This is a genomic window from Pseudomonas sp. Irchel s3h9 (genome assembly GCF_900187475.1).
GTDB classification, from domain to species: domain Bacteria; phylum Pseudomonadota; class Gammaproteobacteria; order Pseudomonadales; family Pseudomonadaceae; genus Aquipseudomonas; species Aquipseudomonas neuropathica.
Window position 1 is genome coordinate 56,587 of sequence record NZ_FYDH01000003.1, and the last position, 115,343, is coordinate 171,929.

At 60.2% G+C, this 115,343-nt stretch carries 89 protein-coding genes and 2 riboswitches (2 of these 91 only partly in view); of the genes, 37 read left to right on the forward strand and 52 right to left on the reverse strand.

The window, feature by feature from the left end:
- Positions 1–612: the 5' portion of a hypothetical protein gene (locus tag CKW26_RS05525; RefSeq protein WP_141231850.1), read on the reverse strand. 3,156 nt of this gene lie to the left of the window's left edge; only the first 612 of its 3,768 coding nucleotides appear in the window; its start codon is at positions 610–612; its stop codon lies off the left edge, out of view.
- Between the two features lie 126 nt (positions 613–738).
- Complete coding sequence (locus CKW26_RS05530) at positions 739–1,848, reverse strand: PilT/PilU family type 4a pilus ATPase (protein ID WP_095047807.1); 1,110 nt, start codon at positions 1,846–1,848, stop codon at positions 739–741.
- Between the two features lie 113 nt (positions 1,849–1,961).
- Between CKW26_RS05530 and CKW26_RS05535 the strand changes: the two genes are divergently transcribed.
- Positions 1,962–4,499: a PAS domain S-box protein gene (locus CKW26_RS05535; protein WP_095047808.1), complete on the forward strand. Its 2,538-nt coding sequence runs from the start codon at positions 1,962–1,964 to the stop codon at positions 4,497–4,499.
- 51 nt (positions 4,500–4,550) lie between these two features.
- Positions 4,551–4,826 carry a peptidylprolyl isomerase gene (locus tag CKW26_RS05540; RefSeq protein WP_007912322.1) on the forward strand — a complete coding sequence of 92 codons (276 nt, stop codon included), beginning with the start codon at positions 4,551–4,553 and terminating at the stop codon, positions 4,824–4,826.
- Positions 4,827–4,956: 130 nt separating this feature from the next.
- Here CKW26_RS05540 and CKW26_RS05545 read toward each other — a convergent pair whose 3' ends face one another.
- The 8 genes from CKW26_RS05545 to CKW26_RS05580 all read right to left on the reverse strand — a co-directional run bounded on the left by CKW26_RS05545 (position 4,957) and on the right by CKW26_RS05580 (position 11,640).
- Positions 4,957–5,892 carry a sugar kinase gene (locus CKW26_RS05545; protein WP_095047809.1) on the reverse strand — a complete coding sequence of 312 codons (936 nt, stop codon included), beginning with the start codon at positions 5,890–5,892 and terminating at the stop codon, positions 4,957–4,959.
- A 157-nt stretch (positions 5,893–6,049) separates the two neighbouring features.
- Complete coding sequence (locus CKW26_RS05550) at positions 6,050–7,264, reverse strand: amino acid deaminase (protein WP_095047810.1); 1,215 nt, start codon at positions 7,262–7,264, stop codon at positions 6,050–6,052.
- A 39-nt stretch (positions 7,265–7,303) separates the two neighbouring features.
- Complete coding sequence (locus CKW26_RS05555; protein WP_095047811.1) at positions 7,304–8,068, reverse strand: IclR family transcriptional regulator; 765 nt, start codon at positions 8,066–8,068, stop codon at positions 7,304–7,306.
- A 129-nt stretch (positions 8,069–8,197) separates the two neighbouring features.
- On the reverse strand, positions 8,198–8,587 hold the full coding sequence (locus CKW26_RS05560) for a RidA family protein (RefSeq protein ID WP_007912330.1): 390 nt from the start codon (positions 8,585–8,587) through the stop codon (positions 8,198–8,200).
- Positions 8,588–8,617: 30 nt separating this feature from the next.
- Positions 8,618–9,409 (reverse strand): amino acid ABC transporter ATP-binding protein, encoded by a 792-nt coding sequence (locus CKW26_RS05565; protein ID WP_095047812.1) that lies wholly within the window; start codon positions 9,407–9,409, stop codon positions 8,618–8,620.
- A complete protein-coding gene (locus CKW26_RS05570) occupies positions 9,406–10,068 on the reverse strand; it encodes an amino acid ABC transporter permease (RefSeq protein WP_095047813.1) in 663 nt (220 codons plus the stop codon). The genes CKW26_RS05565 and CKW26_RS05570 overlap by 4 nt, the downstream gene beginning before the upstream one ends.
- 9 nt (positions 10,069–10,077) lie before the next feature.
- Positions 10,078–10,740: an amino acid ABC transporter permease gene (locus CKW26_RS05575; protein ID WP_003225455.1), complete on the reverse strand. Its 663-nt coding sequence runs from the start codon at positions 10,738–10,740 to the stop codon at positions 10,078–10,080.
- A gap of 51 nt (positions 10,741–10,791) precedes the next feature.
- A complete protein-coding gene (locus tag CKW26_RS05580; RefSeq protein ID WP_095047814.1) occupies positions 10,792–11,640 on the reverse strand; it encodes a transporter substrate-binding domain-containing protein in 849 nt (282 codons plus the stop codon).
- Between the two features lie 417 nt (positions 11,641–12,057).
- On the opposite strand from CKW26_RS05580, the gene CKW26_RS05585 reads away from it, so the two are divergent.
- Both CKW26_RS05585 and CKW26_RS05590 read left to right on the forward strand, forming a co-directional pair.
- On the forward strand, positions 12,058–12,462 hold the full coding sequence (locus CKW26_RS05585) for a hypothetical protein (RefSeq protein WP_095047815.1): 405 nt from the start codon (positions 12,058–12,060) through the stop codon (positions 12,460–12,462).
- A 97-nt stretch (positions 12,463–12,559) separates the two neighbouring features.
- Positions 12,560–12,988, forward strand: coding sequence for a co-chaperone YbbN (locus CKW26_RS05590; protein WP_095047816.1), 429 nt, complete (start codon positions 12,560–12,562; stop codon positions 12,986–12,988).
- Positions 12,989–13,083: 95 nt separating this feature from the next.
- On the opposite strand, the gene CKW26_RS05595 is transcribed toward CKW26_RS05590, so the two are convergent.
- The 6 genes from CKW26_RS05595 to cobW form a co-directional block, all read right to left on the reverse strand.
- The gene (locus tag CKW26_RS05595) at positions 13,084–14,643 is read right to left on the reverse strand and encodes a TerC family protein (protein ID WP_095047817.1); all 1,560 of its coding nucleotides are present in this window, start codon (positions 14,641–14,643) and stop codon (positions 13,084–13,086) included.
- 377 nt (positions 14,644–15,020) lie between these two features.
- Complete coding sequence (locus CKW26_RS05600) at positions 15,021–16,667, reverse strand: phospholipase D-like domain-containing protein (protein WP_095047818.1); 1,647 nt, start codon at positions 16,665–16,667, stop codon at positions 15,021–15,023.
- A gap of 175 nt (positions 16,668–16,842) precedes the next feature.
- Complete coding sequence (locus CKW26_RS05605) at positions 16,843–17,526, reverse strand: VWA domain-containing protein (RefSeq protein WP_177409231.1); 684 nt, start codon at positions 17,524–17,526, stop codon at positions 16,843–16,845.
- Positions 17,508–18,509, reverse strand: a complete 1,002-nt coding sequence (locus tag CKW26_RS05610; protein ID WP_095047819.1) for an ATP-binding protein — start codon at positions 18,507–18,509, stop codon at positions 17,508–17,510. The genes CKW26_RS05605 and CKW26_RS05610 overlap by 19 nt, the downstream gene beginning before the upstream one ends.
- Before the next feature lie 337 nt (positions 18,510–18,846).
- Complete coding sequence (gene cobN, locus CKW26_RS05615) at positions 18,847–22,695, reverse strand: cobaltochelatase subunit CobN (protein WP_095047820.1); 3,849 nt, start codon at positions 22,693–22,695, stop codon at positions 18,847–18,849.
- Between the two features lie 3 nt (positions 22,696–22,698).
- Entirely contained in the window at positions 22,699–23,772 is a 1,074-nt protein-coding gene (cobW, locus tag CKW26_RS05620) for a cobalamin biosynthesis protein CobW (RefSeq protein WP_095047821.1), read from the reverse strand.
- A gap of 98 nt (positions 23,773–23,870) precedes the next feature.
- Positions 23,871–24,083: riboswitch (cobalamin riboswitch) on the reverse strand.
- Positions 24,084–24,433: 350 nt separating this feature from the next.
- Between cobW and CKW26_RS05625 the strand changes: the two genes are divergently transcribed.
- The 10 genes from CKW26_RS05625 to cobM all read left to right on the forward strand — a co-directional run bounded on the left by CKW26_RS05625 (position 24,434) and on the right by cobM (position 33,323).
- A complete protein-coding gene (locus CKW26_RS05625; protein ID WP_177409228.1) occupies positions 24,434–25,186 on the forward strand; it encodes a 2OG-Fe dioxygenase family protein in 753 nt (250 codons plus the stop codon).
- Entirely contained in the window at positions 25,186–26,463 is a 1,278-nt protein-coding gene (locus CKW26_RS05630; RefSeq protein ID WP_095047823.1) for a hypothetical protein, read from the forward strand. The genes CKW26_RS05625 and CKW26_RS05630 overlap by 1 nt, the downstream gene beginning before the upstream one ends.
- A complete protein-coding gene (locus CKW26_RS05635; RefSeq protein ID WP_095047824.1) occupies positions 26,463–28,883 on the forward strand; it encodes an ATP-grasp domain-containing protein in 2,421 nt (806 codons plus the stop codon). Before CKW26_RS05630 ends, CKW26_RS05635 begins: the two co-directional genes overlap by 1 nt.
- Entirely contained in the window at positions 28,880–29,797 is a 918-nt protein-coding gene (locus CKW26_RS05640; protein ID WP_095047825.1) for a sugar phosphate isomerase/epimerase family protein, read from the forward strand. Before CKW26_RS05635 ends, CKW26_RS05640 begins: the two co-directional genes overlap by 4 nt.
- Entirely contained in the window at positions 29,787–30,479 is a 693-nt protein-coding gene (locus CKW26_RS05645) for an AzlC family ABC transporter permease (RefSeq protein WP_093430896.1), read from the forward strand. Before CKW26_RS05640 ends, CKW26_RS05645 begins: the two co-directional genes overlap by 11 nt.
- On the forward strand, positions 30,472–30,798 hold the full coding sequence (locus CKW26_RS05650) for a hypothetical protein (protein ID WP_093430893.1): 327 nt from the start codon (positions 30,472–30,474) through the stop codon (positions 30,796–30,798). The genes CKW26_RS05645 and CKW26_RS05650 overlap by 8 nt, the downstream gene beginning before the upstream one ends.
- A gap of 34 nt (positions 30,799–30,832) precedes the next feature.
- Positions 30,833–31,055, forward strand: a riboswitch (cobalamin riboswitch).
- Positions 31,056–31,177: 122 nt separating this feature from the next.
- On the forward strand, positions 31,178–31,375 hold the full coding sequence (locus CKW26_RS05655; RefSeq protein ID WP_093430890.1) for a CbtB domain-containing protein: 198 nt from the start codon (positions 31,178–31,180) through the stop codon (positions 31,373–31,375).
- Positions 31,376–31,386: 11 nt separating this feature from the next.
- On the forward strand, positions 31,387–32,085 hold the full coding sequence (locus tag CKW26_RS05660) for a CbtA family protein (protein WP_095047826.1): 699 nt from the start codon (positions 31,387–31,389) through the stop codon (positions 32,083–32,085).
- Positions 32,082–32,495 (forward strand): cobalamin biosynthesis protein, encoded by a 414-nt coding sequence (locus tag CKW26_RS05665; protein ID WP_003225490.1) that lies wholly within the window; start codon positions 32,082–32,084, stop codon positions 32,493–32,495. The genes CKW26_RS05660 and CKW26_RS05665 overlap by 4 nt, the downstream gene beginning before the upstream one ends.
- Before the next feature lie 81 nt (positions 32,496–32,576).
- On the forward strand, positions 32,577–33,323 hold the full coding sequence (gene cobM / locus CKW26_RS05670) for a precorrin-4 C(11)-methyltransferase (protein WP_095047827.1): 747 nt from the start codon (positions 32,577–32,579) through the stop codon (positions 33,321–33,323).
- 200 nt (positions 33,324–33,523) lie between these two features.
- On the opposite strand, the gene nfuA is transcribed toward cobM, so the two are convergent.
- The 3 genes from nfuA to CKW26_RS05685 form a co-directional block, all read right to left on the reverse strand.
- Positions 33,524–34,108, reverse strand: coding sequence for a Fe-S biogenesis protein NfuA (gene nfuA / locus CKW26_RS05675; RefSeq protein ID WP_007912592.1), 585 nt, complete (start codon positions 34,106–34,108; stop codon positions 33,524–33,526).
- A gap of 57 nt (positions 34,109–34,165) precedes the next feature.
- Positions 34,166–35,188 carry an acyltransferase gene (locus CKW26_RS05680; RefSeq protein ID WP_095047828.1) on the reverse strand — a complete coding sequence of 341 codons (1,023 nt, stop codon included), beginning with the start codon at positions 35,186–35,188 and terminating at the stop codon, positions 34,166–34,168.
- A 169-nt stretch (positions 35,189–35,357) separates the two neighbouring features.
- Complete coding sequence (locus tag CKW26_RS05685; protein WP_095047829.1) at positions 35,358–37,640, reverse strand: fatty acid cis/trans isomerase; 2,283 nt, start codon at positions 37,638–37,640, stop codon at positions 35,358–35,360.
- Between the two features lie 155 nt (positions 37,641–37,795).
- Between CKW26_RS05685 and metH the strand changes: the two genes are divergently transcribed.
- On the forward strand, positions 37,796–41,506 hold the full coding sequence (gene metH, locus CKW26_RS05690) for a methionine synthase (protein ID WP_095047830.1): 3,711 nt from the start codon (positions 37,796–37,798) through the stop codon (positions 41,504–41,506).
- A 45-nt stretch (positions 41,507–41,551) separates the two neighbouring features.
- Here metH and CKW26_RS05695 read toward each other — a convergent pair whose 3' ends face one another.
- Together CKW26_RS05695 and CKW26_RS05700 are read right to left on the reverse strand one after the other, a co-directional pair.
- On the reverse strand, positions 41,552–48,898 hold the full coding sequence (locus CKW26_RS05695) for an NEL-type E3 ubiquitin ligase domain-containing protein (protein WP_095047831.1): 7,347 nt from the start codon (positions 48,896–48,898) through the stop codon (positions 41,552–41,554).
- 138 nt (positions 48,899–49,036) lie between these two features.
- Complete coding sequence (locus CKW26_RS05700; protein ID WP_095047832.1) at positions 49,037–56,248, reverse strand: NEL-type E3 ubiquitin ligase domain-containing protein; 7,212 nt, start codon at positions 56,246–56,248, stop codon at positions 49,037–49,039.
- A 148-nt stretch (positions 56,249–56,396) separates the two neighbouring features.
- On the opposite strand from CKW26_RS05700, the gene CKW26_RS05705 reads away from it, so the two are divergent.
- Positions 56,397–56,615, forward strand: coding sequence for a DUF2970 domain-containing protein (locus CKW26_RS05705; protein ID WP_016983294.1), 219 nt, complete (start codon positions 56,397–56,399; stop codon positions 56,613–56,615).
- 5 nt (positions 56,616–56,620) lie between these two features.
- Here CKW26_RS05705 and CKW26_RS05710 read toward each other — a convergent pair whose 3' ends face one another.
- The gene (locus CKW26_RS05710) at positions 56,621–57,694 is read right to left on the reverse strand and encodes an ABC transporter substrate-binding protein (RefSeq protein ID WP_095047833.1); all 1,074 of its coding nucleotides are present in this window, start codon (positions 57,692–57,694) and stop codon (positions 56,621–56,623) included.
- A 525-nt stretch (positions 57,695–58,219) separates the two neighbouring features.
- Between CKW26_RS05710 and CKW26_RS05715 the strand changes: the two genes are divergently transcribed.
- Positions 58,220–59,878, forward strand: a complete 1,659-nt coding sequence (locus tag CKW26_RS05715) for a nitrite/sulfite reductase (protein WP_095047834.1) — start codon at positions 58,220–58,222, stop codon at positions 59,876–59,878.
- On the forward strand, positions 59,862–60,356 hold the full coding sequence (locus CKW26_RS05720) for a DUF934 domain-containing protein (protein ID WP_093430863.1): 495 nt from the start codon (positions 59,862–59,864) through the stop codon (positions 60,354–60,356). Before CKW26_RS05715 ends, CKW26_RS05720 begins: the two co-directional genes overlap by 17 nt.
- A 62-nt stretch (positions 60,357–60,418) precedes the next feature.
- Here the strand turns inward: CKW26_RS05720 and sohB are convergent, their stop codons facing one another.
- Positions 60,419–61,450, reverse strand: a complete 1,032-nt coding sequence (gene sohB, locus CKW26_RS05725; protein WP_095047835.1) for a protease SohB — start codon at positions 61,448–61,450, stop codon at positions 60,419–60,421.
- A 204-nt stretch (positions 61,451–61,654) separates the two neighbouring features.
- Between sohB and CKW26_RS05730 the strand changes: the two genes are divergently transcribed.
- Positions 61,655–62,365, forward strand: coding sequence for a histidine phosphatase family protein (locus tag CKW26_RS05730; RefSeq protein ID WP_095047836.1), 711 nt, complete (start codon positions 61,655–61,657; stop codon positions 62,363–62,365).
- A 49-nt stretch (positions 62,366–62,414) separates the two neighbouring features.
- Positions 62,415–62,732, forward strand: coding sequence for an SCP2 sterol-binding domain-containing protein (locus CKW26_RS05735; RefSeq protein WP_007912567.1), 318 nt, complete (start codon positions 62,415–62,417; stop codon positions 62,730–62,732).
- A gap of 157 nt (positions 62,733–62,889) precedes the next feature.
- Here the strand turns inward: CKW26_RS05735 and CKW26_RS05740 are convergent, their stop codons facing one another.
- From CKW26_RS05740 to CKW26_RS05785, 10 genes are all read right to left on the reverse strand, one after another.
- Positions 62,890–64,464 (reverse strand): ABC transporter ATP-binding protein, encoded by a 1,575-nt coding sequence (locus CKW26_RS05740; protein ID WP_095047837.1) that lies wholly within the window; start codon positions 64,462–64,464, stop codon positions 62,890–62,892.
- A gap of 1 nt (position 64,465) precedes the next feature.
- Complete coding sequence (locus CKW26_RS05745) at positions 64,466–65,488, reverse strand: ABC transporter permease (protein WP_095047838.1); 1,023 nt, start codon at positions 65,486–65,488, stop codon at positions 64,466–64,468.
- Positions 65,488–66,552: a microcin C ABC transporter permease YejB gene (locus CKW26_RS05750; RefSeq protein WP_095047839.1), complete on the reverse strand. Its 1,065-nt coding sequence runs from the start codon at positions 66,550–66,552 to the stop codon at positions 65,488–65,490. Before CKW26_RS05750 ends, CKW26_RS05745 begins: the two co-directional genes overlap by 1 nt.
- The gene (locus tag CKW26_RS05755; RefSeq protein WP_095047840.1) at positions 66,539–68,380 is read right to left on the reverse strand and encodes an extracellular solute-binding protein; all 1,842 of its coding nucleotides are present in this window, start codon (positions 68,378–68,380) and stop codon (positions 66,539–66,541) included. Before CKW26_RS05755 ends, CKW26_RS05750 begins: the two co-directional genes overlap by 14 nt.
- Before the next feature lie 314 nt (positions 68,381–68,694).
- A complete protein-coding gene (locus CKW26_RS05760; protein ID WP_095047841.1) occupies positions 68,695–71,349 on the reverse strand; it encodes a TonB-dependent receptor in 2,655 nt (884 codons plus the stop codon).
- 119 nt (positions 71,350–71,468) lie between these two features.
- Positions 71,469–71,972 carry an RES family NAD+ phosphorylase gene (locus tag CKW26_RS05765; protein ID WP_095047842.1) on the reverse strand — a complete coding sequence of 168 codons (504 nt, stop codon included), beginning with the start codon at positions 71,970–71,972 and terminating at the stop codon, positions 71,469–71,471.
- Positions 71,969–72,445 (reverse strand): antitoxin Xre/MbcA/ParS toxin-binding domain-containing protein, encoded by a 477-nt coding sequence (locus CKW26_RS05770; RefSeq protein ID WP_175555704.1) that lies wholly within the window; start codon positions 72,443–72,445, stop codon positions 71,969–71,971. Before CKW26_RS05770 ends, CKW26_RS05765 begins: the two co-directional genes overlap by 4 nt.
- Positions 72,446–72,716: 271 nt before the next feature.
- Positions 72,717–75,626 (reverse strand): TonB-dependent siderophore receptor, encoded by a 2,910-nt coding sequence (locus tag CKW26_RS05775; protein WP_095047843.1) that lies wholly within the window; start codon positions 75,624–75,626, stop codon positions 72,717–72,719.
- Positions 75,627–75,717: 91 nt separating this feature from the next.
- A complete protein-coding gene (locus CKW26_RS05780) occupies positions 75,718–76,665 on the reverse strand; it encodes a FecR domain-containing protein (protein WP_095047844.1) in 948 nt (315 codons plus the stop codon).
- Complete coding sequence (locus CKW26_RS05785; RefSeq protein ID WP_095047845.1) at positions 76,662–77,168, reverse strand: sigma-70 family RNA polymerase sigma factor; 507 nt, start codon at positions 77,166–77,168, stop codon at positions 76,662–76,664. The genes CKW26_RS05780 and CKW26_RS05785 overlap by 4 nt, the downstream gene beginning before the upstream one ends.
- A gap of 297 nt (positions 77,169–77,465) precedes the next feature.
- Between CKW26_RS05785 and CKW26_RS05790 the strand changes: the two genes are divergently transcribed.
- From CKW26_RS05790 to CKW26_RS05805, 4 genes are all read left to right on the forward strand, one after another.
- Positions 77,466–79,184: a hydrogenase maturation protein gene (locus CKW26_RS05790; RefSeq protein ID WP_095047846.1), complete on the forward strand. Its 1,719-nt coding sequence runs from the start codon at positions 77,466–77,468 to the stop codon at positions 79,182–79,184.
- Between the two features lie 254 nt (positions 79,185–79,438).
- Positions 79,439–80,302 (forward strand): LysR family transcriptional regulator, encoded by an 864-nt coding sequence (locus tag CKW26_RS05795; protein WP_007912548.1) that lies wholly within the window; start codon positions 79,439–79,441, stop codon positions 80,300–80,302.
- A gap of 110 nt (positions 80,303–80,412) precedes the next feature.
- Complete coding sequence (locus CKW26_RS05800) at positions 80,413–81,558, forward strand: SRPBCC family protein (RefSeq protein WP_095047847.1); 1,146 nt, start codon at positions 80,413–80,415, stop codon at positions 81,556–81,558.
- Positions 81,555–82,631 carry an SMP-30/gluconolactonase/LRE family protein gene (locus tag CKW26_RS05805; RefSeq protein ID WP_095047848.1) on the forward strand — a complete coding sequence of 359 codons (1,077 nt, stop codon included), beginning with the start codon at positions 81,555–81,557 and terminating at the stop codon, positions 82,629–82,631. The genes CKW26_RS05800 and CKW26_RS05805 overlap by 4 nt, the downstream gene beginning before the upstream one ends.
- A gap of 146 nt (positions 82,632–82,777) precedes the next feature.
- Here CKW26_RS05805 and CKW26_RS30035 read toward each other — a convergent pair whose 3' ends face one another.
- Entirely contained in the window at positions 82,778–82,942 is a 165-nt protein-coding gene (locus CKW26_RS30035) for a hypothetical protein (protein WP_007912545.1), read from the reverse strand.
- A gap of 107 nt (positions 82,943–83,049) precedes the next feature.
- A complete protein-coding gene (locus CKW26_RS05810; protein WP_095047849.1) occupies positions 83,050–83,292 on the reverse strand; it encodes a YdcH family protein in 243 nt (80 codons plus the stop codon).
- 205 nt (positions 83,293–83,497) lie between these two features.
- Here CKW26_RS05810 and CKW26_RS05815 point away from each other — a divergent pair, with 205 nt between their 5' ends.
- Positions 83,498–84,019 carry a DUF4142 domain-containing protein gene (locus CKW26_RS05815; RefSeq protein WP_095047850.1) on the forward strand — a complete coding sequence of 174 codons (522 nt, stop codon included), beginning with the start codon at positions 83,498–83,500 and terminating at the stop codon, positions 84,017–84,019.
- 383 nt (positions 84,020–84,402) lie between these two features.
- On the opposite strand, the gene CKW26_RS05820 is transcribed toward CKW26_RS05815, so the two are convergent.
- The 12 genes from CKW26_RS05820 to CKW26_RS05875 all read right to left on the reverse strand — a co-directional run bounded on the left by CKW26_RS05820 (position 84,403) and on the right by CKW26_RS05875 (position 99,235).
- Positions 84,403–84,669: a hypothetical protein gene (locus CKW26_RS05820; protein WP_095047851.1), complete on the reverse strand. Its 267-nt coding sequence runs from the start codon at positions 84,667–84,669 to the stop codon at positions 84,403–84,405.
- A 123-nt stretch (positions 84,670–84,792) separates the two neighbouring features.
- A complete protein-coding gene (locus tag CKW26_RS05825; protein ID WP_095047852.1) occupies positions 84,793–87,426 on the reverse strand; it encodes an excinuclease ABC subunit UvrA in 2,634 nt (877 codons plus the stop codon).
- A 31-nt stretch (positions 87,427–87,457) separates the two neighbouring features.
- Positions 87,458–89,569, reverse strand: a complete 2,112-nt coding sequence (locus tag CKW26_RS05830) for a hybrid sensor histidine kinase/response regulator (RefSeq protein ID WP_095047853.1) — start codon at positions 89,567–89,569, stop codon at positions 87,458–87,460.
- Positions 89,570–89,703: 134 nt separating this feature from the next.
- Entirely contained in the window at positions 89,704–90,393 is a 690-nt protein-coding gene (locus CKW26_RS05835; RefSeq protein WP_095047854.1) for a GntR family transcriptional regulator, read from the reverse strand.
- A 229-nt stretch (positions 90,394–90,622) separates the two neighbouring features.
- On the reverse strand, positions 90,623–91,282 hold the full coding sequence (locus CKW26_RS05840) for a DUF799 domain-containing protein (RefSeq protein ID WP_095047855.1): 660 nt from the start codon (positions 91,280–91,282) through the stop codon (positions 90,623–90,625).
- Positions 91,279–91,650 (reverse strand): DUF4810 domain-containing protein, encoded by a 372-nt coding sequence (locus tag CKW26_RS05845; RefSeq protein WP_093430820.1) that lies wholly within the window; start codon positions 91,648–91,650, stop codon positions 91,279–91,281. The genes CKW26_RS05840 and CKW26_RS05845 overlap by 4 nt, the downstream gene beginning before the upstream one ends.
- A 28-nt stretch (positions 91,651–91,678) precedes the next feature.
- Positions 91,679–92,365, reverse strand: a complete 687-nt coding sequence (locus CKW26_RS05850; RefSeq protein ID WP_162483052.1) for a CsgG/HfaB family protein — start codon at positions 92,363–92,365, stop codon at positions 91,679–91,681.
- Positions 92,366–92,624: 259 nt separating this feature from the next.
- Positions 92,625–95,723 carry an error-prone DNA polymerase gene (locus CKW26_RS05855; RefSeq protein WP_218251728.1) on the reverse strand — a complete coding sequence of 1,033 codons (3,099 nt, stop codon included), beginning with the start codon at positions 95,721–95,723 and terminating at the stop codon, positions 92,625–92,627.
- On the reverse strand, positions 95,699–97,114 hold the full coding sequence (locus CKW26_RS05860; protein ID WP_095047857.1) for a DNA polymerase Y family protein: 1,416 nt from the start codon (positions 97,112–97,114) through the stop codon (positions 95,699–95,701). Before CKW26_RS05860 ends, CKW26_RS05855 begins: the two co-directional genes overlap by 25 nt.
- A 7-nt stretch (positions 97,115–97,121) precedes the next feature.
- Entirely contained in the window at positions 97,122–97,739 is a 618-nt protein-coding gene (imuA, locus tag CKW26_RS05865; RefSeq protein WP_095047858.1) for a translesion DNA synthesis-associated protein ImuA, read from the reverse strand.
- Positions 97,739–98,356, reverse strand: a complete 618-nt coding sequence (gene lexA / locus CKW26_RS05870) for a transcriptional repressor LexA (protein WP_093430810.1) — start codon at positions 98,354–98,356, stop codon at positions 97,739–97,741. Before lexA ends, imuA begins: the two co-directional genes overlap by 1 nt.
- Positions 98,357–98,464: 108 nt before the next feature.
- Positions 98,465–99,235 carry an AraC family transcriptional regulator gene (locus tag CKW26_RS05875; protein ID WP_093430807.1) on the reverse strand — a complete coding sequence of 257 codons (771 nt, stop codon included), beginning with the start codon at positions 99,233–99,235 and terminating at the stop codon, positions 98,465–98,467.
- Between the two features lie 231 nt (positions 99,236–99,466).
- Here CKW26_RS05875 and CKW26_RS05880 point away from each other — a divergent pair, with 231 nt between their 5' ends.
- The 7 genes from CKW26_RS05880 (at position 99,467) to CKW26_RS05910 (ending at position 107,918) form a co-directional block, all read left to right on the forward strand.
- Positions 99,467–101,092 carry an APC family permease gene (locus CKW26_RS05880; RefSeq protein ID WP_095047859.1) on the forward strand — a complete coding sequence of 542 codons (1,626 nt, stop codon included), beginning with the start codon at positions 99,467–99,469 and terminating at the stop codon, positions 101,090–101,092.
- 22 nt (positions 101,093–101,114) lie between these two features.
- Entirely contained in the window at positions 101,115–102,041 is a 927-nt protein-coding gene (locus tag CKW26_RS05885; RefSeq protein WP_095048099.1) for a 4-hydroxyproline epimerase, read from the forward strand.
- Between the two features lie 55 nt (positions 102,042–102,096).
- Complete coding sequence (locus tag CKW26_RS05890; protein WP_007916052.1) at positions 102,097–103,044, forward strand: dihydrodipicolinate synthase family protein; 948 nt, start codon at positions 102,097–102,099, stop codon at positions 103,042–103,044.
- Positions 103,045–103,116: 72 nt separating this feature from the next.
- Positions 103,117–104,709 (forward strand): aldehyde dehydrogenase (NADP(+)), encoded by a 1,593-nt coding sequence (locus CKW26_RS05895; protein WP_095047860.1) that lies wholly within the window; start codon positions 103,117–103,119, stop codon positions 104,707–104,709.
- The gene (locus CKW26_RS05900) at positions 104,699–105,961 is read left to right on the forward strand and encodes an FAD-binding oxidoreductase (RefSeq protein ID WP_095047861.1); all 1,263 of its coding nucleotides are present in this window, start codon (positions 104,699–104,701) and stop codon (positions 105,959–105,961) included. Before CKW26_RS05895 ends, CKW26_RS05900 begins: the two co-directional genes overlap by 11 nt.
- A 173-nt stretch (positions 105,962–106,134) precedes the next feature.
- Positions 106,135–106,968 carry an oxidoreductase gene (locus tag CKW26_RS05905; protein ID WP_095047862.1) on the forward strand — a complete coding sequence of 278 codons (834 nt, stop codon included), beginning with the start codon at positions 106,135–106,137 and terminating at the stop codon, positions 106,966–106,968.
- Positions 106,969–106,979: 11 nt separating this feature from the next.
- Positions 106,980–107,918 (forward strand): AraC family transcriptional regulator, encoded by a 939-nt coding sequence (locus CKW26_RS05910; protein ID WP_095047863.1) that lies wholly within the window; start codon positions 106,980–106,982, stop codon positions 107,916–107,918.
- Positions 107,919–107,997: 79 nt separating this feature from the next.
- Here CKW26_RS05910 and CKW26_RS05915 read toward each other — a convergent pair whose 3' ends face one another.
- Positions 107,998–108,924: a Gfo/Idh/MocA family protein gene (locus CKW26_RS05915; RefSeq protein ID WP_095047864.1), complete on the reverse strand. Its 927-nt coding sequence runs from the start codon at positions 108,922–108,924 to the stop codon at positions 107,998–108,000.
- 188 nt (positions 108,925–109,112) lie between these two features.
- Here CKW26_RS05915 and CKW26_RS05920 point away from each other — a divergent pair, with 188 nt between their 5' ends.
- Together CKW26_RS05920 and CKW26_RS05925 are read left to right on the forward strand one after the other, a co-directional pair.
- Positions 109,113–110,162: an NAD(P)-dependent alcohol dehydrogenase gene (locus tag CKW26_RS05920; protein ID WP_093431666.1), complete on the forward strand. Its 1,050-nt coding sequence runs from the start codon at positions 109,113–109,115 to the stop codon at positions 110,160–110,162.
- Positions 110,163–110,285: 123 nt separating this feature from the next.
- The gene (locus CKW26_RS05925) at positions 110,286–110,981 is read left to right on the forward strand and encodes a class I SAM-dependent methyltransferase (protein WP_281062960.1); all 696 of its coding nucleotides are present in this window, start codon (positions 110,286–110,288) and stop codon (positions 110,979–110,981) included.
- A 351-nt stretch (positions 110,982–111,332) separates the two neighbouring features.
- On the opposite strand, the gene CKW26_RS05935 is transcribed toward CKW26_RS05925, so the two are convergent.
- The 4 genes from CKW26_RS05935 to CKW26_RS05950 form a co-directional block, all read right to left on the reverse strand.
- Entirely contained in the window at positions 111,333–111,596 is a 264-nt protein-coding gene (locus CKW26_RS05935) for a PAAR domain-containing protein (protein ID WP_011333757.1), read from the reverse strand.
- Positions 111,597–111,688: 92 nt separating this feature from the next.
- Positions 111,689–112,030 carry a hypothetical protein gene (locus CKW26_RS05940; protein ID WP_095047867.1) on the reverse strand — a complete coding sequence of 114 codons (342 nt, stop codon included), beginning with the start codon at positions 112,028–112,030 and terminating at the stop codon, positions 111,689–111,691.
- Positions 112,031–112,211: 181 nt separating this feature from the next.
- The gene (gene tssI / locus CKW26_RS05945; RefSeq protein ID WP_256579875.1) at positions 112,212–113,048 is read right to left on the reverse strand and encodes a type VI secretion system tip protein TssI/VgrG; all 837 of its coding nucleotides are present in this window, start codon (positions 113,046–113,048) and stop codon (positions 112,212–112,214) included.
- A 126-nt stretch (positions 113,049–113,174) separates the two neighbouring features.
- Positions 113,175–113,690 (reverse strand): Hcp family type VI secretion system effector, encoded by a 516-nt coding sequence (locus tag CKW26_RS05950; protein WP_008084998.1) that lies wholly within the window; start codon positions 113,688–113,690, stop codon positions 113,175–113,177.
- Positions 113,691–114,124: 434 nt separating this feature from the next.
- On the opposite strand from CKW26_RS05950, the gene CKW26_RS05955 reads away from it, so the two are divergent.
- The 3 genes in view from CKW26_RS05955 to CKW26_RS05965 are tightly spaced (at most 49 nt apart) and all read left to right on the forward strand, a layout consistent with a single transcriptional unit that may run on beyond the window.
- Positions 114,125–114,340 carry a 4-oxalocrotonate tautomerase family protein gene (locus tag CKW26_RS05955; protein WP_095047868.1) on the forward strand — a complete coding sequence of 72 codons (216 nt, stop codon included), beginning with the start codon at positions 114,125–114,127 and terminating at the stop codon, positions 114,338–114,340.
- Positions 114,337–114,993, forward strand: coding sequence for a DsbA family oxidoreductase (locus CKW26_RS05960; RefSeq protein WP_095047869.1), 657 nt, complete (start codon positions 114,337–114,339; stop codon positions 114,991–114,993). Before CKW26_RS05955 ends, CKW26_RS05960 begins: the two co-directional genes overlap by 4 nt.
- A 49-nt stretch (positions 114,994–115,042) precedes the next feature.
- Positions 115,043–115,343, forward strand: the 5' portion of a protein-coding gene (locus tag CKW26_RS05965; protein WP_095047870.1) for an SDR family NAD(P)-dependent oxidoreductase. It continues 410 nt past the right edge of the window; only the first 301 of its 711 coding nucleotides appear in the window; its start codon is at positions 115,043–115,045; its stop codon lies beyond the right edge, outside the window.

Here is a 115,343-nt window from a genome sequence, read left to right on the forward strand (position 1 = left end):
ATCTTCGGTTTGAAAACACTCCCAGTAGTTGCCCGGCTCTGGCACTGGCGGATCAAACTTGAACAAATCGATCAAATTCCTGACCTTCGCCTTGTTGTCCGGCAAGTTTATGTCATGAAAGCGAAACCATTGATCGAGAGTTATATCGTTATCAGGCCATATATAACCACCGGCCACTGTAGCTATATCCGAAATCAACGTCAGTGCAGATTGTGTCGGAACACTGTATTCAAAGTGCCGCGCCGCGACCAGATCCACCCACCCCCTGACCGCACGGACTTCCATCTTGCCGTCGGGCGTAACGCGCAGAAGTCCGTCATGATCGCTTGCGCCTTCCCTGGCAATCGCACCGAATACCGGGCCGGTAGCAAGTAACTCATTAAGCAAAAGGCTGCCGGGATTGTAGATCTCGAACAACGACGATCCGGCTTGCAACTCTACTTCATGCCCATACCAATTGATCTTTTGATCATCCGTGTATTGGCTTAACGCCGCCTCTAGTTGAGTCAAAACCAATTGACGCTCAACGGCATCGGCTTCATCCCTGCTCTTCCATTCGGAAAGAGCAACAGCCGAAGACCAGAACGTTTTATTCCGGGCCTTATCATTCACACTAGAACCTCACCAAGTAATTAGCTGACAACTTCAGCGCGATGACGTTCTACTTTCTTTGATACGACCAATCCATCTAAAAAACATGAATAACTGTTTCCGCCCCCACAAACAATCAAGAAAACATTAATCGATCAACCCCCATTCTTCGGACGTTGTATCGTTACCAGCATTTGCCTCTTCAGAAAGTTTCATCCGCAACTTCAAATTATTCACCGAATCAGCATTCTTTAAAGCTTCCTGCGCACTGATTGCACCTTCAGCGACTAATGCGTACAGCGCCGCATCAAATGTCTGCATACCCAGTTCGGTGGATTTTTCCATTATCGGTTTCAGCTCCTCGAACTGTCCGCGCCGAACCAGATCTGCGATGGTTGGCGTGCCCAACAGCACCTCGACAGCTGCCCTGCGTTGCCCATCGACGGTGCGGACTAAGCGTTGCGAGATAAATGCTTTCAGGTTGTTTCCCAGCGTATGCAACAACTGCGGTCGCCGTTCTTCCGGGAACATATTGATAATTCGGTCCAGTGCCTGATTGGCGTTGTGCGCGTGCAACGTCGAGAGCACCAGATGCCCGGTATCGGCGAACGCCAGGGCATGTTCCATGGTTTCGCGGTCACGGATTTCGCCGATCAGCACCACGTCCGGTGCCTGGCGCAGGGTGTTTTTCAGGGCCGCGTGGAAGCTGCGTGTATCGACCCCGACTTCCCGTTGATTGATGATCGAGCGCTGGTGGCGATGGATGTACTCGATCGGGTCCTCGATGGTGATGATGTGCCCGCTGCTATGGCGGTTGCGGTGGTCGATCAGCGCGGCCAGCGAGGTCGACTTGCCCGAATCGGTGGCCCCGACAAAGAGGATCAAGCCCTGCTTGAGCATGACGGTGTCAAGCAGTACTGCCGGCAATTTCAGATCGGCAAAACGCGGGATGTCGAGTTTGACATTGCGAATGACGATCGATACATCATTGCGCTGCTTAAAGATATTGACGCGAAAACGCCCGATACCCGCTCGCGAAATCGCCAGGTTCATTTCCAGATCCCGGTCGAACTCCCGTCGTTGCTCGGCGTCCATCAGGGAGGCCCCGATGGCCGCGGTTTCACCGTTTTTGAACGGGCGTTCGCTCAACACTGTGAGCACGCCGTCAATGCGCGCACTGGGCGGTGCTCCCGTGGAGAGGAACAGGTCCGAACCGTTTTTATTGGACAAAATTGACAACAGCGCATCGATTTCCATGGCAAAAAGCACCCGCGAAGCATTCAATGAACAGACAACGGCCTGCGCCTGGCGCAGATCAACTGCAACAATGATAGACGTCGCCTCAACGAACCACGCTCAGGATTGATGTAATGAATGCTGTACCGAACACCGACGACGCACAGGCACTGATCGCCCGTACCGACTGGAGCCGCAGCCCCCTGGGCGCTGCCGGCAACTGGCCGCAGAGCCTGCGCACCGCGGTGGACATCGTGATTCACTCGCCGATGCCGATGCTGTTGTTGTGGGGGCCGCAGCTCACGCAGATCTACAACAACGGTTTCGCCCTGCTTGCCGGCCACAAGCATCCGCACGCTTTCGGACAGCCTGCGCACCAGATCTGGCCGGAACTTCGCGACTTTACCGACCCTATTTACAGCGCCGTCCTACAGGGCCAGGTTCGCACCTACAGCGAAAGACGCTTCACCCTGCAACGAGACGGCAGAGAATCCGACTTCTGGCTGGATCTGACCTATAGCCCGATTCGTGATGAGACCGCGCAAGTCGCCGGAATCCTCGTCACCGCGATCGAAACCAACGAACGCCGCCGCATCGCTCTGGAACTGCAGCGACGCTCGGAAGAAAGCCTCAAAGCCCAACGGGAAACCGAGGAGCGCCTGCAACTGGCCCTGGCTGCGACCGATGCTGTCGGCACCTGGGATTGGGACATCGGCGAAGACCGCTTTATCGCCGATGCGCATTTCGCCCAATTGCATGGCGTCGACCCCAGCCTCGCCGGTCGGTTGCCGATCAGCGATTACTTGCAAGGCGTGCACCCGGAAGACCGCGCCATGATTGCGCGCAGCATCAAGCACTGCATCACCCACGGCACCGAATACGCTGAGGAATATCGCTTGCAGCAAGGCGATGGCGAGGTGCGCTGGGTATTCGCCCGCGGGCGCTGCTACAAGGATCATCATGGCCGGCCCATGCGTTTTCTCGGCGCGGCGCTGGACCTGACCGAGCGCAAACACACCGAACAGGCGTTGCGCCAGAGCCAGACCGAACTGCAACTGATCATCAACGCCATGCCGATCCTGATCAGTTATGTCGACTGTGAAGAGCGCTTTCGCCTCAACAACGCGGCCTATCTGGATTGGTACGGCCTCACGCCACAGGAACTCTACGGGCGCACGATTCGCGAAGTCATCGGTGAAGAAGCGTATTTCCTGCGCCTGCCCTACATTGCCGAGGCGCTGGCCGGCAGACCGTGCTCATTCAGCCTGTATACCCCGCACCGCGATGGCAGCAATCGCCACGCGCTGATGAATTACCTGCCGCGTTACGCCGCCGACGGCGCGATCAGTGGTTTCTATATCTTTGTGATCGATGAGACCGAGCGCAAGAAAACCGAAGAAGCCTTGCGCAATCTCAACGAAACCCTGGAAGAACGGGTCAGCGCCCGCACCGAACAGTTGGCCCAGGCCAACCAGCGTTTGCAGAACGAGATGTTCGAACGCGAGCGCGCCGAAGATGCCTTGCGCCACGCGCAGAAGATGGAGGCTGTCGGCCAGCTCACCGGCGGTATCGCCCACGACTTCAACAACATGCTCACCGGCATTATCGGCAGCCTCGATTTGATGCAGCGCTACATCGCCAACGGCCGGGCTGACGAAATTGGCCGTTTTACCGAAGCCGCCGTGTCATCGGCCAACCGTGCGGCAGCGCTGACCCATCGATTGCTGGCGTTCTCGCGGCGCCAGTCGCTGGATCGCAAAACCCTCGACGCCAATGAACTGGTGCATTCGCTGGAAGATCTGATCCGCCGTACCAAGGGCGATCCGATCGAACTGACCCTGCGTCTGGCCGAGAACGTTTGGCCGGTCAGTACCGACGTCAGTCAGCTAGAAAACGCCTTGCTCAACCTGGTCATCAATGCACGTGATGCGATGCCCGATGGCGGTGAACTGGTGATCGAAACGGCCAACGTCTACCTCGACGGCAGCGACATCACCACGCTCGAACCGGTCAAGGCCGGCGATTACCTGATGCTGGCGGTCAGCGACAACGGCACCGGCATGACGCCCTCGGTGCGTTCCAAGGCCTTCGATCCATTCTTCACCACCAAGCCCATCGGCCAGGGCACCGGGCTGGGGCTGTCGATGATTTATGGGTTTGCCCAGCAGTCGGGTGGTCATGTCAGCCTCGACAGCCTGCCGGGCCAGGGCACTTGCGTGCGCTTGTACCTGCCGCGCTTGTATGGCGTCGAACCGGAACGGCCGGCCATCGTCGCCGTTGAACAACCGTCGGCGACGGCGACCGGTGAAACCGTGATGGTGGTTGAGGATGACCCGGCGGTGCGCATGCTGGTGCTCGATCTGCTCCGGGAATTGGGTTATCAGGCCCACGAAGCCGAAGATGCCAAGACCGCCCTGCCCCTGCTGGAGTCCGATCTACGCGTGGATCTGCTGGTCACCGACGTCGGCCTGCCAGGCATGAACGGCCGGCAACTGGCGGAGATCGCCCGCCAGCATCGGCCGGGCCTCAAGGTGTTGTTCATGACCGGTTATGCGCAGAAAGCCGCCGAGCGTCAGGGATTTCTTGAGGACGGCATGGACATGGTTGCCAAACCGTTTGCCATTGAGCTGCTGGCCAGCAAGATCCACACGATGATCAGCCAAACCCCGTGACTTGAGGCATAATCCGCGACCCGCCGTCACCCCGTTATCAGGTATCGCACGATGAAAGCCCAAGCCCGCCACATTCTGGTGAAAACCGCCGAAGAGGCCGAACAGCTCAAACAACGCATCGCCAAGGGTGAAGCGTTCGATGTGCTGGCGAAGAAATTCTCGACCTGCCCGTCCGGCAAGCGTGGTGGCGATCTGGGTGAAGTGCGGCCGGGGCAGATGGTCGGGGCGATTGATGCGGTGATTTTCAAAAAGCCGCTGCGCACCGTGCATGGGCCGATCAAGAGCAAGTTTGGTTATCACCTAGTGCAGGTGTTTTACCGCGATTAAACACTGCAGCCCTGTAGGAACTGTCGAGTGAAACGAGGCTGCGATCTTTTGATCTTGTTTTTTAACATCAAGATCAAAAGATCGTCCGATCGCGGCCCGAGCCTTCGGCAGCTCCTACAGGTGTTGCATTTCAGGTTCTGGGAATCAATGCCCCCGGCACCTGAATCACCTTGCTGGCCAGCAGATGCCCGGCCTCGGCAGCCTCCACCGGACTGCCGCCCAGCAATCGACTGGCCAGATACGCCGCACTGAACGAATCCCCCGCCGCCGTGGTGTCCACCACCTTCTCGACCTTCTGCGCCGGCACTTCGAACGCTTCACCATCACACTGAATCAAACAAGCTTCGGCGCCACGCTTGAGCACCACTTCCGGCGTGCCGAACTGCGCATAAGCGGCAAACACTGCCGCGCAATCGGCAAAACCGAACAGTGCCTGTTCGTCATCCACCGTCAACAACGCCAGATCAACGTACGGCAAGATGCTGCGATAGGCGTCCCGCGCGTCTTCGACCGAGGCCCACAAGCGCGGTCGATAGTTGTTGTCGAAGACGATGCGCGCATCACGCTGACGGCCTTCGATCAAAGTCTGGATAAGTTTTTCCCGGCCCAACGCACCGAGCACAGCCAGGGTAATGCCGCTGAAATACAGCACATCGTAATCCGGCAACGCCGCCAGAATCGGCGCGGCGGCCGGGGTGGTGAAACAGTCGCGAACTGCCGCTTCGTTGCGCCAGTAGAGAAAACGCCGCTCGCCGCTGGCATCGGTCTGGATGCAATACAGGCCCGGCAGGCGACCCGGCAGACGTTGCACCAGATCCAGGCCGATGCCTTCGCTGGTCCAGATCTGGCACATGGCGTCGCTGAAACTGTCATCGCCCAGTGCGGTGACGTAATCGACCTGCGCCTTCTCGCCCATGGCGCGGGACAGATACACCGCCGTGTTCAGGGTGTCGCCGCCGAAGCTTTGTTGCAGGCTACCGTCGGCGCGTTGCTGCAGTTCGATCATGCATTCGCCGATCAGGGCGATGCGTGGAATGTTCGGGCCCAGGGGGCTGAGGGTGTTCATCTTGTGGTGTCTCTGTTGATTCGCGGGTGTCTGGGCGGGCCTCATCGCTGGCAAGCCAGCTCCCACAAGGATTCATGTCGCTCACAGATTTTGTAATCAACACTGAACCCTGTGGGAGCTGGCTTGCCAGCGATTGGCCGCAACTCGGTCTGAAGCCTTAGAAACAAGTCTCCATGCTCTCGATCACCGACAACTGCTCATCCACCAACAACCCCACAGGCCACTTGTCGAACGTCAGGCACGGGTGCGACGTACCAAAGGAAATGATGTCGCCCACGCGCAACTCAACGCCCGGCGCCACCGTCATGAACGCGTGCTGATCCATCACCGCCGTGACCTTGCACGCACTGACATCCTCGCCCAGCGCCGGCACTACGCCCGCCTTGTAGCGCAGCAACGGCACCGGCAAACCGGCATCGAACGCAACATCACGCTTGCCCAGCGCGATCACCGCAAAACCCGGCTCGGGCAGCGACTGCACGTGCGCCCAGACTTCCAGCGCCGGACGCAAACCTTCGTGCAGATCGCTGCGACGGTCGAGTACGCAGCACTGCGCCTCTTTGTAGATGCCATGGTCGTGGGCCACGTAGCTGCCCGGGCGCAACACGCTGAGGAAACGCCCAGCGGCGTTTTGCGCTTCAAACGACTCGGCAATCAGGTCATACCAGGCCGAACCCGAGGCGGTGATGATCGGCTTGCCGATGGCGAATGCGCCGCTGTCCTGCAACTGCACCGCCAGGCGCACCAGCGACGCGGCAAATTCACGAATGCCGCTGACGGCGTGATCGCCGTGGATCACCCCTTCGTAACCTTCGATGCCGGTCAGGGCCAGCGCCGGTTGCGCGCTGATTGCCTTGGCCAGCTCAATGACTTCCTGCTCGCTGCGGCAACCGCAACGCCCGCCGACCACGCCGTACTCGATCATCACGTTGAGCTTCACCCCGCGCGAGGCGAAGTACGCGCCGAGATCAGCGACGTTGTCCGGGTGATCGACCATGCAATAGAAATCGAATGACGGATCGGCGAGCAGGTCGGCAATCAACGCCATGTTCGGCGTGCCGACCAATTGGTTGGCCATCAGCACCCGACGCACGCCATGGGCATAAGCCGCCCGGGTCTGGGTCGCGCTGGCGAGGGTGATGCCCCACGCGCCGGCGTCGAGCTGACGCTTGAACAGTGCCGGGGTCATGCTGGTTTTGCCGTGGGGCGCCAGTTCCGCGCCGCTGTCGCTGACAAATTTCTGCATCCAGTGGATGTTGTGCTCTAGCGCTGCACGATGCAGCACCAGCGCCGGCAGGCTGACGTCACGTACCAGGTGCGCGCCGATGGCAGCGTCGCCCTTTTCTCCAGCAGTATTGATGGCAGTGGTCATGGTCGAACTCCTCACATTCGCGGCTGCAGCCAGCCGCCGTTATTCGTTGATGCGCCGGGCGAGGCTGTTGGCGCTCTCGATCAGCACCCGGCGATAGTCGTTGTAATTGTTTTTCGCATCGGCCCGTGGCGCGACGATGCACAAGGTGCAAATGGCCACGCCTTGCGGGTCTTTGACCGGCGCGGCGAAGCAATGGGTAAAGGTGTCGGCAACACTGTCGAAGGAGAAGAAACCATCGATGCCGGCCTGGCGGATTTCCGCCAGAAAACGCTCCAGCGGCAGGCGCTCGCCGTCGGGCAGGATGAAGTCGTTTTCGTCGATCAGGTCGATGATTTGTTGATCGCTTAAATGCGCAAGCAGCAGGCGCCCGGAGGCGGTCCACGGGATGGGGGCGTTTTCACCGATGTCGGAGGAAATGCGGAAATGCCGCTCGCCCTCCTTCATCAGTGCCACGGTGTATTTACGCCCGTTGAGCAGACACATCTGCGCGGTTTCACGGGTCTGGCTGACGATCTCCTGCAAGGCATGATCGGCCTCGCGGCTGAGGTCGAAATGACGCAAATGTGCCTGACCGAGGAAGTATAACTGCCGGCCCAGGTAGACATGACCGTCCTTGCCCACCGGCTCCAGAATCCGTCGTTCGAGTAATGAAGCGACCAGTTCGTAAACCGTGGATTTCGGGCTGCCGATGCCGTTGGCGATGTCGTTGGGGCGCAGCGGCTGGCCGATTTCCTTGAGGAAATCGAGAATATCGAACGCCCGGTCCAGACCGCGGGCCCGGCGTTTGATGGTGTCTTCGGTCATGTCATTACTCACTCAATATTCCCTGTAGGAGCTGCCGCAGGCTGCGATCTTTTGATCTTGCCTTTCTGGCGCATCCAAAAATGCCAAAAGATCGCAGCCTTCGGCAGCTCCTACAAGAGCCGCGGTGTATCAGGCCTTTTTCTTGTACGCGATGCAATCGATCTCGACCTTGCAATCAACCATCATGCTCGCCTGCACACAGGCGCGCGCCGGTGCGTGCTCAGGCTTGAAGTACTCGCCAAAGACCTTGTTGAAACTGCTGAAATCCCGCGGATCATCCAGCCACACGCCAGCGCGCACCACGTCTTCCAGGCCATACCCGGCCTCTTCGAGAATCGCGATCAGGTTTTTCATGGTCTGATGGGTCTGCTCGACGATACCGCCCACAATAATCTCGCCATCCACCGCCGGTACCTGGCCGGACACATGCAGCCAGCCATCCGCTTCAACGGCGCGAGCGAAGGGACGTGGCTGGCCGCCAGCGGCGGTGCTGCCGGTGCCGTAACGCGTAATGCTCATGGGTGTTTCTCCTGATGTGAAAACGTAAGATTAAAACCGCGTATTTTTCAGAAACTCAGCCAGACGCGGCGATTGCGGGCGTTCGAACAGTTCCTTGGGAGGCCCCTGCTCTTCGATCCGCCCCTGATTCATGAAAACGATCTTGTCCGAGACCTCGAAGGCGAAACGCATCTCGTGCGTCACCAGCAGCATGGTCATGCCGTCTTCGGCCAGGCCCTTGATCACGTTGAGGACTTCGCCAACCAGCTCCGGGTCGAGAGCCGAAGTGACCTCATCGAAGAGCATCAGGCTCGGGTTCATCGCAATCGCCCGGGCAATCGCCACGCGCTGTTGCTGACCGCCGGACAACTGACCGGGAAAGTGATTGCGCCGCTCCAGCAAGCCGACGCGCTCCAGCCATTTCTCGGCGAGCGCCACAGCTTCATCCTTATGCATTTTCTTCACCTTGAGCAGGCCCAGGGTGACGTTCTGCAATGCGGTCAAATGCGGGAACAGGTTGAATTGCTGGAACGCCATGCCGGTCATCGCACGATGGCGGGCGATGAGTTTTTCCGCATGCCGCACACGCTTGCCGTTGACCTCGTCATAGCCGATGGATTCGCCATCGAGCAGGATCTGCCCGCCCTGGAATTCTTCGAGCATGTTCACGCAACGCAGCAGCGTGGTTTTACCCGAGCCGCTGGAGCCGATCAGCGTCACCACGTTGCCGCGCTGCATGCTCAGATCGACACCTTTGAGCACTTCGACTGCGCCGTACTGTTTGTGCAGGCCGCGGATGTCCAGCAACGCCTGAGTCTGAGGGGAAACTTGAGCTTGAGTCATGGCAAGGCCACCCGCTTTTCAATGTGCCGGCCGAGTAATTCGATGCCGTAGTTGATGACGAAGAACAGAAAACCGGCGAACAGGTAGAACTCCAGGGTCATGAAGTTCCGGGCGATGATCTGTTGGGTGCTGAGGAGCAATTCGGCGACGCCGATCACCGAGAGCAAGGTCGACGCCTTGACGATTTCCGTGGACGAGTTGACCCAGGTCGGCAGGATCTGCCGCAGCGCCTGAGGCAATAGCACGTAGCCGAGCGATTGGTAGAACGTCAGGCCGATGGCCTTGCTCGCTTCCATCTGCCCGCGCGGCAAAGCTTGCAATGCACCGCGAACAATCTCGGCGACGTGGGAACCGCAAAACAGCGTCAGGCCCAAGGCCCCGGCCTGAAATGCGCTGATCTGCCAACCGAGTGCCGGCGCCATGTAGAAACAGGCCAGCACCAACACAAACACCGGCGTGCCACGAATCAGGTCGACGTAAAAACGAAACGGCGCGCGCATCCAGAATTTGCCGTAGGTCAGCACCAGACCGGTGACCACGCCGAGCATCGTGCCGAGCAGAATCGCCAGTGCCGACACTTGCACGCTGGTCAGAAAGCCCTGCCACAACGGCTCACGCGCGACCCACAATTCATGTAACCAACTGGGAGATTCGTACATCGCAGCCTCCTATCGGCGGATCGCCAGACGCTGCTCCAGGTATCGCAGCAGCATGGCAATGAGGTAACAGGCCGCGACATACAACGCCGTGGTCACCAGCCAGGTTTCGATTACCCGGTAGCTTTCGACGTTGATCTTGCGCGCGTAATAGGTCAGCTCCGGCACCGCAATCGCGGCGGCCAGCGAGGTGTCCTTGAACAGCGAAATGAAATTGTTCGACAGCGCCGGCAGCACATTGCGCAGCATTACCGGCACGGTGACGTAGGCCTTGACCTGCCATTCACCGAGTCCGATGGCCAGCCCGGCCTCGCGCTGGCCTTTGGGGATACTCAGCAAGCCACCACGGAACACTTCGGTCAGGTACGCCCCGGCATACAACGACAGCGTGATGATGAACGACGGAATCTTGTCCAGACGAATCCCGAGACTCGGCAACGCAAAGTAGATCAACAGAATCAACACCAGAATCGGCGTGTTACGCACCACCGTGACGTACACCGAAGCCAGCACCCGCAAGGCGCGATGCTTGGAGAGCAAGGCAAACGCCATCAGCAGGCCGATCACGCAGCCGATGGCGATCGACACCAAGGCCAGTTCAAGGCCCAGACCGAGCCCCGCCAGCAAGGTGTCGAAATCGCGCCACACGGCGGCAAAGTTCAACTGATAGTTCATGGTCAGCAGTACCTTGAGCGGGGCGACTTTAATCGCCCCACTCTCACGGGATCATTTGAATTCGACAGGGAAACCGATGGCGGGCGACGGCAGATCAATACCGAACCATTGTTTGAACGAGGCGGCGTAGGTCGGGAATTCAACGCCGGTCATCGCTTCATGCAGTGCGGTGTTAACGAAGTTCAGCCAATCCTGATCGCCTCGTTTGACTGCGCACGCGTAAGTCTGTGGGCTCCACGCATAGGTCGGGCTGCGGTAGCGGCCAGGGTTCTGCACCATCAGGTATTTGACCGAGGACTGGTCAGTGGCGGCGGCATCGGCGCGGCCGGAGTTCACGGCCTGGTACATCAGGTCGACGCTGTCGTACTGATCGACCTTGGCTTTTGGCAATGCTTGATGCACCAGCTCTTCGGCGTAGACGTTTTGCAGCACCGCCACGGTGACGCTGTCGCCGGCGGCTTGCAGGTCTTCGATTTCCTTGTACTTGCTGTTGTTCGGCAGCAGCAGGCCGACGCCTTCGCGGTAGTACGGCAGGGTGAACGCCACTTGCTGCGCACGGCTGGCGGTGACGGTGATGAACTGGCAGCTCATGTCGACTTTGTCGGTGAGCAGATTGGGAATTCGCGCATCGGACGACTGCACGACGAATTCGACCTTGCTCGGGTCGTTGAACAGACCTTTGGCCACCATCCTGGCGATGTCGATATCAAACCCCTGCAACTTGCCGTCCGCGCCCTGAAAGTGCCACGGCGCATTGGTGCTGCCGGTGCCCACGATCAACTTGCCACGGGCCAGAACACTGTCGAGCTTGCTGTCGGCTGCCTGGGCCATACCCATGACAGCGGACGAAGCCACAAGAACAAAAACACACGCTTTGAACAACGAAGGACGGCGATGCATGGCAAGCACTCCAGGATGGTGTTTATTCCGCTATACCGGAACACGGTTTGTTACTACGGAATAGACAGCAGAAAGTGTGCCACAGGATTGGCTGAAAAACATGCGTGTGTAGAAAATCGAACCTATTCAGAGGGTTAGTTGAAAGCCGGAATCAAGAGAAAACAAGACTGCTGCCTGATGCGCGCTACCAAATGCAACCCTGTGGGAAGTAACGTCACATTTGTGTGCATCCGGATGCCTGATCAAATCCACGATCAAGGTCCAACGCGGGGATGAAAAAGACGTTTGACAAGCCATGACCACTCATCGGATTTACGGCTACACCTGTCAGAGTTGACAGTTGTCGAGGGGCAGATTTACAAGCCTACTGACTTGGCCAATCAGGGCTTGAAAGCACTCTCGATAAGGATACTCGTAATGGCCAACCTCATTAAAAACTACGACTTTTCTCAGCAAGGCGAGCATTGGACGGCGACCAACCCGGAGAATGTGCTCTACGTAACCGGTCACTGCATCGTCGCTGCCCCCGACTCAATCAGTCAGGAAGTCCTCACCGGCAGCGGCGGCGGTGGGCAGTTCATGCTCTCCGCAAGGCTGAAAACTTTACCTAGCCATGCTGCCCGTATCACTGTTGAGCCTCTTCCAACAGGCGAAAAAGTTCACCTTGACCTTCATGGCGGTCAAGAGTGGATAGTGCTGTCGAAGAAATTTGACGTACAGATCTCGACCCTCAAGTTCAAAGTCACGCTGGAAGCCAGTGATGGTGAGTTTGGTGTCCCAGGATCTTATTTTGGCGATGTGGTGCTGTCGAAGTTGCTCTAACACACCGCTGAAGTCAGACAAGCGAGTCGCCACTCAATGGTGACTCGCTTTTACGCCTCGTGAATGCATTGCCGAGTATCGTGAAAAGGAGTTTTCAATGAGTTCGCCAGCCCCTCACTCAGCGCTACCCACTACCTACCGCAAAGCCCTGAAAACCTGGCGTCCGGTAATTCTGTACTTCGCCAACGAACACTGCCCCGCCTGCGAATGGGCCGGGCCGGTGTTTCGCCAGGTTGCCGAGCCGTACCGGCATCGCGCCAACATCTACATGCTCAAAACCAGCGAATCGCCACGTCATCCGCAAGTGACCGGCACGCCGACGGTGCTGTTCTACAAGAACGGCAGGCTGGTGAAAAAGCTCAAGGGGATTGGCACTGAAGAAACGTTGGCGGCTGACTTCGCCTTGCATATTGGCAAGACCAAGGCACCCGGTACTCATTTGAAACCACGGCATGATCTGCCGTGGTTGCGCCGAACGTTGAGCAGGCTCTGCACGATCACGCGTGCGCATCGGCGGATGATTTGAGGCAATGCATTTACCCTAATCGTTGCGGCGTCTGACAAATCGCTTTCGCGGGCAAGCCCGCGAAGGGGCCGCCACTGTCAGCGCCGGACCTGGATTTACGCGGCCTCACGCACCAACAACACCCGCGTCACCCGCCGTTCTTCAACAGCCTTGACGGTCATCTGCCAGCCTTCATATTCCAGACGATCACCCATCATCGGCAGCCGATCCAGCAAGCTCATCACCAACCCGGCCATGGTCTGATAATCCTCGGTAGGCTCGGCGCCGAAACCGGTGTGTTGGCGGACACGCGTCAGGTTCAACGCACCACTGACCATGAAACCGCCCTGCTCTTCCACCACATCCGGCCCTTCGACTTCGCTGGCATCAGGCAACTCGCCGGCAATCGATTCGAGAATGTCGGTCATGGTCAACACGCCGACAAAATCGCCGAACTCGTTGACCACAAAGGCAATGTGGGTCGACGCTGCGCGCATCTGCTCCAGCGCGTTGAGGATCGAATAGCTGTCGAGAAGATTGACAGTCTTGCGCGCCAGATGCTCCAGGTTCGGCTCAGTGCCAGCCAGGTATTCCTTGAGCAGTTCCTTCTTGTGCACGAAGCCCAGCGGTTCATCCACTACGCCGTCGCGGATCAGCGGCAGGCGAGAGTAGGACGAGTGCATCAACTTCGTGCGAATCGCCTCAGCGTCATCCGCCAGGTCGATGGTGTCGACATCGGCGCGCACGGTCATCAAATGGCGGATCGGCCGCTCGGCCAGTTGCAGCACGCCGCTGATCATCACCCGTTCGCGGCGGTCGAACAGTTCGGCACTCGGCGCGTCACCGTCGTCGAGCAGATCGGAAATCTCCTCGCCAACCTCTTCCGCCGCCAGTTTGCGCCCGCCCAGCAAGCGCATGACCGCATGAGCCGTGCGCTCGCGGATCGGCCGCAAACCCTGCATCGAACGCTTGCGGCGAGCCCGGGCGATCTGGTTGAACACCTCGATCAGAATCGAGAAACCGATGGCGGCGTACAGATAACCTTTCGGAATGTGGAAGCCCAAACCTTCGGCCGTCAGGGCAAAACCAATCATCATCAGGAAGCCCAGACACAGCATGATCACCGTCGGGTGCGCGTTGACGAAGCGCGTCAGCGGTTTGCTGGCGACAATCATCAAGCCAATCGAGATGATCACCGCGATCATCATCACCGCCAGTTCATCGACCATGCCCACGGCCGTGATCACCGCATCCAGCGAGAACACCGCGTCGAGCACCACAATCTGCGCGACGATCGGCCAGAACAAGGCGTAAGCGGCGTTGGTCGTGCGCTCACCGATGTGGCCTTCAAGGCGTTCGTGCAATTCCATGGTGGCCTTGAACAGCAGGAACACACCACCGAACAACATGATCAGGTCGCGACCAGAGAAACTCTTGTCGAACACCTCGAACAATGGCTGCGTGAGGGTGACCAGCCAGGAAATACTCGCCAACAGGCCAAGGCGCATGATCAGCGCCAGCGACAGGCCAATAATCCGCGCGCGGTCACGCTGATGCGGTGGCAGCTTGTCTGCCAGAATTGCAATGAACACCAGGTTGTCGATACCCAGCACCAGTTCCAGCACGATCAAAGTCAACAAGCCTAACCAGGCCGTGGGATCCGCTAACCATTCCATAAAACGTCTCTATCTCTCTCGATGAATTCAGGCTGCCGGACACGGCAAAGCGCAACGCGAAGGCTTTAGGGCCGCGTTAGCAACGATAGTCGGATGTCGGAAAACCGGATGCTGCGAGTGCGTCAAGACCGCGCCATGGCGCGAGGGGAAGGTGCGACTGGGAGGCTCCGAGAGGGTGTTCATGCAAATCCTGAATGAAAAATGGCCTTGGAGCGTACAGGCTTTGGGAACATTTCCTACAGCGGCAAATCATTTCAAAATCTGTAATCCACACCGAAACCCACTGTAGGAGCTGCCGAAGGCTGCGATCCTTTGATCTTGTTTTCTAATTCGAAAGTCAAAAGATCGCAGCCTTCGGCAGCTTCTACAGTACGGTATCAGCGTCCGGCAAAACGCAGCCGGGACAACTGCCGCAAATCCCCTTCGATGTAATAGTCATTCGTCCAACGGTCATCCACCGCCAACGGACTCACTTGCTTCAACGCCAGTTTTTTCGCGAAATAGCGAAAGCGGTAATGCTCATAAAACCGCAGCAGCTCCAGCCCGTAACGATCCGCCAGATCGGTGTCGCCACGAATGATCAGGTAGTTTTCGTCGTTGCCATTGCTCGCTGAAGCGCTGAGGTTGTGGCTGCCGCTGATGATCGTTGGTGTGTCCGTGGTGAAGTCGGTGACCACGGCTTTGGTGTGCACCAGCAGATTGCCTTTCTGGCCTTTCATGTTCTCGCGCAGCCAGCCTTCCAGCCCGGTGTTGAGCAATGCGGTGGCGGCGAATTCGGCGCTGCGGTCGGCGTGAAAACCGGTGATTCGGCTGGCAGTGTTCTGCAGGCCATAACGCAAAATGTCGTCGTGGGGCTGGCCGAGTAACGCGTTAAGAATCGCGTCCGGCAGCGAGAACGCGGTGACGAACAGCACGTCCTTTTTCGCCGCGCTGATGATCTGCACGAACGCCTGCAGATCGGCCCCGCCGGTGCGCGGCGAGAACCCGGCGAACAAAGGTTGCTGCGGATTCATCGGGTTGTGTTCGGTAATCCAGTCACGGGTAACGCCGATATCATCCGGCTGCGCCCAGATCTGCTCGAACGTCTGCAGATAACTGGCGGCAATCGATGCATCGTCCAGCACATGCACCACGTTGGCCTGACGATAAACTCCGTTGGCGGTGAAATTGGTGCTGCCACATAAAACCGCTTCAGGCTGATGAGTGCCGCTGGCATCAACGCGGCTGAGGACCATGAATTTGTTGTGAAAGATATTGTGGGTCACTCGCCCGCGTTTGCTCGCGGGAGGCAGTGCCGCCAGGCTCGCTTCGTTGATCGTGGTGTCTTCATCATCGGGCCGGGCGTGATACAGCACCCGCACCTTTACGCCACGCATGAACGCCGCGTTCACCGCATCGACGATTGCCTGCAACTGATACTCGTAAATCGCGATATCCAGCGCCCACTGACCATCGACCGCACGCTCGATAAACCCGAGCAATCGTGTGAGCAAGCCGTTTTCCAACCATTGCCGCGGCGCATCGGGCCAGGCTTCGATGGGCATGTTTTTGTTGGCGCTGATCTGCGCGTCGAGATCGGGAAACTTGCGCTGGAATGCCTGACTGGCGGCGACCGCACGGTTGAATATCACGCTTTGATTGCTCGGATGACCGTCATCGGAGGTGATCGTCAGTTCCAACGACTCTCCCAACTGCACGGCATCCGCGGTGCCGTAGGCCAGATGCACGCGATAGTGAAGGGTCATGCCCGGATTGACCGCGTAATCGGCCCAGCGAAATTTCTGCAGCGGGGCTTTATCGCTTGGGGTGGCGTGGAACTGGGGGAAGGTATGCGCCTTGCCAGGGAAGGTCAGGCTGTTGAACAGGAACAACCAGGGTTTGGCGCCCTGCTGCTTTTCGATGGCGAAACCCAACAGGCCTTTGCGCCGGGATTCGGCCAGATCCATGGCCAGCAGCACGCCGTTGGTGCCGGCGTAGGCCTTTACACGGAAATCGTCCTGAGGGTTTTTGACCACAACGCGCATCGCTCACTCCTTGTGATTGGGGCTGGGTGCAGCATAGAGCAGTGATGCGGGTTTTGAGTGTTCGGCTCTAGACCGGGTCGATGCAATCGCGAGCAGGCTCACTCCTACATTTGGAATGCGTTCCCCTGTAGGAGTGAGCCTGCTCGCGATGAGGCCCGACCAGACACAGAAAGTATCAGAGGGAAATCAGTTCATCGATATGTCGATACTGCGCATCCAATGCCGTCGCCAGATCCTTGGCCCGGCCCAACCGGATCGGCCCACGCTCGATATCGATCAACAACCCCGGGCACGCCAGCGCCGGTAATCCCGCCCCCTGTTTCAGACGCCCATCGGTCACCACCAGCAAGCGTTGCTGCTCGACAGGAAAGCGCTTGCGCCGCACCGTCAGCCACTGCCCGGCCTGCTCCAGCGCCGCCAGCAACGGCGTGCCACCGCCTGCACCCAAAGCTTCCAGCCACACCCGCAAGCCGCTGGACGCCTTCAATCCCTGCACCTGCCATTTCGGCACCGAGCCACTGGCCGTCAACAATGCGAGTCGCGCCCGTTGCCGGTAAGCATCATCGAACAACTGCGCGAGCAAACCTTTGGCATCGCTCAAGGCCTGATGGCGGCGGGTCGAGGCGGAGGCATCGACGATCACCAGCCACAATTCATGCGGTGAGCGCGTGCGCAGTTGAAACAGCAGATCTTCGCGCGTTCGAGGCCGCCCGTTGAGTAACGAACCCGGCCAATTCACCGTACCGCTGCGCGCCTTATGGCGCTTGCCTTGGCGTCCGTTGTCCAGCCGACCGGCGCGGGGTCTGGCATTCGCCCCCGCGTCGGATCGGGGGCGAATGCCTAAAGCTTTTTTGGCCAGCTCGGCACTTCGCGGCGGGCACCGGTGGCGAGCGCAGGCGCCGGCATGTCGCCCCACTGGCCCTGCCCTTCACTCGGTGATGCCTGAGTCGTGGCCGGCGACTGGGCCGGTTGCGGCGGATTCGATGGCGCTTGCTCACGGCGCCGATGGCGCAGGGCAAACTCGGCGACAGCGTCGATATCCTCTGCGTCAATCACCTCAGCTCCGCGCCACGCTGCGTGGGCACGTGCGGCGCGCAACCAGACCAGGTCGGCACGCAGACCATCAACCCCGGCGGCGAAACAACGCTCGGTGATCTGCGCCAGTGCGGCATCATCCAGCGGAATATCGGCCAGGGCACGACGAGCGTTTTCGCAACGCGCACGCAAGGCTTGCTGCTCGGCTTGCCACTGTGCGCAGAACGCTTGCGGGTCGCTGTCGAAATCCAGTCGCCGACGGATGATCTGTCCGCGTTCGGTCGGTGCCGTGTGGCCACTGAGGGCGACGTTCAGGCCAAAGCGGTCGAGCAGTTGCGGACGCAACTCGCCCTCTTCCGGGTTCATCGTGCCGATCAGCACGAACTTCGCCGAATGCCGATGGGAAATGCCGTCGCGCTCGATCAGATTGGTGCCGCTGGCGGCAACGTCGAGCAGCAGATCAACGAGGTGATCGGGCAGCAGATTGACTTCATCGACGTAGAGTACGCCGCCGTCAGCCTTGGCCAGCACACCTGGTGAGAATTGTGCGCGGCCCTCGCTGAGAGCAGCGTCAAGGTCGAGAGTACCGACCAGACGTTCTTCGGTGGCGCCCAGCGGCAAGGTGACGAATTGACCGCTGGCGAGCAGATCGGCCAGGCCCCGGGCCAGGGTGGATTTGGCCATGCCGCGCGGGCCTTCGATCAGCACGCCGCCGATTTTCGGGTCGATGGCGGTGAGGCACAGGGCGAGCTTGAGGTCATCGGCGCCGACCACGGCGGAGAGCGGGAAATGCGGGGTGTCGGTCATTTGGGTTTTCTCTGTCGTGGTCTTGGGTGTGCTTGAGTGTTGTGGTGTGTCAGTCGGGGTGGCCCTCACCCTAGCCCTCTCCCAGGGGGAGAGGGAACTGATTGCGGTGTTCTTGCAAGTTGCGCCGACCTGAATTATCGAGTTGAACTCAGCCTCCAAAGCCAACACAAATCGGCTCCCTTACCCCCTTACTCCCTTGGGGAGAGGGAACTGACCTAGGTGTTCTTTCGAATTCCGTCGACCTGATACGTCGGGCCGAACTCAGACTTCGACAGCAACGCAAATCGGCTCCCTCTCCCTCCGGGAGAGGGCTGGGGTGAGGGTAGCTTTTGGCCGGTTACATATCTTCCTCAATATCCAGCAGCAGATTCTCCAGCGCTCCCTTATAAGCCCCAGGCTCCTGCCACATCCCCCGCTGCTGTGCCTCAAGCATCCGCTCGGTCATGTCCCGCAGCGCATGCGGATTGTGCTCGCGAACAAATTCCCGCGTTGCCGGATCCAGCAGATAAGCATCGGCCAGCAAAGCGTACTGGTGATCATCGATCAACTGCGTCGTCGCATCGAACGCGAACAGGTTATCAACCGTCGCGGCCATTTCGAACGCGCCTTTATAGCCGTGGCGCTTGACCCCGTCGATCCATTTCGGATTGACCGCTCGTGAGCGAATCACCCGGTTCAGCTCTTCTTTCAAGGTGCGAATCTTCGGCAGATCCGGTTGACTGTGATCGCCGTGATAACTCGCCGCCGCTTCGCCGCGCAAGCTTTCCACGGCAGCGAGCATGCCGCCCTGGAACTGGTAGTAATCATTGGAATCGAGCAGGTCGTGCTCGCGGTTGTCCTGATTCTGCAGCACCGCTTGTACCTGACTCAGGCGCTGAACGAACTGCTCGCGTGCAGCGGTGCCCTCATCAGCACCACCATAGGCGTACGCGCCCCAGTTCAGATAAACCTCAGCGAGATCTTCACGGCTCTGCCACAAGCGACCGTCGATGGCGCCCTGCACGCCTGCGCCGTACGCGCCGGGTTTGGCGCCGAAGATCCGCCATCCGGCCTGACGCCGCGCGGTGTCCTCATCGAGGCCCGATTGCCGCAGCGCCTCGCGCTCGGCACGCACTTTCGCGGCCAGCGGGTTGAGGTCGTCCGGCTCGTCCAGCGCTGCCACTGCTTGCACGGCGGCGTCGAACAGGCGAATCAGATTGGCGAAGGCATCCCGAAAAAAACCGGAAACTCGCAGCGTGACATCGACGCGCGGACGATCAAGCAGGCTCAGCGGCAGAATCTCGAAATCATCAACGCGCTGACTGCCAGTCGCCCACACCGGACGCACGCCCATCAGTGCCATGGCCTGGGCGATGTCGTCGCCACCAGTGCGCATGGTCGCGGTGCCCCACACGGATAATCCGAGCTGGCGCAGGTGATCGCCGTGGTCTTGCAGGTGCCGTTCCAGAATCAACGTCGCCGACTGGAAACCGATGCGCCACGCGGTGGTGGTCGGCAGGTTGCGCACGTCGACCGAGTAGAAGTTGCGGCCGGTGGGCAGCACGTCAAGGCGACCACGGCTGGGTGCACCGCTGGGGCCGGCGGGGACGAAGCGACCGCTGAGGGCGTCGAGCAGGCCGCGCATTTCGGCGGGGCCGCAGGCATCGAGGCGTGGGGCGACGACTTCGCGCAGATGGTCAAGGATTGCACTGACCTCCACCCAACGCGGTCCTTGTAGGAGTGAGCCTGCTCGCGATAGCGGTGTGTCAGTGGACTCAATGTTGGCTGACACACCGCCATCGCGAGCAGGCTTGCTCCCACAAGGGATTTGCAGGGACTCGGAGATCAACGCAGTGGCAAACAGTTCGAGGCGTTCGCGGGTGTCGCCGGCGGTGCGCCAGACTTCGTCGCCGATCGATTGCAATTGATCGGGGCGCGGGCCAGTCCAAGGGTCGGCCAGCGCGCAATCGAGCGGGTCGAAACCCAGTTCGAACGCTTTGGCCAATGCCCGCAATAAACTCGACTGCGCGCCTTTGCCATCGCCACGCGGTATACGCAGCAAAGCCAACAACGTATCAATGCGCAAACGCCCGCTCGGCGATTCACCAAAAATGTGCAAGCCATCGCGAATCTGCGATTCCTTCAGATCACACAAATAGGTATCGAGACGTGGCAGCCAGATCGCCGCATCCGCATCGCTGTCCAGCGCGGCATCGAGTTGCAGTTCGCGGTCGATCTGCGTCTCGCGGACCAATAGCAGAATGTCGCGCTGCAGTTCACGGGCGCGGCGCGGATCAAGCAGCTGCGCTTCGTAATACTCGTCGGCCAGCAGCTCCAGATTGCGCAACGGGCCGTAGGTTTCGGCGCGGGTCAGCGGCGGCATCAGGTGATCGATAATCACCGCTTGCGTGCGCCGTTTGGCCTGCGCGCCCTCTCCCGGATCGTTAACGATAAACGGATAGATATTTGGCAGCGGCCCGAGCAACGCATCCGGCCAGCAGTTCTCCGAAAGACCGACGCCTTTGCCCGGCAGCCATTCGAGGTTGCCGTGTTTGCCAACGTGGATCACGCCGTGGGCGCCGTAGGTGTTGCGCAACCAGAAATAGAACGCCAGATAAGCGTGCGGCGGCACCAGATCGGGGTCGTGATAGACCGCGCTCGGATCGACCTGATAACCGCGCGCCGGCTGAATACCGACGAAGGTGAGGCCGAAGCGCAGACCGGCGATCATCATCCTCCCGTCGCGGCACATCGGGTCGTTTTGCGGCGTGCCCCAGCGTTCGATCACAGCGCTGCGATTAGCCTCGGGCAGCGCGTTGAACATCGTCAGATAAGCGTCCATGGCCAGGCTTTGCTGGCACGGACGCAGATCAATGGTGTCGAGATCGTTGCTGACGCCACCGAGCAATTGCTCGATCAACTCGGTGCCGCTATTCGGCAGTTCAGCGGTGAGCGGATATCCCTCAGCCTGCAATGCACGCAGGATGTTCAGCGCCGCCGCCGGCGTGTCGAGACCGACACCGTTGCCGATGCGCCCATCACGGGTCGGATAGTTGGCGAGGATCAATGCGATGCGTTTTTCGCCATTCGGCACCCGCGCCAGATCAATCCAGCGCCGCGCCAGTTCAGCGACAAAATCCATGCGCTCGGGCTGCGCGCGATAGCAGACGACATCGGACTGACTGCGCTCACTGCGCCAGGCCAGATCCTTGAAGCTGATCGGTCGGCTGATGATGCGTCCGTCGAGTTCCGGCAAGGCAATATGCATCGCCAGATCGCGCGGGCCGAGGCCCTGCTCGCTGTCACGCCAGCCGGGCTCGTTGTCCTGCGCGCAGATCGCCTGGATCACCGGAATGTTGCGGCGAAACGGCCGCAAGTGCGGGGCCTCAGGGCTGGATTGAGCGAACCCGGTGGTGTTGAGAATCACCCCGGCCTCAACCTCGTCCAGCCAGTCCTCGACCACCGTCAGGCAGCCGGGTTCTTTCAGACTGGCCACCGCGATCGGCAGCGGATTCAGCCCCGCCGCTTGCAAGCGCTGGCAGAACACATCGATGAATGCGGTGTTCGCCGCTTGTAAATGCGAGCGGTAAAACAACACCGCCGCGACCGGGCGTGCAGGCAGCCAATCGGCTTGCCAGTCACTCAGTGCGGCGCTGGTTTTATTCGGGTGGTAAATCGCCGTGCGCGGCAGCGCCTGCGGTTCTTCCCAGACGTAATCGCGAGCCAGCCAACGGTTGGCGAGGCAGCGGAAAAAGTCCAGCGCATTGCCCAGGCCGCCCTGGCGCAGGAATTGCCAGAGGCGATCACGATCCACAGCGTTGACGGTGCTCAGGTCGCTGAGTTCCGGATCAGGACGGTCATCGCCCGGCACCAGAATCACCTGCACACCGCGCTCGGACAGTTCGATCAGACGCTCGACGCCGTAGCGCCAATAGGCGATGCCGCCGTGCAGCGAGATCAGGATCACCTTGGCGTGGCGCAGCACTTCGTCGACGTACAGATCGACCGAAGCATGGTTCTGCACCTGCATCGGGTTGGCCAGACGCAGGCTCGGGTAATCTTCCGGCAACTGCTGCGCGGCTTCGGCGAGCAGCGCGAGACTGGAGTCGCCGCTGCACAGGATCACCAGCTCGGCGGGGGTTTGGCCAAGGTCGGCAATGTTGTCATCCGAGACGAAACCGCCGGGCTGAGTCCTGAGCAGGTGCATGGCTTAAACGCTGAGCGCAGCGCGCAGTTGCGCTTCGAGTTGCGCGGCGTCGAGCGCCTGACCAATCAACACCAGTCGCGTGACGCGCGCTTCATCAGCGCCCCACTGACGGTCGAAATGCTTGTCAAAACGCGTACCCACGCCTTGGATCAGCAGACGCATTGGCTTGTTCGGAATGGCGGCGAAACCTTTGACGCGCAGGATGCCGTGCTTGACCACCAGTTGCGTCAGGGCGTCGAGCAGCAGGCTTTCGTCGGCTTGTGGCAGTTCGATGGAGATCGAATCGAAGGCGTCGTGATCGTGGTCATCGTGGTCGTCATCGCCTTCACCGTGGTGGTGATCATGATGGCTGTGGCGGCTGTCGATGTGCTCCTCGGAACCGGCGCCGAGGCCGATCAGCACGTCCAGCGGCAGACGGCCGTTGCTGGCTTCGATGATTTTCACCGCTGGCGGCAGTTCTTCGGCGACTTCAGCGCGGACACGAGCGAGATCTTCCGGGCTGGTCTGGTCGGCCTTGTTGAGGATCACCAGGTCGGCGCTGGCCAGTTGATCGGTGAACAGTTCGTGCAGTGGCGATTCATGGTCGAGGTTCGGGTCGAGTTTGCGCTGGGCATCAACCTGATCCGGGAACGCGGCGAAAGTGCCGGCGGCGACGGCCGGGCTGTCGACCACGGTGATCACCGCATCAACGGTGCAGGCGCTGCGGATTTCCGGCCACTGGAAGGCTTGTACCAGCGGTTTCGGCAGGGCCAGGCCCGAGGTTTCGATAAGGATATGGTCGAGATCGCCGCGACGGGCAACCAGTTCGCGCATCACCGGGAAGAACTCTTCCTGAACGGTGCAGCACAGGCAGCCGTTGGCCAGCTCGTAAACGCGGCCGGTGGCTTCTTCTTCGGTGCAACCGATGGTGCATTGCTTGAGGATTTCACCGTCAATGCCCAACTCGCCAAACTCGTTGACGATCACCGCGATACGACGGCCCTGAGCGTTGTCGAGCATGTGGCGCAGCAGCGTGGTCTTGCCCGAGCCGAGGAAGCCGGTGACGATGGTGACGGGGAGTTTGGCCAGTGTTTTCATCGGTATGCCCTTTGGCAAGCGGCGGGCATACGGGACGAGAACCGGCAACGCGCGTGCGTGCCTGGAGAGTTCGCCACCGGATCACCCCGCCCGGTTGTAGTGAGAATCTGTGACGAGGCAGGTCTCCTGGCTGACGGCGTTCAGGCGCTGGGCCTGGCGTTGGCTGCGCCTTCCCGCGGGCTCATAAGTTGAGCTGGCAGTGGCATGGCAGCGAACATCACCGTTCACAGTTGCGGGGGCAGCCGCGGCATTGACCGCGTTCCCTTCTTAGCTCCGACATACGCCGGAGAACCTCGAATGCGCAAGGCTACGCATGCACGGCAGGCGGGTCAACGCCTGGATCATTGTGGTTATAAGGGCAGCAACTTTTTCATCTAATGATCGCGAACACTTCTCACTTAAAAAGTAGTTGTAAGTTATGTCTTACATGCCCTATCCGTTACATAAAAAAACTACCACCGCGTTAAACCCTGAAATAGAGCGGCTGCGCGCATTCGATTACATATCTTTACAAAAACCAAATTGATAAATCAATACAAGATATGAACGATGAGTTCGCACAAGGACTATGAGTCTCTCAAGAAAGGATTTCTTGCATGGCTGATTATTATCAGTATTTGATCCTGCCTGTTTCTTTCCTGCACCCATGGGTATCCACAACATGAGTGCCGGTAACGCGTTACGGCTTTCAAGTGATGCCGGACTAAAGGAACTTTCCGAACTACTGCGCAATTGCCACTATGCGCACAGTGTTCACTATCCAGCATTGGATGTTGCGCTGCTGGGACGCGAAGCATGCCGGGCATTCAATGCGACCTGGGATCATTTGCATACCGATGCGTATCTCAGCGCAGAGAACGGTCTTCGCGAACGACGCATCTGCAAGTTCCAGTATCGCCAACAGGAACGCCAATGGACGGCGCTGCAAGACTGCCACTTTTTTCAAGCCGAGACCGACAACCCGCTGTTGGGCGGAGTGCAGCGCACCTACACCCGCTGCGAGGCGACGTTCATTGACTCCCCGATTCTGCAGACACTGCTGGCCGCCGACCTGGCACTGCTGGACATGGCGCTGGGCCCGCGCGACTGGCTCGTGACCTGCCATCAGTTCCGTATCCTCTGCGATCAAGGCAATGCTGGCCAGGCCACCCCTGAGGGCCGACATCGCGACGGGCACGATTTTGTCTTTCAACACCTGATTCAACGTCAGCATGTCATCGGTGGCGAAAGCCGGATATTTGATGAAGAAGGTGGCCAAGTATTCAGTGCAATTTTGACTGACTATCTGGAAACCGTCGTCTTGAATGACCGAATACTTCTGCATGAAGTTTCCCCACTGCAAACATCGAGCATTAATTCGGATCGCGGCAGTCGCGATATGTTGATTATCGACTTCGACCTGGCGGACTACTAATGAATCATTCGACTCATGCACTTTCAGTCAGTACCCCCCTCGCGCATAACTTCATCATTGAACAGTTTCAACAGGCGTGCGCACGAAGAACTTCCACACTATCGCTGACCGCTAATGAAAACATATTGTCCGAGACTGCACGCACGCTAGGACAGAATCGCCATTACGAGCGTTACTTGTTCAATGCACAGGCCATTGACGGTCAATGCTATGCCGCCGAATTCAATGGTATGCAGGTCGAACACTTCCCCGAAGTCGAAACATTAAAGGCTTTGGCGACCCAAGCCGTGCAGGCAATGTTTAACGCGCCGTTCGTCGAATACCGCGTGCTCTCCGGCGTGCACTGCACGCTGAGCGTGCTGGCCGCCCTGACCGAGCCGGGCGACTGCGTATTATCACTGGCGCCCGAAAGCGGCGGGCATTTCGCAACCGGGCCTCTGGTGCAGAAGATGGGCCGGCACAGCGTCTTTTTGAAACTGACGGCTGACGGACAAATTGATCTCGGGGATGTTGATCGGCAACTCCAGGCGTGCGGTGTACAACCGGCAGCCGTACTGCTCGACCATGGTCTGACCACACGGGCAATCGCCCTTAAACCACTGCGCGCGCTGCTGAACCGCCGGGGCTTTGAGCGGACACTGATCATCTACGATGCGTCGCACACTCTGGGCCTCATCGCCGGGAAGGCCTTTCCCAACCCGCTTGACGAGGGGGCGGATATTCTTCAAGGCAACACCCACAAATCCCTGGCAGGTCCGCACCGGGCACTGATCGTCTGCCGGCGTGCCGATCTGGCCCAGCGGATCGAGCAAACGCTCAGCGGTGCGCTGGTGTCCTCGCCCAATCTGCCCGGTCTGCTGCAACTGTTCGTCAGCCTGCTGGAAACCCAGCGCTACGGCCAGGCCTACGCTCAACGCATGTGCGCCAATACTCGCCAGTTGCACGACGCACTCGCTGACCTGCCGGGCTGGACGCTGCACCCCTCCGACACGCACCTGCTGTTGCTCGAAGGCGAACTGGCCCGGCAAGCGGCGCAGCAGCTCAATGAACTGGGGATCCGGATCAACAATAAACAGATCAATGGCCGCGACTGCCTGCGCTTCGGTCTGCAGGAAATTACTCGTCTGGGCATCAGCAGCGAAGACCTGGATGCCTTGGCGCACATCATTCGCAATGTCTTGAGCGGTGGCGCCAACGGCGTGGACCGGATTCGTCTGGCTCACATTTGCCAGCGCCTGAACCGGGTCCACTACAGCTTCGATCAGGAGGTTGACTAATGAGTGCAGCGGCCTGCCTGATCATCGGCAATATTCGTGACGGAGAATACGAGGGCCTGATTGCCGAGGGCATCACCCCTTTGCTGATTGCCGATAGTCGCAAAACCAGCAAGATCGCCGATGCGAAACAGATCTCGCCGGTGGCGCTGTACGACTTTTCCAGAGGGCTGACCCCGGATCTGATCCAGCTGACGCAACAGTTGCTGGACGAGCACGGCTTCACCAGTGTCCTGAATTTCCGTGAAGGCTATGTCGCGATCACGGGGCGGCTGTGTGCGGCGCTGCCGGCGCTGGCCCACCTGCACCGTAACGTGGAAAACACGCTGGACAAGGTGCTGCAACGCCAATGCTTCGAACAGTCGCGTAACCTGGATCTGCACGTGGTCTCTCGCCAGGTTCGTATCGACGACCTGCTGGCGCGCCCGGGCGAGCTGCCCTACCCGTTCATCCTGAAACCAGCGAACCTTTACAGCAGCCTGTTCGTACGCTGCATCGACGATCAGCAGGATCTGCTCGACTACGCCCGTCATGAATGGCCGGCGCTGCAGCGCTATGTGGCGGGCAAAAGCCGCGAAACCGATCAACTGCTGCTGGAGGAATTTCTCCAGGGTTCCAACCATTCCATCGATTGCACGATTGCCGCCGACGGCACGATCAGCAGTTTTCCGATCGTCGATGTGATTGCCGGCGTCGATATCGATCGCGGCGACTTTCACCATTTCGCCCGCTACACGCCGTCGCTGCTGGAGCCCGACGCAGCGCTGAAGGAGCGTTGCCATCGTCTGGCCCATGACGCCGTGAAAGCGTTAGCGCTCAAAGGCACGTTTGCCCATGTCGAGTTCATTCTCACCCCCCGCGGGCCAAGAGTTCTCGAAGTCGGCGCACGCCCCGGCGGCAGCCGGATTCATGTGATTCGTCAAGCCTGGGGGCTGGCGCTGGATGTCTGCTACCACCGCGCGCTGTCCGCCGAGCCTCTGCCCAGCGCCAGCGAAGCGCCGGATGCGTTCGGCATCGCCACCCCCTTCGCCCGCACAGACCGGCTCTATGACGGACTGCACGGCGCCGACCGGATCTGCCGCTTGCCAGGTTTCCAGCGTTGGTACGCCTACGTCACTCCGGGCGAAGCCATCGGGCCGGTCAGCAACGGTTTTCAGAACTACCTGTACATCGAGTTCAGGCAACCCGACACCGCCCGCCTGCGACAATCCTTGCTCGCCGTCAGCGACATTGATGTCTATGGCGAGCAGCCCACGGCGGCGAACACCAAACACATTCTGCTCATCGGCGGGCGTGATTCGGGACTGGATTGGGATACTGCGCGGCAGTTTCGATTTACTCTCGTCCAGCAACCCGGCGAGTTATCTGACTATCAGCGCGAGCGCGCAACGCTAGTGCTGACGCCTGACATCGCCGATCTGCCGGCCTACAGCACGATGGTAGAACGGCTGCACCGGCAATCACCATTCGATGCCGTGGTTTCGTTTTCGGAACTGGGCCTGCTGCCCGCGTCACGCTTGGGCGAACGTCTGGGCATCGTCCACAACAACCTGCGCAGTGTGGAAGTCAGTCGCGACAAACTGCTGTTTCGCCAATTGCTCAAAGGCAGTCGCTACGAGTTGCCCACTGCCGCTATCAACCATGGTGCCGAGGCTCGCGCTTTCGTGCTGCGCCATGGCCCGGCCATCGTCAAACCCGTCAACGGTTCGGGCAGTCAGGGCGTCTATGCCATAGACAGGCCCGAGGATGTCGAACACCTCTCGCTGGAGGGAAACAATCTGATCGAGGCCTTCGCCAGCGGCGACGAATACAGCGTTGAATCCCTCAGCCTGGATGGCCAGCACCGGATTCTCGGCATCACGCGCAAATACACCAGCGGTGCCCCCGGTTATGTCGAAACCGGGCATGACTTTCCTGCCGGGCTCGACGAGAAAACCGCCGCGCAGATCGAAGAAGCGGTGCTGTGGCTGCTCGGGCGAATGGGCAACCGCTGGGGCCCGGCCCACACGGAAATCAAGCTGGACGGTTCACGCCTGCAATTCATCGAAACCCAGACCCGCTTCGGCGGTGACCAGATCTGGGAAATGGTCTGGAAAACCACGGGGGTGCATTTGGCAGCCAGCACCATCGCCGCGATGGCCGGCACGTCACTGCCGACGCCCGAGAAAACCTACGCCAAAATGGCGATCCGCTACATCGAGGCGGCCCCGACCGCCGATCCGCAACAGCTCCAGGCACGCCTGCTGCAACACCCGTTTGCATTACGCGTGAACCTCAACCCCGACAAGTTCGGCCAGAGCATCAGCCGTTCCGCAGACCGCCACGGCTACACGCTGCTGGGCTGCAGCGACGCCGACGACCCGGCGGACTTCAACGCCGCGATCACCCACCCAGAGTTCACTACGCAAGGACCAGCGCAATGACCCGTAAAGACCCGCTATATCACATCGAAGGCCCGATCAGCGCTCACTTCCCGATGATCTCCTTTTCCACCAATGTCTACGACAACCCTGCAGACATCCTGGGTTCGATCACCGATCTGGCCAGACATTTCCAAGCGGTCGAGTTCGAGATCGGCGAAGACGCCGAAAAAACCTTCTGGTCGTTGACCGCCGAAGACCGGTCTGAGCTTGCCGGGAAAATCCGCAGCTTCGCCGAACACAATGGCATCACGCTGACCGTCCACGCCGGATGGTGGGGTCGCCAGTACAACCTGTGTTCCCCGGATTTGACCGAACGTGCCCAAGCGGTGGACTGCCTGAGTGCCGCCGTGGAGTTTTCCCACGAGGCCGGCGCCACCAGCGTCACTTTTCATCCCGGCTACAAAGATCAACTGGAAAACGGCGAACTGCTGGACAACCTGATAGTAGCGATCAACGAGGTGACCAAGCGCTGCAACACCGATGGCATCGCCCTGTGCCTGGAGAACATGGGCGGTCAGCGGCCGAAATTCCCGGTCTTCACCGTCGAGGAACACCTGCGCTTTCACAAGGAGACCGGGTGCTTCGTGACCATCGACGTGACGCATCTGTGCTCACTGCTGCCGTATGGTGAAAGCCTGTTCAAAGCCATTGCCGATCTGGCGCCGGTTACCCGGCATCTGCACATTGCCGACCTCAACAACACCCACCATCAACATCTGCCGATTGGCGAAGGCAACTTGCGCCTGAGCGATGTGCTCAATCGCTTCGCGGTCAACGGCTATCGGGGTGTGGCCGTGGTGGAAGAGTTCATTCCGCGCTTCTCCACCGAGTACTACCTGGAAAAAGCCCTGGCCTATAAGAACGGCGTAGAGCAATTGCTGGCCGGCTCGCGGCACAGCACTCATGCTGGTTGAGTCGAACCTGGCAAAACCGGCGTCGCGCAGCGAGATCGCGACCGGTATCCGCGATGCGCTACCGTTCGTCTTCTCTCTGCTGCTGACCTTCACCCTGATCGGCATGCTCGGGCGCCGCCATGGTCTGGATCTTCCGGCCATGGTGGTTTTCAGCGGTACGGTAATGGCCTCGCCGTTGCAACTGACGCTGCTGGAAACCCCCGCGCACCTGCTTAACGCCTTTGGCGTGCTGGTCTCGGCGCTGAGTATCAACTTGCGTTTTCTGGTCTTCACACTGAGCCTGAAATCCAGCCTCCAGGGCCCGGTCAAAGCGTTCGTCCCCGCCCTGGCGGTGATGGCAAATGCGGCTTTCACGTTGATGTCGATCCGCAAGGATCAGCAACCGATCAGCCGCCCGTATGCCAACACCGTGTGCTTTCTGCTGTACGCCGCCGCCCTGCTTGGCACCGTGGTCGGGTATTGCTTCGCCAGCGTGGCCGACAACGCAGTGATGGATCACGTCAGTGTGGTGATCGCGATTTTCATCAGCGCTTCGCTTGGCAAGATGGCCCGCGACCGTCACAGCTTCCATGCGCAATGGATTGCCGGCCTGGCCACCGCCGCAAGCTTGCTGTGGCTGGGCGAGGTCAGCTTGCTGCTGGTGCTAGCCATCACCGTTCTGACGAGCTATGTCTATGATTGAACCTGGTACTTTCTGGCTGTACGTACTGATTTGCGCGCTGGTTTCGATCGTCTGCCGCTTGCTGCCGCTGGCCGTCGATGTCGAACGGCTTTCGGCAACTGCCCGCGCTTTCATCGATCGTCTGGGAAAATACACATCGGTGGCGATGCTCGTCAGCCTGCTGGCGGTCTCACTCTATCCTTTGGCCAGCCAGCACCTGGCGGCCATGCCATGGATCCTGCCGGTGGCGTTGGCGTGGCTGCTGAGCCTGACGCGAATCAAATCCTATTATGCGTTCCTGATGGCGCTGGGGGTGTACGTCCTGCTGATCATGCGCTAGGCGCCGATTGACTCAAATCCCCCGCCCATGCTCTCCTACACAACTTGTTACGGGTGCCCTTCACAGGGTGAAACGGGAAACCGGTGAATCATGTGCTTTACTCAAGCCCATGTCAGTCCGGTGCTGCCCCCGCAACGGTAAGCGAGCGAAGCGTCAAAACCACTGTGCCGATACGGTATGGGAAGGTGACGCTTGCAGGTCGGCCTGACGCCAACCCCTCGTGAGCCCGGAGACCGGCCCGCAACACACAGCCCGCATTTGTGCGGCGCTGCACATAACAAACCCGCGGTGGGCGGGCGCTGTTCGAACCTCTGCGAGCCCGACCCGCAGGGGTTTTCATGCGCTCTATTCACCCGCTGACACTCCAGAGGGAAGCGCCATGTCGATCATCAGCAGCACCGGCAGCAACACGGACAAAATCGCCAGCACCACCACCCTGAGCCAACGCCTGACCGCCGCGATCTTTGCATCGATCCTCGGCGCCAGTCTGGTTTACTTTGCCGGCTTCTCGCACATCGAAGCGGTGCACAACGCCGCCCACGATACCCGCCACAGCGCCGCGTTCCCGTGCCATTGAGACCTGCCGACATGATCAAGCGTATCGCGCAAACTGCAGGATTCTCTGGTCTGCTGGCCGCCCTGCTCCTCACTCTGCTGCAAAGCTTCTGGGTTTCGCCGCTGATTCTGCAGGCGGAAACCTTCGAGAAGTCCGAGCCGGTGGCGGTTCACGAACACGCCGCTGGCGTGGCTGCGCACACCCATGATGCCGAGGCCTGGGAGCCGGAAGACGGCTGGCAGCGCGTAGTCTCGACCACTGGCGGTAATCTGGTCGTAGCCGTCGGTTTCGCCCTGATGCTCGCCGGCCTCTACACCCTGCGCGCGCCGACCAAAACTTCGCAGGGCCTGCTCTGGGGCCTGGCCGGTTACGCGACGTTCGTGCTTGCTCCGACCTTGGGCCTGCCACCAGAACTGCCGGGCACCGCTGCGGCCGATCTGGCTTCGCGGCAGACGTGGTGGATCGGCACGGCCGCTTCGACGGCTGTAGGTCTGTCGCTGATCGCGTTCAGCCGTCACTGGCTGATGAAGGTCCTCGGTGTGGCCATCCTCGCTGTGCCCCACGTGATCGGCGCACCGCAACCGGAAGTGCATTCGATGCTCGCCCCCGAAGCACTCGAAGCTCAGTTCAAAATCGCTTCGCAGTTGACCAACGTGGCGTTCTGGCTGGCCCTGGGCCTGATCAGCGCCTGGTTGTTCCGCCGCAACAGCGCTGGTCAATACCACGCATGACCGATGACCGCGCAGCGCCGACCTTCGTGGTCGGCCTGGGCTGCCAGCGCGGCTGCCCGGCCAGCACGCTGCGCGCGTTACTCGATCAAGCGTTACAGGCGCATCGCATTGAGCTCGAGGCGGTGAAAGCGTTGGCCAGTATCGACTTGAAGCGCGACGAGCCCGGCCTGCAAGAACTTGCTGCACAACTGGCTCTGCCCCTGCTGTACTTCAGCAGTGACGAACTGGCCAGCTACCAACAGCGGCTCAGTCACCATTCACAGATTGCTTACGAACGCACCGGTTGCTACGGCGTCGCCGAAAGTGCCGCGCTTGCGCTCGCTGAACAGCTGATTCAAGCGCCGGCAAAACTGCTGATCTCCCGGCAAAAATATGCTCAGGCAACGCTGGCATTGGCCGGCGCGGCGTAAAATCCCGATAATCCCCGCCATTGATCATGAGCGTTGTTCATCTGCAACGCAGTCGTGCCCTCTTTTACTCAGGATTCAACGATGACCGTCTACTTCATCGGCGCCGGCCCCGGCGACCCGGAATTGATCACTGTCAAAGGCCAGCGGCTGATTCGCAGTTGCCCGGTGATTATCTACGCAGGTTCGCTAGTGCCGGCGGCGGTACTCGACGGCCATCAAGCCGAAACGGTGGTGAACAGCGCCGAATTACATCTGGAACAGATCATCGAATTGATCAAGACCGCGCATGCCAAGGGTCAGGATGTGGCGCGGGTGCATTCCGGCGATCCGAGTCTGTATGGCGCGATTGGCGAGCAGATCCGTTATCTGCGTGAGCTGGATATTCCGTTCGAGATCATTCCCGGCGTGACGGCCACCGCAGCCTGTGCGGCGCTGCTTGGCGCGGAATTGACGCTGCCGGACGTGTCGCAAAGCGTGATTCTGACTCGCTATGCCGACAAAACCGCGATGCCGGCAGGCGAAGAGCTTGGCAGTCTGGCGCAGCATGGCGCGACCATGGCGATTCATCTGGGCGTTAACCATTTGCCGAAGATTCTGGTGGAACTGCTGCCGCATTACGGCGCGGATTGCCCGATTGCGGTGATTCACCGGGCGACGTGGCCTGATCAGGATTGGGTGCTGGGGACGCTAGCGGATATTGCCGAAAAGGTTGAGGCCAAAGGGTTTCGGCGTACGGCGTTGATTCTGGTGGGCCGGGTGCTGGGCAGTGAGGTGTTCAGCGAGTCATCGTTGTATCGCGCTGGGCATGCTCACCTCTACAGACCATGAATTGGAACGCGGAGCGTCCCGGGCTGCATTCCCACGCAGAGCATGGGAACGATCAAAGGCCCTTTCGCGAGCAGGCTCGCTCCCACATTTGATCGCATTTCAAATGTGGGAGCGAGCCTGCTCGCGAATGCATTCCTGAATGTCACCCATAAAAAAACGGCGCTCACGGGGCGCCGTTTTTCATGTCCGCAGCGAACACCTTAGTAGTAGGCGTTTTCTTTCTGCGTGTGGTCGGTCACGTCGCGAACGCCTTTCAGCTCCGGGATACGCTCGAGCAAGGTGCGCTCGATGCCTTCCTTCAAGGTTACGTCCGCCTGGCCGCAGCCCTGGCAACCGCCACCGAACTGCAAAACGGCGATGCCGTCTTCAACCACATCGATCAGGCTGACCTGACCGCCGTGGCTGGCCAGCCCCGGGTTGATTTCGGTTTGCAAGTAGTAGTTGATGCGCTCGTTGACCGGGCTGTCGGCGTTGACCATCGGTACTTTGGCGTTCGGCGCCTTGATGGTCAGCTGGCCGCCCATGCGGTCGGTGGCGTAGTCGACAACGGCGTCATCGAGAAACGCTTCGCTGAAGTGATCGATATAAGCAGTGAAGCTTTTCAGCCCCAGCGCGGTGTCTTCAGGTTTTTCTTCGCCCGGCTTGCAGTAGGCAATGCAGGTTTCAGCGTACTGGGTGCCAGGCTGGGTGATGAAGACGCGGATGCCGATGCCCGGGGTGTTCTGCTTGGAGAGCAGATCAGCCAGGTAATCGTGGGCGGCGTCGGTAATGGTAATAGCGGTCATGGAAACTCCTCGCAGGCTTGGGCGCAGTTTACGCCAATCATTGCGCCGGACAAAGTCCTAGTATTTTTGTCGGGAAAGATTCTCGTCCGGCTCCATGTCAACCCGCGCCTTGAGCCAATGGTAGCTGCGCTTTTCCACCCATTCGTAGCTCAACCACGAGCCAACGCCAATCGCCAGCGCGCACAGGGCAAACATCAAATACGGGTTGATCGCGTAGCGTTGCGCGATAAATCCCCCCGCCGACAGCACCAGCACGTGCATGAGATATACCGAATATGAGCAATCACCGAGCAGTTTGAGCACGCGACTGCGCTCGACATAACGCTCAAGTGAGATACACGCCATGACCAGCAATGAGCTCGGCACGCCCCAGTTGAGCATCCTCGGCGCCGGTGCCAAGTGATAGATCGTCAGCAACGCCGCGACGATGGCCACCAGCGGCAGCCACAGTCCCGCACCGATCCAGCCCCGCCGATAGAGCATGCCAATGCCGATCCCCAGCAGAAACTCATAAACGATGTCCGAGCGATAGAACGCGCTGACCCAGCCAAACCCGGTCCAGGCCTGACACACTGCAAACAACAGCGCCGCGACCACCAGCAGGCGCACCTGCAAACGAAACAGCAGCGCCCAGGCAAACAGCACGTAGAAAAGCATTTCGTAATTCAGTGTCCAGCCGACATTCAACGTCGGATAGATACCGTAGCCGCCAGGATTCTCGGTAGGAATGAACAGCAACGACAGAAGCAGATGGCCCCAGTCCACTGTCTGATCCGGCAGCAAAGGTTGGGCGAACACCACCAGCAGCGCCATCAGCAGCGTGTACAGCCAGTACGCCGGGACGATGCGAAACAGCCGGTACAGCAGGAAACGCGCGGGCGGCAGCGGTTTGTTTTCGGTCGAGAGGAAAATCACCAACCCGCTGATGACAAAGAAAATGTCGACGCCCACCGCGCCTTTGTCGATAAAGAACTGGCCGACCGGCCCGCGTGCCTTGAAGTCAAAAAAAATCTGCATGAAGTGGTGGCACACCACTGTCCACGCGGCAAGCGCACGCAGGGCTTGCACTGAAATCAACATCACCTGCTCCCGATCACAAGTCCAAAAACACCATTTCACCCTGTGGGAGCGAAAGCGACGGCACATTCAATGTATTCGGTGCCTGACACTCCGCCTTCGCGAGCAGGCTCGCTCCTACAGGGGATTTGTGTGTTACCTGAAGCTGTGACAGTCGGCCTGTTTCAAACGATCAAAGATTCTCGTAGCGGTTCATGTCCAGCACGCCCTCTTCCACCGGATCGGTTTCGTGCAGGTATTGGCTCAGATCGTGGAAATAGAACCAGAATTGCGGGTGACTGCGCCGAATTCCCCAGCGTTCGACGATTTTCTCGAAACGGTTGGCGTCCTTGGCATTTTCCATTGCATCAACAAACTCGGGCACTTGATCGGCCGGAATGTTGAACATGAAGTTCGGATAACTGCTGAGCACGCCCGGAAAAATGGTGATCGTGTCCAGCCCGGGCTGATAGCGCAGCGACTCTCCGAGCAGGAACGCCACGTTGCTGTGCGCACGGTTGCGCAACAGGCTGTAGACCTCGCGTTTGCCGTTGGCGGTTTCGATGCGCAGCATCGTCGCTTCCGGCAACAGGTCGATCACCTTCAAACCGGCCGCCGGGCGCGAGGTCAGGCGGCTTAGCGCCTGCTCGGCATTTTGCAGGGCCGGGTCAATATTCGGCCGCGAGCAGTAAGCCCCATCGCAGCGGTTGATTGGATCCGGGTGCGCATTGAGATCACCGTAACGCGCCAGTAATTGCATGGCGAAGTCGTATTTCGGGTCTTTCTCATCAAGTTTCAGTGCCGTCGGTTTGTCGTCGTCGATCGCTTCGTAATCGAGCCACATCTTGAACTGGCCGCTGTTCTGATACCAATCGTTGAGGTAATCCTCTCGGGAGTCGGCCGGCATCAGGCGCAGGAAGTTTTGCTCGGCGCCATTGCGGATCAAATCGAAATACAGACGGGTTTGCGCCTGATGGGAGACGTTGCCGAACACATCGAAGTTGACTGCCAACTGGTAATAGGTGCGCTCCAGCAGCGGATAGTCGAACAGCCACATCGTCTGCGGCACCTCGCCGATCAGGCCTTTGGTCACCGAGGCGCTGTCGAAGTGGCGGAAAATGCTCAACAGCGCGTTGTCGTTGCCGGCCCACAGGGTCGACCAACTGGGCGCCGGCAAATCAGCGTAGCTGTCACGGCGCAAGGCTTCGTATTCGTTTCGTTTGTCACGGTAGTTGCGCCACAGGCTCAGTACGCTGCCGACGTCATCGTTCTGCCCGGGCATGGCCAGCAACGGCGTGGCCTGGCCGCGATAGTTCGGGTCAGTGATATAGAGGTCATGTTCCGGCGCTTGGAACAGCGCCCAGAAGTTGTCACGGATCACGTCGGTGGCGATCTGACCACGGCACACCGGGCCGCGAATAAACGTGCGGACGAAGTATTCGGCGTTATCGAGCATGAACTGATAACGCGCCTGCGCCGGGATCGCTTCAAATGTGGCGAACGGGTTGGCGCGGCTCTGCGGGCCGTAGCCCGGCAAGGCATTAACCTGCCAGTTACCGCTATAGAACAGACTTTTGACCCGCGCCATTTTCGCCGCGCTCAACGGATAGGTGATGTGGGTCTTGTGCACGATCACCCCTTGCACCGGCCACAAGCGGTAATACACCTGAGTGCCCGGATCATCGTTGGGGCGACGGGTGGCGATCAGGTCGATTGGCTGCCCGGTCGGCGTGCGCGAACGTACCCACTGGAAATAATGGCCCGGCTCGCCGTCCTTGAAATAGATATGCGCAAGGTACCAATGCTCGTACAACCAGCGACCGACCAGGCTTTGCCGCGCGCCGGGAGTGTTGAGCAGGTTTTCCCACTGGACGATCTGCAGCGCCTCTTTGGTGCTTGGCGCCAGGCTTTGTTCGTCAATCGGCGCACCCGAGGCCAGCCAGCGCTGCAGCGTCTGATATTGCTGATCGGTCAGCCCGGTCACCGCCAGCGGCATGCCTTCTTTCGGATACGCGCCGGCGTAGCCTTCGAACTCGGCGGGCGCCGCGCACAGGTTCTCGCGGTTCAGACCCAGGACGATGTCTTCCGGGAGCTTGGCGTTCGGCGTCACTGGCGTCTTGTGCCCAAGTTCAAGCATGCGCGCCATCAGCGCAGCCTGGCTGCCTTGGGCATCGAGCACCGAATAGAAGTCTTTTTGCTGCCAGGCACGTTTACCGAAGGCATCGTAAAACAGTCGGGTGGTGGGTGCCGCTTGTGTGCGCTCGCCATCGTAGACCGGCATTTTGCTCGCACCACGGGCCGCGCCCTCACCGCTGCCCAGATTCAACTGGCAGGCCGAGTCGTAGCAGGCGTGGCAGGCCACGCACTTCTCGGTGAAGATCGGTTGGATATCACGGCTATATGAGATCGTGGGTTCCTGCGCAACGGCGCCCCAGCTTAAAAGCAGCAATAAAATGCTGATGACGCGGTACGACATGCCCTTGATCCCGATCCTGAAAAAAACGCCGCGATTCTACAGTATGACGCTCGTACCAATATGAGCGATATTCATGCAAAAGCCTCACATGCTCTAAAAGCGCACAGGTTTGCTATGATCCCGCTCCTTCGTAATGGTCTTTCCGAGTAGTCCAAATGTCCGATCGCAGCGTCCGCCTTCAAGCTCTCAAGCAAGCTCTCAAAGAGCGCATCCTGATACTCGACGGCGGCATGGGCACGATGATCCAGAGCTACAAGCTCGAAGAACAGGACTATCGCGGCAAACGCTTCGCGGACTGGCCGAGTGACGTCAAGGGCAACAACGACCTGCTGGTGATCACCCGTCCGGACGTGATCGGCGGCATCGAGAAAGCCTATCTGGATGCCGGCGCCGACATCCTCGAAACCAACACCTTCAACGCCACGCGCATTTCCATGGCCGACTACGGCATGGAAGAACTGGCGTACGAGCTAAACGTAGAAGGCGCACGTCTGGCGCGCAAGGTCGCTGACGCCAAGACCGCCGAGAACCCGGCCAAGCCGCGCTTCGTCGCCGGCGTGCTCGGCCCGACCAGCCGCACCTGCTCGCTGTCGCCCGACGTCAACAACCCCGGCTACCGCAACGTCACCTTTGATGAACTGGTGGAAAACTACACCGAAGCCACCAAAGGCCTGATCGAGGGCGGCGCTGATCTGATCCTGATCGAAACCATTTTCGACACCCTCAACGCCAAAGCGGCGATCTTCGCCGTGCAAGGCGTGTTCGAAGAGCTGCACATCGAACTGCCGATCATGATTTCCGGCACGATCACTGACGCCTCCGGCCGGACCCTGTCGGGGCAAACCACAGAAGCGTTCTGGAACTCCGTGGCGCACGCCAAGCCAATCTCCGTTGGTCTCAACTGTGCGCTCGGTGCCAGTGAGCTGCGTCCGTACCTGGAAGAGCTGTCGAACAAGGCCAGCACCCACGTATCCGCGCACCCGAACGCCGGCCTGCCGAACGAGTTTGGCGAGTACGACGAACTGCCGTCGGAAACCGCCAAAGTCATCGAAGAATTCGCCCAAAGCGGCTTCCTCAACATCGTCGGCGGTTGCTGCGGCACCACCCCGGGGCACATCGAAGCCATCGCCAAAGCCGTCGCCGGTTACGCGCCGCGTCAGATTCCGGACATTCCGAAGGCTTGCCGCCTCTCGGGTCTGGAACCGTTCACTATCGATCGCAACTCGCTGTTCGTTAACGTTGGCGAGCGTACCAACATCACCGGCTCGGCCAAGTTCGCCCGCCTGATCCGTGAAGACAACTACACCGAAGCCCTCGAAGTCGCCCTGCAACAGGTCGAGGCCGGCGCGCAGGTGATCGACATCAACATGGACGAAGGGATGCTCGATTCGAAGAAGGCCATGGTGACCTTCCTCAATCTGATCGCCGGTGAACCGGACATCTCCCGCGTGCCGATCATGATCGACTCGTCGAAATGGGAAGTGATCGAAGCGGGCCTGAAGTGCATTCAGGGCAAGGGCATCGTCAACTCGATCAGCATGAAAGAAGGCGTCGAGCAGTTCATCCACCACGCCAAACTGTGCAAGCGCTATGGCGCCGCCGTTGTGGTGATGGCGTTCGACGAAGCCGGCCAGGCCGACACCGAAGCGCGCAAGAAAGAAATCTGCAAACGCTCCTACGACATTCTGGTCAACGAAGTCGGCTTCCCGCCAGAAGACATCATCTTCGACCCGAACATCTTCGCCGTCGCCACCGGTATTGAAGAACACAACAACTACGCGGTGGACTTCATCAACGCCTGCGCCTACATCCGCGACGAACTGCCGTATGCGCTGACCTCGGGCGGCGTGTCCAACGTGTCGTTCTCGTTCCGTGGCAACAACCCGGTGCGTGAGGCGATCCACTCGGTGTTCTTGCTGTACGCGATCCGCGCGGGCCTGACCATGGGCATCGTCAACGCCGGGCAGTTGGAGATCTACGATCAGATCCCGCAGGAACTGCGCGACGCCGTTGAAGACGTGATTCTCAACCGCACGCCGGAAGGCACCGACGCCCTCCTCGCCATCGCCGACAAGTACAAGGGCGACGGCAGCGTCAAGGAAGCCGAGACCGAAGAGTGGCGCAGCTGGGAGGTCAACAAGCGTCTGGAACATGCGCTGGTCAAAGGCATCACCACGCACATCGTAGAAGACACCGAAGAATCGCGTCAGTCGTTCGCGCGCCCGATCGAAGTGATCGAAGGCCCGCTGATGTCTGGCATGAACATCGTCGGCGACCTGTTCGGCGCCGGCAAAATGTTCCTCCCGCAAGTGGTGAAATCCGCGCGAGTGATGAAGCAGGCGGTGGCGCACTTGATCCCGTTCATCGAACTGGAAAAAGGCGACAAGCCGGAAGCCAAAGGCAAGATCCTCATGGCAACCGTGAAAGGCGACGTGCATGACATCGGCAAGAACATTGTCGGTGTGGTACTCGGTTGCAACGGCTATGACATCGTCGACCTCGGCGTAATGGTGCCGGCGGAGAAGATTCTGCAGGTCGCCAAAGAACAGAAGTGCGACATCATCGGCCTCTCCGGCCTGATCACGCCGTCGCTGGACGAAATGGTTCACGTTGCCCGTGAAATGCAGCGCCAGGACTTCCACCTGCCGCTGATGATCGGTGGCGCGACCACTTCCAAAGCGCACACGGCGGTGAAGATCGAGCCGAAGTACAGCAACGATGCCGTGGTCTACGTGACCGACGCCTCCCGTGCAGTTGGCGTGGCGACGCAGTTGCTGTCGAAAGAATTGAAGGCTGGTTTCGTCGAAAAGACGCGTCTGGAATACATCGATGTGCGCGAACGTACCTCGAACCGCAGCGCCCGCACCGAGCGCCTGAGCTACGCCGCCGCCATCGCCAAGAAGCCACAGTTCGACTGGGCCAATTATCAGCCGGTCAAACCGACCTTCACCGGCAGCAAGGTACTGGACAACATCGACCTCAAGGTCTTGGCCGAATACATCGACTGGACGCCGTTCTTCATTTCGTGGGACCTGGCTGGCAAGTTCCCGCGCATCCTTGAAGACGAAGTGGTCGGTGAGGCCGCCACCGCGTTGTACAAGGACGCGCAGGAGATGCTCGCCAAGCTGATCGACGAGAAGCTGATCAGCGCCCGTGCGGTGTTCGGCTTCTGGCCGGCCAATCAAGTACATGACGACGATATCGAACTGTACGGCGATGACGGCAAGCCATTGGCCAAGCTGCATCACCTGCGCCAGCAGATCATCAAGACCGACGGCAAACCAAACTTCTCCCTGGCCGACTTCGTAGCGCCGAAGGACAGTGAAGTGACCGACTACGTCGGTGGTTTCATCACCACCGCCGGCATCGGCGCCGAAGAAGTGGCCAAGGCTTATCAAGACGCTGGCGATGACTACAACTCGATCATGGTCAAAGCCCTGGCCGACCGTTTGGCCGAGGCCTGCGCCGAGTGGCTGCACCAGCAAGTGCGTAAAGAGCACTGGGGTTATGCCAAGGACGAAGTGCTCGACAACGACGCGCTGATCAAAGAGCAATACAGCGGCATCCGCCCTGCTCCGGGTTACCCGGCGTGCCCGGATCACACCGAGAAAGCGGCGCTGTTCGCCTTGCTCGATCCGCAAGCCGAAGAAATGCGCGCCGGTCGCAGTGGTGTGTTCCTCACCGAACACTACGCGATGTTCCCGGCGGCTGCGGTCAGCGGCTGGTACTTCGCCCACCCGCAAGCGCAGTACTTCGCCGTGGGCAAGGTCGACAAGGATCAGGTGCAAAGCTACACCTCGCGCAAAGGCCAGGAGCTGAGCGTGACCGAGCGCTGGCTGGCGCCGAATCTGGGTTACGACAGTTAAGTTGCGCAATGGACCTGAGAGCGCCCTGCTCTCAGGTCCACTCAATTACCTGTCACGGCGCCAGGAAGGGCCGGGTTGTGGTGAGGATGGGCCGGGGTGCGGCTCCGCCTCGCGAACTGTCGTCAGCGCAGCCAGCTCCGTACGCGTCATTGCCTTCAGTGCATCGATGCGAGCTTCTGCCAGTTCGATCTGAAGTGAATCCACTGCTTCCAGATAAGCGCTGCTGTGTATGTCGGCAAATGTATCCTCCACCTCCTCCTGCCGCCTCCTGGCGTTGAGTTCGAGCGTTTCGAACACCTCGCTGTGGCGATCGCGCAGGTAGCGGATCCAGTAATCGCGTGAAATCAGATTTTCCAGAAACATTTCGGATGCTTCATCCCTGAGCACCGACGTGCGCGCGTCGATCAACTGCTGCCCGCGAATCGGTGCGGCGTACAGCATGTGTTCCGGTTGCGCCGGCAAATCCAGCCCGTCCGGCCAGCCTCGGGTCATGCCGATCCGGTATTGCAGACGGATTTCCGCCCGATCCTTGTTCTTCGCCGCGGCTTCTGCCAGCCGGTCGACCCTTTCCAGGCGGAACAGACGCCGCGTCAGCTCAAGCAAGGCCCTGCCGCGTTGCTCCGGGCGGTGTCGTGGAATATCGCGCAGGGCGTTGTATTCATAGACGCGGGTTTCCAGTTCGCTGAATGACAGGATCCGGCCATCGCCGCAGGTGCCGTGGGTCTCGGCGTTGAGAAATAACAGCTCTCGCAGCTCGGCGTTTTCCGTGGCGGCCTCGATGACTTGCCAGACCCGATGGGTCAAATCAGCGCCGGACAACCGGAATTCAAGGGTATCGGGCAAGGTCGAGAGCAAATGAAAGAACGACTCATGGTTGTCCTGATCAGCCAATTGCAGCCATAGCGCCTGCCGCGCGGCATGCGCATCTGCATGTGTGTACGTCATCCAGATTGCCATCGCTGGCACTGCCGCATCCTGCACCGGATCGGCAATCACTTCCGCTGCCTCCACAATGGCATGCGTATCAACCCGCCGGGAACCGCCACCCCCACTGGGGCCATCGCTGTCGGAACCCGAATCCGAATCCGATCCCTGACCGGAGCCAGCATCCGAATCGCTGTCGGTCTCCAATTCGCGTTCGGCAATTTCACGCTGCAGAAAAGCCTGGGAATAACCCATGACATCACGGTCTGCGTTGGCCGCACTGTATTCCCGCAGTTGCTGCAGGCAATTGAGCGACAGGGAGTTTTCGGACAGGTCGGTGCCGTCCACCAGCGCTTGATGGTTGCCGTCCAACAGTCGGTCAGGAAAGACCATGATGTTGTTGCCCGACAGGTCCAGTCGTTGCAAATGCGCCAGATCGAGCACGCCGTCAGGCCAGAATTCCAGACCGTTCTGGCTGAGATTGAGCGTCTCCAGACGGACGAAGGCGATGGCGCTGAACTCCTCCAGCTGATTGTGGCTGAGGTCGAGCCAGCGCAGTTGCGTCCCGCCCACGTGCTGATACACGGTTTGTGCCACGGCCAGCCGATTACCGCTCAACTCCAGACGTTCCAGACGGTTCAAACGACCGACAGCTTCCGGCAGCCGTTCCAGGGCATTGCCGTTGAGTCTCAGGGTGGTCAACTCAGGGAACGCCGGGCAAAAGAGGTTGAAGCTATCAACTGAAAACTTGATCCCTGTCAGATTCAGTGTCCGCACATGGGCAAACACGTTTGACAGCGCGGGCAGATCGCTCATGGCCCCCGCTGAAAGGCTCAGCGTCTGTCCGGCGGACTCGGAAAGCGCAGTGAGCCCGTCCCGCCAGCAAGTGCGGATCCTCGTCGCGTCGAAGAACCTTGTGGACGATGACACGCTTTCACCAGGCCCTTGCGTCGCACCGAAAATCCAGCCGTTCAACTCACGCGTCAGCGTCTCGTCACTTGCTCGCCACTGGGTCAGCCTGTCCGCCATTTGCTCCGGGGACAGGCCTTCATCGCGCAATCGGGCAACGCTGGCTTGCGCTTGTTCAAGCGTCAGCGAGGGAAATATCTCCAGTACACGGGCATTCATGTCGAAACCGTCGCCGGGTGCAGAGACAGGCGGGAGTGCTAACAACTGACCGGCGCGCTCCAGTGCACTTTCCGGCGGGGTCCCGCTTGAATTGGCCGGCAATGACGCCGATTGCGCGTCGAACCGTTGCAAGGCGCCTTCCGGCAATCCAATGGACATTTCAATCCGGCGCTGCGCCGCCCGCATGTCCGCCTCGCCTGTAGTACTGAAGCGGTTGTTCTGCAGGCGGGTCTTCAGCAGCACAGCGTCGTTGACAAGCACCTGTTCGGGGAGCGACCCGATGGTGTTATGACGTAAATCCAGCGTTCGCAAATGCGGCAGGCTTTCCGCCCCAGTCGGCCATTGATTGAATCCATTGACGCTGAGGTTCAGCGTCTTGAGCCCGCTCAGGCGAGAAACGTCCAGTGTGTCCAGGCGATTGAGCCGGGCATTGAGATGTTCCAGTTTGTTCAGGGCATTGAACTGGCTCTGAACCTCAGGGGTAACGGCTATAAGGTTGAGAGACAAATCCAGTTGCGTCAGGTGGGTTGCATCGGCTGGCCGGATCGGCAGTTCCGTCAATCCGCAGGCGGTGACTTGCAGACTCGTGGTGCCACTGAATGCCCGGAGAAAATCGCGAATCTGGTCGATCGGCACATTCAACCGATCCAGCCGCACACTCTGTACGTGAGCAAACGCACCGGTTGGCAATTGCGGCAGTTCACTGACCGACTCTTCGCCCTGTACCCATGCGGTGTCCACCAGTTCAAACACGCCGGCATCGTCGAGTTCGGTGCTTGATGCCCAGTTCGTCCCATTGAAAGGACGAACGTCGTCATTCAAGCGATAGCGCCTGCGTATGGCTGCACGCCAGTTCTTTTCCAGAGCACGTACCACCCGTGCATTGGGCTGCGCTTGCCAGCGGGCGGCGGGAATTGCATTACGCAATCCATCAGATGCGGTGGGCTCGTAGAACTGGCGGAAAATTGCGGTGTGCTCCACACGCAGAATCTCCACTGCCTTGAGTCGGGTTTCCGGGGTATTCCAGAGTGTCATGATGCGCTCGGGCAACGGATTGAGGCGGCCGGCCTCGCCCGTCAGGAACTGCAGTTCTCCGGCACAGTAGCGGCGAACCATCAAGTCCAGATCAACCAGATGTCGCCACTGCCCCATGTAGTTTTTCACATAGTCGTAAGCGGGTTTGAACGCTTCATGAGAGAACCTGGACCAGTCCAGCGACAAGCCAGCCCAGAGTTTTTCGTGTCCGACATAGAGCGATTGTGGAATGGATGTGATGGCGGTCTGCGTCAGGTCCAGTCGTTCCAGTTCAGGCAGTTGCTGCACATAGGCCGGCCATTGCGTCAGGCCCGACGCTTCGATCCTGAGTTTTTTCAGGCGTTTGAGGGGCGTCAGATCCAGGCCAGCGGCATGGCTCCGACCGTCGAAAAAATCAAGATGAAGTTCCTCAAGGGCGGTCAACGTCCTCAATTTTGTCGAAAGATCAGAAGCCATCACCCTGACTGACGTCCTGAACTTGAGCTTCTTCAGTGCAGACATCCGGGTCACAGTCAAAGGCAAGGTCGTCAGTGCCTGCTCTTGCGCCATGTAGGCGCCAAACAGACTGCCACGCTCCCCCAGCGACAGCTTTTGCACGTTGGCAAATCGCGCCAGAAAGGCGTCCGCATTGGCGTCGGTGATGCCATTGCCGCCAATTGAAAGTTTACGCACATGGGCAAAGTCTGCATTCAGCTCTGGCAGGGGGTCATACGTGAATATCGAGAGTTCATCGGCACCTGAAACTCCAGTGGACAAGGCGTTGCGCCAGCAGGTTTTCAGCGCTTGCGCGGCGCGAAACTTGTGATCCGTTGCGGAACGCTCCCAAGGCGCCGCCGTGGATGTGCCTGCCCATTCATCCAGCGTCGTATTCAACTGCTGCCATTCATGGCGGCGTGATTGCAACAGCTGGAAAATCGCGTTGTCGTCTTTACCCGTCCGGTACTGCTCGAGAATGAAACCATTAGCCTGTTCGTAGGTAAGCTGCGGATAGACATCGCACACATGAGCGGTCAGGTTCATTTGCAACCCGGCGCCGCGTCCGCTCGCGGGGTAACCGATCAACGTAGCGTTCACACGCACGGGCGGCTTGATCCATTTGACCTGTGGCGCAAGCAGCGCAGGCGTATCTGCCTGATGCCGATCGGCATGATCGATGATCTTTTTCTGTAACCGGGCGGACTGCCCCACCTCGGGCACACCGAGGCTGCGGCGCGCGTCATCAGGCAAGTCATACATGATCGATGAGTAAAAGTTGTCGCCGTTGCGAGGCAGGCTGTTGAGTGCAAGACCACGTTCGTCGAACGCCTGAAACTGAGCGCCTTTCTTGATCAGGTATTTCTTCTCGCTGGCTGTTTCACTGCCGATGCTGTCAAGCAGCATGCCGGCGTCATTGCCCTCGCGAACTTCAATGCGAACGCTGTCGGCCCAACCCGGCAACTGCTCCAGCGTGTGCAACGCCAAGCGCCGGCTGTCCGCCGAAGCGACATTTTCACTGCGCAGACCGACATAGGCCGCGACTTGTCGGCTTTGACGCGCGTACCAGCGTGCCTCCTCCAGCAGGCGTAGCGGCACTCGATGGCCTGAGTCAAGTCGCAACAGATCATCGGAGCGTCCATGGGCCAGCACCGTTTGTGCCGCGGGTTCGCTGAGTCCAGGGCAGGCCTTCTGCAAACGCGCAACCCGGGAATCGATGGGGTCGGTTCCCTTGTAGAGGCTGTCGTAGATCGCCGGCTGACGAGTGTCGGCGTAGTCGGCGATCTGCTTGCCGAACTCTGCCGGCCGGGCATCGCGCACGCGTGCACCTTGCTCGCCCAGGAGCCGGGTGAGTTCTGACTCGTCCAGCGCCGCGAGGATGTGTGCTGGCAGGCCACCGCTGAGGATATCGGCCCGCGATATCTGAATCGGTGCCTTGACGCCGAAGTCGCGAAACCGCCGCACGGAACCATACCTGACCGACTTGCCGGACAGTTGCTCGCCGTCGAATACTTCCAGCACCCGGTTCGCCGGCCAGCGCGGCATTTCGGTGATCAGCGGCAACGCAAAGAGATACAGTTCGTCGATCGGTTTTGTCCCGCGCAACTGTTCAACCACCAGTGCCGCGTTGCTATCCGCCTGCATCACGCGCATGGCCTGCGTCAGTTCCGGTGGCGGTAGCGCAGAATCGACGTGCATCTTGCGCAGAGTGGCGTCAGTGACACCGCCGATATCGGCAGCCTTGATCAACTGCGCGTCGGTGAAGGCTTCGGTTGCGTGGCCGATGCGCCGCAGCAGGGTCAGACGATCCCAATCCCGCGGCCGCTCCAGCGTGTGCCGCCAGGCACCGCGTCCGTTGCTCTCCAGCACCGGCTGCCAGGCGCTGGCATCGGTAGGGTGCTTGATGCGCCATTTGCTGATCGACTCATCGTAAAACTGCTCGTAGACCTTGCCGTCCTGGCGTATGAAGGTTTGACCTTCCAGCACATGCTGGCCGGCAGAGTTCGGGCCGGGGCTGTCTGGCAGCGTGACAGCGGACTCGTAAGCTCTAAGGTCGGCTCTCCACAGGCGAGTTTCGCCGTTGGGCAATTTCACCGACTGCAGCCGCTCGATGATCGGCACGGCTCTGGCGCCGGAGATTTTCTGTACCCCGGCCCCCACTCCCGCCATCAACGCAATCTGCGCCAGATTCTCCGCGACATCGATCAGGTGATCCTTCGCCGCCCGACGATCACCCTCACTCCATTCAATCGCGCCTTCCAGGGTTTCAGTCAGCAACTGCCCGGCCATCACCACCATCATGACCTCGCCCAGCACCGGCACGAACATCGAGACAAGGTTCAGGCCAAGCATGCCGATCTGCAGCAGATGAGCGAGCTTGGCGTCACGGGCCTTCGCATCGACATCTGCCGCTGGCACGGCATGGCTTCGTGCGTCGGCCAATACCTTGGCACGGCTCTGGGTGTAAAGGTATTGCCAGAGATCCTCATTGGGCGCCCAAATCCCCCGTCCGCTGCGACCGAACGTCGATGGCGCAATGTAAGGATCAGGCACAGGATCCCACCTGATCTCACGCTCGGGTGGCAGTTCACGGATCCGGGTAAACACCGAACCGCCCGCCAACACCTGCGCCACAGCCAGCCATGGCGAGCGCCATATTGCCCATGCATCGCCCGGTGAATCGGCCGCTTTTTGTCTGAACTGGCTGAAATAATACGCACGCTGGTCATACGGCAGAAACTGGCTCAAAAAACGCTGGTACGCGGTCGGTTCCGCGCCTGGCGCTTGTGCGGGATCGCGGGCGGTGAGCAAGCGCTTGAACTCATCGCGCACCTGTTGGACGGTATAGCGCTTGAGCGGGTGCTCCGGATCGTGAGGGATGTAAAGGATCAGCTCGTCGCTGTAGCGGTACTTCTGGCAAATGACAAACACCACGCAGCCAGTCAGCCTTTTTTTCATCACGCCCAGGTCACTGAACCAGACCTGTTTCTCGCCCATCCACGGGTGCATGTTGCCGTGGATCACCGACACAATCATTGCGTGATCCGCCGGCTCAATGTCTTTTTGCAACAGCGCCTGATCGGCTGCGGCGCGCATCGTCGCCTTCTGGCTGGCAATGAAGCGCTCGCTGAGCACCGCCTCTGCCACAGCATCGGCCGGGTGGAAGAATGTCGTCAAATAGGTCTGATACTGCTTGCCGACATCCAGTTCTCGGCAAAGCGTCAGGAACTGCATCACCGTCAGGCCGATGCTCACGTACTCGAATGTACCAGGGGTGGAGGTTGCTACAACGAAACCTGACGTCGAGTGATAAGCGCCCTGCTTGCATTCGTCAGCTTCGAAGTTGTGCAGCGCTGCGTCCAGCATCGAAAGTTTGAGGACCTCGAAGGACGCCAGCTCGATATTTTCAACGCCCAGTTCGACGGGACGCCGCAGGCACAGGAGCGTCTTGTCGACATCGATTTGTAATTGATGCTGGTCCTTGAGCGCTTTGAGCAGCAATGGCCTGGCAAATGTCTCGACGTCCTGAAGGGTCGCCATGGTTCTATCAAGATCGTTTTGGGCGACAACGCTGGCCTTCATGCTGTCGGCCAGCGTCTTGCGTTGTGCCGGCGTCGCGTCGAGGTACCACGCTGGCAGCGCAGTCGGAACGGTTTTGAGCGCTTCGCGCCGTTGCGGCGAAGCGCTGGACAGCCACGGCGGGATCGACTTTTCGAGAAAATCGCGGTGCAGGCTTTGCGTTGTATTGAGCGTTGTCGGCTGGTTGTCAGCGGCAGCTCGAGCGAGCGGCGCAGCTTGCGTCGTCTCTGGGTTGGAAGGGATAGCGATCATGATCACTCCTAGTTGATGGAGCGATCAGCAGACCATATCCCGTCAGCGGATTTGCGGTATCCGGTTATTGCCGGTCCGGCCGTGAGTAACCTGATATGTATCACTCACGGCGCAATCTTCAACGCCAGTCTGCCCCCGTCAAGGGCGGCTCGATGGTCCCGGTTTCGGCGTGACTCGATCACCTTCTTCGGCCTCATCGGCAAAACTCTGCAGATCGATGATCTCCCGACGTGTCAGCTCGAGCCGTTTCTGGGTGAGCAGCCGTTCCATCGCCTTGCCCAAATCTTCCAGTTCCCGATCGTACTGTCGCGCATCGATTTCACCCCGAGAAAGTCGATCATCCAACACACTCCAGCGCTCTTGGCGTTGCTGATCAACCGCGGAGTCTATCGCCTGCATCTCCAGCGGAAGGCGTTCCTCCAGATAGGTGATCCAGTAATCGCGGGCGATCATGCTCAGTGGCAGTGCGTCAGTTCGTTCCGCCTCGAGGATCGAGGCCCGGGTCTGATTCAGCAGTTCACCGCTGAGGGGTACGTCATAGAGCATGTATGTCGGCTGCCCGGGCAGATCCACCCCATCGCCCCAACCACCGGTCAGACCGATGCGATATTTCAGGCGCACCTCGGCACGATCCCTGCCCCGCCCTGCGGCGTCAGCCAGCGTCTCGATCCTGTCCAGACGAAACAATTGCCGGGACAGACGCAATAACGCCCGGCCCCTTAGCGCCATCCGATGCACCGGGATGTCGTGCAGTGCCCGATACACCGACACCCGCACTTCCAGATCGCTGAATGTCAGAATCCGCCCGTCCGGGCACGTGCCATGGCTTTCAGCGCCGAGAAACAGCAACTGGCGCAATTCGCTGTTCTCCGTGGCTGCTTGCATGACATCCCACATTCTGCGCGTCAGGTCGGCCGGTACCAGCCGGAAGTCGTCCGTGTCGCGCAACAAACGCAGCAGCTGAAAAAAACGCTGGTGATCGGGTTCTCGCGCCAGTTGCCCCCAAATGTCCGCTCTGCGAGCCGCGAGCGTCACATCGCTGTGCTGGAGCCACGGATCTCTTGATCTCGGTGCCACATCGTTGACCGGATCCAGGACCTCTTCGACAGGCAGCACAGCGGCGTCAGGATCGTCCAAGTCCACATTGCCGGCGGCGTCTTCGGGAATGCCGACCGGTTCTGCGCCACCGAACAGATCGCCGAAAAGGTGTGTGTCGATCATCGTCTCAATGTTTCGGCGTGACATTCCCAGCACGTGCAACGCCGACTGCTCACGCGCATAGCGGCGCATGTCCTGCAAAGCAGAAAGGGACAAGCGTCGATTCTCGGAGAGATTGGTCCCCTGGATCAGACGCTCGTGTTCGCCGTTGAACAATTCCCCGGGAATGTGGGTGAGTTCGTTGCCGCTCAGGTCCAAGCTGTGCAACTGCGGCGCCTCGAATACACGGCCAGGCCATGCGGTCAGGTGGTTATAGCGCAAGTCCAGGGTCTGGACGGCGCCAAAGTCGGGCGGGTTGAATACCCGAAGTTCGTTGTAGCCGACATCCAGCCTGCGAAGGCGCGCACGGGCCATCAACGGGTAAAGGTCCGTCGCGTCCGCGAGATCGCAATACTGCATCTCCAGGCGTTCAAGATGCTGCATCCGCAGGACCGGCCCAGGCACCGACACCAGGGGATTGCCACTGATATACAAGATTTCGACGTGGGGAAAAGCCCTGAGAAACCCGTCCGAACCCCGTGTGGTCATGCCCACACCGCTCAGATCCAGCGTTCTGACTGCAGGGATCGGAACTGCCAGCTCCGGCAAATCACCGGTTTGCAGGCCTTGGAAATCCAGGTCCAGCCGGGCTCTGTCGACATGCTCTGTGAGTCCGTCCAGCCAGGCTTCGAAGAGGCGCCTCGCCGCGACCGATCGGTCTCGCGCATTGATCCTGTACGTGTCCGTGCGCACTTCGCGGGTATACAGCCAGTCATTCGCTCGACGGACCAATGCCTCGCAAAGGTGCTGCCATTCGGTGATCCGTGCTTCGATCTGCGCATCGCTCGCCCCCGACGCCCGCAGATTCTGCAAGTGAAGTCGCGCTTGCTCGACCGGCATGATGCGAGTCAAACGTTGCAACTGCGCCGAGGGCCCCGTTTGCCCTTGAAGCACCGTCGCGGCTTCTGGAAGCGATAACATCAGGTCGATAAACGACCAGCCTGTTTCCGCAGGAGGGAAAAGCTCCGGCACCGGTTCTGCAGCGAATCGTGCCAGCGTGCCCGGCCCCAGGCCCCTTTGCTGCTCGATTCGCTGCAGCGCCCCGTGCAGGCTTGCTTCACCCTCAGGACTGAATACGTTACCGGCCAGGTTGGCTCTCATCAGCGCGTCGGGATGGGTCAACACCGACGGTGGCAGTGACGAGATCCGGTTGTCTCGCAGGTCGAGCCACGCCAACCGAGGCAGGTTTTCGGCACCGGCGGGCCAGGCACGCAACTGCGTCGATCTCAGGCCCAGGGCACGCAATCGGCTCAACAGGCTGACATCGATGTTGCCCAGCGGGTTGTTACTCAGATTCAACCTACTGAGACGCTGCAACCCGTTGATCTGCCGCTGCACAACAGGCGTTACCTCAATCCTGTTGCCCGATGCATCCAGATGCGTCAGCGCTGACAGCTCATCCGCCGCAAAGGGCAGCTCGGTGAAGGTATTACCGCTGAATTCAAGTGATTCGACATGACTGAATGCGCGGAGAAAGTGCCGAGCCTGTTCAATGGGGACGTCCAGCCTCCCCAGGCGCAGTGTACGCACGTGGGAGAAACTGCCTGCCGGCAGTGGCGGCAACTCGGTGATCAAGTCTGCAGCCGTCAATACGGCTTGGCCTGATCGGGTAACCGGCAGTTCAAATGTCGCCACGTTGGCGGTCAGGCCGTACCGTTGGCGAACCGTGCCATACCAGTTGGTCTTGAGCGCGTTCACAACGTCGGCGTTGGGCCCCATGGACCATTGCCGCCGAAGGGCAGCATAGCGTGTTCCATGCCGCAAGGCAGGTGTGTAGAACGCAGCGAAAATGGCTTCATGCTCCGCCCGAAGCTGTTCGATGGCGGTAACTCTTGCCTGCGGTGTCACCCAGGTCGCGTTGAACGCTTCGGATAACGGGTCAGTGAAACTCGGCATTGGCGCCATCGTATCGAGCTCGGCGCGGCAGAACTCGCCGACCATCTGATGCAGATCGAGCAGGTGGCCCAGTGGGCCGGAATATTGGCTGACGTATTCGTAAGCGCGCCGGAAGGTCGCCGGGGTCACCCTCGACCAGTCGAGCGCCAGCCCGGCCCAAAGTTGCTCGTGATCGTGATACAGCGATTCGGACAGCGTCTCTATCAACGTATGCGTCAAATCCAGACGCTCAAGATGCTCAAGGCGCTCGACGTACGCGGGCCATCGCCACAAGGCACGGGGCGCGTCAATGCGCAGGCTGCGCAGGCGGGTCAAGGGCGTCAGGTCAAGTTCATGCAGGGTGGCTGAGTCGACTCCTGAATAATCGATGCGCAGCGCTTCCAGCCTGACAAGCGAGCTGAGCCGTTGAGAAAAGCCTGGCGCCAGTAACGCCGCATCGGTGGAAAAACGCAGCCGGGTCAGTCCGGGCATCCGGCCGACCGCCTCCGGCAGGGTCGTCAGCGCGCCGGCCACAGACGTGGGGCGATCAGTCTGTTGCCCCAGCTCGCCGATCGACAAATCCGTGACATTCGGGAAGGCCACCAGAAAACCGTCCGCATGGGTATCCGTTATGCCCAGCCCCGCCACGGACAGTTCATTGATATGGGCAAAACGTGTGGAGAGCGCAGGCAACGGCGTATCGCATACCAGCGAGAGACGCCCGGCTTCCACCACTTGCCCGGCCAACGGGCCATTGCGCCAGGCATTTCTGAGTGCCTGAGCAACTTGCGCCCTGTGCAGCGCAGCCCGACTCCCGGTCGGGCCGGCCTGCCATTGCTCAAGGGTGGTATCGAGTCTTTCCCAATCCAACCGACGGAATTCCAGTTCGCGGAAGATCTGCGCATTACTTCTGCCGCGTTGCTGGGTGAGGAACGCCTCGGCCTGCCGCGCCTCCGGATAGAGATGCGCCACCCGTGACTCCAGCGATGGCGCAAGGCTTGGGCCACGGCCACTGGCATAATAGCCCTTGAGCCTTGCGCTCACCCGCACCGGTGGTTTGAACGCTTTGGCTTGCGGCGCGAGAACGTGCGCAGCTTGACGCCGATGAGCATGGGCCGAGCCGATAATTTTATGTTGCAGTTCGCTGCCAGGGCTTCCTTCCGGCAAGTCAATGGCCAGGCGTATGTCATCGGGCAGCGCCTGCAGGAGCGAATGATAGAAACTGTCCTCTGCACCCGACATCCTGCTGAGCGCTTCTGCGCGATCACCAAAGGCCTGATAAGCAGGCCCATTCTTGACCAGAGAGCGTTTGACCGGTGCTGCTGGCTCACCGACGCTGTCGAGCACTGCGCCGGTTGTGCTGCCCTCGCGAATTTCCAGGCGCAATGTCTGCGGCCATCCTGGCAACTGTTCCAGAGCAAACAGTGCCAGCCTTCGGCTGTCTGCTGAAGCCAGGGTCTCGCTGTGCAAACCGGCGAACGCACGAACCTGGCGGCCTTGGCGAGCATGCCAGCGGGCCTCTTCGAGCATTTTCAAGGGGGATCGCCCGGTAGCGTCCATTCGGGCCAGTTCCGCCGCCGTTGCATGATCGAGCACATCCTGTGCGGCCGCATCGCTGAGTCCGGGACATTCACGCTGCAGCATGCGCCCACGTATGCCGAGCGGTTCGCTGCCTCTGTAAAGACTGTCGAAAATGGCCGACTGACGTGTATGGGCATAATCGGCGAGCCTGCGACTGAATGCGTCTGGCCTCGCTGGACGAAACTGCGCGTCGGCCGGGCCCAGTAGCTGGCCTACTTCGTTTTCCTGCAGCGCTGCCAGAATTCGCGCAGGCATTTCTCCGTTCAATACCTGCGCACGGCTGATACGGATGACCGGTTTGGGATCAAACCCGGGCAGGGTTGTCTGCGCACCGTACCGAGTCGACGATCCTTCGCCCTCGGCACCGACGAAAAACTCCAGTATCCGATCGGCCGGCCAGTGTGGCATTTCGGTGACCAACGGCAGTGCGTACAGATACCCCTCATCAATGGGCCTCGCTCCGCGCAGTTGCTCGATCATTTGCCTGGCTCCCCTATCGGCGCGAAACAGACGCATCGCGTCGTGCAATTCGGGAGGTGGCGGCAGATGATCCATGTGCATTTTGCGCAAGGCGTTGTCACTGACGGCGCTGATATCGGCCAGCATCAGCAGGGATTCATCGCTGAAGTCATCGGTGATGTGCCCCATGCGCCGCAGCAGTGTCAGTCGCTCCCAGTTCATCGGCTGTTCCAGCGCCAGCCGCCAGGCGCCCTGACCGTTATGACTCAGGACGGGCTGGTAAGCGTCGGCATCTGTGGGATGTTTGAGCCGCCATTGAGCGGTTGACTCGTCGAGTATCTGCTCGTAGAACCTTCCGCCGTGGCGAAAACAGATTTTGCCGTCGATCCGGTACTGCCCCTGTGCATTCGGCCGCACTGATCCACTCAACGTAAGGTGCTGTTCATAGCCAGTGAAGTCGGGCTTCCACAATCGGGTTTCGCCGCTGGGCAAAGTCACGGGGTGCAGTTGCTCCATCAGCGGCTCCGCTTTTACCGCCGTCAGCCATCTGAAACCCGCGCCGGCAGCCGCCATTACACCGATCTGCGCGAGGTTTTCCGCCACATCCACCAAGTGCGCCTTGGCGGCGTGCCTGTCACCCTCGCTCCATTCGACCACGCCCTCGATGGTTTCGAACAACAACTGGCCAGCCATCACCACGAGCATGATCTCGCCCAACACCGGCACAAACATCGACGCCACATTCAGCGCCAGGAGTCCGAATTGCAGCAGGCCTGACAGTTTGGCGTTTCGTGCACTGGCGTCCGCGTCGGCGGTTGGAACCGCGTGGCAGCGGGCATCCGCGAAGACCTTCTCGCGGTGCTTTTCGTAGAGATAGGTCCAAAGGTCGGAATTGGCAGCCCAGGGAAAAGCCTGCACGTGAGGCCTCAACGTGGCGGCAATATAAGGATCGGGCTCCGGCACCCTCTTCTCGTATTTGGGTGAGGTTTTCCAGATCTCGACAGCGGTCAGTGTGACTTCCAGTATTTTGCGCCAGGGCGACGTCAGCCAATCGGCCGCAGAGTCGGCAACCTTCACGAACTGGCTGAAATAGTAAGGACGTTTTTCGTAGGGCAAGAACTGGCTCAAAAACCGCTGGTAAGGCGTCGGACCGATGTCTGGCGACTGCCCTTGAACGCGAGCGGTAAGCAGCCGCTTGAAGGTGCTCTGCATTTGTGTGCCGGTATAGCGCTTCAGCGGATGTACGGGATCATTCGGCACGTAAAGAATCACTGCCTCGGTGGGGCGATTCCTTTCGGCGATCTTGAACGCAACACACCCCACCAACCTGTGCCTCATCAGGCTCAGGTCCTGAAACCAGACCTGATTGCGACCGATTCTGGGATGTCGCTCACCTCTGATGACAGAAATGATCATCGCGTGGTCTTCCGGCAGAATGTCCTTGGTCAACAAAGCTCGATCAGCCGCCGCGCGCATGGCTGATTTTTGGCTGGCAATGAACCGCCGGCGCAACCTCGCCTCGGCCTTGGGTTTTTTGGGATGGAAAAACGAATCGAGATAGGCCTGATACTTCGCACCGATATCCAGTTCACGGCACAGGCCAAGAAAGTTTCTGACCGACACGTTTACCGGCACAGCCGTGTGGACCTCCGTGGCAGGGTTCTGGATTGCAAACCCGGAGCTGTGGTGAAACGCCCCGTACCGACATTCGTCACTTTCAAAGTTGTGCAGCGCAGCCTGCAGCAAAGGGAGCGTCAAGGATTCGTAAGTTCCGATTTCCTCGCCGAGGATACCGGCGCGTATGGGTCGCCGGAGGCATAACAGGGTTTTGTCGACATCAACCTCGACCTGAAAACGGCTTTTCAGCGCCTGCATCAGCATGGGTCGGGCGAACGCATCAATGTCCTTGAACGCCGCCATGGTCTGGTCCAATCGCGTTTGCGTGCTGAAACTGTGTCTGTAGGTTTCATGCAAAATACGACGTTGTGCCGGTGCCATCGCGCTATACCAGTGCGGCAGGACGGTCCTCGCCTGTTTGAACTCGGCCTTTCTGAGGGCAGAAGCACCGATCAGCCATGGCGGCACCGCAGCCTCCAGAAAAGGCCCGTGCAGGCTCTCGGTAGCAGGCGGTGGTGCAGGCTTGTCCGTGGCTTGAGGAATAAGGAAATCGGGGGACATACATTGCTCCTATAAATGGAGCGACAGCACATCACTTGTATCGGTGGGTTGAGCGGTACAGGGTTATAGCAGTTGTAACGACGTGTCTGCGAACAGCCGAGCGCTATTTGACTATGCTTGAGAGGCACAACTTTCAGCGGAGGGATTTATGGACGATCCAGTCGACAACAAACCGCCGACCTTCTGGCAGATGCTGCACAGCGTGATGGCGGCGGCGTTCGGGGTGCAGAGCGGCAAGAACCGGGCAAGGGACTTCACCCATGGCAAACCCAGCCATTTCGTGATGCTGGGCATTCTGTTCACGGCGGTGTTTGCGCTGACGCTGTTTGCCATCGTCAAACTGGTGCTGCATTTCGCCGGGGTCTGACGCGGTCAGCGCATCAGGGTCTGCAAGGTGAACGGGTAGCGATACGACGCCGGTTGCCCCTTGGCCGAGAGCTTGCGGAAATTCACGCCGTAGTCAGGCGACGTGCCCATGGCCAGCATTTGCCGGGCGTGCGCTTTGTCGATCAATTGCAATAAGGGAATCTGCCGGTCACGGCCGCCGTAGTGATTCAAATCGACGCCTTGCTCAACATCATGCAACTCGACCAACGCCCAGCCGCCCAGGGTGAAATGCCCGCCGACCAGCGCGCTCAAACGCCCGTCAACCAACGCCTGCAAGGCCGCCGGTGAGGTATTGATTGCACTGAACAAGGCATCTTTGCCGGGGACTTTGCCGGTCTCTGCGTAAGCGCGCATCGCGCCGAAGGCCATCTCATCATTGGCCGACCACACCAGCGACACCTTCGGGTAACGGGCAAACAGCTGTTTGGCCTGCTCATAGGCGCGCTCTTGGGTCCAGCCGCTGTAGACCAATTGCCGCAGACGCATCTGTGGGTGTTCGGCCAACGCCCGCTGCATGCCGCGCTCGCGCAATTGTGCCGAGGGGGTGACCTTCAACCCGGAGAACGCCAACACTTCAATCGGCTCAGCAGCAGGCGTCGGCGGGTGCAGGCGGATCAGTTCCTTCATCATCAGGTAACCACCCTCCTCGTCGTTCGGCACCAGGCTGCCGATGCGGTCGTTCCGCTCACCGACCAGCGCTTGCTGGTCAGGTGTCAGCGCCGCGTTGACCATAAACAGCTTCACGCCGCTGTTCTCGGCCAGGCGCAGAATTTGCGGGGCGACGTATTGTTCGTTGACGAACACCAGGTACTCGGGACGATTCGGCCCCTGCAACGCAATGCGCGCCTGAGCCAGGGTCAGTTCGGGTTGGCGTTGGGAATAGAGAATTTGCAGATCGATGCCCAGATCATGAGCGGCCGCCTGCATGAATTGCGAATAGCTGACCCAGAACGCTTCCTGCGTCGAGCCCGGATTCAAAAACAGCACAGACTCTGCCCGCGCGCCGGTCTGAAACAGCGCGGCGAACAACAGAAGACTGATGTGGACAAACTTGAACATGAAGCATCCAGGCCCAAGGAAAAATGGCCGCGCATTATAGCCCGCGTTCCACCGGCTATTGATGCCTGATCCCGTTTTTTGTCCGACAATCTGTCGGAAGCGGGCCCGGATGGGTCGTTTACTGATGACTGACCCAGAATACCGCTGTCCCTACTACGAGAATGATCAGGAACAAAATGGCCCACGCATCGACACTGCTGTCGCTTTTTCTTGCCTTGGTCGGATTGCTCATTGCATCGCCTCTTGTCGGTTTTGTCGGTGATTGCAGAAAGACTCGACCACAGTTAAGACGATGATTGTCCGCACGACAAATGTGGGTTAGTTGACAGCCATTCTCGTTAGGCGATTTGGTTCTTTACATATACTCAAACATCACTTTTGCGCATAACTGCAAACGGGTATATTGCCCCGGCTCCGTTAGGGAGTGCGCGGCCGTGCGCGCAGAATTGCAGAGGCACAATCGGACTCCAGCAAGCGAAAACGCAGTGCTACTCCGAATGGCCCAAGCCTGAGAACAGGACTTATATGTACGTATACGACGAGTACGATCAGCGGATCATCGAGGACCGCGTCAAGCAGTTCCGTGATCAGACCCGACGCTATCTGGCAGGTGAGCTGAGCGAAGAAGAATTCCGCCCCCTGCGCCTGCAAAATGGCCTGTACATCCAGCGCTTCGCGCCGATGTTGCGTGTGGCGGTGCCTTACGGCCAGCTGACTTCGCGTCAGACGCGCATGATGGCCAAGATTGCCCGCGACTACGACAAGGGCTACGCCCACATCAGTACGCGGCAGAACGTGCAGTTCAACTGGCCGGCGGTGGAAGACATCCCGGACATTCTGGCTGAACTGGCCACCGTGCAGATGCACGCGATCCAGACCAGCGGCAACTGCCTGCGCAACGTCACCACCGACCAGTTCGCCGGTGTCGCTGCCGACGAAGTGATCGACCCGCGCCCATGGTGCGAGATCGTTCGTCAGTGGACCACGTTCCACCCGGAATTCGCCTACCTGCCGCGTAAGTTCAAGATCGCCGTCAACGGTTCGACCGCTGACCGTGCGGCCATTGAAGTTCACGACATCGGCCTTGAGCCGGTGCACAACGCCGCTGGTGAGCTGGGTTTCCGTGTGCTGGTCGGTGGCGGCCTCGGTCGTACTCCGGTGGTCGGCGCGTTCATCAACGAATTCCTGCCGTGGCAGGACCTGTTGAGCTACCTCGACGCGATCCTGCGCGTGTACAACCGCTACGGCCGTCGCGACAACAAATACAAGGCGCGGATCAAGATTCTCGTCAAAGCGCTCACGCCGGAAGTGTTCGCACAGAAAGTCGATGCGGAAATGGAACACCTGCGCGGTGGCCAGACCACTTTGACCGAGGCTGAACTGCATCGCGTCGCCAAGCACTTCGTCGACCCGGACTACAAGGCGCTGGACAACCAGACCGCGCAACTGGCCGAGCTGGACAAAGAACATCCAGGCTTCGCTCGCTGGCGCACCCGCAACACCCTGGCGCACAAAAAGCCGGGTTACGTGGCCGTGACCCTGTCGCTGAAACCAACCGGCGTTGCCCCGGGCGATATCACTGACAAACAGCTCGACGCCGTCGCCGATCTGGCCGACCGCTACAGCTTTGGTCAACTGCGCACCTCGCACGAGCAGAACATCATTCTTGCCGACGTCGAGCAAAGCCAGTTGTTTGTCCTGTGGGGTGAGCTGCGTGAAGGCGGTTTCGCCACGCCTAACATCGGCTTGCTGACCGACATCATCTGCTGCCCTGGCGGTGATTTCTGCTCGCTGGCCAACGCCAAGTCGATCCCGATTGCCGAGTCGATCCAGCGTCGCTTCGACGACCTCGACTACCTGTTCGACATCGGTGAACTGGACCTGAACATCTCCGGTTGCATGAACGCTTGTGGTCACCACCACGTCGGCCACATCGGCATCCTCGGGGTGGACAAGAAAGGCGAAGAGTTCTATCAGGTCTCCCTCGGCGGCAGTGCCAGCCGTGATGCGAGCCTGGGCAAGATCCTCGGCCCGTCCTTCGCCCAGGAAGCCATGCCGGACGTGATTTCGAAGCTGATCGACGTGTACGTTGAACAACGTACCGAAGACGAGCGCTTCATCGACACCTACCAGCGTATTGGCATCGACCTCTTCAAGGAACGCGTCTATGCAGCGAATCATTAAGAATAACGCGGTCGTCGACGAAACCTGGCACTTGCTGCCCAAGGATTTCAACATCGACGAGATCAGCAACTGCGACGACCTGATCGTGCCGCTGCAACTGTGGCGTGAACACAGTCGCATGCTCAAGGCTCGCGACGGTGGTCTGGGTGTGTGGCTGGACGCCGACGAAGAAGCCGAAGAAATCGGTGAAGACGTCGCCGAGTTTCAGGTGATTGCCTTGAACTTCCCGGCGTTCACCGACGGCCGCAACTACTCCAACGCCCGCCTGCTGCGTGACCGTTACGGTTTCAAAGGTGAACTGCGGGCGATTGGTGACGTGCTGCGCGATCAACTGTTCTACATGCACCGCTGTGGTTTCGACGCCTTTGCCGTGCGTGCGGACAAAGACCCGTACGAAGCTTTGGAAGGTCTCAAGGACTTTTCGGTGACCTATCAGGCCGCCACCGACGAACCGCTGCCGCTGTTCCGTCGCCGCTGAAGGTTTGCTGCGGACAAAAAAACGCCGGTCATGTGACCGGCGTTTTTTTATGCCTGCTCGAATTACCAGAAGCGCTGCTGGGTCAGCCGACTCCACCAGCTCAGCAGTACGCGGTCGACCGAGCCGCTGGCGGCCATGCCAATACGTTCCTGCAAGCTTTTGCGCTCGGCGTAGTGCAGGTGGTAGACCTCAGCCTTTTTCGCCCGGTCGGCCAGGTATTCATCACTGGTCTTTAGTTCATCGACCAGTTGTTTATCCAGCGCCGCGACGCCGAGCCAGACTTCACCGGTGGCCACATCATCGATGGCCAGTTGCGGGCGATAACGCGCAACAAAGTTCTTGAACAGTTGATGGGTGATGTCCAGATCTTCCTGGAACTTCTCCCGGCCCTTCTCGGTGTTTTCGCCAAACACGGTCAGGGTGCGTTTGTACTCGCCGGCGGTCAGTACTTCAAAGTCGATGTCGTGCTTCTTCAGCAAGCGGTTGACGTTGGGCAACTGTGCAACCACGCCGATCGAACCAAGAATCGCAAACGGCGCGCTGATGATCTTCTCGCCGATGCACGCCATCATGTAGCCGCCGCTGGCCGCGACCTTGTCGATGCACACGGTCAACGGCACGCCGGCCTCACGGATCCGCGCCAATTGCGAGGATGCCAGACCGTAGCTGTGAACCATGCCGCCACCGCTTTCCAGACGCAGGACCACTTCGTCCTTTGGCGTGGCGAGCGTCAGCAGTGCGGTGATTTCATGGCGCAGGCTTTCGGTGGCCGAGGCCTTGATGTCGCCGTCGAAATCCAGCACGAACACACGCGATTTGGTGTCGGGTTGTTTCTTCTGCTTCTTCGCATTTTTCTCGGATTTGGCCTCGCCCTTGCGCAAAGCCTTGAGCTGATCCTTGTCGAGCAACGTCTGCTCCAGGCGCTCACGCAGGCCCTTGTAGAAATCATTGAGTTTGCTGACCTGCAACTGGCCGGCCGATTTGCGCCGGCCCTTGCTGCGCAATGCGGCAAAACTGGCAAGCACCACCAGAATGGCGACTACCAGGGTGACGGTCTTGGCCAGGAAGCTGGCGTATTCGGTGAAAAACTCCACAAAGACTCCTTAAACGATGCGCGGATGTGAGACACACGCGGGATGGTTCCAGCATACCCATGCGCCGGCTTGTCGGCCAGCCGTGAAACCTCTGGCAACACCCCTGTAACGGGCATTTCAAACAAGCGTATGTTTTTTCATTGACAGCTACCCGTCATCCTCATAACCTCGCCACAACCTTCAACGTACCGGGATGACGCGGACGTGGGCAGCATCTACTTGATACGACATGGCCAGGCCTCCTTTGGTGCAGACGACTATGACGTCCTGTCGCCGACCGGTGTGCGTCAGGCAGAAATCCTCGGTCAGCACCTCGCTGAACTGGGCATCAGCTTCGATCGCTGCCTCGCCGGTGACCTGCGTCGCCAACAGCACACGGCCACCAGCGCGCTGGCGCAATACGCCGCCAAAGGCCTGCCGGTGCCGACCCTGGAAACCGATTCTGCGTTCAACGAATTCGATGCCGACGCGGTCATTCGTGCGCTGCTCCCGGACATGCTGGCGGACGAGCCGGAAGCCCTCGACATCCTGCGCAACGCCGCACAGAACCGTGGCGAATTCCAACGGATTTTCGCCTTGATCATCGAGCGCTGGCTGGCCGGCACTTTTGACACCCCGGGGCTGGAAAGCTGGCTGGGTTTCGTCGAACGGGTTCAGGCCGGGTTACACCGAATCCTTGAACAGGCCGGCGACAAACAGAAAATCGCCGTGTTCACCTCCGGCGGCACCATCACCGCCCTGCTCCACCTCATTACGCAAATGCCTGCCAGACAGGCCTTTGAATTGAACTGGCAAATCGTCAACACCTCGCTCAACCAGCTGAAGTTCCGCGGTCGCGAGGTGGCTTTGGCCTCCTTCAACAGTCATGCACACCTGCAGCTGTTGAAGGCACCGGAACTCATCACTTTCCGCTGAGTCCGGTTAACTGTGAACCTTGCTGTAATCAACCCATAAGGATCGAACCATGACCTCCGTAGCCGATGCCGTAAAAGCAATGCAAGCCAAGTTCAACCCAGCCGCTGCTGCCGGTCTGGATCTGGTCTTCGGTTTCAACATCACTGACGAAGACAAGCAGTACTCGCTGATCGTCAAAGACGGCACCTGCGATATCCAGGAAGGCGAGAACCCGGACGCCAACTGCACGCTGGTACTGGATAGCGAAACCCTGAAAGGTATCGTCAGCGGCGAAACCGACGGCATGCAGGCTTTCATGGGCGGCAAACTGCGCGTTGAAGGCGACATGATGCTGTCGATGAAACTGTCCGAGCTGTTCCCGTCGTAATAGCGCGTTCAGTGACACAAGAATCCCGCCCCCAGTGGCGGGATTTTTGCGTTTCGGCCCTGTAGGAACTGCGGCACGCTGCGATCTTTTGATCTGGCTTTTTAGAACGCAAAGTCAAAAGATCGCAGCCTCGTTTCACTCGACAGCTCCTACAGGGTTACCCGGTGAACGAAGCGGCCAGCAACTCTCGGGTATACGGATGCTGCGCGGCATGAAACAGCGCATTCGTCTCGCCACGCTCCACCACCTCACCGTCCTTCATCACAATCAAGTCATGGGCCAACGCGCGCACCACCGCCAGGTCGTGGCTGATGAACAGATAGGTCAAGCCGTGTTCCGCCTGCAAACGCCGCAATAACGCGACTATCTGTTTTTGCACCGTGCGATCCAGTGCCGAGGTCGGCTCATCCAGCAGGATCAAGTCAGGCTTGAGCACCAGCGCCCGGGCAATGGCGATGCGTTGCCGCTGACCACCGGAAAACTCGTGGGGATAGCGATGGCGGGTGGCCGGATCAAGACCGACTTCACGCAGCACATCGATCACCGCCCTCTCACGCTCATCGGCGTTCAAATCACTGTGCACCTGTAAACCTTCGGCGATGATCTGCTCCACGCACAAACGTGGACTGAGGCTGCCGAACGGATCCTGAAACACCACTTGCAGACGTTTGCGCAGCGGCCTGAGTTGCTTGCCGCTCAAGTGCTCCAGCGCCTCGCCCTGAAAGCGGATGCTGCCCTGGGCATCCAGCAAACGCAGAATCGCTTGGCCCAGCGTCGACTTGCCGGAACCGGACTCGCCAACAATGCCCAGGGTTTTGCCGCGCTGAAGATTCAAATCAATGCCGTTGACCGCGTGCAACCAAGACTTCGCGCGCAGCCAGCCACCGCCCAAACGGAAGCGCACATTGAGATCGCGCACCTCCAGCAAATCCTCAGCGGGTTCCCGACACAACGCCTCGCCACCCGGCTCGGCGTTGAGCAACTCAATGCTGTAAGGATGCTGCGGCGTGCTGAACAACTGTTCACAAGGCGCCTGCTCGACGATCAATCCTCCACGCATGACTGCCACCCGCTGAGCGATATTGCGCACCAGATTCAGATCATGACTGATGATCAACAGCGCCATTCCCAGGCGCTCCTGCAGTTCTTTGAGCAGCAACAAAATCTTGCGTTGCACGGTCACGTCCAGCGCAGTGGTCGGCTCGTCGGCAATCAACAACTGTGGCTCGCAGGCCAGCGCCATGGCGATCATCACCCGTTGTCGCTGACCGCCCGACAATTGATGCGGATAAGCCTTGAGCCGTTCGCGCGGACGTTGAATGCCCACCAGTTCGAGCAATTGCACAATTCGCTGACGCGCCGCCGCCCCGGCCAGCCCCTTGTGCAGCGCGAGGCTTTCGCCCAGTTGCCGCTCAATCGTGTGCAAAGGGTTCAGTGAGCTCATCGGCTCCTGAAAAATCATCGCGATGCGGTTGCCACGCAATTGGCGCAAGTAGCGCTCATGTACGCCAAGCAACTCCTCGCCAACATAGCGGATGCTGCCATCAATCTGCGTGATGGCCGGGTCAAGCAATTGCAGAATGCTGTGCGCCGTCACCGATTTACCGGAGCCGGATTCCCCGACCAGCGCAAGACATTCGCCGGGGCGGATATCAAGGTCGATGCCGTGCACCACAGACTGGCCATTGAAGGCGACGCGCAGGTCGCGTATTTCGATCAGATGTTCGGGCATATCAAGTCCTCGGATCAAACGCATCGCGGCAGGCTTCGCCGATGAATACCAGCAGTGAAAGGATCAGCGCCAAGGCAAAGAACGCGGTCAGGCCAAGCCACGGTGCTTGCAGATTGCTTTTGCCCTGACCGATCAACTCGCCCAGCGAAGCGCTGCCGGCCGGCATGCCGAAACCGAGAAAATCCAACGCCGATAACGTCGCGATCGCCCCGGTAAGAATGAACGGCAGGTAGGTCAGCGTCGCGCTCATGGCATTGGGCAGGATGTGCCGAACGATCACCTGCGCATCGCCCACCCCCAGCGCGCGTGCCGCTTTCACATATTCCAGGCCACGGCTGCGCAGAAACTCGGCCCGCACCACATCGACCAGGCTCAACCAGGAAAACAGCGCCATGATCCCCAGCAACCACCAGAAATTCGGCTCGACGAACCCGGACAGAATGATCAGCAGGTACAACACCGGCAGCCCCGACCAGACCTCCAGCAAGCGCTGACCGATCAGGTCGACCCACCCACCGTAGTAGCCCTGCAATGCCCCGGCGGCGATGCCGATCAGCGCACTCGCCGCGGTCAGCGCCAAGGCAAACAGCAGCGATACACGTGTGCCGAAAATCACCCGCGCCAGCACGTCGCGCGCCTGATCATCAGTGCCCAGCCAGTTGTCGCCACTGGGCGGACTCGGTGCCGGCTCCGTGAGGTCGTAATTGACCGTGTCGAACGCGAACGGGATCGGCGCAAACCACAACCGCCCGCCCTGCCCCTCGATCAATTGCCGCACCTGCGCGCTACGATAGTCCGGTTGAAACGGCAACTCGCCGCCGAAATCCTGCTCGGTGTAACGCTTGAACGCCGGGAAATACCATTCGCCCTGATACGTCACCAGCAGCGGTTTGTCATTGGCCACCAACTCACCGCCGAGGCTCAGGCCGAACAGCGCGAGAAACAGCCACAACGACCACCAACCACGGCGATGCGCCTTGAAGCGCGCCCAGCGGCGCTGGCCGATGGGAGATAATGTCAGCATCAGGCAGCCCTCGCGGTGAAGTCGATGCGCGGGTCGACCAGCGTGTAGCAAAGGTCGCCGAGCAGTTTTATCAGCAGGCCAAACAGGGTGAAGATAAACAGCGAGCCGAACACCACCGGATAATCGCGCGCGACTGCCGCTTCGTAACTGAGGCGGCCGAGACCATCGAGGGAAAAGATCACTTCGATCAGCAACGAGCCGCCGAAGAACACCGTCACCAACGCTTGCGGCAAACCGGCGACGACCAGAAGCATCGCGTTGCGAAACACATGGCCGTACAACACCTGCCTTTGGCTCAGCCCTTTGGCGCGCGCGGTCACCACGTACAGGCGCGAGATCTCGTTGAGAAAGCTGTTCTTGGTCAGGATCGTCAACGTGGCGAACCCCCCAATGACCAAGGCAATCACCGGCAGCACCAAATGCCAGAAATAGTCGGCCACTTTGGCCCACGGCGACAGCTCGGCGAAGTTGTCCGAGACCAGCCCGCGCACCGGAAACCAGTCCAGCGCCGTGCCACCGGCAAACACCACGATCAGCAGCAGCGCGAAAAGGAATCCCGGCAACGCATAGCCGATGATGATCGCCACGCTGCTCCAGACATCGAACGCCGAGCCGTTATGCACAGCCTTGCGAATGCCCAGCGGAATTGACACCAGATAGGTGATCAACGTCGCCCACAGGCCCAGCGACAAAGTCACCGGCAGCTTCTGCCAGATCAGTTCCGTGACGCTGGCACCGCGAAAGAAACTCTGCCCGAAATCCAGTCGCGCATAGCTTTTGAGCATCAGCCACAAGCGCTCGCTGGCGGGTTTGTCGAAGCCGTACTGACGCTCGATATCGGCCACCAGTTTCGGGTCCAGCCCCCGGGTGGCACGAGACTCGCCACCAACAGTTTCGACATGGCTGGAACCCACCGCCGCGCCGACGCCAATGCCCTGCAAGCGCGCGATGGCCTGCTCGACCGGGCCACCGGGCGCGGCTTGCACGATAACGAAATTGACCAACAGGATCGCGAGCAAGGTCGGCACGATCAGCAGCAGACGCCGCAGGCTATAGCCCCACATGGCTGTACTCCTTGGGCATCTGCGCTGATGTCAGTGCAGTCGGGCTGATTTCCCACCAGGTGTCGAGACCGGCGTCGTAGAGCGGGGCAATCGCCGGTCGGCCGAAGCGGTTCCACCACACTGTGGAAATTCCCGGCGGGTAATAGTTGGGTACCCAGTAATAGCCCCACTGCAACACCCGATCCAGCGCATGAGCGTGGCGCAGCAGACTCTGGCGATTGTCGGCCTGCACCAGCCCTTCGAGCAGTGCATCGACTGCCGGATCGCACAGCACCATGTAATTGTTCGAGCCGGGGTCAGCGGCGCCATCGGAGCCGAAGTAATTGAACATCTCGCGCCCTGGCGCCTGACTCACCGGGTAACCGGCGACGATCATGTCGTAGTCGCGATTGCGCACGCGGTTGGTGTATTGCGCGGTGTCGACCTGGCGGATATCAAAGCCGATGCCGATCTGCGCCAGGTTGCGTTTGAACGGCAATAACAGCCGTTCGAAACCTTTCTGGCCATTGAGAAAGGTAAAGTGCAGAGGTTCGCCATTGACGTTCACCAACTGATCGCCCTGAGGTTTCCAGCCAGCGGCTTCGAGTAGCTTCAGTGCCTGCAACTGTTCGCTGCGGACGTTGCCGCTGCCGTCGGTTTTCGGTGCTTCAAACACCGTGGTGAACACTTCATCGGGAATCTGTCCGCGCAACGGTTCCAGAATCTTCAGCTCTTCGGCATCCGGCAATGCAGTGGCCGCCAGCGCGCTGTGGGAGAAGTAGCTGCGCTGACGCAGGTACATGTTGCGCATCATCTGCCGGTTGCTCCATTCGAAATCCCAGAGCATGGCGATTGCCTGGCGCACGCGACGATCCTGAAACGGCGGTTTCTGCAGGTTGAACACAAAGCCCTGCGCGCCTTGCGCAGCACCGGGTGCGAGGTGTTCACGAAGCAATTTGCCTTGCTCGAGTGCAGCGCCCGCGTAGCCGATGGTGAAACTGGTGGCGGAAAACTCGCGGTTGTAATCGAAGCCGCCGGCCTTGAGCACCTGCCGTGACACGTCGGTGTCGGCGAAGAACTCCACACTCAGTTGATCGAAGTTGTAGAGGCCGCGAGTGATCGGCAGATCCTTGGCCCACCAGTCCTGTACCCGTTGAAATTTCACGCTGCGCCCGGCATCTACCGCGCTGATGCGATACGGGCCACTGCCCGGCGGAATCTCGAAACCGCCGCCCTCGGCGAAATCACGTGTCCGCCACCAATGTTCGGGCAGCACCGGCAGTGTCGCCAGGTCCAGCGGCAAGGTGCGGCTGTCGTTGTTCTTGAAGAGGAAGCGCACTTGCGTCGGCGACTCGACGATGACCTCGGCGACATCGCGAAACTGCTGGCGGTATTTGAGGCTGCCCTGGGTGATGAACAGGTTGAAGGTGTAGCGCACGTCCTCGGCGGTGATCGGTGTACCGTCGTCGAAACGTGCCTTTGGGTTCAGGTAAAAACGCAGCCAGCGGCGATCCGGATCGAGCTCCATCTGCTGCGCCACCAGACCATAGACGCTGTAGGGTTCGTCCTTGCTGCGATAGGCCAGTGGCGCGTAGAGCCAGCCATCGATGTCGGCCACACCAGTGCCTTTGTCGGTGTAAGGAATCAGGTGATCGAACGGGCCGCTTTCCAGGGAAGACCGGCGCAGGCTGCCGCCCTTCGGTGCGTCGGGGTTGGCGTAGGCCAGGTGCTGGAAGTCGGGGGCGTATTTGGCGGCTTCGCCGTAGACGGTCAACGCCACTTGCGGGGCGGCCAAACTGAACGGCGTTAAAAGCGCACATGCGCTGAACAAAATAAGCCTTGAGAACATGGGCAGATCCTTTTACACGGTGCTGCTACTGGCCTCTTCGCGAGCAGGCTCACTCCTACAGGGTCTGCGGTGAACACAAATCCAATGTAGGAGTGAGCCTGCTCGCGATAGCACCAGAACAGTCAACACACATCCTGCCTACCTGTGATGTGCAACAGGCCGGCGATTTTTATAGAGCAGGCTTTAGATCAATAACTGACTAAAATCCGCACCAACTGCGAAAACCTGGTCTGTAGGAGCTCCCGAAGGCTGCGATTTTTTGCCGTTGGAAGATCATCAGATCGCAGCCTTCGGCAGCTCCTACAGGGCTCGATTCAGAACTTGTAACTGACCCGCGTGTACAGCGTCCGCCCAAACGGATCGCCATATTTGGGGTCGTAGCCGCTCTGGAACGTGTAGGTCTGATTGCTGAACGGTGGTTCGCGGTCAAACAGGTTTTTCGCGCCGAGGGTCACGCTTAAGGTCTTGCGCCAGGTGTAGGTGCCAGCCAGATCCCAGACGTTGTACGAGCCGACGTAATCGTGGGTGTCGCGATCGGAGTCGTGGTAACCGCTGGTGTAGCGGTTGGTCAGGGCCGCGCCGAATGGGCCGTAATTCCAGCTGCCGGTGAGGCTGTGCCGCCAGCGCGCCACGGCGCCCGCCGAAGCAAAGTCGCCGCCACGGAAATCACCCAGCTTGTCGATGTAATCGCCCTTGAGTTGTTGCTGATAGTCATAGCGGGTGACGTAAGTGCCTTGCAGGCCAATGCCGAAATTACCGTACGGCGTGCTCGGCAAGCGATAGTCGAAGCTGACATCGACGCCATTGGTCTTGATCTTGCCGAGGTTGGCCAGGCCGGTGACGATATGATCGATGGAGCCATCCGGCTTGCGCACCAGGCGATCGGGGTACAGCTCAGGATTCTCGAACACCGCCGATTCCGGGAACTCGGCAATCTGGTTGGCGATGTCGATCCACCAGAAATCCAGCCCGGCAGTCAGGCGTTCGAACGGCTGGTAAACAAACCCAAGGGTGACGTTGCGCGCGGTTTCCGGGCTCAGGTCGGTATTGCCGCCGCTGGTGCGATTGAACTGCTGTGCGCAGTCGCGGTTGGCAATGCCGCCATTGCTCGGATTACCGCCCGCGCACAAACGCGGATCGTTGTAGTTGGCGTTGGTAAAACTGGTAAAGGTCGGGTTGTACAACTCATACAACGACGGTGCGCGGAACCCTTCGCTGTAGGCACCGCGCACTACCAATTCCTTGAATGGCTGGAAGCGGAACGAGTATTTCGGGTTGGTGGTGCTGCCGAAGTCGCTGTACTTGTCATGGCGTACGGCCGCAGACAATTCGAGGCTGTCGAGCACCGGCACGTTGACCTCGGCGTACTCGGCCGAGACGCTGCGATCCCCGGCGACGCTGCCATTCGGATCAACGCCGAGGCTTTGCACATCGCCGGCAAATGCTGCGAAATCCTGATGGAAGTCTTCCTTGCGATACTCGCCGCCCAGCGCCAACGCCGAAGGGCCGGCACCGAACCAGTCGCCGATTTCACGACTGATGCGCCCGTCGATGGCCTTCACCCGCCCTACCGCCGTGGCGTAATCGCCGTCCACCGCGTTGGCCGCCAACAGCGCCGAACCGGCAGCCGTCTGCGGGCCGAACGGGTTGATTACGCCATTGGCAATACCGGTGCTGACGGCACGGTCATTGACGTAGCCGTCCTGAATGCTGTTGATCACTTTGTTCTGATTGTATGAGGCGCCGAGGTTGTAATCCCAGCCGACCAGCGTGCCGTCAAAATTCAGCAGCAAGCGCTGACTGGTGTTGTCGTCTTCGTGCTGACGCGCGCCGACGGCGGTTTCGCGCCAGTTCACGTCGACCGGTTGCGTCGGATCGAGGGCGAAACCGTTCGGCCCGGGGGTGATGCCGTTACCTGGATAGAACGCCGTGCCGGGGTTGACCTGATTGCCCATCAACGTGCCGGGGCCGATTTGCGTGCGGTTTTCGTTACGCGCCCAAAAGTATTCGAGACTGACATTGTGATCGTCGGACAGCTTGCCGGTGGCTTTGGCGAAGGCCGAAGTCTTCTCCGTTTCCGGCACCAGATCGAGGTAATTCCACAGGCTCTGCCGGCAGATGCCGTTGCGCGTCAGCAATCCCGGTGCGTTGCAGCCGGAGCCTGCCAAAGGATTGGTAGCGTTACTGCCCTGACTCCAGTTGGCCGGCGAGGCGGTGCCGGAGGTGTAATCGAGTCCGCGGTTCGGCTGATAGTTGTAGGTGTAACCCCGGTCTTCAGCGGCCAGGCGTTGCTGTTTGTCATAACTGACCACGCCGAACACGTTGAAACGATCATCCTGCAAATCACCGAAGCCCCAACTGCCGCTGAAGTTACGACTTTCACCGCCACCCGAATGGGTTGGCGTGTCGTAGTTGGTGCTGATCTGCCCTTCGGTCAGGCTGGTCTTGGTGATGAAGTTGATCACCCCGCCAATCGCATCGGTGCCGTACAGCGCCGAGGCGCCATCACGCAGCACTTCCACGCGGTCAATGGCGGCGAACGGAATGGTGTTGAGGTCGACACCGGAGCCGTTGATCGCATTGGTGGCGTTGTTGCTCAGACGCCGGCCGTTGAGCAGCACCAAGGTCTTGTTCGCGCCGATGCCACGCAGATCGGCATAGGACGCCCCGCCACTGCTCGACCCCACCGAACGCCCCGAGCCAACCGAAGACTGGTTGGCAGAAATGCGACTGACCAGCTCCTCGGTGGTGGTGACGCCCTGCTCGCGCAGCTCTTCGACGCGCAGGATGGTCACCGGCACCGCCGTTTCTGCATCGACCCGGCGGATTGCCGTACCCGTGACTTCGACACGCTGCAGTTGAGTGGTCGGTTCGGTTGCCGTGCTATCGGCGGCGATGGCCGGCAGCGTATTGATTGCCAGCAGCAAGGCCAGGCTCAAAGGTGATTTGACGGGTGAAAACTGAATCATGAACAGCCATCCCTGCGTTTTGGTTTATGCAGGGATGTGCGATGACGAATAAGGATTTATAGAGGGCGATTTAGACTGTTGGGTGCTGAGGTTATGCAAAAAAAAGCCATGCCTCGATATCAAGCCGATGCCATGTCCCTCAGCAACCGTGTATCCAGACCAAAACGTTCTTGAGAGACCATTTTGAACTGCCCCTCTGCGAGGTCGCAGCTCACCAGCAGATTCCACGAGTGGCGAGTTGCAGCCGAGGGAATCAGGACAAACGGATGTTCATCCAGTAATGCGTCGGCAAACCGCTGTTGATTGGGCGACGGCCACGCGGGACTCAACCAGTACGGATTCGGCACCTCTTCGGGCTGAACGACTTTGACCCGTGCATCGCCGATGACCTCAAAGCACGTCAGCACATAAGGCTCTCTGTCCAGTGCATCAAAACTGTTATTGGCTGCCACCTCCAGAATGGCCGAGGACGGGTCGACAGATGCATAGACGACTCGCCGGCCAGGCGCATTCCATCGACCGCCCTTCAGTTTTGGACCCATCCCGCTGTCCCACGTGTCTCCGTAGGCCTCCTGATCCAGGCGCCAGCCATACCAATGTCCTTCCCAGGGCAAGGGATTCATGGGTAACCCCCGTACAGGACCCGACACAAGTATTGCTCGACCATCTGGAAGCCCAGTGGATGACGGGTCAATTCCAACGGCACGTAGCCGTTAAGGTAAGGGGTCGACTTCTGCATCCATATTTCCGCCTGTGGCAGCCCCCCGAACGCCCGAGTGGCCATCTCCAGCACCAGCGCATATTGGTAGGCGACGACACTCTGTTGCGAGTCAAGCCGTACCGGTTTGCCTTCCTTCAACAGCCGCTGCACGGTTCTGACAGATTTGCCGGTGATGCGTTTGACCATGTCTTCGCGCAGGTACATTTCGGAAGTTGAAAGCATGTTGACGACGTCGCTCAGCTCAAAGCCCTCGTCGGTAAGGCGGACAATCAGCATGGCATCATCACCGAGGTCCTGGCCGTGCACGAGCAAATCGACAGGTTTTCCCTCGGCCTTCTTCAGCACCGTCAGCCGGGGTGCTTTTGATGTGGGCATCGCGACATCCTCCATGGGGCATCTGGCGCGATCGTCGATCCAGAAGTTGCGCAGGGAATAAACAGGGGTTTCATGTTCGATGTGTGGGGTACGCATAATAGATCCTTGATCTGGGAGCCTGAGCGTTCAAGCCGCTCAGCGACTTCAATGTCAGGTCCGATGCTATAGATCGCGCTTCCGACGACCAACCTGAAAAGGTCGTCGGAAATATCCCCTGTTTGCCGCAAAACCCGCCGTTTTCCGTAGGACGTAAAACGCGAAATGCCTGCCATCATCCGCCGAAGTGATAACTCACATCCAGCCACCACTGCCGTCCGTACGGGTCATAGTTGCCGGTCGGGTAATACGGCCAACCCGCCGAGTCATCGTGTTTGATCTGATTGAGCACGTTGTTCACGGTCAGCCCGACACTCGCCCGGTCATTGAGTTTGTAACGCGCACTGGCGTTGAACACCGTCCACGGCGACAGACGTCCGTCACCCGCGCCGTTAGTGACCGAGCCGTAACGAATGCCCATCAGTGTCGCCGTGGCTTTCTGGTAATCCCAGGTCAGGCTGGCGTTGACCTTGCTGCGCCAGTCGTAGTTGGTGCGTGAAGTGCGCCAGTCTTGCGTTGGCGCCTCTTCCGATTCCTTGTAGTAGTGCGACAGCACCAGGGTATAGCCCAGCGCCGAACTGAACGCGCCGTACTGCCCGGCACCCCAGCGGATATTGCTCTTGAAGTCCAGACCACTGACCCGCTCGCTGGCGGCGTTGATCGCATTGACCCGAACGCGCTGCAACTGGTTGGGATCGACCGCGGCATTGCCAGCGTTGCGATCGATGCGCGCCAGGGTCGATTGGCAATTGGCCGAGTTGATGTCCTGTGTGCCATTGCGGCATTCGTTCTCTTGTTGCAGCAAGCGGTTTTCATCGACGGTGGTCAGCAGATCATCGATCTCGACGCGCCAGAAATCGGTGGAGAAATCGAAATTGCGCGACGGTGACCAGACGAACCCGTAGGTCCACGATTTGCCACGTTCGGACTCCAGATTAGCGGTGCCGCTCTGGGTGTAATCGACCCGTCCACGATCACACGCGCCCTCCACGCCCTGGCTGCAACCGTAGTAATCGATCTGCGCCGGATAGTAGCCGTTGCTGTCGGATTGATAGATGTAGTTCAGGTCCGGCGCACGGAAACTGGTGCCATAACTGCCGCGCAGCAACAGGCTGGTCACCGGGCGCCATTCCAGCCCGAGGTTGTAGGTCTTCTGTTGTTCGGTGCGGCCGCTGAATTTGTATTGGTCCCAGCGCCCGGCGGCGGTAGCCAGAATCGTGTCGGTGACCGGAATGCTGAACTCGCCGCCCGCCGCATAGCGTTTGCGCGAGCCGCCGGAGCTTTGCTGTGGGCTCACGCCGTAAAAAGTGCCGTCGTTAAGACCATCGTCCGGGTCAACGCGATACTCCTGCTTGCCCGCCTCCAGCACCCCGGCGAATCCCACGGGCCCGGCCGGAAGATCGAACAGATCACCGTTGACCGAGGCGTTGTAACTGGTCGACACCGATTTGCTGCTCTGGGTCAGGTTGCCGCGAAACTGTTGCCATTCCTGCGGTGTCAGCGGCCGGTCGAGACGCGAGGCATCCGGAGCAAACACCGGGTAACCGCCGCTGACACCGAGTTGAGGGCCAAGGTAGAAATCCTGAATCGACGACAGTGGCGTATAACGCGTGGTCCTGACGCTGCGATATTCCGAACGATTGGCCGCCAGATCGTAGCTCCAACCGGTTTCGGCGATCTTGTCCGAGACGCCGAGGGTGCCGGTCCACGAGGTATCGCGCCACTTGCTGTTGTTGCTGGTGCGCCCGCCAATTTCTTCCTCACCGAAACGGCGATACCAGCGCTCCAGATTGCCGCTGTTCTGGTTGATGAAGTCCGGTGAGGTGAAGGTCGGCCCGCGCGTGTTGTTCTGGATGTGGTCGAGGCCGTACATCAAGTCGGCGAAGACCTGGCCGCTGTCGCTGAAATGCCAGGTGCCACGGGTGTAGCCGTCGTAGTTTTCCTTCTGGGTCTGCACGGTCCAGTAATCGTTGTACATCTGGTCGGTGCGGCAGCGCCCGCCGCTGTTGACCAGTTTGTTGTCGAAGGTGCCCTGATAAGCACCGCAACCCGGTCCCAGATAACGACTGTTGCTCAGGTCGCGGCGGTAACCGACGTCCGCCAGCGGGCCGTTTTGCATAAAGCCACGGTCATCGGCCCAGATCGGATCGCGGTTAGTCAGCTCCAGACCGAACAAGCCGTCAAAATCCCCCCAACTGCCGCCGCCGCTGATCTGCAAGCGCTGGTTGTCACCGCCGCCGCGCTCACTGGTGCCGCCCTTGAGGTTGACGTCGACGCCGTTGATCTTGTCCTTGAGGATGATGTTGACCACCCCGGCAATCGCGTCCGAACCGTAAATCGCCGAGGCGCCGCTGCTGAGAATTTCGATACGTTCGATGACTGCCGACGGAATATTCGCCAGGTTGGTGAAGTTGACCTTGCCGTCGTACGGCGTCGGGTAGTCGGCGACCCGGCGGCCGTTGATCAGCACCAGCGTATGGTTCGGGCCGAGGCCGCGCAGGTTGAGTGCGCTGGCCGCCGGTTGCCAGGTGTTGCCGTAATCTTCGCCTTGGGTCATGCCGGTGTTTTGCGTTTGTGTCGCCAAGGCATCGTAGACGTTTTTGTAGCCGCGCGCTTCCATTTCTTCGTGGGTGATGACGTTGACCGGTGTGGCGCCATCGCTCTGCGCTCGGGCGATGCGTGAGCCAGTGACGGTGACTTTTTCCATGCGGTAATCGGCGCTGGTGACCGGCGCCACGGCGGTGACTTTCGCCGGCGCTTCGGCTTCGCGAACCGTTAAACCCTGAGCGCTTTGCTCGACTTGCAGACCGCTGCCGAGCAAGGCCTTTTCCACTGCCTGACGACCGCCCAGCGCGCCGCGCACTGTCGCGCTGCGCTTGCCCTGCACCAGTTCCTGACTGAAGGAAATCGGCACACCGCTCTGCCGCGAGATGTCCAGCAGCACTTCGTCCAGTGGCCCAGTGGCGATGTCGAAAGTAAACACCGCTGCGGCAGGTTCCTGAGCAACCGCCGCCCATGGACTGATGCCCATCGCCAAGGCAGCGGCGAGGGTCAATCGAGGTAATTGTTGTTTGATTGAGAACATCGAAGGGTTTCCCTGTTGGAGGCATCTGCAGGGAATGAGCAGCGGGCCGGCGCTTTTTATAGGGCGGCGATTAGGCCAAGAAGTTATGGGTTTATAACCGCGCGTCGATGCTGACCCAGTACGGGTTGTGCCACGTGACGCGAATTGGCAGCGAGCGCTCCAGCAGTTGCAACGTGCGGTCGCTGTCGTCGAGCGGATAGAGGCCGCTGAGGCGCAGATCCGCAACATCGGAACTCAGGTGCAAGATGCCGCGCCGGTAGCGGCGCAGGCTGTCGATGACCTCGCGCAGAGGCCGGTCGCGCACTTCCAGGCGACCTTGCACCCAGGCACTTTCCTGACCGTTGCTGCGCTCCAGCGACAGCACTCCGGCACCGTTGAACAGCAGACTCTCGCCGGCCTGCACCACTTGCCGCGCGCCACCGGTAGTGACCACCTCGACCTGTGAATGAAGCATCACCAATCGCGTCGCCTCCTCGCTGTACTGAACGAGAAACTTCGTCCCCAGCGCCCGCATGCGACCGTGCTCGGTCTCGACCACAAAGGGTCGCGTCGGCTCTTTCGCTACATCGACCAGCAACTCACCGCTGCGCAATGCGAGCAACCGTTGTTGACTGTCAAACAAAGGCACCACACGACTGCGCGCATTGAGCGTCAGCGCACTGCCGTCCGCGAGGGTGAAGTCACGTCGCTCGCCGGTCCCGGTCGACAACTCCCCCGCCTCCGGCAGCCAGCCGTAACGCCGCCCTAGCAACCCGGCCAACAGCGCAATACCCAGCACACTCAAACTGCCGCTGATAAAGCGTCGACGACTCGACGGTGCATTGAGGCTGTGCAACAAACTGCCGCGCGGCACGCTGCGCAGGCTCGGGTTGCGCAGCAAATTCAGGCCGCCGCCCATTTGCTCGATGACTTGCTGATGGCGTGGATCGGCGCCCCGCCAGGCCTCGAACGCGGCGCGCTCAGCCGTGCCCGCCTCGCCCGACTGCAACAACGCCAGCCATTGTGCCGCCTCGTCGATCACTGCCTCGTCCGGCCTCATGCTTGCATCGCCTGATAGCAGCGCTTGAATGCTTCGACCATGTATTGCTGCACGCGACTGGTCGACACGCCGAGCCGCTCGCCGATCTCGCTGTAAGTCAAACCGTCGAGTTGATGGTAGAGAAACGCCGCTTTGGCCTTGGCCGACAGCCCATTGAGCAAGCGATCGACCGCCAGCAGCGCTTCGATCACCAGCGCCCGTTCTTCCGGAGACGGGTGCACCGGCTCGGGCGCCAGCGCCAGGCTTTCCAGATAGGCGCGCTCAAGGTCCTGGCGCCGCCAGCCTTCGTAAACCAGCCGCCGGGCGATGGTGGTCAATAGCGCGCGTGGCTCGCGAATGGCTGTGGGATCCGGCAGCGCCAACACCCGCAGAAAGGTTTCCGATGCAATGTCTTGCGCACTGTGCGGACAACCGAGCGTGCGGCGAACGGCAGCGCACAGCCAGCGATAGTCCTTTTGGAACATCTGCCCGATGATCTGGTAATGCGGGTTGTGCCCACCCATGCCTTGCTCCCTGAAACGGGTCCCACCCGCTGCGAAAAACCATCGTTCTGCCGGGATCGTCCGGCTCTGATCAGGCGCGACTGTGCAATAGCCTCGAAGACATTTGAAGTAATAAAAAATCAGCACAAGCAAACCATTGAGCATAAGGCGCTTGGTCGCCGCAGAAACATTGGCTGACAGAACGTTGACCTCGATCACTGGCGCGTGGCCGGCCACTGATTAATCTCGCGGCTCCATCGAAAGCCAGGGACGGCTCACCGAGAGCCCACGGCTTAACCCACTCAAGGAAGAGCAAGCATGCGACCACTCAACATCATTCTGCTGTCGTCGGCCTTCAACGGCCTGACCCAACGCGCCTGGCTGGAACTGCGCGAGGCCGGGCACTCACCCAGCGTTGTGCTGTTTACCGATGAACAGGCCGTGTGCGAACAGATCGAACACAGCGGCGCGGATCTGGTGATCTGCCCGTTCCTCAAGGACCGCGTGCCGCAGGCGCTGTGGAGCAACACCGAACGGCCGGTGGTGATCATTCATCCGGGCATCGTCGGCGATCGCGGCGCGAGTGCCCTCGATTGGGCGATTACCAACGAGTTGCCGAGCTGGGGCGTCACTGCGCTACAAGCGGTCGAAGAAATGGACGCCGGCCCGGTGTGGGCCACCTGCGAATTCAACCTGCCGGCGGGCCTGCGCAAATCCGAGCTGTACAACGGCCAGGTCAGTGATGCGGCGATTCGTTGTATTCGCGAAGTGGTGGAGAAATTCATCGAAGGGTTTGAACCGGTTGCCCTCGACTATGCCGATACGAAAGTACGCGGACGCTTGCAGCCGAACATGAAGCAGGTCGACCGCAGCTTCAGCTGGCACGATTGCGCACGCTTCATCAAACGCTGCATCGATGCTGCCGACGGCCAGCCCGGCGTGTTGGCGAGCCTCGCTGGCGGTCAGTATTACGTCTACGACGCGCACCTGGATTCGCGCAGCGGCGTGCCCGGCGAGATTCTCGCGGTGCATGACGATGCGGTGCTGGTCGCCGCCGGTGATCAAAGCCTGTGGATCGGCGCGCTACGGCGCAAACCGCAACCAGGCGAGGAGACCTTCAAGCAACCGGCGCGGCACGTGCTGGCCGGGCAACTGGCCGAGGTGCCTGTGCTGGACTGGTCGATCGCCACGCAGCCGTTCAGTAACGAAGCCTATCAACCGATCCGCTACCGGGAATCCGGCATCGTCGGTGAGCTGACCTTCGAGTTCTACAACGGCGCCATGAGTACCGAGCAGTGCCAGCGCATGGTCGCCGCGCTGCGCTGGGCCAAATCCCGTGATACCCAGGTGTTGTTGATCAAGGGTGGGCGCGGCAGTTTTTCCAACGGCGTGCATTTGAACGTGATTCAGGCCGCGCAGGATCCTGGCGCCGAAGCCTGGGCGAATATTCAGGCAATCGACGATGTCTGCGCAGAACTGCTGACGGCCCGGCAACTGGTGGTCAGTGGCGTTACTGGCAACGCCGGCGCCGGTGGCGTGATGCTCGCACTGGCGGCCGACATCGTCTTTGCCCGCGCCGATATCGTGCTCAATCCGCATTACAAGAGCATGGGCTTGTACGGCTCCGAATACTGGACCTACAGCCTGCCCCGCGCCGTCGGCCCGGCAATGGCCGAGCAATTGACCCAGGCTTGCCTGCCGGTAAGCGCGGTGCAGGCGTGGCAACTGGGCATGGTTCAGGAAATCGGCCCGCGCTGCCCGGACGAGTTTGACCTGTGGTTGCTGCAACGGGCCAACAGCGTGGTGAGCGATCCGACTTACGCGGCGGTACGCGAGCGCAAGGTGCGGGTTGATCAGGTGTTGATCCAGCAGTGCCGTGAAACCGAGTTGCAGGAGATGCAGGAAGACATGCTGTACAACCGTAATCAGTTTGCCGAGAAGTGCCGAAATTTTGTCTTCAAGCGCAAGGTGTGTGGCACGCCGGCGCGGTTGATTGAAGATTGGGCGCGGGTGCGGTTGACCGAGTTGGCCAGTTGATTTTGGCGGTGACTGCTTTCCCCTCACCCTAGCCCTCTCCCAAGGGAGAGGGAACCGAGCCGGGGATATTGGCGATCTTCACCGACCTGAGGGTCTTGCTCTGAATTCATAATCGACACGGTCTTTCAGGTCGATGTATGACGCCAGACACCTCGGTCAGTCCCCTCTCCCACCGGGAGAGGGTTAGGCGGGCGGCGATCCGATGAGGGGCTTTTGCCTTTACAATGCCCGTCACCTCAAACACCGGCCCGCCCATGGACATCGATCTCGCTCGCACCTTTCTGGAAATCGTCCGTCACGGCAGTCTCGCCGCGGCGGCGCAGAAGCTGTTCGTCACGCAAACGGCGATCACCGCCCGGGTGCAAAAACTCGAAAGCCAGCTGGGCAGCACGCTGTTCGTGCGCAACCGCGCCGGGGCGAAACTGACGCCCAATGGCGAGGCTTTTGTGGTCTACGCCAATCAACTGGTGCAAACCTGGGAAGCCGCGCGCCGCGACCTGCCGCTGCCCGAGGGCTATCACAACGTGCTGCACATCGGCGGCGAAGTCAGCCTGTGCAACCCATTGATGCTCAGTTGGGCGGCGGAACTGCGCGAGAAGATTCCCGGGCATGCCCTGCGCATGGAAATTCGCGACGGCGAAAACCTCCTGCGCCAGCTCGAACTCGGTGTGCTCGACGCCGCGCTGGTCTATCAGCCGGAATACTGGCCGGGTTTGCAGGTCGAGCAAGTGCTGGAAGAAAAACTGATTCTGGTGCGCGCCCCCGATCGTCCCGATCCCTACGTCTACATCGATTGGGGCCCGGACTTCCGCCGCCAGCATGACGCCGCCCTGCCGGAAAAAGCCAAAGCGGCGCTGAGTTTCAACCTCGGCCCGTTGGCCCTGCAATACATTCTCGAACATGGCGGCAGCGGCTACTTCCGCACCCGCGTGGTCCGCACGTATCTGGAAAGCGGCGCCCTGGAAGCGGTGACCAAAGCCCCGGAGTTCGGCTATCCGACTTACCTCGTCTACTCACGTGATCGCGATTCGGCGACGCTGCAGCAAGCCTTCCATCTGCTGCGCGAAGTGATCCGCACCGATGATGACTGGTCGCAACGCTGGAACCCGCTGAGCTGAAGCGGCGGCTTCACAGCCGATCATGGCGCATGTGCCATTGAGGTCCGGCCTGCACATACGGCCGGATCGGCTAATCTGCCGGGTACAACAACAATCCCGCAGGTGATGCAGTGAGGCAGACCACCGAGGCATTTCGCAGCCGCTATCGTGCGGCCATTCATCCGCTGTACAACCCGTGGCTGCACGGCGCCTTCGTGCTGCTGTTCGGTGTGTTGGCCGTTGGTGGTTTCTGGAGCAGCGTGCAGCAGGTCAGCCTGCTGGAATGGCTGACGGTGCCGTTAACCCTGCTGTTTTTCAATTTCGCCGTGTACATGGTCCATCGTCATCTCGGCCACCACAAAAAGACCTTCGCGAAAATGTTCTACGCCCGGCATGCCGGCGATCATCACAGTTTCTTCACCCCCGGCCACATGACCTACGACAGCGCCCGCGACTGGCGAGTGATTCTGTTCCCCGCGTGGCTGATCGTGCTGCACACACTGCTGATCACCCTGCCGTTGTGGTGGCTGATCGCACAGGTAAACGCCAACGTGGCCGGGTTGTTTGGCGGCTGCATGGTCCTCGGTTATCTGACTTACGAGATATTCCACGCCTGCGAACACCTGCCGCCACACAACCCGCTGACCCGCCTGCCGTGGATCCGCCAGATGCGCCACTTGCACGAGCTGCATCACCGCCGCGAGCGCATGCAGGAGCGCAATTTCAACATCGTTTTGCCGTTGATGGACTACCTGTTCGGCACCCTTTACCGGGAGCCGGAAATCACCCCTTTGAGCGATTCGAAAATGCCCATGACCCACCTGCAACACCCGATCGATATCGCTGGTGAACCCATCGCCGTGCTGGCCTATGCCGCCAGTGTCAGTCGCTGGCCGGAGTGGCACCCCTCGTCGCTGAAAATCGACGGTGCGCAAGGCCCGTTGCATGCCGGCGCGCGCTTCGAAGAGGACATTCATGCCGGCGGGCGCGCGGGCCATTTGCGCTGGGAAGTCACCGAATACCTGCCCGGCCGGCGCTGGTGCGCGCGGGCGCAGGGTGATCATGGCTTGTCGCTGCTGCTGACCTATGAATGCAGCCCCGAGGGCAGCGGCACGCGTTTTGTGCGCACGCTGGATTATCGCTTCGACGGACTGGGCATGCGCATCGCCAATCGCTTGCTGCTCAAACGGCGCATCGAGCGCGAATCCGCCGCATCGATGCTGGCGCTGCGCGACATGGCCGCCCGCTACCTGGCCTCGGCGAGGGCCAGCGCGTGAAGCTGAGACATCTGCTGTTGTTGCTGGTCCTCATCGTCATCGGCTTTTTATTGTTGATGCCCACCAAGGTCGAACCCGTGGCCTGGACGCCGCCGCCAGCGCCATCGCTGACAGAAGGTCTCTACGCCGAGAACCAGAAACTCAAAGGCGCAGCGCAGGTCGGGCCGAGCGACATCGAAGGGCCGGAAGCATTGCTGCTGGAAAGTGACTTCCTGATCACCGGGCTGCACGACGGCCGACTGATCCGCACCAGCCTCGACGGCCAGCAACGCAAAGTACTCGCCGACACCGGTGGCCGCCCGCTGGGCCTGGCCCGGCATCCGAACGGCATGCTGGTGATTGCCGACGCGGTCAAGGGTTTGCTGTCTCTTGATGCGCAGGGTCAGTTGGTGCCTTTGACCACGGCGGCCAATGGTCTGGCGTTCGGGTTCACCGATGACGTCGCCATCGACAAGTCCGGGCACTACGCCTATTTCAGCGATGCCTCCAGCCGCTGGGGCTACGGCCATGACGGCGAAGCAATCATCGAGCACGGCGGCGATGGACGCCTGCTGCGCTATGACTTCCAGAGCGGCAAAACCAGTGTCCTGCTAGACAAGCTGGAGTTCGCCAACGGCGTGACCCTCGGCCCGGATGACGCCTATGTGCTAGTCAACGAAACCGGCGCCTATCGCATCAGCCGCTATTGGCTGACCGGGCCGAAAGCCGGCACTCACGACCTGTTTATCGATAACTTGCCGGGGCTGCCGGACAACCTGGCGTTCAATGGCAGTAATCGGTTCTGGGTGGCGTTGTATGCGCCGCGCAATGCTCTGCTCGACGATACCGCCGGGCATCCGCTCGTGCGCAAGATGATCGTGCGGGCGTTGGCGGTTTTGCCTAAGCCGGTGGAGAAGCGCGGGTTTGTCCTGGGGCTGGATCTGGAGGGCAAGGTGATTGCCAATTTGCAGGATGCCAGCAGTGGCAATTACTCGCCGATTACCACGGTGCGTGAGTATGGGCCGTGGTTATATTTTGGCTCGTTGAAGGCGACGCATATGGCGCGGATGCCGTTGGATGTGGCCCTGAAGTGAATCTGGCAACTTTGTGGTGATTGCGCTGACGCCTTCGTCGGAACGCCGCCCGGAGCAGGCTCGCTCCCACAGGGTTATTTGCTGACCACAGCATTTGGGCTCAACACAATCCACTGTGGGAGCGAGCCTGCTCCGAAGGCGGTCTGTCAGTTGCTGGACTTGTCGAACTTGTCCGGATCTTCGTCTTCGGGCAGATCCTCATCCGGCTCTTCGGGATTGGCCGTGGTATGTGCCGGGCTGTTCGGTTCGGGATGCGTGGGAACCGGGTCGAATGCGCCCTGCTCTTCACTGGGGAATTTGGGATCGTTCATAAGGCACCTCGCAATGAGTCGGATGGAAGACTCTGTACATTCGAGGTGCCGGTCGTGGCAGTCGTTCCCGTCAATCCGCAACCGCAGGTCGGCGGATCAATGGCGAATCAGGACGGCGCCTGCAAATGGCTGACGATTTCGTCTTTGACCTTCAGGCGCCTCTCTTTGAGCTTTTTCAATGCGTCGTCGGTGGGAGCGTCTGAGGTGGCCGTTTCGGCTTTGACCACATCGGCGTCGGCTTGGGAATACTTGTTGATCAGTGAATCCAATCGTGGATCCTGGGTGCGTTTTTGCTGGATCTCTTCCTTCGTGTAACTCAAGTCCTGAAACAGGTCATGGGGAACCGGCATGGAACACCTCCGTCAGTTGATCGGCTGGCCAACGCGACCGATTGCGCTGGCCAGTTATCAGAATGGCCTCGGTTGCACGGTTCTGTCGACCACCTGTCAGACCAGCGGTGCCCGTTCGTCGCCCTGTCGCAAATGCGATCAAACCTTTGCTCGCCGTGTTCCCTCCATTGGTTAACACCAACAAAAACTGCGTGGAGATACACCAATGGACGGATTCAACCTGCGTCATCTGGTCCTGGCTGTCGCGTTGAGCAGCGGCATGGGCAGCGCTTTCGCTGCGACTGACAATGACTTCGTCGATAACGCCGCTGCCGGTGGTATTGCCGAAATCGAAACCAGCCGCCTCGCCTTGGAAAAAAGCCAATCGGCTGACATCAAGGCCTTCGCCAATATGATGATCACCGACCATGGCAAGGCCAACGATGAGCTGGCGACCATTGCCAAAGCTAACGACATCGAAGTCCCGGACACCACGACATTGGTCAAACAGGCCAAGGAAAAAATCCTCGAAGTGCGTGATGAGTCTTTCGACGCGGCGTACGCCAACAATCAGGTGAAGGCGCACGAAGAGACCATCGAGCTGTTCAAGAAACAAGCCAATACCGTGACCGATGACAAGGTCAAAGGTGCGACGGAACTGAAGGCGTTTGCGCAGAAAATGTTGCCGGCGCTGGAGAAACACCTCGCCGCCGCCAAAGAATTGCAGGCCAAGCATCCGAGCAAGTAAAAAGCTTTACCCTCACCCCAGCCCTCTCCCGGAGGGAGAGGGAGCCGGCCGAGGTGAATGTTCGAGTTACGCCGACCTGAAACTTCGGCTTCGAACTCAGGTACTGGAGTGCAACTCCGATTTTGAACTGCCCCCGATCGGCTCCCTTTCCCCTCGCCTTTCCGGAGAGCGAGACGGAGCCGATCGTGTTGAATGTTCGAGTCACACCGATCTGAAATCTAGAGTTGAACCTGGCTTTTGAAAGGCACCGAGATCGGCTCCCTTCCCCCTCTCCCCCCTGGGGGAGAGGGCTGGGGTGAGGGGGATCGATGTCAGCAACACCACCACATCCAAGCGAAAAAAGGCCGCATCCTAAGATGCGGCCTTGTCATATCCACCGAACATCAACCGCCATCCGTATCAATATCAGCATCCGTCTCCTCCCCCGGCTTCGCCCGATCCGGCTGCGGTTTGAAACCCGGGCTGAACTCGTTGTCGTTGTCCGTGTGCTTGTTCTTCTGATCCACTGCCGGGTCTGCGCTCTGCGCCTGACCATCCTCGCCCTGCTGCTGTGTCGGCGACGGTTGCCCCGGCACCTGCGGGTCAATCGCTGGATCATTGCGGTTAATCGGCTCGCCAGATTGGCTCTGCTGCTTCGTTTGCTCGTTCATGGCCACCTCGTTGGTCAAACACGCCCGACACACATCCGCCGGGTGTTAAAGATTCGAAGCCTGGCCCGCGCCAACGTTCAAAACTTCGCCGCCCGCTTGATGGTGCCAATCGGAACGCCGCAATTACCGGCTCAAGGCCCGAGCCAGAAACGGCGCGGTTTTGCTCTTCTTGCTCGCCGCAACCTTCTGCGGTGTACCCGCCACCACGATTCGACCGCCCTGATCCCCCGCGCCCGGCCCGATGTCGATCACCCAGTCACTCTGCGCGACCACGCGCATTTCGTGCTCAACGACAATCACCGTGTGCCCAGCCGTCACCAGCGTATCCAACTGCTCCAGCAACCGATCGACATCACGCGGATGCAGCCCGGTGGTCGGTTCGTCCAGCACGTACAAGGTCGCGCCGCGCTGGTTGCGTTGCAATTCGGTGGCCAGTTTGATCCGCTGCGCTTCGCCACCGGACAACTCCGTGGCCGGTTGCCCCAGGCGCAGATAACCCAGGCCAATATCGCGCAGCACTTCGAGTGACCGGCGAATCCCCGCTTGCTCGGCAAACACCGTCACCGCTTCCTCGACGGTCAATTGCAGCACCTGCGCAATGCTCAAACCCTCCCAGAGAATCGCCAGGGTCTGCGGGTTGTAGCGCGCGCCATGGCAGGTCGGGCACGGCGCATAAACACTGGGCATGAATAACAACTCGACACTGACAAAGCCTTCACCCTCGCAGGTGGCGCAACGGCCCTTGGCGACGTTGAAGGAAAACTGTCCGGCGTCGTAGCCGGCAGCCCGTGCCGCGTCGGTCGCGGCGTAGAGCTTGCGCACGTTGTCGAACAGCCCTGTGTAAGTGGCCAGATTGGAGCGTGGCGTGCGGCCGATGGGTTTCTGGTCGACCTGCACCAGTCGCTTGATCGACTCCAGCCCCGACGTCACCTGGCCGCTGCTGACCTGCGGCGCGGCGTCCTCGAGGCTGAGTTCTTCCGGCTCACTGTCTACCGTCGGCCGCCCTAACTGCGCGCCGACCAGTTCCAGCAAGGCCTGACTGACCAGACTCGATTTGCCCGAGCCAGACACGCCGGTCACCGAGGTAAAGCAGCCCAGCGGAAATTCAGCACTGAGATTATTCAGGTTATTGCGGGTGATCCCGTCGAGCTTCAGCCACGCCGTCGGTTTGCGCGCGGTGCGTGCCTGGCGCTGCGCTTCGGCAAACAGGTAGGCGCGAGTCTGCGATTGCTCGATCTCGGCCAGACCTGCCGGCGGGCCGCTGTACAGCACCTGCCCACCCTGCTCGCCCGCCGCCGGGCCGACGTCGATCAGCCAGTCGGCGCGGCGCATGGTTTCCACGTCGTGCTCGACCACAAACAGCGTGTTGCCGTCCGCCTTCAAGCGCTGCAACGCCTCGAACAACGCCTCGCCATCGGCCGGGTGCAAACCGGCGGAGGGTTCGTCGAGCACGTAGATCACCCCGAACAATTGCGAACCCAGTTGCGTCGCCAAGCGCAAGCGCTGCAACTCACCGGACGACAGCGTCGGGGTGCTGCGCTCCAGCGCCAGATAACCGAGGCCCAGATCGGTCAGGGTGCTGACCCGCTCCAGCAGATCCTCGGCAATGCGCTGCGTCGCCAGGCGCTTCTCCAGCGACAGGTTTGGCGTGTGGCGCACGTCTGGCGCGCTGCCGTGGCCGCTGGCACCGTGGGCCACGCGCTGCTGGCGCGCCTCGCGGGTTTGCGCGTGACTTAAGGTCTCGCCGGTTTCTTCAGCGTGTTCGAGGTAGCTGGCCGCCGCCACCGGCCGCAGCACCTCGGCCACTTGCAGCAACGGCATCTGCGACAGCTCGCCGATGTCATACCCGGCAAACGTCACCGACAACGCCTCACGTTTCAGGCGTTTGCCATCGCATAACGGGCAAGGGCTGCCGAGCATGAACTGCGAAACGCGCTTCTTCATCAGCGCACTTTGCGAGTGAGTAAACGTGTGCAGAATGTAGCGCCGGGCGCCGGTGAAGGTGCCCTGGTAACTCGGCTCCATCTTGCGTTTGAGGGCCACGCGGGTTTCTTCCGGGGTCAGCCCGGCGTACACCGGCACGGTCGGGGTTTCTTCGGTGAAGAGAATCCAGTCGCGCTGTTTTTTCGGCAGCTTCTTCCATGGAATGTCGACATCGATGCCCATGGTCACAAGGATGTCGCGCAGGTTCTGTCCCTGCCACGCCAGCGGCCAGGACGCCACCGCGCGCTGGCGGATGGTCAGGTTCGGGTCCGGCACCATCAGCGCTTCGGTGACCTCGTACACCCGGCCGAGGCCATGGCATTCGGGGCACGCGCCTTGCGGGGTGTTCGGCGAGAAGTCCTCGGCATACAACATCGGTTGCCCCGGCGGATAACTGCCGGCGCGCGAATAGAGCATGCGGATCAGGCTCGACAGCGTGGTCACGCTGCCCACTGACGAGCGCGTACTCGGCGTGCCGCGTTGCTGTTGCAGGGCCACGGCCGGCGGCAGGCCTTCAATGGAGTCGACATCCGGCACGCCGACCTGATCGATCAGCCGTCGCGCGTACGGCGCCACCGACTCAAAGTATCGGCGCTGGGCCTCGGCATACAAGGTCGAGAACGCCAGTGACGACTTGCCAGACCCGGACACCCCGGTGAACACCACCAGCGCATCGCGGGGAATGTCGACATCAACGTTCTTCAGGTTGTGTTCACGGGCGCCACGTACCCGGACCATGCCGGTGGGCGCTTTGGAGGTGCGTTTGGAAGTCATCGACCTGCCTTGGTGAAGGAATGTTCTACGTTCAGCTACCGAGCACCACCCGAATCATCTGCAACATGGCTTCCGGGCTGTACGGTTTGCCAAGCAAGTGCGTGTCAGGGCTTAACTGGTGATTGCGTGAAATGATGTCGCGGGTGTGCCCAGAGGTGAACAGCACGGCCACCGGCGGTGTCTGCACCTTGGCCCAAGCGAACAGGTCGGAGCTTTTGATCAGCCCCGGCATGACCACGTCAGTGAAGATCAGGTCCACCTCGACACCTTCGAGGAGCATTTGCATGGCCGCATCGCCATGACCGGCGGTCAGCACGCGATAACCCTCCTCGCGCAACAATTCGACCGCCGAAGCGCGCACGGCGTCATTGTCCTCGACCACCAGAATCGTTTCGTGGCCGCCGCTCTGCTGCCTTTGCAGGCTGGGCGCCTCATCAAGGATCGGCCGCAGACTGCGCGGGAAGTACAACTGCACCCGCGTGCCCTCGCCGAGGGTGCTGGTGATCTCGACATGCCCGCCGCTCTGTTTGACGAAGCCAAACACCATGCTCAAGCCCAGCCCGGTGCCCTGACCGTCAGCCTTGGTGGTGAAGAACGGCTCAAACACTTGCTCGACAATCTCTGGCGGGATGCCGGCGCCGGAGTCACTGACCGCGACGCGGACAAACTCACCGGGAACGATGCCTTTACCGGCACAGAACTCGCGTTCGAGCCGCACGTTAGCAGCGCTGAGCGCAATGGTGCCCTCGCCCTTCATCGCATCGCGAGCATTGATCGCCAGGTTGAGAATGGCGTTTTCCAACTGGTTGCGGTCGACGTTGATGTGCCACGGCTTTTGCGGCAGTTGCACGTCGATCTGAATGGTTTCACCCAGCGCTCGCTGCAGCAATTCGCCGACACCTTCGAAAATCTGCTGCGGGTTGCACACCGCCGGCGACAAAGGCTGGCGCCGGGCGAACGCAAGCAATTGCGAGGACAGCTTGGCGCCGCGTTCGACCGCTGCCAGCGAGGCGCTGACGCGGCGCTGCACGTTGGCATTGTTCGGTTCATGGCGCGCGAGCAGATGCAGATTGCCGGCGATCACTTGCAACAGATTATTGAAATCGTGGGCGACGCCGCCGGTCAGACCACCAATCGCTTCGAGCTTCTGTGACTGGCGCAACTGCTCTTCAGCCGCCAGCCGCGCCTCGACTTCTTCGCCTACGCGCTGTTCGAGGTTGCGGGTAAATTTGAGCAGGGATTCTTCGGCAATCTTGCGTTCATGAATGTCGATCAGGACGCCGGGGAAGCGCAACGGCGCACCGTGTTCGTCGAACTCACAGGCGCCACTGGCCAACACCCAGGAATAACTGCCGTCACTGCGCCGCACGCGATATTCGGCGTTATACGGTTCACCGGTCTGCACGGAATGGACGACCCGCTCCTGCACCCAGGCGGCGTCATCGGGATGAATGCGCGACTCGGCGATGTCCTGCGGGAGGTCGCTAAGATCCTGATCCGGCGGATAGGAGAACGTGCGGGCGAATCGCTCGTCTGCCGACAACGTGTTGTTTTTCACGTCCCAGACAAACGAGCCGAGCAAGGCCCCGGCATTCAACGCCAGACGCACCCGCTCGTTGTCGGCGCGGTAAGCACTTTCGGCTTCCTGCCGCCGGCGTTCGGAGTGCATGAACTCGGTGGTTTCCACCACCATCGCCATCACTCCGGCCGGCTTGCCGTCATCATTGGCCACCGGGCTGTAATACAGGTCCATCCAGACGTCTTCGGGGACGCCATCGCGCAACAGCACCAACTCTTTATTGCGAAACGACAAGGTGCCGCCGGCCAGGCAGGTATCGACCACATTCCGGTTGAAATCGGCGACTTCCGGCCAGCCCAGCTCCACCGGCGCACCGAGTAGATACGGGTGCCGACCACCGGCAAATTTCGAATAGGCATCGTTGTAGATCATGTACCCGGCATAGCCCCAGAGCATGACCATCGGCAGCGGCGACGCCAGCATCAGTTGCACCGCGCTGCACAGGCTGGCCGGCCAGCTGTTCAGCGGACCGAGTTCAGTATGGCTCCAGTCGAACGCACTGATGCGCCCGGCCATTTCGCCTTTCCAGCCGTCACAACCATGGCTATCGGATAAAAACTGCATCGACTGACTCAGTGTCCTGTGGTGATTGCCCGATAAATCGCGACGCCATAACGACGCGACGCCCGTCTGTTTCGAGCGCCTCCAGTCGCATTGGTTTCATATGATATATAGCCGATTTCATCCCCTCCCGGAACCTAAACCCCGATCAGGTGCTTGAGCGGATGGTAGCCGGTTTTCATTTTGGCGGCGGCGTCGAGAATGGCCTTCTCGATGCCGTTCAGATGCGTGCAGGTCAGCTCGATGGCGGCGCTCTGATTGCCGGCCTCGATGTATTCGATCAGGCGCAGGTGTTCGTTGTCGCGGCAGACTTCATGGCTGTCGTCGTCCAGCGCTGCAGCGTACAGCGAAGCGCGGGAGATCAGTTTCTGGAACCAGTCGAGCAGCACCGGGTTATTCAGGCTGCACGCCAGTTTGATGTGGAACTCACCGAGCAGATGGATCAGCCGTTCGTGATCTCCCGCCGCGTGGGCTTCATCTTCCAGCAGCAGGTGTTCGCGCAAATCCTGCATCGCCGCGCTGTCCTTGCGCCGGCACAGTTCGGTAACGATGCCGATCTCGATCAGCCGGCGGGTTTCAAACAGCGAGCGGAGCTCTTCATTGCTCGGCAGCGACACCGATGCCCCTTTATTCGGCTCGGTGGTGACCAGTCCATCGGCCTCCAATTGCTTCAATGCCGCGCGCACCGACGTGCGGCTGACATTGAATAATTCGGCTAGCGAGGCCTCACCCAGTTTCATCCCCGGGCGCAACGAACGCTTGCTGATCGCCTCGTAAACCCCTTGGTAGACGCGGTCGACCGTGGTTTCCGGTTTCTTTTCGGTCATTTGGGCACTCCTTTAACGTCGAGCAACTGAGTGCCACGCAGGATATAGCCTTCGGCTTCGAGATGCAGGGTCTTGATTGCACGTTGAGTGCGGATCACCCATCGAGGCGGCGTCGCGCTACCTGCCTGCTCGTTGCAAGCAGGACACATGTGCCGGGAGGGGGCGGTGAGCAGGCTCACGCGTACATTTGATCTTTCCCACGCAGTGCGTGGGAAAGATCTTACCGGGTTCAGTCAGTGCCGTACTTCGGCGAGCGCGGGCCGTATAGCAGGCCTGCCCGGTGTCCGGCCGAGAGCAGACGATTGCTCGCCACACCGGCAATCGGGTAGCCGGCATCGGTGGAGCTGTTGATGATCTGCTTCACTGCCGCCGAGATCAGCATGCCGACGATACCGCCGGCATTGCTATTGCCGCCCTCTTCGCTCGACGCCCGGGCCGAACCGGTCCACAGCGTCGTGCCACTTTTCAGGTCGACCAGTTTCGCCGTCGCGGTCACTGCCGTTTCGCTGCTGATCACCATGTAGCGCGTACCGTATTCGGTCACGGTGATGTACAGCGCAGCGTCCGCACCGAAGATTTCCTTAAGTTTGCCTGGCGGTGCCTGATGGATATCGTCCGGGGTGCTCAGACCATTCTGGCGGAACGTCTCATCAACCAGCGCAATCGGCAGCACGTAGTAACCGGCTTCGGCCAGTGGGAAGGTCACCTGCGACAACAGGCTGTAGGACGCCTTCACATCCGGCGAAGTGTTCAGCGGAGGCAGCACCAGAATGGTTTTCGGCCGCGCCTGTTTGTAGGCCGAGTAATCCACGGTCTTGGGCGCAACGCAGCCACCCAGCACGGTCAGGGCCAGACCGGCGGCCAGCAGTTTCAAGGTGCGCGCGATCATTTCGCGTCTCCGGTCTTGGCGTTTTTGAGCAGGAAATCCATGTACGTCCCAGACTCGGGGAACAGGGTTTTCTCGGTTTTGAACTGCTGCACCATCTGGTCGTCCTTGCCCATGCTCAGATAGAGCAGGCCAAGGTGCGCGTGGTAACCCGGCGGTACAGCCTTGCCGGTGGAGCGGATTTTCTGCAGGTCACGTTCCAGCGCTTCGGCCTGGGCTTCTTTCGGCTCTTCGCCTTTGAAGTATTCGTAGACCTGGGGCTCGTAACCTTCCCACTGGTACAGGGTTTGCGGGCCGGAGGCACAACCGGCCAACAAGGCGCTGGCGGCCAGCGTCAGCGCCATCAGCGCGCGCGACAAAGTCAGATTCATGGGTGTTGCTCCTTGCAATGGGCGTCGATCAGTTGCCCGGTTTCCAGGCACCGGCGTTCATGCCATCGACCAGACGATTGATCGCCTCGCGCATGGCCAGATCCAGTACTTTGCCGTTGAGGGTGGAGTCGTAGGCAGCGGTGCCGCCGAAACCGATGATTTCGCGGTTGGACAAGGCGTATTCGCCGGCGCCCTGGGTCGAATAGACCACTTCGGAGGTACTGATATTGACGATATTCAGGTTGACCTTGGCGTAGGCCACCTGAGTCTTGCCACGGCCGAGGATGCCGAACAGCTGGTGATCGCCGGTCTCTTTGCGGCCGAACTCGGTGACGTCGCCGGTCACCACGTAATCAGCACCTTTCAGACGCTGAGCCTGGCCCTTGATCGCCGCTTCCTGCTGGATTTCACCCATGTTGTCGCGATCCAGCACGCTGAAGCGGTTGGTCTGCTGCAAATGGGTGATCAGGATGGTCTTGGCCTGACCGCCGAGACGATCGACGCCGTCGGAGAAAATCCCGCGCATATAGCTGGAACGGTTGTCGAACTTGCCCACGGCCATTGGCACGCGAACGCCGGTCCAGACCTGGGAGGCGCTTTCAACCTTGGCCACCGGCAAGGCGCGCGAGCTTTCGGTCGCGCAACCTGAGAGTGTGCCAGCCATCGTGCCAAGCACAGCAATCGCGACGCCTGAGACCAGCATCCGGGAGATCATTCTCACTGAGTATTCCTTTGAAAAACGGGGATGTCCCGGCACGACAATGCGCAGCGGGAGCTGAAAAGGGGCGGCATTATGACAAAGTGCCATCATTCGTGACAGGTTTTTTTGACGCCAGTGAATTGGCTGTTCCGGACTTGATCGTTCCCACGCTCTGCGTGGGAATGCAGCCACGGACGCTCCGCGTCCGCTGTGACGCGGAGCGTCACGGGAGGCGTTACCACGCAGAGCGTGGGAACGATCAGATCAGGGCGCGCTAATGGAAATCGCGGCTCTGCACGCGGATGCCATTGAGCAGCGAGCTGAGGTCGCTCAGGCGGCCGGCGATCAGGTGGCGCACTTCGCCTTCGCGCTCCCAGCGGCCGTCGACTTTCAGCAGTTGCGAGCCCACCAGCACTTGCCGTTGACGCTCGGCCAGATCCCGCCAGACCACCACGTTGACGTTGCCGAACTCATCTTCCAGCGTCACAAAGGTCACGCCACTGGCGGTGCCCGGTCGTTGCCGTCCCGTCACCAGCCCGGCAATGCTCACCGGTCGACCATGTTCGACTTCAAGCAACTCCTGCGAACTGCGGCAGCGCCGGGCTTTGAGTTCGCCGCGCAACAGTGCCAGCGGATGCGGCCCCAACGTGGTGCCGACGGTGCTGTAATCGGCGTGCAGATCCTCGCCAACGCTGGGTTTGGGTAGTACCACCTCCGGCTCCTCCTGACTCGGCAACCCGGCAAACAGGCCCAGCTGTTTCTGCACCCCGGCGACTTCCCAGCGCGCCCGATGCCGATGTCCGGCCAGGCCACGCAACGCCCCGGAATCGGCGAGCAACGCCTGCGCCCGACTGTCGAGCGCCGCCCGCTCGCCCAGGTCGGCGACATCGGCAAATGCCCCGCGCGCGCGCGCCGCTTCGATGCGCCGGGCATCGTCCTCGCGAAAACCCTTGATCATCCGCAGGCCCATGCGAATCGCCGGTTGCGCCGTCGTGGTGGTTTCCAGGCTGCAATCCCAGTCACTGGCGCGCACGTCGACCGGGCGGATCTGCAACTGATGGCGGCGCGCATCCTGGAGAATCTGGTCCGGGCTGTAGAAACCCATTGGCCAGCTATTGATCAACGCGCAGGCGAACGCCGCCGGTTCGTGGCACTTGAGCCAGCAACTGGCGTAAGTCAGCAAGGCAAAACTGGCGGCGTGGGACTCGGGAAAACCGTAGCTGCCGAAGCCTTTGATCTGTTCGAAAATCTGCGCGGCGAACTCCGGCGTGTAGCCGTTCTTCTTCATGCCGGCGGCGAGGCGTTCCTTGTGCGGTTCCAGTCCGCCGTGGCGTTTCCACGCAGCCATCGAGCGACGCAACTGATCAGCCTCGCCGGGGCTGTAATCGGCGGCGACGATGGCGATCTGCATCACCTGTTCCTGAAACAGCGGCACGCCGAGGGTTCTTTCCAGAACAACCTTGAGCTCTGGTGACGGGTAGGTTTCCTCTTCTTCCTTGTTCCGGCGACGCAGATACGGATGCACCATCCCGCCCTGAATCGGTCCCGGGCGGACGATGGCCACCTCAATCACCAGATCGTAGAACTTCGCCGGTCTCAGGCGCGGCAGCATCGACATCTGCGCCCGCGACTCGATCTGGAACACGCCGATGGTGTCAGCGCGGCTGATCATGTCGTAGGTCGGTTTGTCTTCGGCTGGAATCGTCGCCAGGCTCAGATCCAGATTGCGATGGTGGCGCAGCAGGTCGAAGCAGCGGCGAATCGCGCTGAGCATGCCGAGGGCGAGAATATCCACCTTGAGCAGGCCGACTGCATCGAGGTCATCCTTGTCCCACTGAATGATCGTGCGCTCGGCCATGGCGGCGTTCTCCACCGGCACCAGCGTGTCCAGCGGCTGCTCGGAAATCACAAAGCCGCCGGGATGCTGCGACAGGTGCCGGGGGAAACCGATCAACTGCCCGGTCAGGCTCAGCACTCGGCGCAGCACCGGGCTGTCCGGGTCGAAACCGCCTTCGAGCAAACGCGCGACCGGCGGTGTTTCATCGCTCCAGTGGCCGCAGCAATCAGCCAGTGCGTTGATCTGATCCGGCGGCAGGCCCAAGGCCTTGGCCACGTCGCGCACCGCGCCGGCAGCGTGGTAGGTGCTGACCACCGCCGTCAGCGCCGCACGACCACGGCCGTAACGGCGAAACACGTATTGCAGGACTTCTTCGCGGCGCTCGTGCTCGAAGTCGACGTCGATGTCCGGCGGCTCGTTGCGCTCCTTGGACATGAAGCGTTCGAACAGCAGCGTGGTGCGATCCGGGTCGATTTCGGTGATGCCCAAGGCAAAACACACCGCCGAGTTGGCCGCAGAGCCACGGCCCTGACACAGAATCTTCTGCTGGCGGGCGAAGTGCACCACATCGTGCACGGTGAGAAAGTAGCTTTCGTAACCGAGTTCGGCGATCAGCTTCAGTTCATCGTCGATCTGCTTGAGCACTTTGGCTTGAGGCCCCTGTGGCCAGCGCCAGGCGATGCCCTCTTCGGTCAGATGCCGTAGCCAGGAACTGGCGCTGTGCCCTTCCGGCACCAGTTCTTTCGGATACTGATAACGCAACTCGCCCAGGTCGAAGGTGCAGCGCCGGGCCAGGCTCACCGACTCATCGAGCAAGGCCTGCGGATACAACTCGCGCACGACCTCGACACTGCGTAAATGCCGTTCGCCATTGGGGTGCAAACGTAACCCCGCCTCGGCCACCGGCACGTGATGACGGATCGCAGTCATGGTGTCCTGCAAGGCACGCCGGCCACGGGCGTGCATGTGCACATCGCCGCTGGCCACGGCAGGAATCTGCAACTCGGCGGCCAGCCCCAACATCGCCGCCAACCGCTGCTGATCGTCCTGGCCACGATGCAATTGCACCGCCAGCCACAACCGTTCGCCAAAGGTCTGCTGCAGCCATCGCCCCTCCTCCACGTCATCAAGCGAGTCCGGCACCCACAACACCAGCAACCCCGGCAACGGCTCGGCGAAGTCTTCGCGCAGCACCTGATACTGGCCTTTCTGCGTGCGCCGTCGGGCGCGGGTGATCAGGCCGCACAGCGCTTGATAGCCCGCCAGATTCTCCACCAGCAGCACCAGTTTCGGGCCGTTTTCGATACGCACTTCGCTGCCGATGACCAGCGGCAGCTCCACCGATTTCGCCGCTTGCCAGGCCCGAACGATCCCGGCCAGCGTGCATTCATCGGTGATCGCCAGTGCCTGATAGCCGTGCTTTTTTGCGCGCTGGAACAGTTCCAGCGCACTGGACGCACCGCGTTGAAAACTGAAGTTCGACAGGCAGTGCAATTCGGCATAACCGTCGTTCATGCAAACCAGCCCTGCAGCCACAGCGGACCGCCCTCACCCACCGCCCGATAAGCCCAGCCCTGCTGACCGGCGCGGTTCTGGATCAGGTAATAATCGCGACGCACGTCGTCACCGTCCCACCAGCCGGACTCGATGCGCTCCGGGCCCATGAGAATCCGCGCCGAACCTTCCGCCACGCTTTGTGGCTCGCCGAGCAACCAGCCCGGACGATGCACGTTCGGCAAGCCTGCGCAGCGTTGTTTGTCGACTCCGTGCTGCCACGCGCACTCGGGACGATGATCGGCCTGAAAACGCACCCCCTGCACCGCGTCATCGCCCAAGCGCGCACGCAGGCGTTCGCGCAACTGCTCCCACGGCAGGGTCTGCTGCGGACGGTCGTCGAACAGTTCCTGAAACTGCGGCACGAAACTCGGCAGGTCCTCGGCGCGCAGACGAAAGCCGCGCACGGGCGCCTCGACTTGCACTTGTTCCAGTCGGCCACGGGCCAGTTCGAAGAGCATCGCCGGATCACGTTCGGCGCTGAGCAGGCCGACCTTGATGATGCTGTCCGGCAGCCCGGCGTGTTCCAGGTGCAGATCGAAACGCTGCACGCCGCTGTCACGCCCGCAGAGGAACGCCGACAGATCGCCGGTCAAACGGCGTAACGGGAACAACAGTGCCTGATGGGACTGCACGTCAAAGTTGAGTTCGATGCGTACGTCGAAACGATCCGGCGGCAGGTAAAACGCCAGCGCCAATGGCCGCGCGCCGAACAGCGTGTCGAGATGCTTGAGCATCTGCGCTTCGAACCGTCGTGCCAGTGCCTGACGCGGCAGGCTCTGCACCTGACTGAGATTGCGCAGGCCCATGCGCGACAACGCCGTGGCCACCGCTGGCTCCAGACCGACACGGTCGACCGGCAACTGACCGAGGTGATGCTGCAAGGCCTCGCCGTCCGGCACCACCAAGCCGTCATAGGCGTTGGCCAGCACCCGCGCCGCCACGGGATTCGGTGCCGCGACGATGCGATGGCGGAAACCCAGATCAGTCAGTTCCCGGCGCAGTCGTGCTTCGAACTGCGCCCACGAACCGAACAGACCCAGGCTCGATTCGATCTCGAACACCACGGTGCGCGGGTAATGCACGCTGACCTGCGAGCTGAAACGGTAGGCCCACGCGGCGAGAAACTGCTGCCAATGTTCGACCTCGGCGGCCTCGTAATCAGCCGTGGCAAAGCCTTTGCTCATGGCCTGGGCGGCGGTCATCGACTGGCCTGCGCGCAAACCAAGCTTGCGCGCCGCCGGATTGACCGCTTGCAACACCCGGCGCTGGGCCGGGCCGTTAAGCAGCACCAACGGTTCATCGGGATCGGGCCGCTGACGCAGCACGGCGTCCAGAGCCAATTGCGGAAACAGGATACACACCCAGCGCATGGTGACCTCAGTGCCCCACAGCAAAGGCAATCGGTGCCGTACGCGCCAGCCCGCCACGGCACTTGAGTACGCGCAACTGTGCAGGTCTGGCGTCGATGGCAATGCGTAACGCCGCCGGTGACGGGTTGATCGCTTCGCTCAACGACCGCCAGGCAAACGCCAGGGTCTGACCGGTTTCCGCCGCCACCTGCAAACGGCGCAACGCGCGATCATCAGCCTTGTGCGGCCAGCACAGCACCGCGCCGCAACTGCCCGAACGTAAACATTGTTCCGCCGCCCACAAGGCATCGCGCTCGGTGGCCTGGATCACCGACAACTGGCGCAGATCGACCCCGGCGCTTGCCCACGCCTGCGGGTACGGCACGAACGGCGGCGCCACCAGCACGATGCGCTCGCCCGCCGCCGACAACCGCGCCAGCGTCGGCCAGACTAGCTGCAGTTCGCCGACACCGGGACCGGCCAGGAGGATTTCGCTCAACGCCGCTTCCGGCCAGCCACCGCTGGGCAGTGCCGCGTCCAGCGCGGCGTGGCCGGTCGGCTGCGGGCTGGCGGCCGGTGGCGCAGGGCGGCCTTTCCAGACCTGGCCGCCATTGAACAGCGTATCCAACGCAACGACGGCGCCCATCAGCCTTGCCTCACCAGACCGCAAAACACCCCTTCGATGGCCAGATCCTGATCGTCACGCACGACAATCGGCTGATACGCCGGGTTGCGCGGCAACAGGCGCACGGCATCGCCCAGCCGTTCGAAGCGTTTGATGGTGACTTCACCGTCGAGGCGCGCTACGACGATCTGGCCGTTGAGCGCCTCGGGATTGCGCTTCACGCCGACCAGATCGCCGTCGAGAATGCCGTCCTCGATCATCGAATCGCCCTGCACCCGCAGCATGTAATCGGGCGTGCGGGAGAACAGCGCCGGGTCGAGCAGCAAGCGGCTATGGATGTCGGCATCGGCGCCAATCGGCGCACCGGCAGCGACGCGGCCGAGCACGGGGATGTCGAGCAATTCCGGGCGTGCCGGCTGCCCGAGCAGGCGAATGCCCCGGGCCTGATGCGGATTGACCTCGATAAACCCGGCTTCGGTGAGCGCAAGCACATGCTTGCGCGCCACGCTGCGCGAGGCAAAACCAAAAGCCTCGCTGATTTCAGCGAGGCTTGGGGGCTGACCGTGTTCGGCGATTCGATCGCGGATAAAAGTCAGAATGGCAGTACGGCGGGGAGTCAGGTTCGTCATGGAGTACATTTGTACTCCTGTAGGATTTTCCTGACAAGCGCCGCAGGTCGGCCCAGGCCGACGCAGGAGTTGCCGAAGGTTCGGCAGCGCCTGCATTGATCTTCAATGGCCACTTGATCAGGGTGAAGTGGCCTGCCGATACTCGCGTGGCGTAAACCCGGTCGACGCCTTGAACTGGCGCGTGAACGCGCTGTGATCGGTGTAGCCGCATTGCAGCGCCACGTCCGTTATCGGCAGGTCGGTGTGCAGCAATCGATGCGCGTGCTCCAGGCGTACTTTCTGGATCATCTGCCGTGGCGTCAGGTGGAATACCCGTTTGCAGTAACGCTCCAGTTGCGCCACGGAAATGCCAGCGATGCGGGTCAGTTCACCGAGGGTCACGCGGCGATTGAAATTCGCGCGAATATGCTCATCGACAGCCGCCAGCCGCTCGAATGCCGGGTGGGTTTCACTGGCCGATTGCAGGTCCACCGAAATCCCCGCCAGACCGATAATCACCCCGTCACGGTTATACAGTGGCTGCTTGTGCGTCAGGCACCACCCCGGTTCGCGGCTGCCGTACAGATGCAGTTCGAGCTGATCCTCCAGCACAAAACCCTCCTCCAGCACCTTGCGATCCTGCTCGGTGTAGCCCGGCCCGAGTTGCGCCGGAAACACCTGCGCGCTGGTCTTGCCCAGTAACGGACGCAAATCCTTCAAGCCACAGCGCTGCACCAGCGTGCGGTTGGCAAGCACGTAACGGGCCTGCACATCCTTGATGAAAATCGCCGCATTGGGGATCACATCAAGCATCGGCAACAACAGCGCCGCGCCGGCCAAGAGTTCCTCCAGTGTCTGCGGACGCTGGCCATTCATGCCTTGAGCCAGGATCGAAAACGCCTGCTGCATCAAAGATTCCCCTCGTAACGTGGACAGACCAAATGCCCGCCATGCGCCGTTCGCCCGCAGATTGCAGCATCGTTCGCGGCGTGTCGAGGGCCATGTTTTATCGGCGTCATTGTGCTGATTTCGTCATCGAAGCCAGCAAAAAACATCAATCGCCGCGAGGTCGATGAGTTCAAAGTCTGGCCGTCCCAGTGACACAACTGCCTATCCAATAACTCACAAGAAGGCGATGCCATGTCAGGCCAAGGCAAGTTCAAAAAACAGCTTTCACTGATCGACCTCACATTTATCGGGCTGGGGGCGATCTTCGGTTCCGGCTGGTTGTTCGCGGCCAGTCATGTGTCCGCCATTGCCGGCCCGGCGGGGATTTTTTCCTGGCTGCTGGGCGGCTTCGCCGTGTTGTTGCTGGGCATCGTTTACTGCGAACTGGGCGCCGCATTACCGCGCGCCGGCGGCGTGGTGCGTTATCCGGTTTACTCCCATGGGCCGCTGCTCGGCTACTTAATGGGTTTCATCACCCTGATTGCGTTTTCCAGTCTGGTCGCCATCGAAGTGGTCGCTTCGCGCCAATACGCAGCGGCGTGGTTTCCCGGCCTGTCCAAAGCTGGCACCGGCGATCCGACGATTCTCGGCTGGCTGGTGCAGTTCGGGCTGTTGTGCGTGTTCTTCCTGCTCAACTACCGCAGCGTGAAGACCTTCGCCAAGGCCAATAATCTGGTCAGCGTGTTCAAGTTCATCGTGCCGCTGCTGGTGATCGGGGTGCTGTTCACCTTCTTCAAACCGGCCAACTTCGAGGTGCAAGGCTTTGCCCCGTTTGGCCTGTCCGGCGTCGAGATGGCCGTGTCGGCGGGTGGCATCATTTTCGCGTATCTGGGCCTGACGCCGATCATCTCGGTGGCCAGTGAAGTGAAGAATCCGCAGCGCACCATTCCCATTGCGTTGATCCTCTCGGTGCTGCTGTCGACACTGATTTACGTGCTGCTGCAAATGGCCTTTCTCGGCAGCATCCCGACGGAAATGCTCGCCAACGGCTGGGCCGGAATCAGCAAGGAATTTGCCCTGCCGTATCGCGACATCGCGCTGGCGCTGGGCGTGGGCTGGCTGGCGTATCTGGTGGTCGCCGATGCGGTGATCTCGCCGAGCGGCTGCGGCAACATCTACATGAACGCGACCCCGCGAGTGATCTATGGCTGGGCGCAGACCGGGACCTTCTTCAAGGTCTTCACCCACATCGATGAAAAGTCCGGCATCCCGCGCCCGGCGCTGTGGCTGACCTTCGCCCTGTCGGTGTTCTGGACCTTGCCGTTCCCGTCGTGGGAGGCGCTGATCAACGTGGTCTCCGCTGCGCTGGTGTTGAGCTACGCCGTGGCGCCGGTGTCGGTGGCTGCGCTGCGCCGCAATGCGCCGGACATGCCACGGCCGTTCCGGGTCAAGTGCATGGGCGTGCTCGGGCCGGTGTCGTTCATCATCGCCGCGCTGATCGTCTACTGGTCGGGCTGGAGCACCGTGTCGTGGCTGCTCGGCCTGCAGATCCTGATGTTCGTGGTCTACCTGCTCTGCGGTCGATTTGTGCCAACCGCTCACCTGAATCTGGCCAGCCAAGTGCGTTCCTCGGCGTGGCTGATCGCCTTCTACGCGGTGACCATCGTGCTGTCGAAACTCGGCACCTTCGGTGGCCTCGGCATCCTTGCCCATCCATTCGACACCCTTGTCGTCGCGGCGTGTGCCACCGGCATTTACTACTGGGGCGCGGCGACCGGTGTACCGGCGCATCTGCTGCGCCTGGAAGAGGACGACGAGGACAGCGAAATCGCTGCCCCCGCCTCGACCGTCTCTGCGCGCCCTGCCGGCGCCTATTGAAATCATCCAACGGGACATGTTCATGAAACGAGTACACGTGATTGATTCCCACACCGGCGGTGAACCGACGCGCCTGGTGATGAAAGGCTTCCCCGAGCTGCCCGGCAACAGCATGGTCGAGAAGCGCGATGCGCTGCGCACTCAACATGATCAATGGCGCCGCGCCTGTCTGCTGGAACCGCGCGGCAACGATGTGCTGGTCGGCGCGTTGTATTGCGAACCGGTCTCGGCGGACGCCACTTGCGGGGTGATCTTCTTCAACAACGCCGGCTACCTCGGCATGTGCGGCCACGGCACCATCGGCCTGATCAACTCGCTGCAGTACCTGGGGCAAATCGAACCGGGCGAGCACAAAATCGACACCCCGGTCGGCCCGGTCAGCGCCACGTTGCATGACGACGGAACCGTCACCCTGGGCAACGTCCCCGCTTATCGCCATCGCAAACAAGTGTCGGTGGATGTGCCGGGGTTCGGCCGCGTATTGGGCGACATCGCCTATGGCGGCAACTGGTTCTTCCTCGTTTCCGAGCACGGCCAGACGCTGACCATGGACAACGTCGAACACCTCACGGCGTACACCTGGGCGATGCTCAAGGCCCTCGAAGACCAAGGCATTTACGGCGAGGACGGCGCGGTGATTGATCACATCGAACTGTTCGCCGATGACGATCAGGCCGACAGCCGCAACTTCGTCATGTGCCCCGGCAAAGCCTACGACCGCTCCCCGTGCGGCACCGGCACCAGCGCCAAACTCGCCTGTCTGGCCGCCGACGACAAGCTGCAACCCGGCGCAACCTGGGTGCAGGCAAGCATCACCGGCAGCCAGTTCGAAGGTCGCTTCGAATGGCAAGGCGAACGCATCCGCCCGTACATCACCGGCCGCGCCTACATGACCGCCGACAGCACCTTGCTGATCGACGAAGCAGACCCGTTCGCGTGGGGCATCTGAACCGCCACGCTGACTTTTCACCTCAATTTGAATGATGTGCCAAGGAGTTAAAACAATGAGCGACAACATCTTCACCGGTTGCATGCCGGCCCTGATGACACCGTGCACCGCCCAGCGCAAACCGGACTTCGACGCGCTGGTGGCCAAAGGTCGCGAGCTGATCGACATCGGCATGAGCGCCGTGGTTTATTGCGGTTCGATGGGCGACTGGCCGCTGCTGACCGAGGCCGAGCGTCAGGAAGGCGTGGCGCGTCTGGTCGCGGCGGGTATTCCGACGATCGTGGGCACTGGCGCGGTGAACTCACGCGAAGCGGTTTCCCACGCGGCCCATGCGGCGAAAGTCGGCGCGCAGGGTTTGATGGTGATTCCCCGCGTGCTGTCTCGCGGCGCTTCGGTCACCGCGCAAAAGGCCCATTTCGCCGCGATTCTGCAAGCCGCGCCAAATTTGCCGGCGGTGATCTACAACAGCCCTTACTACGGCTTTGCCACCCGCGCGGATCTGTTCTTCGAACTGCGCCGCGAGTACCCGAACCTGATCGGCTTCAAGGAATTCGGCGGTGGCGCCGACCTGCGTTACGCCGCCGAAAACATCACCTCCAAGGACGATGACGTGACCCTGATGGTCGGTGTCGACACGCAAGTGGTGCACGGTTTCGTCAACTGCAACGCCACCGGCGCCATCACCGGCATCGGCAACGCCCTGCCCCGCGAGGTGCTGCAACTGGTCGCCCTGAGCAAGCAAGCGGCCAAAGGTGACGCCAAGGCCCGGCGTCAGGCGCGGGAACTGGAATCGGCGCTGGCGGTGCTGTCGTCGTTCGATGAAGGCTGCGACCTGGTGCTGTATTACAAACACCTGATGGTGCTCAACGGCGACAAGGAATACACCCTGCACTTCAACGAAACCGATGCGTTGAGCGACTCGCAGCGGCGGTATGCCGAGAAGCAGTATTCGCTGTTCCGTCACTGGTACGAGAACTGGTCGGCGGAACAGAACTTCGCCTGATCACGTCCCCCTCACCTGCCGCGAAGCCTTGTGATTCGCGGCAGGCCTCCCTCTTTTTATCAGGAAGACACCATGACTTTGACGGGCCACATGCTGATCGGGCAACACATGATTGCCGGCAATCTCAGCGCCATTCGCGGGATCAATCCGGCTACGAATGAAACGCTGGAACCGGCGTACGCCGGTGGAGCGGCCGAGCATGTCGAACAGGCCTGCGCGCTGGCCTGGGCAGCGTTCGATGTTTATCGCGAGACAACCCTGAATGTCCGCGCTGAATTCCTGCAATGCATTACCGAAGAAATCGAAGGCCTCGGAGATGAACTGATCGACCGTGCCCACGCCGAAACCGGCCTGCCGCACGCGCGTCTGCTAGGTGAACGCGGGCGTACTTGCCAACAACTGAGAATGTTCGCTCGCACGGTCCGCGCCGGTGAATGGCTGGATGTGCGTGTCGATAGCGCGCAGCCGCAACGCCAGCCGTTGCCGCGCGCCGATCTGCGTCAACGGCAGATCGCGCTGGGGCCGGTCGCGGTGTTTGGCGCGAGCAATTTCCCCCTGGCGTTCTCCGTGGCCGGCGGTGACACCGCATCGGCGCTGGCCGCCGGTTGCCCAGTGATCGTCAAGGCCCACAGTGCGCATCCCGGCACCAGCGAACTGGTCGGCCGCGCAGTCGCTCGAGCGGTAAAAACCTGTGGTTTGCCGGAAGGCGTGTTCTCGTTGCTGTACGGTTCCGGCCGCGAAGTGGGCATTGCGCTGGTCACGGATCCACGGATTAAAGCAGTGGGTTTCACCGGCTCGCGTAGCGGTGGTCTGGCGCTGATGCAAGCGGCGCAAGCGCGGCCCGAGCCGATTCCGGTGTACGCGGAAATGAGTTCGATCAATCCGGTGCTGCTGTTTCCGGCGGCGCTGGGCAATCGCACGCAGGCGTTGGCTGAAGGGTTTGTGGCTTCGCTAACATTGGGCGCGGGCCAGTTTTGCACCAATCCGGGCTTGGTGATTGCCTTGAAAGGACCCGCGTTGGACAAGTTCATCGCCGCCACCGCCGAGCTGATTCAACGCAGCCCCGCGCAGACGATGCTGACACCCGGCATCTTCAGTGCTTACGAGTCTGCCGTGAATGCGCTGGCCGAAAATGCCAGTGCGAACATCACAGGTGTTGGTTTGAGCGGCAACGGCCCTAATCAATGCCAGGCCCATGTATTCGTGACCGAAGCCGCAGACTTTCTCGCCGATCAGCGCCTGCAAGCCGAAGCGTTCGGTGCGGCGGCGCTGATCGTGCAATGCGGCAGTGAAGCGGAAATTCGCCAGGTGACCGAACATCTGGAGGGCCAATTGACCGCGACACTGCATCTGGATGACCAAGACCTGCAACAGGCGCGTGCATTACTGCCGACGTTGGAGCGCAAGGCCGGCCGGTTGCTGGTCAACGGCTGGCCAACCGGCGTCGAGGTGTGTGACGCGATGGTGCATGGCGGGCCTTTCCCGGCCACCTCCAACGCCCGCACGACTTCGGTCGGTACCGCGGCGATCCTGCGTTTCCTGCGCCCGGTCTGCTATCAGGACTTCCCGGACAGCTTGCTGCCTACTGCACTGAAACAGGCCAATCCGCTGCAATTGCGCCGTCTGCTCGATGGCCAAAGGGAAGCGCAGCACCATGGCGAATAACGGCTCCCACGACATCGCCGTGGTCGGCGCCGGCATCATCGGCGTCGCCTGCGCGCTGCGTCTGGCTCGCCAAGGGTTGCGCGTGGTCGTGATCGATCAGCAGCAACCCGGCCACGGCGCCTCGTTCGGCAACGCCGGGCATCTGGCGACCGAGCAGGTGTTTCCAATTGCCGACGTGTCCATCCTCAAGCGCCTGCCGGCCATGCTGATGGACCCGATGGGGCCGTTGCGTCTGGACTGGAAATACCTGCCGCGCGCCCTGCCATGGTTCACCCGCCTGCTGCTGAATCTGCGCCCGACGCCTTTTCAGAACACCGTGGCGGGTTTGCGCGCGCTCAATGAAAACAGCCTGGACGCCTGGCAGCGCTTGCTCGCCGACATCCAGAGGCCGGACTTGCTGAAGATCGATGGTTCGCTGCTGGTGTTCGAATGCCCCGAATCGCGTCAGGCCATCCAGGCATTACAGGCTCGCCTGCATCAGCAGCAGGTACCGGTCGATTACTGGCAGGCCGGCGCCATCCGCGAAACCGCGCCGCAACTCAGTGAACAGATCCAGGGCGGTTTGTTCTTTCCACGCACCGGGCACTTTATCGATCCCTTCCGCGTGGTGTGCGAACTGGTCGAAGCGGCCAAGGCCAGCGGCGTGAGTTTTGTCCAGCAACAGGTTCAGGGCGGCTACGTGCAGGAGCACGGGGTTACGCTGACCACTGGCAATGGCGGCCTGACTGCAAGCCGCGTCCTGATCGCCTGCGGCGCACATTCAGCAAAACTCACCGCCGCCCTCACCGGCAAAAAAGTCCCACTGGACACCGAGCGCGGCTATCACCTGATGCTGCCGCAGGAACACGACCGACTGCCCTTCCCCGTGACCTCGCTGGAGCGCAAATTCATCATGACGCCAATGTCCGAAGGGTTGCGCCTGGCCGGCACGGTTGAATTCGCCGGACTGGAGAAACCACCCAGCATGGAGCGTGCGTGGCAATTGCACCGGTTGAGTCAGGGTTTGTTTCGCCAGGATCTGAATGCTGAAGCAGCGACGCCGTGGATGGGTTTTCGACCGTCATTGCCCGATTCATTACCGGTGATTGATCAGGTGTGTGGGGGCAAGGTGTTGCTTGCTTTTGGGCATCAGCATCTGGGGCTGACGCAGGCGGCGGTGACGGCGGAGATGGTGGTGCGAATGGCGGGCCTGTCCGCCTTTCCGGCAACGGCATTGCCGAGTGGCGAGCCCTATAGGTTGGCGCGTTTCTGACGGCACTGATCTGCAAGTTCGACGGTGAGCGAGCGTAGCTGCGTTGCCGCCGTTTTTTTTCAACATCAAGAGCGCCCGATAGGAATAGGCAATGCTCGAAGATAAACCGGCATAGGTACCCCCGTTTGCTGATCGCTACCATGGACTCAGACCTGACCCAATGGGAGCTCGACATGACTCACGCTAAAACCCTGTTCATCACCGGCGTCAGCAGCGGTTTCGGCCATGCGCTGGCCAAAGAAGCTATTGCCAACGGCCACCGTGTCATCGGCACTGTGCGCAATGAAACCGACCTGAAAAACTTCCAGGCACTGTCCCCGGACAACGCTTACGGGGTGGTGCTGGACGTCACTGATTTCGAGCGTATCGACAGCGTCGTTGCGCAAGTCGAAGCCACTCACGGTCCCGTCGACGTTTTGGTCAACAACGCCGGATATGGCCACGAAGGCATTTGCGAAGAATCACCGCTGCAAGACATGCGTCGTCAATTCGACGTCAACGTGTTCGGCGCGGTGGCGGTGATCAAAGCGTTTCTGCCCTTCTTTCGCCAGCGTCGTGCGGGGCACATCCTCAATATCACCTCCATGGGTGGCACCATTACCATGCCGGGCATCGCTTACTACTGCGGTAGCAAATTTGCGCTCGAAGGGATCTCCGATACCCTGAGCAAGGAGCTGCAGCCGTTCAACATCTTCGTCACTGCCGTCGCACCGGGTTCGTTCCGCACGGATTGGGCGGGCCGTTCGATGCAACGCACCGCGCGCAGCATTGCCGACTATGACGCCAGTTTCGATCCGATCCGCAAAGCCCGCGAAGAGAAAAGCGGCAAGCAACTCGGCGACCCGCAAAAGGCTGCCCAAGCGATGCTGCAGATCATCGCCAGCCCGACACCACCGGCCCACTTGCTATTGGGCAGTGACGCCTTGCGTCTGGTCCGTGACAAACTGAAAAATGCAGCCAGCGAGATTGACCAATGGGAAGCGCTGAGCCGGTCCACCGATCATTGAGAGAGGATGTGATGACGCAGGTCGATGCAGGCACCGCGCGCATGGTGCAGCTCATGAAAGCCCTCGCACCGATCGAAGGCTACAATCTCAGCGCCCTCGAAGGCGTGCGCTTCCTGCGTTCGAATCGCCCCCTGACGCGCACCCCGGTGCTGTATGACCCCGGCATCGTGATTCTCTGCCAGGGCCGCAAACGCGGCTATCTGGGAGAGGATACCTACGTCTATGACGCCCAGCACTATCTGGTGGTCTCGGTGCCGATCCCCTTCACCATGGAGACCGATGCCACTGAGACCGAGCCGATGCTCGCGATCTACATGCACCTCGATTTCCAGTTGGCCAGCGAGTTGATGCTGCAAGTGGATGACGTGCATGGCCCAAGCGATGCCCCGCCCAAAGGTATGTATGCCTCGCCGATGGACGCTTCACTGCGGGCAACCACCCTGCGTTTTCTGGAAGCGATGAGCGTTGCCGGCGAAGCGCAAATCCTCGGGCCGTCCCTGTTGCGGGAAATCTATTACCGCATCCTGACCGGTGAGCAAGGTGGCTCCATGCGCGCCGCGCTCAACCGACAGGGACATTTCGGCAAAGTGACCCGTGCGATCCGCAAGATCCATAGTTGTTATCAGCAGCGACTCGACGTCGAGCAACTGGCCCATGAAGCGAGCATGAGCGTGCCGAACTTCCACCTGCACTTTCGCAGCGTGACCGACACCTCACCCATGCAGTATTTGAAGTCGACGCGTTTGCATCAGGCGCGCCTGTTGATGTTGCGCCAGGCCATGAGTGCCTCGGCAGCCGCCTTCAACGTTGGCTATGAAAGTGCTTCGCAATTCAGTCGTGAGTTCAAACGCTTCTTCGGCAGGACGCCACAGGCAGAGATTGAATGGATGAAGGCAACGTATGCACTGCCATTGCCGACCACAGCGTCGGAGTATGTTTCGTCGCATTGACGGTCACGCCACAAACGAAAAGCCTGCTTTTCAGGGCAGGCCTTTTTCGTTGTGTGTAGCGGTGAGCGCTGAAGGTGCACTAGTCGTAAAACGCCTCAACCAACACCCGACTGCCGACAAAGAAACTGTCCGCCACCAAGCGCAACGGCTGCACATCCAGGTCACTGGCCTTGTCGCCAATCAACTGCTGAAAATGCCGATACACCGCTGCGTACTCACCCTCCTCCGACACTGCTTGGCGCACACCGTCGATGCTCAACAGCGCACCGCCGTTATCCAGGCGCAACACGCCTTCAGCGCAACGCACCTCGATACTCCACAGCTCATCATGCCCATGGTCAAAATCAAATTCCGCGCGCACATCGAGGCGGCGCGGGTCGGACATTTTGATCGACGCGGCAATTGGTGACTGGCAGTTGCTTGGCACGCGCAGTTCAGCCGATTCGACAAACAACGGCAGCGCCAACAAATGAGTGACGATCGACAAGGCATTGATGCCCGGATCGAATACGCCGAGGCCGCCGGGTTGCCAGATCCAGGCCTGACCGGGGTGCCATTTGCGCACGTCTTCTTTCCAGTCGATCTGCACGCTTTGCAGGGTACGCGAGGCGAGCCAGTCGCGGGCGGCTTCGATGCCGGGCGCGTAGCGTGAGTGCCAGGCAAACAAGGCGCTGACGCCCTGCCCGGCAGCCTGATCGACCAGCGCCAGCGCCTCGCCCAAGGTGGCGCACGGCGGTTTTTCCACCAGCACGTGTTTGCCGGCGGCCAGTGCTTGCTGCACCAGCGCAAAACGACCTTGCGGCGGCGTGCAGAAGGCAATCGCATCCACCGGCGGACCGTTTTCCAGCAACTCGCTCAAGGACTGGAAGTTCTCCACGCCCGCGCAGGGTTTGCCTTGAGTGGCGACGGAGACCAAGTGGAAAGCGGGATTGGCGTTGATCGCCGGGACGTGTTGATCCTGGGCGATCTTGCCGTAGCCCACCAGACCGAGACGGATTGGTTGCATCAATGACTCCTGTTTTGATTTTGTTGTCGTCAGTGAACCGGGAGATTACCTGCAAACGCCACAAGCGTCTGTCCGCGCAATGTCACAACGACGCACAGGATCAGGCAAGGATTGCACAGGAATGCACTACTGCCCGCAGCGCTGAACAAGCAACAATGCCTTACGACAAACCGATTGAGGATGTTCCCATGCTTGTTCAAGCCTATGGTGCCCACGCTGGCGACAAACCCCTTGAGCCGATGCAGATCAACCGCCGCGCGCCGGCCGCCCATGATGTGCAGATCGACATCGCGTTCTGTGGCATCTGCCATTCCGACCTGCACCAGGTACGGGCGGAATGGGCCGGTACGCAGTTCCCGTGCGTACCGGGGCACGAAATTGTCGGTCGTGTTTCGGCTGTCGGCGCGCACGTCGCGGATTTCAAGGTCGGTGATCTGGTCGGCGTCGGTTGCATCGTCGACAGCTGCAAACATTGCGATGACTGCGAAAGCGGGCTGGAAAACTACTGCGACGGCATGATCGGCACCTACAACTTCCCGACCCCGGATGCACCGGGCTGGACGCTGGGCGGCTACTCGCAAAACATCGTCGTGCATGAACGCTACGTGCTGCGCATCCGTCATCCCGAAGCGCAACTGGCCGCCGTCGCACCGCTGCTGTGTGCCGGCATCACCACCTACTCGCCGTTGCGCCACTGGAACGCTGGCCCGGGCAAAAAAGTCGGTGTGGTCGGCATCGGCGGCCTTGGCCACATGGGCATCAAACTGGCCCACGCCCTGGGTGCCCACGTTGTCGCGTTCACCACCTCCGAATCCAAACGCGAAGCGGCCAAAGCGCTGGGTGCCGATGAAGTGGTGGTGTCGCGCAATGCCGAAGAAATGGCCGCCCACGCCAAGAGTTTCGACTTGATCCTCAACACAGTCGCCGCGCCGCACGATCTCGATGCATTCCTCGTGCTGCTCAAGCGAGATGGTGCGTTGACGCTGGTGGGTGCGCCGGCCACCTCGCACCCTTCGCCGAACGTGTTCAATCTGATCATGAAGCGCCGCACGATTGCCGGTTCGATGATCGGCGGCATCCCGGAAACCCAGGAGATGCTGGATTTCTGCGCCGAGCACGGCATCGTTTCCGACATCGAACTGATCCGCGCCGACCAGATCAACGACGCCTACGAGCGCATGCTCAAGGGTGACGTGAAGTATCGTTTCGTGATCGATAACGCAACGTTGGCCGGCTAAACCTCAGCGCCCATTGGCCATTAAGCGCGGCCAATGGGCCATTGAATTCCGTCGCCGGGATTTGACAGGCCCGGCGTTGCTCGCCAGAGTCGCACCCCTTTGCCTGCCATCAAGGGGTTGCCGTTGAACGAACAGACATTGTCCATGCGCCTCGAGCGGGTGGCTGCCCACGTACCTGCCGGTGCGCGACTGGCGGATATCGGCTCGGATCACGGCTATCTGCCGGTGGCGCTGATGCGTCGTGGTTTGATCACTGCGGCGGTGGCTGGCGAGGTTGCGGCGACGCCGTTCCACGCGGCTGAACGCACCGTGCGCGAGAATGATCTGCAGCAGCGCATCAGCGTGCGCCGGGCGGATGGTCTGGCGGCGATCAAACCCGACGACGGCATCACCGCCGTCAGCATCTGCGGCATGGGCGGTGAAACCATCCGTGACATCCTCGACAACGGCAAGGCCCACCTCAGCGGCGAGGAACGTCTGATCCTGCAACCCAACGGCGGCGAGCAACCGTTGCGCCAATGGCTGATGGAAAACGGCTACCGCATCCTCAGCGAAGAGCTGCTGCGGGAGAACCGCTTCGACTACGAAATCATCGTGGCCGAACGCGCTGAACCAGTGACCTACACCGGTCAAGAACTGTACTTCGGCCCGCTACAGATGCAGGCACGCAGTCCGGAGTTTCTGGCCAAGTGGCAACGCATACTGAACGAAAAGCAAAAGACCCTCGGTCAGTTCGCCCGGGCGCAGCAGGCTTTGCCCGAGGCGAAGGTACGAGAGATCACGCGACAGGCTGAGTGGATCGCGCAGTTGCTGGCTTGAGAAGCCGTGGCCGGCAGGTGCGCATGCGCCAATTCCGCGGGCAGGCTCGCTTCCAGATTCTGGTATTGACCTCACGTCAACACTTCGCCCTTTCGTCCCTGGGCTTTGCTTTTGTCACCGTCACACTTGAACGGGAGTCCAAGTGTGACGGTGACGTGATGCTGCCCTCCCTTGAATTACAGTTGAGGGATAACGTTGTAAATCTCTGGCGGAGAGAGTTCTGAGTTCGCTTGAAAACCCTGACGTCATTGCCTTCCTCCGCAGCCGCTACCGCCCACTGCATTCAAATTACATTTCTTCACTAAGGTCAAACGCCACGCCGCTGGCTCTCCGTCAGCGGCATTACAGCACTCAGCTGACGACCGCACCCTTCGGGCCACTGGCAATCAGCGCAGCGCCACAGGCGGTTTTCATGCCATCGAGCGCGATGGGCGTGCCATCGACGGTGTAGGTGCTGCTGCCCTCGGCAATCGGGAATATCCCTTTGCACAACGGGCAACTGACCTTGTGACCGACACCGGCAATCGGCTTGCCATTGAGGTCAGTCCGGGAGAAGGCTTCGAGGACCTTGCCACCGTGAGTGGTGGAGTCGCCCAAGCGAATGGCGTCTTTCATGTTGTCACTCCTTTGACCAAGCCGCTGATATTCCAATTGATCCACGGGATCAATCAAACGCGAAACCGGTGGTGAACCGGCTTCAATACTCCTTACTCAGCCATCCAGACATCTTCATAGTCGGCTGTATCGATGATGAATTTTGCGCCAGTGGGCAGACAAAGATAATTCACAACCTGAGGCAACATTTCACTCAGGTGGTGAACATGGACAGGCTTGTAGAAGTCATCCGCGTCAGAGAACTCACCACAGTGAATAAACCAGCTGATATTGCCGTCTTCCGGCAATTGAACTCTTGTGCCATAAATCGGCGACTTGCCAAGCGAGTCAATAGCGATCGCGACCATCTCTTCGGGCGGTTGCACAGGCATTCCATACTTGCTACAGATTTCTGTTTGCGCCTGGTCCGGATAAACAGCGTCAGCCTTTTGCATAAATCAGATCCCCAGCTTGGTTTTCATACATTTTGAATACGATGATGCATGCCCACCCTGTTTTTTTGAGCAGACGGGGCAGTGTGACTGCACAGCCAACAACGAGGACTGATGCGTCACATCGTTAGTGCCCGTTCGATAATACTCCACCACCAAGGCATCTTTGTGATCAGCAACCATTTTAGGCGCCACGGTTCCACACACCACACAAGGTAGGCCCTGTACCGAGGCGGTTTGCGCCGTAGTAGGCCCACACGCCGAACTTCGAGCGTAAGGCTTTGTAATGCCAGGTTTTGGCATCGCTTTCCAGCTCGATCTTCGGTTTGACGAAGTCGTAATCACGGCGCGTGGTGCGGCTGGTGCGGGTGGCCAGACGCAGGCCGAAACGTTTGACCACCGGTTTGTCGGCGACCAGTCCGGAGTCCTGCTGATAGGCCACTGGCGCGAGTTTCGGGAACACTGTCTGGTCATCGCCGAAGGTCAGTTTGTGGCCGCTGGACGTGTGCTGGAAGTGGTAGTGAATGCCCTCCTCTTCACACAAGCGCTGGATGAAATCCAGGTCCGACTCGTCGTACTGCACGCAGTAAATGCGCTCGGGGTAAATCGCGCTGAGCTGGAAGTGGTAGTCGCTGGCGAGAATGCCGTGTTCTTCCAGCACCTGGCTGATGATCTGCTGCACGGTCATCTGCTGGAAGATGCGCTGATTGACCCGGTGCGCGAGGTAGGCCAGTTGCGGGCGCAGGGAAATCTTGTAGCGGGTCAGGCGCTTGCCCGCCTCGCCCTGGGCAATGCTGTAGACCAGCCCGTGAATGCCAGTGCCAGTTGGCGACAGCTGAAGAAACGCCAGTTTGTGCAGCACGCTTTCGAGGTTGATCGAGGCCTTTTCGCTGACCAGTTCCAGCTCGAATTCGAATGGCGTGTTGAGTGCCTCACGACCGGTAAACGACAGCACTTGGAAATCGCTGTCGACGCCATCGACGGTCAGATTGAAATGAGGCTGGTTGGCCGGTGAGAACATTCCCTTGTCCCTCGCGCAGTGCTGCGACGCGCCTCAGATTGCAAGAATCTGACGCGATAAATTCTTTAAAAGTGAGTGCGCCCCGACCAGCGATGCCAGCCGGGGCGGTACAACCATCAGCCGCGATTAAACGACTGGAGCACGCCAGTCATCGGAACCCGAAGTACCGGAAACTTCGTGGGTCCAGGTGATTTTGCGGTAGGTGAACTGCACTTCTTCCAGGTGGGTGAAATGCGCGTTGCCTGGATCCTGGCAGTTGTGCATTTTGTTGTTGATGGCGACGATGATCGCGTCTTCCAGTTTGGTGGTGTAGTAGTGCTCTTGGGTGCCTTGCGCCGAAGTGCGGTACCACTGGATAACGATTTCGCTCATGCGCTCGCCGGAAGTCAGCGCAGCTTGCAGCAGAGGCGAAGCCTTGTCGTAGACCTTGGTGATGACCACTGGCTTGTGCACGCGCTGACCGGTTGGCTGACCGGATTGTGGGTCACGCGGGATGATCACGTCGTGGGTGAAAGCCTGCACCATGACCTGGTCTTCATGACCTTCCTGAAAGGTGTTGCCAACGGAATCGGCGGTGAACGCGCCGGCAGTGATCAGACCTTGTTTTTCGCCGGTAACCGACATGTACGCTGGTGTTGCCATGGGATGCTCTCCTTGCTTAAAACACACAACCGGACAGGCACCATTGCCTGTCCGGGCAGGCTTGAGCTGTCAAACTCCATGCCAGCTATCACAAAACCATTATTCTTCAGCGCCTTAAACAAACGACCCGTACGCCGACCTTTGAATAAACGAGATTAAACAAATAAAAGTGCGCAACTTTTGGCGCAGTGGTGTGCAAGAAGTTGCGCACTTGGCTGAAAGCCCCGGTTCATAAGGCCTGCACAGACTTTTCCGGATGAAAACAGGCCAGGTACTGCGCAACTTCTTGCGCACTTCACCGCACGCAGCCATTTGATACACCACATCACAAATGATGTACCTCAAGCCCCATTTATCAATTCCCGCCTGCCTCTTAAAGTCCTCTCCAACAGCCGCCCATCACTCCGACGGGCCAGCGACTGGAGATACCCCAAATGCCTTTCATCAGCGTACGTATCACCCGTGACGGCGTGACCCGGGAGCAGAAAGCCCAGGTCATCAAGGAAATCACCGAAACGATGGAGCGGGTGCTGCACAAGGATCCGAAACTCACCCACATCGTGATCGAAGAAGTCGACACCGATAACTGGGGTTATGCCGGCATCACCACCACCGAGTATCGCCAGCAGCTGTCGGACTCGCAGTCATGAGCCGGGCCGTGAAAATCGATTTCGTCTCGGATGTCGTTTGCCCTTGGTGCGCGTTGGGCGCCACCGCTCTGGAGCAAGCGATCCGCAACCTGGCAGGCGAAGTCGACGTGGAGCTGACCTACAAACCGTTCGAACTGAACCCCGACATGCCCGCCGAAGGTGAACACGCCATCGAGCACATGATGCGCAAATACGGACGCAGCGCCGAGCAAGTGGCGGACCGTAACGCGATGATCATCGAACGCGGCGAGCAGATCGGTTTTCACTTCGACCTGGAAAAACGCAGCCATTTCCACAACACCTTCGACGCCCATCGACTGCTGTTCTGGGCCGCCACACAAGGACGTCAGCGTGAGTTGAAGCAGGCGCTGCTCAAGGCCTACTTCACTGACGGCAAGAACCCGAATGACCACGCCACGCTGGTGACACTGGCAGGCGCAGTCGGACTCGATGGCCAGCGTGCGCAAGAGCTGCTGGCCACCGCTGAGTTCAGCCAAGCAGTGCGCGAACTCGAACGGTTTTATCAGCAACGCGGCATCGATTCGGTTCCGGCCATGGTTCTTGATGACAAACAGGTCATCCCCGGTTCCCAGTCCGTCGCTTATTACGAGCAAGCGTTACGTCAGGCAGCACAGGTTGCGGCTCACGCCTGACCTTCGAAATCCGTTTATTCAAACCATCCAGATTGCATGAGGAAACATCATGAGCACGTCCAAGAAAGTTGTAGTGATTACCGGCGCCTCGCAAGGCATTGGCGCAGGCCTGGTCAAGGGATTCCGTGAGCGCGGCTATCAGGTTGTCGCGACATCCCGCTCGATCAAACCGTCCACTGACCCGGACATTCTCGCCGTCGCCGGTGACATCGCCGACCCGCAGACCGCCGAGCGCGTGATCCGTGAAGCCGTCGCACATTTCGGCCGTATCGATACGCTGGTCAACAACGCCGGGATCTTCGTCGCCAAACCCTTCACCGAATACAGCAAAGAAGACTACGCACAGGTCG

Excerpts from the sequence above, each read along its gene's own strand:
- CKW26_RS05790 (WP_095047846.1), top strand. The coding sequence starts at position 77,466 with ATGCGACCACTCAACATCATTCTGCTGTCGTCGGCCTTCAACGGCCTG.
- CKW26_RS05900 (WP_095047861.1), top strand. The coding sequence starts at position 104,699 with ATGGCGAATAACGGCTCCCACGACATCGCCGTGGTCGGCGCCGGCATC.
- CKW26_RS30035 (WP_007912545.1), bottom strand. The coding sequence starts at position 82,942 with ATGAACGATCCCAAATTCCCCAGTGAAGAGCAGGGCGCATTCGACCCG.
- CKW26_RS05955 (WP_095047868.1), top strand. The coding sequence starts at position 114,125 with ATGCCTTTCATCAGCGTACGTATCACCCGTGACGGCGTGACCCGGGAG.
- CKW26_RS05765 (WP_095047842.1), bottom strand. The coding sequence starts at position 71,972 with ATGAATCCCTTGCCCTGGGAAGGACATTGGTATGGCTGGCGCCTGGAT.
- CKW26_RS05720 (WP_093430863.1), top strand. The coding sequence starts at position 59,862 with ATGCAGCGAATCATTAAGAATAACGCGGTCGTCGACGAAACCTGGCAC.
- CKW26_RS05760 (WP_095047841.1), bottom strand. The coding sequence starts at position 71,349 with ATGATTCAGTTTTCACCCGTCAAATCACCTTTGAGCCTGGCCTTGCTG.
- CKW26_RS05545 (WP_095047809.1), bottom strand. The coding sequence starts at position 5,892 with ATGAACACCCTCAGCCCCCTGGGCCCGAACATTCCACGCATCGCCCTG.
- CKW26_RS05705 (WP_016983294.1), top strand. The coding sequence starts at position 56,397 with ATGGACGATCCAGTCGACAACAAACCGCCGACCTTCTGGCAGATGCTG.
- imuA (WP_095047858.1), bottom strand. The coding sequence starts at position 97,739 with ATGGGCGCCGTCGTTGCGTTGGATACGCTGTTCAATGGCGGCCAGGTC.
- CKW26_RS05565 (WP_095047812.1), bottom strand. The coding sequence starts at position 9,409 with ATGACTCAAGCTCAAGTTTCCCCTCAGACTCAGGCGTTGCTGGACATC.
- CKW26_RS05660 (WP_095047826.1), top strand. The coding sequence starts at position 31,387 with ATGATCAAGCGTATCGCGCAAACTGCAGGATTCTCTGGTCTGCTGGCC.
- CKW26_RS05530 (WP_095047807.1), bottom strand. The coding sequence starts at position 1,848 with ATGGAAATCGATGCGCTGTTGTCAATTTTGTCCAATAAAAACGGTTCG.
- CKW26_RS05560 (WP_007912330.1), bottom strand. The coding sequence starts at position 8,587 with ATGAGCATTACGCGTTACGGCACCGGCAGCACCGCCGCTGGCGGCCAG.
- CKW26_RS05880 (WP_095047859.1), top strand. The coding sequence starts at position 99,467 with ATGTCAGGCCAAGGCAAGTTCAAAAAACAGCTTTCACTGATCGACCTC.
- CKW26_RS05645 (WP_093430896.1), top strand. The coding sequence starts at position 29,787 with ATGCTGGTTGAGTCGAACCTGGCAAAACCGGCGTCGCGCAGCGAGATC.
- CKW26_RS05890 (WP_007916052.1), top strand. The coding sequence starts at position 102,097 with ATGAGCGACAACATCTTCACCGGTTGCATGCCGGCCCTGATGACACCG.
- CKW26_RS05845 (WP_093430820.1), bottom strand. The coding sequence starts at position 91,650 with ATGAATCTGACTTTGTCGCGCGCGCTGATGGCGCTGACGCTGGCCGCC.
- CKW26_RS05685 (WP_095047829.1), bottom strand. The coding sequence starts at position 37,640 with ATGTCGTACCGCGTCATCAGCATTTTATTGCTGCTTTTAAGCTGGGGC.
- CKW26_RS05625 (WP_177409228.1), top strand. The coding sequence starts at position 24,434 with ATGAGTGCCGGTAACGCGTTACGGCTTTCAAGTGATGCCGGACTAAAG.
- lexA (WP_093430810.1), bottom strand. The coding sequence starts at position 98,356 with ATGTACTCCATGACGAACCTGACTCCCCGCCGTACTGCCATTCTGACT.
- tssI (WP_256579875.1), bottom strand. The coding sequence starts at position 113,048 with ATGTTCTCACCGGCCAACCAGCCTCATTTCAATCTGACCGTCGATGGC.
- CKW26_RS05810 (WP_095047849.1), bottom strand. The coding sequence starts at position 83,292 with ATGCCGGTTCCCCATGACCTGTTTCAGGACTTGAGTTACACGAAGGAA.
- CKW26_RS05780 (WP_095047844.1), bottom strand. The coding sequence starts at position 76,665 with ATGAGGCCGGACGAGGCAGTGATCGACGAGGCGGCACAATGGCTGGCG.
- CKW26_RS05700 (WP_095047832.1), bottom strand. The coding sequence starts at position 56,248 with ATGTCCCCCGATTTCCTTATTCCTCAAGCCACGGACAAGCCTGCACCA.
- CKW26_RS05610 (WP_095047819.1), bottom strand. The coding sequence starts at position 18,509 with ATGACCGACACCCCGCATTTCCCGCTCTCCGCCGTGGTCGGCGCCGAT.
- CKW26_RS05695 (WP_095047831.1), bottom strand. The coding sequence starts at position 48,898 with ATGATCGCTATCCCTTCCAACCCAGAGACGACGCAAGCTGCGCCGCTC.
- CKW26_RS05710 (WP_095047833.1), bottom strand. The coding sequence starts at position 57,694 with ATGTTCAAGTTTGTCCACATCAGTCTTCTGTTGTTCGCCGCGCTGTTT.
- CKW26_RS05555 (WP_095047811.1), bottom strand. The coding sequence starts at position 8,068 with ATGACCGAAGACACCATCAAACGCCGGGCCCGCGGTCTGGACCGGGCG.
- nfuA (WP_007912592.1), bottom strand. The coding sequence starts at position 34,108 with ATGACCGCTATTACCATTACCGACGCCGCCCACGATTACCTGGCTGAT.
- CKW26_RS05785 (WP_095047845.1), bottom strand. The coding sequence starts at position 77,168 with ATGGGTGGGCACAACCCGCATTACCAGATCATCGGGCAGATGTTCCAA.
- CKW26_RS05570 (WP_095047813.1), bottom strand. The coding sequence starts at position 10,068 with ATGTACGAATCTCCCAGTTGGTTACATGAATTGTGGGTCGCGCGTGAG.
- CKW26_RS05715 (WP_095047834.1), top strand. The coding sequence starts at position 58,220 with ATGTACGTATACGACGAGTACGATCAGCGGATCATCGAGGACCGCGTC.
- CKW26_RS05905 (WP_095047862.1), top strand. The coding sequence starts at position 106,135 with ATGACTCACGCTAAAACCCTGTTCATCACCGGCGTCAGCAGCGGTTTC.
- CKW26_RS05540 (WP_007912322.1), top strand. The coding sequence starts at position 4,551 with ATGAAAGCCCAAGCCCGCCACATTCTGGTGAAAACCGCCGAAGAGGCC.
- CKW26_RS05680 (WP_095047828.1), bottom strand. The coding sequence starts at position 35,188 with ATGTTGATTTCAGTGCAAGCCCTGCGTGCGCTTGCCGCGTGGACAGTG.
- CKW26_RS05770 (WP_175555704.1), bottom strand. The coding sequence starts at position 72,445 with ATGCCCACATCAAAAGCACCCCGGCTGACGGTGCTGAAGAAGGCCGAG.
- CKW26_RS05885 (WP_095048099.1), top strand. The coding sequence starts at position 101,115 with ATGAAACGAGTACACGTGATTGATTCCCACACCGGCGGTGAACCGACG.
- CKW26_RS05940 (WP_095047867.1), bottom strand. The coding sequence starts at position 112,030 with ATGCAAAAGGCTGACGCTGTTTATCCGGACCAGGCGCAAACAGAAATC.
- CKW26_RS05735 (WP_007912567.1), top strand. The coding sequence starts at position 62,415 with ATGACCTCCGTAGCCGATGCCGTAAAAGCAATGCAAGCCAAGTTCAAC.
- CKW26_RS05815 (WP_095047850.1), top strand. The coding sequence starts at position 83,498 with ATGGACGGATTCAACCTGCGTCATCTGGTCCTGGCTGTCGCGTTGAGC.
- cobW (WP_095047821.1), bottom strand. The coding sequence starts at position 23,772 with ATGAAAACACTGGCCAAACTCCCCGTCACCATCGTCACCGGCTTCCTC.
- CKW26_RS05630 (WP_095047823.1), top strand. The coding sequence starts at position 25,186 with ATGAATCATTCGACTCATGCACTTTCAGTCAGTACCCCCCTCGCGCAT.
- CKW26_RS05745 (WP_095047838.1), bottom strand. The coding sequence starts at position 65,488 with ATGCTGACATTATCTCCCATCGGCCAGCGCCGCTGGGCGCGCTTCAAG.
- CKW26_RS05665 (WP_003225490.1), top strand. The coding sequence starts at position 32,082 with ATGACCGATGACCGCGCAGCGCCGACCTTCGTGGTCGGCCTGGGCTGC.
- CKW26_RS05775 (WP_095047843.1), bottom strand. The coding sequence starts at position 75,626 with ATGTTCTCAATCAAACAACAATTACCTCGATTGACCCTCGCCGCTGCC.
- CKW26_RS05535 (WP_095047808.1), top strand. The coding sequence starts at position 1,962 with ATGAATGCTGTACCGAACACCGACGACGCACAGGCACTGATCGCCCGT.
- CKW26_RS05750 (WP_095047839.1), bottom strand. The coding sequence starts at position 66,552 with ATGTGGGGCTATAGCCTGCGGCGTCTGCTGCTGATCGTGCCGACCTTG.
- CKW26_RS05835 (WP_095047854.1), bottom strand. The coding sequence starts at position 90,393 with ATGACCGAAAAGAAACCGGAAACCACGGTCGACCGCGTCTACCAAGGG.
- CKW26_RS05550 (WP_095047810.1), bottom strand. The coding sequence starts at position 7,264 with ATGACCACTGCCATCAATACTGCTGGAGAAAAGGGCGACGCTGCCATC.
- CKW26_RS05920 (WP_093431666.1), top strand. The coding sequence starts at position 109,113 with ATGCTTGTTCAAGCCTATGGTGCCCACGCTGGCGACAAACCCCTTGAG.
- cobM (WP_095047827.1), top strand. The coding sequence starts at position 32,577 with ATGACCGTCTACTTCATCGGCGCCGGCCCCGGCGACCCGGAATTGATC.
- CKW26_RS05575 (WP_003225455.1), bottom strand. The coding sequence starts at position 10,740 with ATGAACTATCAGTTGAACTTTGCCGCCGTGTGGCGCGATTTCGACACC.
- CKW26_RS05895 (WP_095047860.1), top strand. The coding sequence starts at position 103,117 with ATGACTTTGACGGGCCACATGCTGATCGGGCAACACATGATTGCCGGC.
- cobN (WP_095047820.1), bottom strand. The coding sequence starts at position 22,695 with ATGCACCTGCTCAGGACTCAGCCCGGCGGTTTCGTCTCGGATGACAAC.
- CKW26_RS05875 (WP_093430807.1), bottom strand. The coding sequence starts at position 99,235 with ATGCAGCAGGCGTTTTCGATCCTGGCTCAAGGCATGAATGGCCAGCGT.
- CKW26_RS05860 (WP_095047857.1), bottom strand. The coding sequence starts at position 97,114 with ATGCGCTGGGTGTGTATCCTGTTTCCGCAATTGGCTCTGGACGCCGTG.
- CKW26_RS05935 (WP_011333757.1), bottom strand. The coding sequence starts at position 111,596 with ATGAAAGACGCCATTCGCTTGGGCGACTCCACCACTCACGGTGGCAAG.
- CKW26_RS05840 (WP_095047855.1), bottom strand. The coding sequence starts at position 91,282 with ATGATCGCGCGCACCTTGAAACTGCTGGCCGCCGGTCTGGCCCTGACC.
- CKW26_RS05655 (WP_093430890.1), top strand. The coding sequence starts at position 31,178 with ATGTCGATCATCAGCAGCACCGGCAGCAACACGGACAAAATCGCCAGC.
- CKW26_RS05585 (WP_095047815.1), top strand. The coding sequence starts at position 12,058 with ATGGCCAACCTCATTAAAAACTACGACTTTTCTCAGCAAGGCGAGCAT.
- CKW26_RS05825 (WP_095047852.1), bottom strand. The coding sequence starts at position 87,426 with ATGACTTCCAAACGCACCTCCAAAGCGCCCACCGGCATGGTCCGGGTA.
- CKW26_RS05850 (WP_162483052.1), bottom strand. The coding sequence starts at position 92,365 with ATGATCTCCCGGATGCTGGTCTCAGGCGTCGCGATTGCTGTGCTTGGC.
- CKW26_RS05820 (WP_095047851.1), bottom strand. The coding sequence starts at position 84,669 with ATGAACGAGCAAACGAAGCAGCAGAGCCAATCTGGCGAGCCGATTAAC.
- CKW26_RS05910 (WP_095047863.1), top strand. The coding sequence starts at position 106,980 with ATGACGCAGGTCGATGCAGGCACCGCGCGCATGGTGCAGCTCATGAAA.
- CKW26_RS05640 (WP_095047825.1), top strand. The coding sequence starts at position 28,880 with ATGACCCGTAAAGACCCGCTATATCACATCGAAGGCCCGATCAGCGCT.
- CKW26_RS05830 (WP_095047853.1), bottom strand. The coding sequence starts at position 89,569 with ATGCAGTTTTTATCCGATAGCCATGGTTGTGACGGCTGGAAAGGCGAA.
- CKW26_RS05635 (WP_095047824.1), top strand. The coding sequence starts at position 26,463 with ATGAGTGCAGCGGCCTGCCTGATCATCGGCAATATTCGTGACGGAGAA.
- CKW26_RS05755 (WP_095047840.1), bottom strand. The coding sequence starts at position 68,380 with ATGTTCTCAAGGCTTATTTTGTTCAGCGCATGTGCGCTTTTAACGCCG.
- CKW26_RS05915 (WP_095047864.1), bottom strand. The coding sequence starts at position 108,924 with ATGCAACCAATCCGTCTCGGTCTGGTGGGCTACGGCAAGATCGCCCAG.
- CKW26_RS05590 (WP_095047816.1), top strand. The coding sequence starts at position 12,560 with ATGAGTTCGCCAGCCCCTCACTCAGCGCTACCCACTACCTACCGCAAA.
- CKW26_RS05600 (WP_095047818.1), bottom strand. The coding sequence starts at position 16,667 with ATGCGCGTTGTGGTCAAAAACCCTCAGGACGATTTCCGTGTAAAGGCC.
- CKW26_RS05595 (WP_095047817.1), bottom strand. The coding sequence starts at position 14,643 with ATGGAATGGTTAGCGGATCCCACGGCCTGGTTAGGCTTGTTGACTTTG.
- CKW26_RS05740 (WP_095047837.1), bottom strand. The coding sequence starts at position 64,464 with ATGCCCGAACATCTGATCGAAATACGCGACCTGCGCGTCGCCTTCAAT.
- CKW26_RS05795 (WP_007912548.1), top strand. The coding sequence starts at position 79,439 with ATGGACATCGATCTCGCTCGCACCTTTCTGGAAATCGTCCGTCACGGC.
- metH (WP_095047830.1), top strand. The coding sequence starts at position 37,796 with ATGTCCGATCGCAGCGTCCGCCTTCAAGCTCTCAAGCAAGCTCTCAAA.
- CKW26_RS05580 (WP_095047814.1), bottom strand. The coding sequence starts at position 11,640 with ATGCATCGCCGTCCTTCGTTGTTCAAAGCGTGTGTTTTTGTTCTTGTG.
- CKW26_RS05960 (WP_095047869.1), top strand. The coding sequence starts at position 114,337 with ATGAGCCGGGCCGTGAAAATCGATTTCGTCTCGGATGTCGTTTGCCCT.
- CKW26_RS05650 (WP_093430893.1), top strand. The coding sequence starts at position 30,472 with ATGATTGAACCTGGTACTTTCTGGCTGTACGTACTGATTTGCGCGCTG.
- CKW26_RS05950 (WP_008084998.1), bottom strand. The coding sequence starts at position 113,690 with ATGGCAACACCAGCGTACATGTCGGTTACCGGCGAAAAACAAGGTCTG.